Annotated in this window: 99 protein-coding genes and 1 pseudogene (1 of these 100 only partly in view); 43 read left to right on the plus strand and 57 right to left on the minus strand. The window is 70.2% G+C overall.

What is annotated here, in order from left to right; translation table 11 throughout:
• Positions 1 to 79: 79 nt before the first annotated feature.
• From ACFY5A_RS03195 to ACFY5A_RS03205, 3 genes are all read right to left on the minus strand, one after another.
• Positions 80 to 2,281 carry an ABC transporter ATP-binding protein gene (locus ACFY5A_RS03195; protein WP_387235877.1) on the minus strand — a complete coding sequence of 734 codons (2,202 nt, stop codon included), beginning with the start codon at positions 2,279 to 2,281 and terminating at the stop codon, positions 80 to 82.
• A gap of 50 nt (positions 2,282 to 2,331) precedes the next feature.
• A complete protein-coding gene (locus tag ACFY5A_RS03200) occupies positions 2,332 to 4,059 on the minus strand; it encodes an ABC transporter ATP-binding protein (protein WP_105674243.1) in 1,728 nt (575 codons plus the stop codon).
• Between the two features lie 190 nt (positions 4,060 to 4,249).
• Positions 4,250 to 5,311, minus strand: coding sequence for an enoyl-CoA hydratase/isomerase family protein (locus ACFY5A_RS03205; RefSeq protein ID WP_387231746.1), 1,062 nt, complete (start codon positions 5,309 to 5,311; stop codon positions 4,250 to 4,252).
• Between the two features lie 110 nt (positions 5,312 to 5,421).
• Between ACFY5A_RS03205 and ACFY5A_RS03210 the strand changes: the two are divergent.
• Positions 5,422 to 5,979 (plus strand): annotated as a pseudogene (locus ACFY5A_RS03210) (ATP-binding cassette domain-containing protein); the annotation flags it as partial.
• A 1,366-nt stretch (positions 5,980 to 7,345) separates the two neighbouring features.
• On the opposite strand, the gene ACFY5A_RS03215 reads toward ACFY5A_RS03210, so the two are convergent.
• The 11 genes from ACFY5A_RS03215 to ACFY5A_RS03265 form a co-directional block, all read right to left on the minus strand.
• Positions 7,346 to 7,582, minus strand: a complete 237-nt coding sequence (locus ACFY5A_RS03215; RefSeq protein WP_387235880.1) for a pentapeptide repeat-containing protein — start codon at positions 7,580 to 7,582, stop codon at positions 7,346 to 7,348.
• A 64-nt stretch (positions 7,583 to 7,646) separates the two neighbouring features.
• Positions 7,647 to 8,096 (minus strand): hypothetical protein, encoded by a 450-nt coding sequence (locus ACFY5A_RS03220; RefSeq protein WP_105674248.1) that lies wholly within the window; start codon positions 8,094 to 8,096, stop codon positions 7,647 to 7,649.
• Between the two features lie 177 nt (positions 8,097 to 8,273).
• Positions 8,274 to 9,599, minus strand: a complete 1,326-nt coding sequence (locus tag ACFY5A_RS03225; protein ID WP_341941128.1) for a glutamate-1-semialdehyde 2,1-aminomutase — start codon at positions 9,597 to 9,599, stop codon at positions 8,274 to 8,276.
• A 29-nt stretch (positions 9,600 to 9,628) separates the two neighbouring features.
• Entirely contained in the window at positions 9,629 to 10,606 is a 978-nt protein-coding gene (gene hemB / locus ACFY5A_RS03230) for a porphobilinogen synthase (protein ID WP_387231748.1), read from the minus strand.
• Positions 10,603 to 11,394 carry a uroporphyrinogen-III synthase gene (locus ACFY5A_RS03235; RefSeq protein ID WP_341941126.1) on the minus strand — a complete coding sequence of 264 codons (792 nt, stop codon included), beginning with the start codon at positions 11,392 to 11,394 and terminating at the stop codon, positions 10,603 to 10,605. Before ACFY5A_RS03235 ends, hemB begins: the two co-directional genes overlap by 4 nt.
• The gene (hemC, locus tag ACFY5A_RS03240) at positions 11,391 to 12,386 is read right to left on the minus strand and encodes a hydroxymethylbilane synthase (protein WP_387231750.1); all 996 of its coding nucleotides are present in this window, start codon (positions 12,384 to 12,386) and stop codon (positions 11,391 to 11,393) included. Before hemC ends, ACFY5A_RS03235 begins: the two co-directional genes overlap by 4 nt.
• Before the next feature lie 8 nt (positions 12,387 to 12,394).
• Positions 12,395 to 13,072 carry a hydrogen peroxide-dependent heme synthase gene (hemQ, locus tag ACFY5A_RS03245; RefSeq protein WP_105674258.1) on the minus strand — a complete coding sequence of 226 codons (678 nt, stop codon included), beginning with the start codon at positions 13,070 to 13,072 and terminating at the stop codon, positions 12,395 to 12,397.
• Between the two features lie 78 nt (positions 13,073 to 13,150).
• Positions 13,151 to 13,432: a hypothetical protein gene (locus tag ACFY5A_RS03250; RefSeq protein WP_341941124.1), complete on the minus strand. Its 282-nt coding sequence runs from the start codon at positions 13,430 to 13,432 to the stop codon at positions 13,151 to 13,153.
• Positions 13,419 to 13,826 carry a phage holin family protein gene (locus ACFY5A_RS03255; RefSeq protein ID WP_105674262.1) on the minus strand — a complete coding sequence of 136 codons (408 nt, stop codon included), beginning with the start codon at positions 13,824 to 13,826 and terminating at the stop codon, positions 13,419 to 13,421. The genes ACFY5A_RS03250 and ACFY5A_RS03255 overlap by 14 nt, the downstream gene beginning before the upstream one ends.
• Before the next feature lies 1 nt (position 13,827).
• Positions 13,828 to 14,250, minus strand: a complete 423-nt coding sequence (locus tag ACFY5A_RS03260) for a hypothetical protein (RefSeq protein ID WP_387231752.1) — start codon at positions 14,248 to 14,250, stop codon at positions 13,828 to 13,830.
• Positions 14,251 to 14,409: 159 nt separating this feature from the next.
• The gene (locus ACFY5A_RS03265; protein ID WP_387231754.1) at positions 14,410 to 15,924 is read right to left on the minus strand and encodes a protoporphyrinogen/coproporphyrinogen oxidase; all 1,515 of its coding nucleotides are present in this window, start codon (positions 15,922 to 15,924) and stop codon (positions 14,410 to 14,412) included.
• Positions 15,925 to 16,051: 127 nt separating this feature from the next.
• On the opposite strand from ACFY5A_RS03265, the gene ACFY5A_RS03270 reads away from it, so the two are divergent.
• Positions 16,052 to 16,942, plus strand: coding sequence for an NAD(P)H-binding protein (locus tag ACFY5A_RS03270; RefSeq protein ID WP_387231756.1), 891 nt, complete (start codon positions 16,052 to 16,054; stop codon positions 16,940 to 16,942).
• 355 nt (positions 16,943 to 17,297) lie between these two features.
• On the opposite strand, the gene hemE is transcribed toward ACFY5A_RS03270, so the two are convergent.
• On the minus strand, positions 17,298 to 18,320 hold the full coding sequence (gene hemE / locus ACFY5A_RS03275) for a uroporphyrinogen decarboxylase (RefSeq protein ID WP_387231758.1): 1,023 nt from the start codon (positions 18,318 to 18,320) through the stop codon (positions 17,298 to 17,300).
• Positions 18,321 to 18,535: 215 nt separating this feature from the next.
• Here hemE and ACFY5A_RS03280 point away from each other — a divergent pair, with 215 nt between their 5' ends.
• The 4 genes from ACFY5A_RS03280 to ACFY5A_RS03295 all read left to right on the plus strand — a co-directional run bounded on the left by ACFY5A_RS03280 (position 18,536) and on the right by ACFY5A_RS03295 (position 21,367).
• The gene (locus ACFY5A_RS03280) at positions 18,536 to 19,831 is read left to right on the plus strand and encodes a glutamyl-tRNA reductase (protein ID WP_341941120.1); all 1,296 of its coding nucleotides are present in this window, start codon (positions 18,536 to 18,538) and stop codon (positions 19,829 to 19,831) included.
• Positions 19,832 to 19,975: 144 nt separating this feature from the next.
• Entirely contained in the window at positions 19,976 to 20,263 is a 288-nt protein-coding gene (locus ACFY5A_RS03285) for a response regulator (RefSeq protein WP_387231761.1), read from the plus strand.
• Between the two features lie 32 nt (positions 20,264 to 20,295).
• A complete protein-coding gene (locus tag ACFY5A_RS03290; protein ID WP_387231763.1) occupies positions 20,296 to 20,883 on the plus strand; it encodes an HhH-GPD-type base excision DNA repair protein in 588 nt (195 codons plus the stop codon).
• Positions 20,884 to 20,941: 58 nt separating this feature from the next.
• Positions 20,942 to 21,367, plus strand: a complete 426-nt coding sequence (locus ACFY5A_RS03295; protein WP_341941117.1) for a DUF1801 domain-containing protein — start codon at positions 20,942 to 20,944, stop codon at positions 21,365 to 21,367.
• Between the two features lie 71 nt (positions 21,368 to 21,438).
• Here the strand turns inward: ACFY5A_RS03295 and ACFY5A_RS03300 are convergent, their stop codons facing one another.
• Positions 21,439 to 22,572 carry an epoxide hydrolase family protein gene (locus ACFY5A_RS03300; RefSeq protein ID WP_341941116.1) on the minus strand — a complete coding sequence of 378 codons (1,134 nt, stop codon included), beginning with the start codon at positions 22,570 to 22,572 and terminating at the stop codon, positions 21,439 to 21,441.
• A gap of 69 nt (positions 22,573 to 22,641) precedes the next feature.
• Between ACFY5A_RS03300 and ACFY5A_RS03305 the strand changes: the two genes are divergently transcribed.
• Positions 22,642 to 23,628: a WYL domain-containing protein gene (locus tag ACFY5A_RS03305; protein ID WP_341941115.1), complete on the plus strand. Its 987-nt coding sequence runs from the start codon at positions 22,642 to 22,644 to the stop codon at positions 23,626 to 23,628.
• Between the two features lie 79 nt (positions 23,629 to 23,707).
• Here ACFY5A_RS03305 and ACFY5A_RS03310 read toward each other — a convergent pair whose 3' ends face one another.
• On the minus strand, positions 23,708 to 25,093 hold the full coding sequence (locus ACFY5A_RS03310) for a glycine--tRNA ligase (protein WP_387231765.1): 1,386 nt from the start codon (positions 25,091 to 25,093) through the stop codon (positions 23,708 to 23,710).
• Positions 25,094 to 25,233: 140 nt separating this feature from the next.
• On the opposite strand from ACFY5A_RS03310, the gene ACFY5A_RS03315 reads away from it, so the two are divergent.
• Positions 25,234 to 26,703 (plus strand): peptide MFS transporter, encoded by a 1,470-nt coding sequence (locus tag ACFY5A_RS03315; protein ID WP_387231767.1) that lies wholly within the window; start codon positions 25,234 to 25,236, stop codon positions 26,701 to 26,703.
• Positions 26,704 to 26,706: 3 nt separating this feature from the next.
• Here ACFY5A_RS03315 and ACFY5A_RS03320 read toward each other — a convergent pair whose 3' ends face one another.
• Entirely contained in the window at positions 26,707 to 27,396 is a 690-nt protein-coding gene (locus tag ACFY5A_RS03320; RefSeq protein ID WP_387231769.1) for a GNAT family N-acetyltransferase, read from the minus strand.
• A 19-nt stretch (positions 27,397 to 27,415) separates the two neighbouring features.
• Positions 27,416 to 28,048 (minus strand): hypothetical protein, encoded by a 633-nt coding sequence (locus ACFY5A_RS03325; protein WP_387231771.1) that lies wholly within the window; start codon positions 28,046 to 28,048, stop codon positions 27,416 to 27,418.
• A gap of 77 nt (positions 28,049 to 28,125) precedes the next feature.
• Here ACFY5A_RS03325 and ACFY5A_RS03330 point away from each other — a divergent pair, with 77 nt between their 5' ends.
• Together ACFY5A_RS03330 and ACFY5A_RS03335 are read left to right on the plus strand one after the other, a co-directional pair.
• Positions 28,126 to 28,536, plus strand: a complete 411-nt coding sequence (locus ACFY5A_RS03330; RefSeq protein WP_387231773.1) for a VOC family protein — start codon at positions 28,126 to 28,128, stop codon at positions 28,534 to 28,536.
• 59 nt (positions 28,537 to 28,595) lie between these two features.
• On the plus strand, positions 28,596 to 30,038 hold the full coding sequence (locus tag ACFY5A_RS03335) for an MFS transporter (RefSeq protein ID WP_341941111.1): 1,443 nt from the start codon (positions 28,596 to 28,598) through the stop codon (positions 30,036 to 30,038).
• Positions 30,039 to 30,062: 24 nt separating this feature from the next.
• Here ACFY5A_RS03335 and ACFY5A_RS03340 read toward each other — a convergent pair whose 3' ends face one another.
• From ACFY5A_RS03340 to ACFY5A_RS03360, 5 genes are all read right to left on the minus strand, one after another.
• Positions 30,063 to 30,461 carry a hypothetical protein gene (locus ACFY5A_RS03340; RefSeq protein ID WP_341941110.1) on the minus strand — a complete coding sequence of 133 codons (399 nt, stop codon included), beginning with the start codon at positions 30,459 to 30,461 and terminating at the stop codon, positions 30,063 to 30,065.
• Positions 30,462 to 30,500: 39 nt separating this feature from the next.
• The gene (locus tag ACFY5A_RS03345; RefSeq protein WP_105674378.1) at positions 30,501 to 31,385 is read right to left on the minus strand and encodes a serine hydrolase; all 885 of its coding nucleotides are present in this window, start codon (positions 31,383 to 31,385) and stop codon (positions 30,501 to 30,503) included.
• A gap of 216 nt (positions 31,386 to 31,601) precedes the next feature.
• Positions 31,602 to 33,566 (minus strand): M13 family metallopeptidase, encoded by a 1,965-nt coding sequence (locus tag ACFY5A_RS03350; RefSeq protein WP_387231776.1) that lies wholly within the window; start codon positions 33,564 to 33,566, stop codon positions 31,602 to 31,604.
• A gap of 39 nt (positions 33,567 to 33,605) precedes the next feature.
• A complete protein-coding gene (locus ACFY5A_RS03355; RefSeq protein ID WP_387231778.1) occupies positions 33,606 to 34,763 on the minus strand; it encodes a sensor histidine kinase in 1,158 nt (385 codons plus the stop codon).
• Positions 34,760 to 35,455 carry a response regulator transcription factor gene (locus ACFY5A_RS03360; RefSeq protein WP_387231780.1) on the minus strand — a complete coding sequence of 232 codons (696 nt, stop codon included), beginning with the start codon at positions 35,453 to 35,455 and terminating at the stop codon, positions 34,760 to 34,762. The genes ACFY5A_RS03355 and ACFY5A_RS03360 overlap by 4 nt, the downstream gene beginning before the upstream one ends.
• Before the next feature lie 146 nt (positions 35,456 to 35,601).
• On the opposite strand from ACFY5A_RS03360, the gene ACFY5A_RS03365 reads away from it, so the two are divergent.
• Positions 35,602 to 36,033, plus strand: a complete 432-nt coding sequence (locus tag ACFY5A_RS03365; RefSeq protein WP_387231782.1) for a DM13 domain-containing protein — start codon at positions 35,602 to 35,604, stop codon at positions 36,031 to 36,033.
• Positions 36,030 to 36,503: a hypothetical protein gene (locus ACFY5A_RS03370; protein ID WP_387231784.1), complete on the plus strand. Its 474-nt coding sequence runs from the start codon at positions 36,030 to 36,032 to the stop codon at positions 36,501 to 36,503. The genes ACFY5A_RS03365 and ACFY5A_RS03370 overlap by 4 nt, the downstream gene beginning before the upstream one ends.
• Positions 36,504 to 36,507: 4 nt before the next feature.
• On the opposite strand, the gene ACFY5A_RS03375 is transcribed toward ACFY5A_RS03370, so the two are convergent.
• Positions 36,508 to 37,062, minus strand: coding sequence for a DUF1992 domain-containing protein (locus ACFY5A_RS03375; RefSeq protein ID WP_387231786.1), 555 nt, complete (start codon positions 37,060 to 37,062; stop codon positions 36,508 to 36,510).
• An 88-nt stretch (positions 37,063 to 37,150) separates the two neighbouring features.
• Here ACFY5A_RS03375 and ACFY5A_RS03380 point away from each other — a divergent pair, with 88 nt between their 5' ends.
• Entirely contained in the window at positions 37,151 to 38,473 is a 1,323-nt protein-coding gene (locus ACFY5A_RS03380; RefSeq protein ID WP_387231788.1) for an MATE family efflux transporter, read from the plus strand.
• 140 nt (positions 38,474 to 38,613) lie between these two features.
• Positions 38,614 to 38,904 (plus strand): DUF2730 domain-containing protein, encoded by a 291-nt coding sequence (locus ACFY5A_RS03385; RefSeq protein WP_223585726.1) that lies wholly within the window; start codon positions 38,614 to 38,616, stop codon positions 38,902 to 38,904.
• 15 nt (positions 38,905 to 38,919) lie between these two features.
• Here ACFY5A_RS03385 and ACFY5A_RS03390 read toward each other — a convergent pair whose 3' ends face one another.
• Positions 38,920 to 39,570 carry a TrmH family RNA methyltransferase gene (locus ACFY5A_RS03390; protein WP_387231790.1) on the minus strand — a complete coding sequence of 217 codons (651 nt, stop codon included), beginning with the start codon at positions 39,568 to 39,570 and terminating at the stop codon, positions 38,920 to 38,922.
• An 87-nt stretch (positions 39,571 to 39,657) separates the two neighbouring features.
• Between ACFY5A_RS03390 and ACFY5A_RS03395 the strand changes: the two genes are divergently transcribed.
• The 7 genes from ACFY5A_RS03395 (at position 39,658) to ACFY5A_RS03425 (ending at position 45,808) form a co-directional block, all read left to right on the plus strand.
• Positions 39,658 to 40,944 (plus strand): Nramp family divalent metal transporter, encoded by a 1,287-nt coding sequence (locus ACFY5A_RS03395; protein WP_387231792.1) that lies wholly within the window; start codon positions 39,658 to 39,660, stop codon positions 40,942 to 40,944.
• 34 nt (positions 40,945 to 40,978) lie between these two features.
• Positions 40,979 to 41,269: a hypothetical protein gene (locus tag ACFY5A_RS03400; protein ID WP_387231794.1), complete on the plus strand. Its 291-nt coding sequence runs from the start codon at positions 40,979 to 40,981 to the stop codon at positions 41,267 to 41,269.
• A 23-nt stretch (positions 41,270 to 41,292) separates the two neighbouring features.
• A complete protein-coding gene (locus tag ACFY5A_RS03405) occupies positions 41,293 to 41,922 on the plus strand; it encodes a metal-dependent transcriptional regulator (protein ID WP_105674322.1) in 630 nt (209 codons plus the stop codon).
• 107 nt (positions 41,923 to 42,029) lie between these two features.
• Complete coding sequence (locus ACFY5A_RS03410; protein WP_387231796.1) at positions 42,030 to 44,096, plus strand: glycoside hydrolase family 10 protein; 2,067 nt, start codon at positions 42,030 to 42,032, stop codon at positions 44,094 to 44,096.
• A 165-nt stretch (positions 44,097 to 44,261) separates the two neighbouring features.
• Complete coding sequence (locus ACFY5A_RS03415) at positions 44,262 to 45,074, plus strand: HAD-IIA family hydrolase (RefSeq protein ID WP_105674326.1); 813 nt, start codon at positions 44,262 to 44,264, stop codon at positions 45,072 to 45,074.
• 3 nt (positions 45,075 to 45,077) lie between these two features.
• Complete coding sequence (locus tag ACFY5A_RS03420) at positions 45,078 to 45,647, plus strand: YdeI family protein (protein WP_387231798.1); 570 nt, start codon at positions 45,078 to 45,080, stop codon at positions 45,645 to 45,647.
• Positions 45,644 to 45,808, plus strand: a complete 165-nt coding sequence (locus ACFY5A_RS03425; protein ID WP_181155886.1) for a hypothetical protein — start codon at positions 45,644 to 45,646, stop codon at positions 45,806 to 45,808. Before ACFY5A_RS03420 ends, ACFY5A_RS03425 begins: the two co-directional genes overlap by 4 nt.
• A 15-nt stretch (positions 45,809 to 45,823) precedes the next feature.
• On the opposite strand, the gene ACFY5A_RS03430 is transcribed toward ACFY5A_RS03425, so the two are convergent.
• A complete protein-coding gene (locus tag ACFY5A_RS03430; protein ID WP_387231800.1) occupies positions 45,824 to 46,975 on the minus strand; it encodes an anhydro-N-acetylmuramic acid kinase in 1,152 nt (383 codons plus the stop codon).
• A 258-nt stretch (positions 46,976 to 47,233) separates the two neighbouring features.
• On the opposite strand from ACFY5A_RS03430, the gene ACFY5A_RS03435 reads away from it, so the two are divergent.
• Positions 47,234 to 47,578 carry a hypothetical protein gene (locus ACFY5A_RS03435; protein ID WP_387231802.1) on the plus strand — a complete coding sequence of 115 codons (345 nt, stop codon included), beginning with the start codon at positions 47,234 to 47,236 and terminating at the stop codon, positions 47,576 to 47,578.
• Between the two features lie 28 nt (positions 47,579 to 47,606).
• Here ACFY5A_RS03435 and ACFY5A_RS03440 read toward each other — a convergent pair whose 3' ends face one another.
• Both ACFY5A_RS03440 and pyrE read right to left on the minus strand, forming a co-directional pair.
• Positions 47,607 to 48,509: an ROK family protein gene (locus ACFY5A_RS03440; RefSeq protein ID WP_387231804.1), complete on the minus strand. Its 903-nt coding sequence runs from the start codon at positions 48,507 to 48,509 to the stop codon at positions 47,607 to 47,609.
• Positions 48,506 to 49,066, minus strand: a complete 561-nt coding sequence (gene pyrE / locus ACFY5A_RS03445; protein WP_341941095.1) for an orotate phosphoribosyltransferase — start codon at positions 49,064 to 49,066, stop codon at positions 48,506 to 48,508. The genes ACFY5A_RS03440 and pyrE overlap by 4 nt, the downstream gene beginning before the upstream one ends.
• 104 nt (positions 49,067 to 49,170) lie before the next feature.
• On the opposite strand from pyrE, the gene ACFY5A_RS03450 reads away from it, so the two are divergent.
• The 5 genes from ACFY5A_RS03450 to ACFY5A_RS03470 all read left to right on the plus strand — a co-directional run bounded on the left by ACFY5A_RS03450 (position 49,171) and on the right by ACFY5A_RS03470 (position 54,317).
• A complete protein-coding gene (locus tag ACFY5A_RS03450; RefSeq protein WP_387231806.1) occupies positions 49,171 to 49,707 on the plus strand; it encodes a YbhB/YbcL family Raf kinase inhibitor-like protein in 537 nt (178 codons plus the stop codon).
• A gap of 156 nt (positions 49,708 to 49,863) precedes the next feature.
• Positions 49,864 to 50,295, plus strand: coding sequence for a heme-binding protein (locus ACFY5A_RS03455; protein ID WP_341941093.1), 432 nt, complete (start codon positions 49,864 to 49,866; stop codon positions 50,293 to 50,295).
• On the plus strand, positions 50,292 to 52,463 hold the full coding sequence (locus ACFY5A_RS03460) for a malate synthase G (RefSeq protein WP_387231808.1): 2,172 nt from the start codon (positions 50,292 to 50,294) through the stop codon (positions 52,461 to 52,463). The genes ACFY5A_RS03455 and ACFY5A_RS03460 overlap by 4 nt, the downstream gene beginning before the upstream one ends.
• 48 nt (positions 52,464 to 52,511) lie before the next feature.
• On the plus strand, positions 52,512 to 53,357 hold the full coding sequence (locus tag ACFY5A_RS03465) for an exodeoxyribonuclease III (RefSeq protein WP_341941090.1): 846 nt from the start codon (positions 52,512 to 52,514) through the stop codon (positions 53,355 to 53,357).
• 150 nt (positions 53,358 to 53,507) lie between these two features.
• A complete protein-coding gene (locus tag ACFY5A_RS03470; RefSeq protein WP_387231811.1) occupies positions 53,508 to 54,317 on the plus strand; it encodes an HAD family hydrolase in 810 nt (269 codons plus the stop codon).
• A 59-nt stretch (positions 54,318 to 54,376) separates the two neighbouring features.
• Here ACFY5A_RS03470 and ACFY5A_RS03475 read toward each other — a convergent pair whose 3' ends face one another.
• From ACFY5A_RS03475 to ACFY5A_RS03485, 3 genes are all read right to left on the minus strand, one after another.
• A complete protein-coding gene (locus ACFY5A_RS03475) occupies positions 54,377 to 56,428 on the minus strand; it encodes a carboxypeptidase regulatory-like domain-containing protein (protein WP_387231813.1) in 2,052 nt (683 codons plus the stop codon).
• A 199-nt stretch (positions 56,429 to 56,627) separates the two neighbouring features.
• On the minus strand, positions 56,628 to 57,329 hold the full coding sequence (locus tag ACFY5A_RS03480) for a winged helix-turn-helix transcriptional regulator (RefSeq protein ID WP_387231815.1): 702 nt from the start codon (positions 57,327 to 57,329) through the stop codon (positions 56,628 to 56,630).
• A gap of 1 nt (position 57,330) precedes the next feature.
• Positions 57,331 to 57,759, minus strand: a complete 429-nt coding sequence (locus ACFY5A_RS03485; RefSeq protein WP_181155997.1) for a VOC family protein — start codon at positions 57,757 to 57,759, stop codon at positions 57,331 to 57,333.
• A gap of 170 nt (positions 57,760 to 57,929) precedes the next feature.
• Here ACFY5A_RS03485 and ACFY5A_RS03490 point away from each other — a divergent pair, with 170 nt between their 5' ends.
• The 5 genes from ACFY5A_RS03490 (at position 57,930) to ACFY5A_RS03510 (ending at position 63,355) form a co-directional block, all read left to right on the plus strand.
• Positions 57,930 to 59,180: a sensor histidine kinase gene (locus tag ACFY5A_RS03490; RefSeq protein WP_387231817.1), complete on the plus strand. Its 1,251-nt coding sequence runs from the start codon at positions 57,930 to 57,932 to the stop codon at positions 59,178 to 59,180.
• Positions 59,177 to 59,857, plus strand: a complete 681-nt coding sequence (locus tag ACFY5A_RS03495) for a response regulator (protein WP_387231819.1) — start codon at positions 59,177 to 59,179, stop codon at positions 59,855 to 59,857. The genes ACFY5A_RS03490 and ACFY5A_RS03495 overlap by 4 nt, the downstream gene beginning before the upstream one ends.
• 39 nt (positions 59,858 to 59,896) lie before the next feature.
• Positions 59,897 to 61,066, plus strand: coding sequence for a benzoate/H(+) symporter BenE family transporter (locus tag ACFY5A_RS03500; protein WP_387231821.1), 1,170 nt, complete (start codon positions 59,897 to 59,899; stop codon positions 61,064 to 61,066).
• 307 nt (positions 61,067 to 61,373) lie between these two features.
• On the plus strand, positions 61,374 to 62,270 hold the full coding sequence (locus ACFY5A_RS03505) for an ABC transporter ATP-binding protein (protein WP_387231823.1): 897 nt from the start codon (positions 61,374 to 61,376) through the stop codon (positions 62,268 to 62,270).
• Positions 62,267 to 63,355, plus strand: coding sequence for an ABC transporter permease (locus tag ACFY5A_RS03510; protein WP_223585704.1), 1,089 nt, complete (start codon positions 62,267 to 62,269; stop codon positions 63,353 to 63,355). The genes ACFY5A_RS03505 and ACFY5A_RS03510 overlap by 4 nt, the downstream gene beginning before the upstream one ends.
• Before the next feature lie 302 nt (positions 63,356 to 63,657).
• On the opposite strand, the gene ACFY5A_RS03515 is transcribed toward ACFY5A_RS03510, so the two are convergent.
• Positions 63,658 to 67,113 carry a bifunctional proline dehydrogenase/L-glutamate gamma-semialdehyde dehydrogenase gene (locus ACFY5A_RS03515; RefSeq protein ID WP_387231826.1) on the minus strand — a complete coding sequence of 1,152 codons (3,456 nt, stop codon included), beginning with the start codon at positions 67,111 to 67,113 and terminating at the stop codon, positions 63,658 to 63,660.
• Between the two features lie 139 nt (positions 67,114 to 67,252).
• Between ACFY5A_RS03515 and ACFY5A_RS03520 the strand changes: the two genes are divergently transcribed.
• On the plus strand, positions 67,253 to 68,179 hold the full coding sequence (locus tag ACFY5A_RS03520; RefSeq protein WP_387231828.1) for a LysR family transcriptional regulator: 927 nt from the start codon (positions 67,253 to 67,255) through the stop codon (positions 68,177 to 68,179).
• Positions 68,180 to 68,317: 138 nt separating this feature from the next.
• Here ACFY5A_RS03520 and ACFY5A_RS03525 read toward each other — a convergent pair whose 3' ends face one another.
• A complete protein-coding gene (locus ACFY5A_RS03525) occupies positions 68,318 to 69,031 on the minus strand; it encodes a DUF998 domain-containing protein (RefSeq protein WP_341941079.1) in 714 nt (237 codons plus the stop codon).
• Between the two features lie 201 nt (positions 69,032 to 69,232).
• On the opposite strand from ACFY5A_RS03525, the gene ACFY5A_RS03530 reads away from it, so the two are divergent.
• A complete protein-coding gene (locus ACFY5A_RS03530; RefSeq protein ID WP_105677248.1) occupies positions 69,233 to 69,820 on the plus strand; it encodes a nitroreductase family protein in 588 nt (195 codons plus the stop codon).
• Positions 69,821 to 70,033: 213 nt separating this feature from the next.
• Here ACFY5A_RS03530 and ACFY5A_RS03535 read toward each other — a convergent pair whose 3' ends face one another.
• The 3 genes from ACFY5A_RS03535 to ACFY5A_RS03545 all read right to left on the minus strand — a co-directional run bounded on the left by ACFY5A_RS03535 (position 70,034) and on the right by ACFY5A_RS03545 (position 74,795).
• Positions 70,034 to 71,830 carry a glycoside hydrolase family 15 protein gene (locus tag ACFY5A_RS03535; RefSeq protein WP_387231830.1) on the minus strand — a complete coding sequence of 599 codons (1,797 nt, stop codon included), beginning with the start codon at positions 71,828 to 71,830 and terminating at the stop codon, positions 70,034 to 70,036.
• Between the two features lie 80 nt (positions 71,831 to 71,910).
• The gene (locus ACFY5A_RS03540; RefSeq protein ID WP_341941077.1) at positions 71,911 to 73,374 is read right to left on the minus strand and encodes a nucleobase:cation symporter-2 family protein; all 1,464 of its coding nucleotides are present in this window, start codon (positions 73,372 to 73,374) and stop codon (positions 71,911 to 71,913) included.
• A 53-nt stretch (positions 73,375 to 73,427) separates the two neighbouring features.
• Positions 73,428 to 74,795 carry an 8-oxoguanine deaminase gene (locus ACFY5A_RS03545; RefSeq protein WP_387231832.1) on the minus strand — a complete coding sequence of 456 codons (1,368 nt, stop codon included), beginning with the start codon at positions 74,793 to 74,795 and terminating at the stop codon, positions 73,428 to 73,430.
• Between the two features lie 226 nt (positions 74,796 to 75,021).
• Between ACFY5A_RS03545 and ACFY5A_RS03550 the strand changes: the two genes are divergently transcribed.
• Complete coding sequence (locus ACFY5A_RS03550; protein ID WP_387231834.1) at positions 75,022 to 76,383, plus strand: glucose-6-phosphate dehydrogenase; 1,362 nt, start codon at positions 75,022 to 75,024, stop codon at positions 76,381 to 76,383.
• 280 nt (positions 76,384 to 76,663) lie between these two features.
• Entirely contained in the window at positions 76,664 to 77,989 is a 1,326-nt protein-coding gene (locus ACFY5A_RS03555; RefSeq protein WP_387231836.1) for an MFS transporter, read from the plus strand.
• A gap of 531 nt (positions 77,990 to 78,520) precedes the next feature.
• Here the strand turns inward: ACFY5A_RS03555 and ACFY5A_RS03560 are convergent.
• Complete coding sequence (locus ACFY5A_RS03560; protein ID WP_181155947.1) at positions 78,521 to 79,498, minus strand: AsnC family transcriptional regulator; 978 nt, start codon at positions 79,496 to 79,498, stop codon at positions 78,521 to 78,523.
• Between the two features lie 87 nt (positions 79,499 to 79,585).
• Here ACFY5A_RS03560 and ACFY5A_RS03565 point away from each other — a divergent pair, with 87 nt between their 5' ends.
• Both ACFY5A_RS03565 and ACFY5A_RS03570 read left to right on the plus strand, forming a co-directional pair.
• A complete protein-coding gene (locus tag ACFY5A_RS03565; RefSeq protein WP_387231839.1) occupies positions 79,586 to 81,007 on the plus strand; it encodes a M28 family peptidase in 1,422 nt (473 codons plus the stop codon).
• Positions 81,004 to 82,029, plus strand: a complete 1,026-nt coding sequence (locus tag ACFY5A_RS03570; RefSeq protein WP_387231841.1) for an alpha/beta hydrolase family protein — start codon at positions 81,004 to 81,006, stop codon at positions 82,027 to 82,029. Before ACFY5A_RS03565 ends, ACFY5A_RS03570 begins: the two co-directional genes overlap by 4 nt.
• A gap of 121 nt (positions 82,030 to 82,150) precedes the next feature.
• Here the strand turns inward: ACFY5A_RS03570 and ACFY5A_RS03575 are convergent, their stop codons facing one another.
• The 11 genes from ACFY5A_RS03575 to ACFY5A_RS03625 all read right to left on the minus strand — a co-directional run bounded on the left by ACFY5A_RS03575 (position 82,151) and on the right by ACFY5A_RS03625 (position 97,327).
• Positions 82,151 to 84,364, minus strand: a complete 2,214-nt coding sequence (locus ACFY5A_RS03575) for an AAA family ATPase (RefSeq protein WP_341941070.1) — start codon at positions 84,362 to 84,364, stop codon at positions 82,151 to 82,153.
• A 438-nt stretch (positions 84,365 to 84,802) separates the two neighbouring features.
• Entirely contained in the window at positions 84,803 to 86,197 is a 1,395-nt protein-coding gene (allB, locus tag ACFY5A_RS03580) for an allantoinase AllB (RefSeq protein WP_223585693.1), read from the minus strand.
• 60 nt (positions 86,198 to 86,257) lie between these two features.
• Positions 86,258 to 86,983, minus strand: coding sequence for an aspartate/glutamate racemase family protein (locus tag ACFY5A_RS03585; RefSeq protein ID WP_341941069.1), 726 nt, complete (start codon positions 86,981 to 86,983; stop codon positions 86,258 to 86,260).
• A 16-nt stretch (positions 86,984 to 86,999) separates the two neighbouring features.
• Positions 87,000 to 88,532 (minus strand): NCS1 family nucleobase:cation symporter-1, encoded by a 1,533-nt coding sequence (locus tag ACFY5A_RS03590; protein WP_387231843.1) that lies wholly within the window; start codon positions 88,530 to 88,532, stop codon positions 87,000 to 87,002.
• A gap of 129 nt (positions 88,533 to 88,661) precedes the next feature.
• Positions 88,662 to 89,777 (minus strand): glycerate kinase, encoded by a 1,116-nt coding sequence (locus ACFY5A_RS03595; RefSeq protein WP_387231845.1) that lies wholly within the window; start codon positions 89,775 to 89,777, stop codon positions 88,662 to 88,664.
• A 9-nt stretch (positions 89,778 to 89,786) separates the two neighbouring features.
• Entirely contained in the window at positions 89,787 to 91,574 is a 1,788-nt protein-coding gene (gcl, locus tag ACFY5A_RS03600) for a glyoxylate carboligase (RefSeq protein ID WP_387231847.1), read from the minus strand.
• 213 nt (positions 91,575 to 91,787) lie between these two features.
• Complete coding sequence (locus ACFY5A_RS03605) at positions 91,788 to 92,666, minus strand: 2-hydroxy-3-oxopropionate reductase (RefSeq protein WP_387231849.1); 879 nt, start codon at positions 92,664 to 92,666, stop codon at positions 91,788 to 91,790.
• A 25-nt stretch (positions 92,667 to 92,691) separates the two neighbouring features.
• A complete protein-coding gene (locus ACFY5A_RS03610; RefSeq protein WP_387231851.1) occupies positions 92,692 to 93,477 on the minus strand; it encodes a hydroxypyruvate isomerase family protein in 786 nt (261 codons plus the stop codon).
• 348 nt (positions 93,478 to 93,825) lie between these two features.
• A complete protein-coding gene (locus tag ACFY5A_RS03615) occupies positions 93,826 to 94,653 on the minus strand; it encodes a bifunctional allantoicase/(S)-ureidoglycine aminohydrolase (protein WP_105676252.1) in 828 nt (275 codons plus the stop codon).
• Positions 94,650 to 95,921: a DUF6986 family protein gene (locus ACFY5A_RS03620; protein ID WP_387231853.1), complete on the minus strand. Its 1,272-nt coding sequence runs from the start codon at positions 95,919 to 95,921 to the stop codon at positions 94,650 to 94,652. Before ACFY5A_RS03620 ends, ACFY5A_RS03615 begins: the two co-directional genes overlap by 4 nt.
• A 5-nt stretch (positions 95,922 to 95,926) precedes the next feature.
• Positions 95,927 to 97,327, minus strand: coding sequence for an NAD-dependent malic enzyme (locus ACFY5A_RS03625; protein WP_387231855.1), 1,401 nt, complete (start codon positions 97,325 to 97,327; stop codon positions 95,927 to 95,929).
• Positions 97,328 to 97,528: 201 nt separating this feature from the next.
• Here ACFY5A_RS03625 and ACFY5A_RS03630 point away from each other — a divergent pair, with 201 nt between their 5' ends.
• Positions 97,529 to 98,296 (plus strand): IclR family transcriptional regulator, encoded by a 768-nt coding sequence (locus ACFY5A_RS03630; RefSeq protein WP_387231857.1) that lies wholly within the window; start codon positions 97,529 to 97,531, stop codon positions 98,294 to 98,296.
• A 350-nt stretch (positions 98,297 to 98,646) separates the two neighbouring features.
• Here ACFY5A_RS03630 and aceE read toward each other — a convergent pair whose 3' ends face one another.
• Positions 98,647 to 101,343: a pyruvate dehydrogenase (acetyl-transferring), homodimeric type gene (gene aceE / locus ACFY5A_RS03635; RefSeq protein ID WP_387231859.1), complete on the minus strand. Its 2,697-nt coding sequence runs from the start codon at positions 101,341 to 101,343 to the stop codon at positions 98,647 to 98,649.
• A gap of 56 nt (positions 101,344 to 101,399) precedes the next feature.
• Between aceE and ACFY5A_RS03640 the strand changes: the two genes are divergently transcribed.
• Entirely contained in the window at positions 101,400 to 102,149 is a 750-nt protein-coding gene (locus ACFY5A_RS03640; protein ID WP_387231861.1) for an SDR family oxidoreductase, read from the plus strand.
• A gap of 280 nt (positions 102,150 to 102,429) precedes the next feature.
• Here ACFY5A_RS03640 and ACFY5A_RS03645 read toward each other — a convergent pair whose 3' ends face one another.
• From ACFY5A_RS03645 to coaBC, 7 genes are all read right to left on the minus strand, one after another.
• Positions 102,430 to 103,932 carry a nucleobase:cation symporter-2 family protein gene (locus tag ACFY5A_RS03645; protein WP_387231863.1) on the minus strand — a complete coding sequence of 501 codons (1,503 nt, stop codon included), beginning with the start codon at positions 103,930 to 103,932 and terminating at the stop codon, positions 102,430 to 102,432.
• 208 nt (positions 103,933 to 104,140) lie between these two features.
• Positions 104,141 to 105,034: a factor-independent urate hydroxylase gene (gene pucL, locus ACFY5A_RS03650; RefSeq protein WP_387231865.1), complete on the minus strand. Its 894-nt coding sequence runs from the start codon at positions 105,032 to 105,034 to the stop codon at positions 104,141 to 104,143.
• A 7-nt stretch (positions 105,035 to 105,041) separates the two neighbouring features.
• Complete coding sequence (uraH, locus tag ACFY5A_RS03655; protein WP_105676242.1) at positions 105,042 to 105,383, minus strand: hydroxyisourate hydrolase; 342 nt, start codon at positions 105,381 to 105,383, stop codon at positions 105,042 to 105,044.
• On the minus strand, positions 105,380 to 105,883 hold the full coding sequence (gene uraD / locus ACFY5A_RS03660; RefSeq protein WP_344010787.1) for a 2-oxo-4-hydroxy-4-carboxy-5-ureidoimidazoline decarboxylase: 504 nt from the start codon (positions 105,881 to 105,883) through the stop codon (positions 105,380 to 105,382). Before uraD ends, uraH begins: the two co-directional genes overlap by 4 nt.
• 231 nt (positions 105,884 to 106,114) lie before the next feature.
• On the minus strand, positions 106,115 to 106,582 hold the full coding sequence (gene bcp / locus ACFY5A_RS03665) for a thioredoxin-dependent thiol peroxidase (RefSeq protein ID WP_387231868.1): 468 nt from the start codon (positions 106,580 to 106,582) through the stop codon (positions 106,115 to 106,117).
• Between the two features lie 89 nt (positions 106,583 to 106,671).
• Complete coding sequence (locus tag ACFY5A_RS03670) at positions 106,672 to 107,538, minus strand: CoA ester lyase (protein WP_105676237.1); 867 nt, start codon at positions 107,536 to 107,538, stop codon at positions 106,672 to 106,674.
• A gap of 45 nt (positions 107,539 to 107,583) precedes the next feature.
• Positions 107,584 to 108,813 carry a bifunctional phosphopantothenoylcysteine decarboxylase/phosphopantothenate--cysteine ligase CoaBC gene (gene coaBC / locus ACFY5A_RS03675; protein ID WP_387231870.1) on the minus strand — a complete coding sequence of 410 codons (1,230 nt, stop codon included), beginning with the start codon at positions 108,811 to 108,813 and terminating at the stop codon, positions 107,584 to 107,586.
• 158 nt (positions 108,814 to 108,971) lie between these two features.
• Between coaBC and ACFY5A_RS03680 the strand changes: the two genes are divergently transcribed.
• The 3 genes in view from ACFY5A_RS03680 to xdhC are tightly spaced (at most 8 nt apart) and all read left to right on the plus strand, a layout consistent with a single transcriptional unit that may run on beyond the window.
• Positions 108,972 to 110,441 (plus strand): xanthine dehydrogenase small subunit, encoded by a 1,470-nt coding sequence (locus tag ACFY5A_RS03680; RefSeq protein ID WP_387231872.1) that lies wholly within the window; start codon positions 108,972 to 108,974, stop codon positions 110,439 to 110,441.
• Positions 110,438 to 112,789, plus strand: coding sequence for a xanthine dehydrogenase molybdopterin binding subunit (xdhB, locus tag ACFY5A_RS03685; RefSeq protein WP_387231874.1), 2,352 nt, complete (start codon positions 110,438 to 110,440; stop codon positions 112,787 to 112,789). The genes ACFY5A_RS03680 and xdhB overlap by 4 nt, the downstream gene beginning before the upstream one ends.
• Positions 112,790 to 112,797: 8 nt before the next feature.
• On the plus strand, positions 112,798 to 113,433 hold the 5' portion of the coding sequence (gene xdhC, locus ACFY5A_RS03690; RefSeq protein WP_105676230.1) for a xanthine dehydrogenase accessory protein XdhC. Its footprint extends 195 nt past the window's final position; 636 of the gene's 831 nt are visible here — the first part of the coding sequence; its start codon is at positions 112,798 to 112,800; its stop codon lies beyond the right edge, outside the window.

Genomic DNA, 113,433 nt, shown 5'->3' on the forward strand with positions numbered 1-113,433 from the left:
ACAGGCCCAGGGCGCACGGCCCCAGGTCGCACGCGAAAGCCCCGCCCCGAGTGACCGGGGCGGGGCTTTCGCGGTGAACTCAGGCCCTGTTGTCGCCGGAGTCCGATCGCTCGATGAGCGACTCCGCCGAGGCGACCTCCGCTGCCGGACTCTGCGCGCCGACCGAGGCGCCGACGCGCGCGGCATCCGCCTCGGCCTCGGCGTCGCCGGTGACGACCACGGGGGTCGTTCCGGTGAGCGCCGCCTCGGCGTCGATGTCGGCCGCGGCCTGCTCGAACTGCGACTGGTACAGACGCCAGTAGGCGCCCTGCGCGGCAATGAGCTCGTCGTGCGTGCCCTTCTCCACGATGTCGCCGTGCTCCATCACGAGGATGAGGTCGGCGTCACGGATGGTCGACAGGCGGTGCGCGATGACGAAGGACGTGCGTCCTTCTCGGAGCGCCGCCATCGCGTGCTGCAGCAGCAGCTCGGTGCGGGTGTCGACCGCCGACGTCGCCTCATCGAGGATGAGGATCGACGGCTGCGCGACGAACGCCCTGGCGATGGTGATGAGCTGGCGCTCGCCGGCCGAGACGTTCGACGCGTCCTCATCGAGGACCGTGTCGTAGCCCTCGGGGAGAGCGTGCACGAACCGGTCGACGTATGTCGCCTTCGCGGCGGCGAGCACCTCGTCGTCGGTCGCCGTGGAGCGGCCGTAGCGGATGTTCTCGCGGATGCTCCCGGCGAACAGCCACGGATCCTGCAGCACCATTCCGGTGCGCGAGCGCAGGTCGTCGCGGGTCATGTCCGCGATGTCCTGCCCGTCGAGCAGGATGCGTCCGCCGCTGAGCTCGTAGAACCGCATGATCAGGTTGACCAGCGTGGTCTTTCCCGCGCCGGTCGGGCCGACGATCGCGACGGTCTGCCCTGGCTCGACCTGGAACGACAGGTCGGTAATGAGCGGACGGTCCTCCGAGTAGGAGAACGCGACGTTCTCGAACTCGATGACGCCCTTGCCGTCGACGACCGTGGGGGCGTCGGCGGCATCCGGCTCCTGCTCGTCTTCGTCGAGCAGCTGGAAGACGCGCTCCGCGGATGCGGTTCCCGACTGCACGACCGCCGCCATGCCGCCGAGCTCTGCCAGCGGCTGGGAGAACTGCTGCGAGTACTGGATGAACGCCTGCACGTCGCCGAGGCGCAGCTGGCCGTTGGCGACCATGAGGCCACCCAGCACCGCGAGGGCGGCGTAGCTGAGGCTGCCGACGAAGGTCATCGCGGGCATGATGATGCCCGAGAGGAACTGCGCCTTGAACGCCGACTGGAACAGCTCCTCGTTCTCGACCTGGAACTTGTCGAGAGCATCCTGCTCGCGTCCGAAGACCTTGACCAGCGCGTGGCCGGAGAAGGCCTCCTCGACGCGGGCGTTCAGGCGTCCGACCTTGCGCCACTGCTGGCCGAAGGCCTTCTGCGAACGCGGGCCGATGACGCCGAAGATGACGCCCATCAGCGGGAGCGCGATCAGGGCGACGAGCGCGAGCTGCCACGAGATCGAGAACATCATGATCAGCACGCCGACCACCGTGAGCACCGAGGTGAGGGCGCCGGACAGCGACTGCTGCATGGTCTGCGTGATGTTGTCGATGTCGTTGGTGACCCGCGAGATCAGCTCACCGCGCTGCACCTTGTCGAAGTACGACAGGGGCAGACGGTTGATCTTCGCCTCGACGTCTTCGCGCAGGCGCCACATGGTGCGCACCATGATGACGTTGATGACGTAACCCTGGATCCAGCTGAGGAGCGCGGCGAGCACGTAGATCGCCAGCACCGCGAGGATGATCCAGCGCATGGCCTCGAAGTCGATGCCGTCGCCGACCTTGAAGTCGCGCATCGCGGCGACCTGGTTGGCGAAGTCGTCCTGGCCGAACTGGCGCAGCTGCTCCACGACCTCGCTCTTCGGTGTCCCGACGGGGAACCCGGGGAACGTGTCGGTCTTGCGTCCCAGTTCGTTGGAGAAGAAGCCCGCGTAGACGAGGTTGGTCGCCTCGGCGAGGACCTTCGGGGCCGCCACGGAGAGGAAGACGCCGATGGCGCCGAGAACCGACACGAACACGAACCAGACGGCGGAGGGCTTGAGGAGCCCGATCATCCGCTTGAAGCTCGGTCCGAAGTTGTCGGCCTTGCCGGGCGCGACGCTGTCCCAGTCCCCCGAGTTCTGACGGGCCTGCTCGGCGAGCTCGGCCTCGTACTTCTCCTCCTCGGTGAGCTCGGGCTCGACGGTCGCGGCGGCCTTGGCCGCCGCCATGCGCTCCCGACGGCTCTGCGGCTTCTCGGGAGTCGACGGGTTCTGCGCGCTCATGCGTCCACCCCCAGCTGCGACTCGACGATCTCGCGGTACGTGTCGTTGGTCTCGAGCAGCTCCTCGTGGGTGCCCACGCCGACCATGGTTCCTCCTTCAAGGACGACGATGCGATCGGCATCCGTGATCGTCGAGACGCGCTGCGCGACGACGATCTTCGTGACGTGCGGGAGCTCCCGCCACAGCGCCTGTCTCAGGCGGGCGTCTGTGGTGAGATCGAGCGCCGAGAACGAGTCGTCGAAGACGAGGATCTGCGGCTGGTGCACGATCGCACGTGCGATGGCGAGACGCTGGCGCTGACCGCCCGAGACGTTCGTGCCGCCCTGGGCGATGCGCGAGTTCAGCCCATCGGGCATCTCCTCCACGAAGTCGCGCCCCTGTGCGATCTCCAGCGCATGCCAGAGTTCTTCATCGGTCGCGTCCTCACGACCGTAGCGAAGGTTCGACGCCACGGTGCCCGTGAAGAGGAACGGGCGCTGGGGCACCAGGCCGATGCTCTGCCACAGCGCGTCGACGTCGGCTTCACGCACGTCGGTCCCGCCCACGAAGGCGGCGCCTCCGGTGACGTCGAAGAGCCGAGGGATCAGGGAGACGAGCGTCGTCTTGCCCGCACCGGTGGATCCGACGATCGCGACGGTCTCCCCCGGTTCCGCGGCGAAGCTGATGCCGTGCAGGACAGGCGACTCCGCACCGGGGTAGGTGAACTCGACGGCGTCGAAGGCCACGGCTCCGGGGACGGGGAAGTCGCTGACGCCGTGCTCGGGGCGCGTCATGCTCGACGTCGAGTCGAGGACCTCGCCGACGCGCTCGGCCGAGACGGCGGCGCGCGGGATCATCATCGCCATGAAGCTCGACATGATGACGCCCATCATGATCTGGCCGATGTACTGCATGAACGCGAAGAGCGTGCCGATCTCGACGGTGCCCGAGTTGACCTCGATGCCGCCGAACCAGATCACCGCGACGACCGTGACGTTGAGCACGAGCATGAACAGCGGGAACAGGAGCACGAAGAGCGAGCCGATCTTGCGGCCGACCACCATGATGTCGGTGTTCGCGCCGCGGAAGCGCTCTTCTTCGATCTCCTCGCGCACGAAGGCGCGCACGACGCGGACGCCGGTGAGCTGCTCGCGCATGATGCGGTTGACGTTGTCGATCTTCTTCTGCATGCTCCGGAACAGCGGCACCATGCGGCTGATGATCAGGAGGGCGATGATCAGCATGACCGGGACGGAGACGGCGATCAGCCAGCTCAGGCTGGCGTTCGTCACGACGGCCATGATGATGCCGCCGATGGCGAGCAGAGGCGCGGTGACGAACATCGTCGCGCCCATCATGGCGAGCATCTGGACCTGCTGCACGTCGTTCGTGTTGCGGGTGATCAGTGAGCCGGCGCCGAACTGCGAGACCTCGCGCTCGGAGAATCCGCTCACCTTGGCGAAGACGTCGGCGCGGATGTCACGGCCGGCCCCCATGGCGGCCCTGGCGGCGAAGTAGGTCGCGATGACGGACGCGACGATCTGGCCGAGCGAGACGACGAGCATGAACAGGCCGGTGCGCCAGATGTACGCGGTGTCACCCTGGGCGACGCCCTGGTCGATGAGGTCCTTGTTCAGGTTCGGCAGGTACAGCGACGCGAGGGCGCTGGCGAACTGGAACACCAGGACGCCGACGAGCAACCATCGATATCGGGAGAGATAGCGGACGAGGATTTTTCCCAGCACAGGCGGACTTCCTTGAGGGGTTGGAACAGCGGATTTCTCGGCTGGCGGATGCCGACCGACAATCAGCCGCATCACAGATTGTCACGTGCCACGGACATTCGCATCCCCCTGAGGGGGGACCTTCGCTCACAGCGAACCTTATTTCGCTGCGGTCTGCGGTTTGTGCACTCGGGAGAACAACAGGACCGATTCAGAACAGGGGGTGCTCCGGCACGTACGCCCGCGCGTCGGCTCCGGCATCCGGTGCCAGTTCGGCGATGGTCGGCGGGTTCCACTTCGGGTTGCGGTCCTTGTCGACCAGCTGCGCGCGGATGCCCTCCACGAGGTCGGGGTGCTCGTTCACGAACCACAGCACCCTGCGGTACTCGCCCTCCAGCGCCGCGCGCAGACCAGGAAGGTCCCTGGCCTCGCGGACCGCATCGAGCGTGACGGCGAGACCGGTCGGGGCGAGGCCCTCCAGCAGGTCGGCGATCGCTGCGGCATCCGCAGTGCCCTGCGCCTTCAGACGCTCGACGATCTCGGCGACCGTCGGTGCGGAGAACGCCTCGTCGATCCACTCGCGCGATGCAGGCAGGACGGACGGCTCTGGCGTCTCGTCGAAGAGCAGCACGATCTCCGCCGGCCCGGTCGGATCGGCACGGTAGGCCAGGGCCTCGCGCAGCGCCTCCAGCCGGTCGGAGGGCACGAAGTGGTCGGCGAAGCCGAGGTAGACGGCATCCGCGGCGTTCATGGTGCCGCCGGTGAGGCCGAAGTACTCCCCGAAGCGGCCGGGGGCGCGCCCGAGCAGCCAGGTGCCGCCGACATCGGGAGTGAATCCGATGCGAGTCTCTGGCATCGCCAGAGTCGAGCGCTCGGTGACGATGCGGATCGCCGCGTGACCGGCGAGGCCGATGCCGCCGCCCATCGTGATGCCGTCGGCGATCGCCACGACCGGCTTGGGGTACTCGGCGATCATCGCGTTCAGGGCGTACTCGGCCCGGAAGAACTGCGCGGTCTCCTCCGCCCTCCCCGCGACGATCTGCGCGTGCAGCGCACGGACGTCCCCGCCGGCGCACAGGCCCCGCTCGCCTTCGCCGTCCAGGACGACGATCTGCACATCGGTGTCGTCGCGCCAGGCGTCGAGGGCCGCTGTCAGCTGCACGATCATGTCGTGGTCGAGGGCGTTGATCGCCTCAGGGCGGTTGAGTGTGAGCCGCCCGAGGGCTCCTTCGGTGCGGACGAGAACGCGCGGAGCAACGGTGGGATCGGTCACGAGAGCCAGGCTACTCCCGTTTCCGAGGCGGCCTTTTCACCGGGAAATGCGCGATCCTGCGGCTTTTCCGGCAGGATAGACAGAACTGCCCATGCAAGGAGAGGTCGCGGATGCCCGACGGACAGGTGCTCGAGTTCACGCGCGTCACGAAGCGTTTCAACGATGTGACGGCGGTGTCCGACTTCTCCGCTCGGGTCGAGCCCGGTGTCGTGACCGCTTTCCTCGGCCCGAACGGAGCCGGCAAGACGACCTCGCTGCGCATCCTGCTCGGCCAGGTGCGCCCGACCAGCGGTACGGCCACGATCGGCGGCGTGCCCTATGCAGACCTGCGCACCCCGTTGCGCACGATCGGCTCGGTGCTCGAGGAGACGGTCTACCGCCCTCGGCGCACGGCGGCCAGGCAGCTGACCATCGCCGCGAAGGCCAACGGCATCCCCCTCTCCCGTGTCGACGAGGTGCTCGCGCTCGTGGGCCTCGACGGTGAGGGCGAGGGCCGCATCGGCAGCTTCTCCCTTGGGATGCGGCAGCGCCTCAGCGTCGCGCACGCCCTGCTCGGCGACGCCGGAACCCTCGTCTTCGACGAGCCGGCCAACGGCCTCGACCCCGAGGGCATCCGCTGGATGCGCCTGCTAATGCGCCGTCTGGCCGATGAGGGGCGCACCGTCCTCGTCTCCTCGCACGTGCTGAGCGAGGTCGAGCAGGTCGCCGATCACGTGCTCGTGCTGTCGAAGGGCCGGCTGGTCCTGTCCAGCGGCATCGAGAGCCTCGCCGACCCCGCAGCCGGTTCGGTGGTGGTGGATGCCGCGGATCGCGCCGCGCTCACCTCCGCCCTCGCCGCCGCAGGGTTCGAGGTCGAGGTGCTGCGCTCGGGTCTCACCGTGCGCGGCGGAGACGCCAAGACCGTCGGATCGGTCGCAGCGGCCGCCGGCGTCGCGCTGAGCACCCTCGTGCAGCGAGGACCGACGCTGGAGGACGTGTTCATCGAGCTCGTGCGCGGAGGCAAGCTCGCGCCGCACGCCGAGGCCGTCGCCTCGCAGCTCGTGCTCCCCGAGGCGCCCGCGTCGGCCGCGGACGACGCCGCCGAGGAAGCCCCGGTCGAGGAAGCCTCCGTCGAGGAGACCCCCGTCGAGGAGGAGTCCACCGACGAAGCCCCCCTCGATGACGCGCCCGCCGCCGTGGACGTGCTGCCGCTGGAAGCCGAGTCCGTTCCCGGAGACCCGCTGGCCGCCGCCGTGCTGACCGCCGGCGCGGGAGCGGCGATCGCCGAGGCCCCCTCTGCGGAGGATGCGGCCGATGCCGCCTCCGACGCGGTAGACGCCGCAGCGGACGCCGAGGATGCCGCGGCAGATGTCGATCACGCGGCCGCTGAGCTCGGGTACGCCGCAGACGCAGCGGATGCCGAGGACACGGCCGATGCGGCCGACGACGCGACAGACGACGACGCTGACACCGGCTCCGCAGAGGCGGAGGGCGAGGTCGCCGAGTCGACCGAGACCGAAGAGGCACCCGCTGCAGACGTCGCCGGAGGACCCTCGTTCGACGAGATCCTGTTCGGCACCGCGTCGGCCGACACCGGCGAGACGGCCACCGAGCCGCACGATGCCGGTGAGGACGCCGAGCACTCCGGCCTCGAGGTCTTCGAGGGCCTCGACTCCTCGGAGGACACGACCGCAGCATCCGAATCCGAGTCGTCCGAGTCCGAGTCCGAGTCCGAGTCCGAGTCCGAGTCATCCGACACCGAAGCAACGGAGTCCGAAGCGTCGGAGACGACGGGCGACGAAGCGTCGGAGACTGTGGGCGACACGGAATCCGAGGCGTCGGAAACCGCGAGCGAAGAGGATGCCGACCCTCGGGCGGCAGCCGTCTCGTCGATGCTCGCCGCCGCGGCTCGCGCCTACTACGAGGATGAGCCGAAGGACTACCCCTTCGCCGAGGCGCCCACGGGCGATGAGCACGCGCCGACCAGCGATGAGCAGGGCCAGGACGAGGGCGCGCACTGGGCGGTCGCCACGACCGGAGTGATCGACACCGTTCCTACCGCTGACGGCGGAGGCTCCGCCGAAGAGGCTGCGGATGACGCGGGCGACCCCGCCGAGGGCGACCAGGCCTCCGACCACCACGAGCACGAGGGTCACGAGCACGAAGGCGAGCACCACGAAGGCGAGCACCCCGAGGGCGAGCACCACGAAGGCGAGCACCACGAAGGCGAGCACCCCGAGCACCACGAGGGCGAGCACCACGACCATCATCACGGCTGAACGCCGCTGACACGACGAACCCCTCCTGCCTGCGGGCACGGAGGGGTTCGTCGTGTGAAGCGGAGTCTCTGACGAGGTCAGGCGGGCCGCGGACGGATCACGGGACGGCGGCTCCCCTTGGACACCGGGACCGGAGCTGTGGCGACGATCTCCTCGACGTCGGCGGGCTCGTCGGACACGTCCAGACGGAGCGCCTGGGTCAGCGCGAGGCCGTGGCTCGTCGTCAGGATGAGTCGGCGGTACTCGTGGTCTCCGTCGAGATCGATGACGACGCTCGGACGTCGTCTGCGGATCAGGACGAAGTCGAGGCTGCCCGCGGTCTTCCACGTTCCCGCGGCGAGCACTCCCGGGATGTGCGTGCCAGGGTTCGGCACTCCACGGAGCCACGTCCATGCGTCATCGGTGAGCTGCACCTTGGCGATGGTCTCGCGCTCGATGCGGATGTTGTCGCGGTGGAAGCTCGCGGCACGCTCGATCGGCGAGAGCACGATCTCGAGTTGCGTCTGGTCCAGCAGCAACGTCACCATGCCACCAGTCTGCCAGCGGCATCCCCCCAGTTGTCTGGGTCTTGCTCACAGGAACGCAACGATCCCTTGTCGTGTTGATCCACTTCTCCCCTTCCCGCACGCCGAGATTCGAATATATGTACCATACTCGAGTCTCGGTGGGTCCGGGGACCGCCGAGGCGCGCGGAGGGGCAGTCGTCAGGAGCGAGTCGCGCGAGCCGCCGCCGCAGCCGCGGCCGGGAGCGCCTGCTCGATGAGATCGAGCTCTTCGTCGCCGTGCGCGGCGGTGAGGAACCAGGCCTCGAACACGCTCGGCGGGAGCGCCACTCCCTGCTCGCGCATGGAATGGAAGAACGGCGCGTACCGGAACGACTCCTGCGCCTGGGCCTCCGCGTAGTCGCGCGGCGCCGAGGCTCGGAACGAGGCGTTGAACAGGTTCCCCGCCTTCGCCACGGAGTGGGTGACCCCGACCTCCGTCAGCGCGCCCTCGAGGGCCGCGACCAGGCGAGCGGATGCCGCGTCCACCGTCTCGTACACCTCCGGCGTCGCGAGGCGCAGCGTCGCGAGCCCCGCGGCGACCGAGAGCGGGTTCCCCGACAGGGTTCCCGCCTGGTACACCGGGCCGAGGGGCGCGAGAAGGTCCATGATCTCGGCGCGGCCGCCGAGGGCCGCCAGCGGCATCCCCCCGCCGACGACCTTGCCGAAGGTGATGATGTCGGGGAGGTAGTCCTCGCCCGCCGCGGCCTGCAGGCCCCAGAAACCCGCGGGGTGCACGCGGAATCCGGTGAGCACCTCGTCGAGGATCATCAGGGCGCCGTGCTCGTGCGCGGTGTCGGCGATCAGGCGGTTGAAACCGGGAACCGGCGCCACCACGCCCATGTTGGCGGCCGACGCCTCGACGATCACGGCCGCGATGCGGTCGCCGTGCTCGGCGAACACCGCTGCCAACGCATCGGGATCGTTGTAGCCGATGACGAGCGTCTGCGCGGCGATCGGGGCGGGGACGCCCGCGGATCCGGGGAGCGCGAGCGTCGCGATCCCCGATCCGGCCTCCGCCAGCAGGCCGTCGGAGTGGCCGTGGTAGTGGCCGGCGAACTTCACGAGCAGGTCGCGACCGGTCGCCCCGCGCGCCAGTCGGATCGCGGTCATCGTCGCCTCGGTGCCCGTCGACACGAGACGGACGCGCTCGACCGGGCGCGCCTCGGCGAACCGCACACGGTCGGCGATCAGCGTCGCGAGCTCCACCTCGCCCTCCGTCGGGGCGCCGAACGACAGACCGCGCGTCGCAGCCTCCTGCACCGCCGCGACGACCTCCGGGTGCGCGTGACCGAGCAGAGCGGGCCCCCACGAGGCGACGAGGTCGACGTACTCGATGCCGGCGGCATCCGTCACCCTCGCCCCCTTGGCCGAGGCCAGGAAGCGCGGAGTGCCCCCCACCGAGCCATAGGCCCGCACGGGAGAGTTCACTCCGCCGGGGGTCACCGCGCGGGCGGCGGCGAACAGATCGTCATTGCGGTCGGTCATGAGAACTCCTCCGGATGGCGAAGGGGCGATCAGCCGCGCAGCCAGCGCGCGGCCTCGGTCGCCCAGTAGGTCAGCACGGCGTCGGCTCCGGCGCGGCGGATGGACAGCAGCGACTCCAGCACGGCGGCCCGACGATCGATCCAGCCGTTCGCGGCGGCGGCCTCGATCATCGCGTACTCGCCGGACACCTGATATGCCCAGACCGGAATATGCACGGTGTCGCGCACCTCCCTGAGCACGTCGAGGAAGGACATGGCGGGCTTCACCATCACGATGTCGGCGCCCTCGGCCTCGTCGACGACCGCCTCGCGCACGCCCTCCCGGCGGTTGCCGGGGTCGAGCTGGTAGGTGCGGCGATCGCCGGTGAGCTGGGAGTCCACCGCCTCACGGAACGGCCCGTAGAACGCGCTCGCGTACTTCGCGGCGTAGGCGAGCAGCAGCGTCGAGTGGAAGCCCTCGGCGTCGAGCGCCGCGCGGATGACGGCGACCTGGCCGTCCATCATCCCCGACAGCCCGAGCAGCTGAGAGCCGGCTCGCGCCTGCGCGAGCGCCATCGTGGTGTACCGCTCCAGGGTCGCGTCGTTGTCCACGGAGCCGTCAGCCGCGAGCACGCCGCAGTGGCCGTGGTCGGTGAACTCGTCGAGACACAGATCGGTCTGCACCACGAGGGCGTCGCCCACCTCGGCGGCCAGCGCCTCGGTCGCGACGTTCAGGATGCCGGCGGGATCGTCGGCCCCGGAGCCGCGCGCATCGCGCACCGCGGGCACGCCGAACAGCATCACTCCGCCGACGCCGGCTTCGGCCGCGTCCACGGCGGCCGCCCGCAGGGAGTCGAGGGAGTGCTGCAGGACGCCGGGCATGGAGCCGATCGGCGAGGCCTCGGAGATGCCCTCCCTGACGAACAGCGGCAGCACGAGCTGACGGGGTTCGAGGGACGTCTCGCGCACGAGGTCGCGCACGGCGGGCGACTGCCTCAGCCGACGGAGGCGGGTCTCGGGGAAGCTCACGGCGCGAACTCGTCGGCCGCGTGCGGAAGCGTGAAATGCGACACCGCGTCGATGAGGGCATCCACCGTCTGCCGGTCGGCGACCACCGTGATCGGCAGCCCCGCCTTGCGGGCGTCGCGGGCGGTGCGGGGCCCGATCGCGGCCAGCAGCGTCTCGTCGGGGATGTCAGGGAACTGCTCGCGCACCTGCTGAGCGACGGAGCCGCTGGTGATCAGGATCGCGTTGATGCGGCCGTTCTGCACGTCGCGCATGATGCGATCGGTCACCGGGACTCCGACGGTGCGATAGGCCACCACGCTGTCGACGTCGTGCCCGGCCTTCTCCAGCAGCTTGCTCAGCACCGGCTTCGCGATCTCGCTGCGCAGCGCCAGGATGCGACGGGGCTCCGTCTCCAGCCCGATCAGCTGCTCGGCCATTCCCTCGGCGGAGTTGTCCTCGTCGGGCACCAGCGCGACCTCGTAGCCCACGGCCTGCAGAGCCGCGGCGGTCGTCTCGCCGACCGCGGCGATCCTCGTCGTGCGGGGGACGACGGCGCGATGCGCGAACATCACGTCGACGGTCGTCGCACTCGTGATCGTCAGCCAGTCGTACACACCCGCTGCCAGCTGCTCCAGCGCCACGTCGAGCGCGGCCTGGTCGGTCGTGGGGGCGAAGTTGATGAGCGGCGCGACGACGGGCACCGCGCCCTGGGAACGCAGACTCGCGGCGACGCCGTCGCCCCACGGTCCGCCGCGGGGTACGAGGATGCGCCAGCCGTCCAGCGGTCGGTCCTGCTTTGAATCAGTCATGAGGAATGCTCTCGGGAGACGAGGTCAGCCGCCCCTTGATCGAGCAGCCGACGGGCAACAGTCAACCCGAGCTCGCGCGCTGCGTGCATCGGGTCTGCACCATCGGCAGCATCCGCTCCATTGCCACTGCCGTTCCGATGAATATACTCCCCGTTCAGGTCTTCCGTGACGTCGAGGCCGATTCTACTGCCCCCGTCGGCCGCGTAGACGACCGTTCTGACGCGCACCGAGGCGCCGGAGACGACCGCGTGGGCGGCCATCGGCGCCTGGCATCCGGCGTCCAGCCCTTCGAGGATCGCGCGTTCGACGGTGACCGCCACACGGGTCGCCTCGTCGTCCAGCTCCGCGAGCGCCGCGAGCAGCGCGGGAGCGGCATCCGTACGCGTCTCGACGGCGAGCGCCCCCTGCCCGGGGGCGGTCGGCCACTCGGCGAGACCGAGCTCCTCGCGCCGCAGGGGCGAATCCGCTCCGAGGCGCGACAGCCCGGCGGCGGCGAGGATGACGGCATCCAGCTCCTCCGTCGCCACACGCTGCAGACGCGAGTCGACGTTGCCGCGGATGTCGACCACCCTGGCGTGCGGAGCCCGCCGTCGCACCTGCGCGATGCGACGCGGGGACCCCGTGCCGATGAGGCTTCCCGGCGGCAGCTCGTGCAGGGGGATGCCGTCGCGCGTGATCGCGACGTCGCGGGCGTCTTCGCGCACCGGCGTGGCGGCGATGACGAGGCCCTCGGGGATCGCCGTCGGCAGGTCCTTCAGCGAGTGCACGAGGAGATCGCACTCCCCGGCGAGGAGAGCCTCACGAAGACGGGTGGCGAAGATGCCCTGTCCGCCGATCTCCGACAGGGACGCACGGTTGGTGTCGCCCTCGCTGGTGATCGGAACGAGCTCGACAGGACGGCCGGCGACCTTCTCGAGGGCGGCGGCGACATGACCGGACTGCGCCTGCGCGAGCGCGCTGCGGCGGGTGCCCAACCTGATCGGGGTGCTCATGGCGGGGCCTACTGCAGCACGTCCGCGATCTCGTCGAACCGCAGTCGGCGCCCCGTGTAGAAGGGCACCTCCTCCTTCACGTACAGACGCGCGTCGGTGTAGCGCAGGTCGCGCATCAGGTCGACGAGCTCGGTGACGTCGTCGGCCTCGAGGGGCAGGAGCCACTCGTAGTCGCCGAGGGCGAACGCGGCGACCGTGTTCGCGATGACCCCGGTGAACGCGGCGCCCTTGCGGCCGTGATCGGCGAGCATCTTCCGACGCTCCTCCTCGGGGGCGAGGTACCACTCCGGGGTGCGCACGAACGGGTAGAGGCAGAGCCAGTCCTTGGGCTCGATGCCGCGGAGGAACCCGGGCACGTGCTGACGGTTGAACTCGGCGTCGCGGTGCACGCCCATGACGTTCCACACGGGCAGGAGGGTGCGCAGCAGTTCGGTGCGACGAAGACGACGCAGCGCCTTCTGCAGGTCTTCGGCGGTGTCGCCGTGGAGCCACACCATCAGGTCGGCGTCGGCCTTGAGGCCGGAGACGTCGTAGAAGCCCCGCACGGTCACGCCGGAGTCTTCGATGTACGAGACGATCGTCTCGAGCTCAGTGGAGTCGGATTCGGTCACCGGGACGTCGGGATTGCGTCGCCAGACCGCCCAGAGGGTGAAGCCGGACGGGTTCTCTTCGCGCTCTTCGGACATGCACCCAGTCTGCCCCCTTTGCGGGACGGGTGCGAACCCGCGGAGGAACCCGACCCCCGTCGGCGCGGGGAAGGATGCTCAGCGCGAGGCTGCGCGCGCGATGACCCACACGAGACTGCCCGCGACGGCGGCGAGGGCGACGGCGCCCGCGATCGCCCCGACCGGGTTGCGGTCGGCGAATCGCCGCGCCTTCGCCGCTGCGCGCACCGAGGCCTTCTCGATGCGCCGGGGGAAGTTGCCCTTGACCTCGATCGCGGCGAGCGCCGCCTTGAGCTCGGCCCTCGCCGAGGCCACGGGATCGACGATGCCGGCCGGGACCGCCGTCTTCGGCAGCGAGCCGGTGCTGTCAGAGTTCGTCATCGCCTGAGCCCTTCGCGATCTTGATGTCGGCGGCCACCGCCTGAGCAGGGTTCTCCCGCGCCAGCACCTTGCGGAACTTCAGGATGCCGAGCAGTGCGAAGAACAGCACCGCCAGGATCAGGATGCCGAACACGGCGATGGCCGAGAGCCAGACCGGCCACCAGGACGAGAGCCCGGCGATGGCGAAAACCAGGACCACGGGCACGGCCCAGAATAGGAAGAACAGGGCGACCAGGAACCACACGGAGCCGATGCCGGCATCCTTCGAGGTCTTCGCGACCCACGCCTTGGCCGCGTCGATCTCGGCCTTGACGAGGTTCGTGACCAGGTCGGGGAGGTCGCCGATGAGAGTCAGCAGACTGTCGTCCGCACGATCCCGATATCCGCGGGGCATGTCAGTCGTCGGCCTTCTTCGGAGCCGCGGGCTTCTTCGCCGCGGCAGGCTTCTTCGCTGTCGTGCTCTTCGCGTCGTGCTCCGCTCGGCGCTTGGCCTCGGCCACCGCATCCTCCGTCGCCTTGGCGAGGTCGTCTGCCGCGTCCTTGCCGGTGGCGATCGCCGAGTCGAGCCGCTGGCCGGGGGTGCCGTTGCCGCTGGCGGACTTCGCGATCTTGACGACGCCGGTCCAGATCGCGCCGGCAACGGCCGCTGCCTTGTCGCCCACGTAGGACTTGACCTTGGTGACCTGCTCCTGGACGGGGTCGAGGTGCCAGACCTTGAGCCACTGCGTCTTGATCTGCTCGTAGCGCTCGCGCCCGGCTCGCGTGCCGAGGACGTATCCGACGCCGAGTCCGACGACGAGTCCGATCTTCCCCTTCATGGGGTCTCCTCTACGTAGTTCCGGTGTGGACGCCTGGGGCGAACCGGCGATTCGGAACCGCCGACCAGATACCCAGCGTAACCCCATATGCCGATTTCGGCATCTACACGTGAGGGGGTTGACAAGCAGATGACGAAAGACGTCCTCATCGGAGGGCGATCAGCCCCACAGCAGCGCGCGGCGGAGGCGGTCGGCCTCCTCCTTCGCATCGGGGATCACCTGGGCGAGGCCGGTCCCCGCGAGCCACGCGCCGACGGCGGCGAGGCCGGGCACCGCCTGCACCGCCGCACGGGCGGCAGCACGGCGATCGCCCGATCCGATGATCGACGCCGGCTGCGACTGCACGAACCGGGCGCGATGCGAGGCCACGAGGGCGCTCTCGTCCAGGGGGACTCCGAGAAGGGCGGATGCCTCACGCAGCGCGAGCCTCGCCGCATCCGCGTCGTCCGGCGCCGACGTCGCCGCGGGCTCGCCCTGGGCGCCGAACGACACCCGGACGACCTGCCGCTCGCCGGCCGCCTCACGCACCCACCGCCACTTCGCACTCGAGTGGGTGAGCGCCTTCGCGGTGTGCGAGCCTGGCACCGTCAGCACCCCGGTGCCCCGCGGCGCGGAGGCGAGCTCTGCGGCATCGAGCAGCAGGGTCACGATCTCGATCTCGGGGGCGACAGCCGCGTCGGTGCGCGAGAGCGCGGGGGCCGAGGACGCGAGGAGCTCGCGGGCCGTCGCCTCCGGAGTCGCGACGATCACGGCATCCGCGGTGAGGACGAGCTCCTCGGAGGTCGGCTCCTCGTTCGTGCCGTCGGCGGGTGCGGCGAGCGCGTCCGTGTCAGCCGCGGGGATCCCGGCCGTCACCGTCCACGTCGCGCCCGACCGGGAGACGCCGGAGACCTCCGCGCCGGTGCGGACCACCCCACCGAGGCTCTCGATGTCGGCGACGAGCGCATCGACCAGCCCTGACATGCCGCCGTCGAGACCCTCGACCGCGGACCCCGGCGCTTTCGCCGAACGGGCGGCGCCCTCGTCGCGCAGCGCCTGCACGGCGCCCGAGAGCGAGCCGACGCTGGTGAGCGCGGCGTTGAGACCGGGGGCGGCGATGTCGACGTCGACGTCTTCGGGGAGCGCCGAGTACACCCCTGTGGTCACCGGGGCGACCAGGCGGTCGCGCACCTTCGCGCCCATGCGCGAGGAGACCAGCTTGCCGAGGCTGTGGTTGTGGCCGATCGTCAGCGGCGGGCGCACGCGGTCGAGGTAGGCGCGCCAGACGCCGGACCAGCCGATGATGCGGCGCACGTCGTCCTGGAACGGGTTGGCGGGGATGCCGAGGATGCCGCCGACCGGCAGCGGCGCCGCTCCCACACCGGGGATGCCGGCCAGCCAGGCCCCGCCCGCTGCGGGGGCGACGATGCGGTCGGCGAGGCCGAGGTCGTCGAGCAGCGCCCTGACGTGCCCGCCCCTCGTCGCGAAGCTCTCCGCGCCGGCGTCGACCGTGATGCCTCCGAGGTCAGCCCGACGGATCGCGCCGCCGACGGCATCCGCCGCCTCCAGCACCGTCACGCGCATGCCGACCTTCACGCACTCGCGCGCCGCGATCAGCCCGCCGATGCCGCCGCCGATCACGATGACGTGCTTCTCTGCGGCGAGGGCGGCGAGGTCTTCAGGGCGTGCGGTCATGCCTTCCATCCTCGTTCATCGCGAGCGCGTCACGAGAGCTGCCGCCCGTCGGAAACCGTTCCCTCTTGCCGTCCGGACGCGTGATGACTACTGTTTAGCCAGATAGCTAACAAGCGAAGGAGTGAAGATGCGCGTCGCCATCACCGGAGGCACCGGCTTCGTCGGGAGGAACCTCGCGGCACGCCTCGAGGATGCGGTCGTCGTCTCCCGTCGCAACGGCGTCGACGTCACCGACGTCGACGCGCTCACCGAGGCGTTCCGCGGGTGCGACGCCGTCGCGCACTGCGCGGGCATCAATCGCGAGATCGGCGACCAGACCTTCCGCCGCGTGCACGTCGAGGGTACCCGCGCGGTCGTCGAGGCCGCGCGGCGAGCAGGGGTCGGCCGCATCGTGATGGTCAGCTTCCTGCGGGCGCGCCCCGACTGCAGCTCCGGCTATCACGAGTCGAAGTGGGAGGCGGAGGAGATCGTCCGCGGCTCCGGCATCCCGCACACGATCCTCAAGTCCGGCATGATCTACGGATCCGGCGACCACATGGTCGACCACGTCACGAAAGCCGTGCGGACGCTGCCGTTCTTCTGGACCGTGGGCTTCCGCGAGCGCACCGCACGCCCCGTCCCCGTGGACGACGCGGTCGACGTGCTCCTCGCGGCCCTCGAAGGCCGCATCCCCGACCCCACGGTCGCCGTGATGGGAGTCGACGAGGTGACTCTGGGCGAGGCGATCCGCCGCATCGCCCGCGTCGCAGGTCGCAGACCCGCCTACCTCCCCGTGCCGGTGTGGACCATCCGCCTCCTCGCGCGGATCACGGAGCGGCTCATGGTCGTGCCGCTCGTGGCGAGAGCGCAGGCCCGGATGCTCGCGGAGGGCGTGAGCGAGGCCGCCCCGCCGGCACCGGAGCCACCCGTGGGCATCCGTCCGTCGCGCGGGTTCACCGACGAGCGGATCCGCGCCGCGCTCCCGGAGGGCCGGTTCGGGCTGAGCGACCTGAGGATCGCACTCCCCCGTCGCCGCTGATCCCCGTCGCGCCGCCGCGCCGATCCCCCGTCGCGTGGCCGTGCTGAACCTCTGTCGCGCCGCCGTGCCGACCCCCCGCCGCGCCGCCGTTCCGGCCCCCCCGCCGCGCCGATCCCCCGCCGCGCCGCCGTTCGGGAGGAGAAAGCGCGTTCGGGCTGAGGAATCACGCGCAGGGCTCCTCCCGAACGTGCGAACTCCTCCCGAACACGCGAGGTGCTCCCGAACGCGCGAGGTGTTCCCGAACGCGCGAACTCCTCCGCACCTGCGCGCACCGGGAGACGCGCGGGCAGGCGGAGCGGAGCCCTCAGACCGCGTGCACCAGTTCGACGATGCGGGAAAACCGGGGCAGAGCCCCTCAGACCGCGTGCACCAGTTCGACGATGCGGGTGAGCTGGTCGGGATCCGTCTCCGGAGGCACGCCGTGACCGAGGTTGAGGATGTGCGCGCGGGCCGCGCGGCCCCGCTCGAGGACCTCCCGCACGTGCGCCTCCAGCACCGGCCACGGGGCGCCCAGCAGCGCGGGGTCGATGTTGCCCTGCACGGTGACGCCGTCGCCGAGGATCGCCGCGGCCTCGTCGAGCGGCTGGCGCCAGTCGACTCCCACGCCGTCGGCGATACCACCCAGGCGCATGTCGGCGAGGAACGGACCGGTGCCGACGCCGAAGTGGATGGTCGGGATGCCGATGCCGGCCAGCGCCGCGTGCGAGTGCGGAGCGACGAAGGCACGGTAGTCCGCCGGGCTGAGGGACCCCGCCCACGAGTCGAACAGCTGGACGACGGAGGCTCCGGCATCCCTCTGGATCTCCAGGAAGCGGCGCGAGACCCGGGCGAGCCAGCCGGCGAGGCGGTTCCAGGACTCGGGGTCGGCGTGCATCATCGCCCTGGCGCGCAGGTGCTCCTTCGACGGCCCTCCCTCCACGAGGTAGGCGGCGAGGGTGAACGGGGCCCCCGCGAACCCGATCAAGGGGGTGTCGCCGAGCTCGTCCGTGACGATCTCCACGGCGGCGGCGATGGCGGATCCGTCGAGGTCGGCGGGGTCGATCGCGGTGATCCGCTCGACGTCGGCCGCGGTCCGCACGGGGTTTGCGAACACCGGGCCGCGCCCAGGCTCGATCTCCACCTCGACGCCGGCGAGGCGCAGCGGGATGACGATGTCGCTGAAGAAGACCGCCGCGTCGACGCCGTGCCTGCGCACCGGCTGCAACGTGATCTCCGCCGCGAGCTCCGGTGTGAGGCAGGCGTCGAGCATCCTCGTGCCGACGCGGAGATCGCGGTACTCGGGCAGGGACCGACCCGCCTGTCGCATGAACCAGACCGGGGTCTGCTCGGGTCGGTGTCCGGCGAGGGCGCGCAGCAGCGGAGCGTCAGAGAGGGCCATGCGTCCATCCTCCCATCCGGGGTCTATGGGCCGGCTGCGCTCCGGAACTCCGGAGATCCGAGGCCGTGCCGGCCCGGGTGGGCGCATGATCCCGCGCCCACCCGGAGCTGTCCGGCGTACGGGCGGACGGTTCTCCGGAGTTCTGGCGCGACCCGGCCGAGAGCCGCGAAAGGACCGCCGAACCCGGCCCACCGCGGCTCGGGTAGAATCGTCGTGTGCTGCTGTGTGTGACGGCGAGTCACAAGACCGCCTCCTTCGACCTGCTCGAACGCCTGAGCCGCACCCCCGACGACGTCGCACCCACCCTCGTGGGGCTGACGCCGTGCGTGCAGGGTGCGGTCGTTCTCGCGACGTGCAACCGGTTCGAGGCGTACGTCGAGATCGACGAGCCGGTCACCGCGGCCGGAGCCGTCGGCGTCGAAGCCGTGCTGGAAGCGGTCGAGTCCGCGACCGGTGTTCCCGCCTCCGAGCTCGACGGCGCCTACGCCGTGCACTCGGGCCGACGCGTCGCCGAGCACCTCTTCTCCGTGGCTTCCGGACTCGAATCCGTCGTGTCTGGCGAGGGCGAGATCGCCGGCCAGGTGCGCCGCGCGCTGAAGTCCGCCCGCAAGGACGGCACGACCTCTCCCGAGCTCGAGCGCCTGTTCCAGCGCGCCAGCCAGGCTCAGCGCAAGGTCAAGAACGTCACCGCCCTGGGCCGTGCAGGGCGTTCGCTCGTCCGCCTCGCTCTGGAGCTCGCCGACAGCCGCATCGCCGACTGGTCGGCCGAGCGGGTGCTGCTCGTCGGCACCGGCGCCTACGCCGCCGTCACCCTGGCCACGCTCCGCGAGCGCGGCGCCGAGAACATCTCCGTCTACTCGCCGTCGGGGCGCGCCGAGATCTTCGCCGCGAAGCACGGCATCCGCGCCGTGTCGGCCGACGACTACGCGCGCACGGCCGCACGCTCCAGCCTCCTCATCACCTGCACGACCGCGACGGAGCCCGTCCTCGGCCCCGAGCACCTGCAGCTGCCGGTCGGCGCCGCAGCGGTCGGATGCCCTGTCGGCTCGCACAGCCGGCTCGTGGTCGACCTCGGCATGCCGCGCAACGTCGACCCCGCCGTCGCGACGCTCGAGGGCGTCGCCCTGCTCGACCTCGAGACCATCCGCCTGCACGCCCCTCTCGAGGAGCTGCAGGCGACGGATGCCGCGCGCAGCGTCGTCCGCGAGGCGGCGGACACCTTCCACGTCGTGGGCTCCCGTCAGAGCGTGACTCCGGCGGTCGTCGCCCTCCGCTCGCACATCTTCTCCCTGCTCGACACCGAGATCGACCGAGCTCGCGCCCGCGGCGACGAGGACGGCAGGGTCGAGCAGGCGCTGCGCCATCTCGCCGGGGTGCTGCTGCACACGCCGACCGTGCGCGCCCACGAGCTCGCCGCATCGGGCAAGGCCGACGAGTTCACATCGGCTCTCGCCTCCCTGTACGGCATCGAGCCGGCGCAGGACGACATCGCCGACGCGGCGAGCGCCTGAGCTCCACCCGCTCTCCACAGGAACCGGGAGAGCACCGGTTCTCCACAGAGTCGCTGCCCCCGGCGCCCGCCGCGACTCCCCCACCCCTGCCGGTCCTACGGTCGGATGCGTGACAGCGCCGCGTCATCGGCGCAGGATGGGAGGATGCTCGTGTCCCCGGACGTGATCGGAATGATCATCGCTCTCTTCGCCTTCACCCTGACGGTGCTCGGCGGAGTGGCCGGACTGCTCGCGCGGCAGTCGCGAGAGTTGGACGCGCGGTTCGAGAAGATCGACCTGCGGTTCGACAAGATCGATGAACGGTTCGAGAAGGTCGACGAACGCTTCGAGAGGATCGATGTGCGGTTCCAGGAGCTGGAGAATGAGCTCACCGAGGTGAAGGTGTCGATCGCGCGACTCGAGGGCCCGCTGCCCCGACTGCAGCGGCTCTGACCACGACGGCCGCCGTGAGGGATGATGGGTTCATGGCCCTTCACATCACCGGAGACACCGCCGCCGACACTCTGCTCACCGAGAACCCCCTGGCCCTGCTGGTCGGGATGCTGCTGGACCAGCAGGTTCCGATGGAGACCGCGTTCGCAGGCCCCCTCAAGATCGAGCAGCGCACCGGGGCGACGGATGCCGCCGCCATCGCGCACCTGAACCCCGACGAGTTCCTCGAAGCGTTCAAGCAGACACCCGCCGTGCACCGGTTCCCCGGTTCGATGGCCGCACGCGTGCAGACCCTGTGCCAGGAGCTCGTGGACCACTGGGGCGGCGACGCCGCCGCGCTGTGGACCGAGGGAGACCCTTCGGGCGCCGAGGTGCTGAAGCGCCTGAAGACCCTGCCGGGCTTCGGCGAGCAGAAGGCGAAGATCTTCCTCGCCCTGCTCGGCAAGCAGTACGGCTTCACCGGCGACGGCTGGCGCGAGGCGTCGGCTCCGTACGGCGAGGGGGGCTCATACCGCAGCGTCGCCGACATCGTCTCGCCCGAGTCGCTGACGAAGGTCCGCGAGCACAAGAAGGCGATGAAGGTTGCCGCGGCACGGAGCAATGCGACGGAGGAGCGTTGATGCCTGCCGAGGCAAGGCTGAGCAAGCGAAGCGCGTCGAAACCCATTGAGGCGGAGAAGTGAAGCCGACAGGCGACGACGTCGCCGGGCTCATCGCACGGTCCAGTCCGGCGATCCGCCGGAGGGATGCCGAGACCCTCACCGCGCTGATGCAGGAGATCACCGGGCGGGAACCCGCGACCTGGGGCACGATCATCGGCTTCGGCTCCTGTCACTACCGCTACCCGACCGGCACGGAGGGCGACAGCGGACTGCTCGGCTTCGCCCCGCGCAAGGCCGCGACGACGATCTACCTGTTCGACGGCGTCGCCGCGCACACCGAGGCCCTCGCTGAGCTCGGACCGCACACGACCGGCGCCGGCTGCCTCTACATCAAGGACCTCGAGCAGATCGACCTCGACGTGCTCCGCGGCATCCTGGAGCGCTCGCTCGCCTGGGTCGAGGCGGGCGGCACCCCAGAGGTGCAGCTCACCGTCACCGGCTGAGCCACAGCATCCGACGCCGAGACCCCCGCGTACCGAACGGCTACGCGGGGGTCTCGGCGTCAGGTCGATGATCAGCGCAGTCCTGCGAAGAAGGCGCGGATGTCTCCGGCCAGCACGTCCGGACGCTCCAGGGCTGCGAAGTGCCCGCCCTCGTCGAAGCGGCTCCAGTGCACGATGTTCGAGTTGTCGCGCTCGGCGAACACCCGGATCGTCTGGAAGTCGTCGGCGAACACCGCGACTCCGGTCGGCGCCGCGTTGACGGCATCCGATGCCTCGGCGCGTGCGTTCTCCAGGTAGCTGCGGGACATGCCGGATGCCGCGTTCGCGAACCAGTTCACGCTGACTTCGAGCAGGATCTTCTCCAGCGGCACGAGGGAGGTGCCGTTGCCGAAGGAGTTGAACAGCTCGCTGTAGGCGAGCAGACCGACGGGAGAGTCGCTGATGCCGACCGACACCGTCTGCGGCCGGGACGCGTTCATGGTGTTGTAGCCGCCGACCGACTGGAACCACTGCATGTGCTCGAGCCCCGCGTAGTCCTGCGGCTCCAGACGCTCGAACTCGCTCGGGTCACCGGAGGGGAACGAGAACAGCTGCAGCACGTGGAGTCCGAGGAAGCCCTCGGGGTTCAGCAGGCCGAGCTCTCGGGCGACCATCGCCCCGTTGTCCGAGCCGTGGATGCCGTAGCTGTCGTAGCCGAGGCCGCGCATGAGCGTGTCGTAGGCCGCGGCGACCCGCGCCGTCGTCCATCCTGCGGCGGACAGCGGCTGGGAGAACCCGTATCCGGGGGCGTCCGGGATGACGACGTCGAACGCGTCCTCGGCGCGTCCGCCGTGAGCGACCGGGTCGACGAGCAGGTCGATCAGCTCGAGGTAGTCGACGGCGGAGCCGGGGTAGGTGTGCGCGAGGAGGAGCGGGGTCGCGCCCTCGTGAGCGGAGCGGACGTGGATGAAGTGGATGCGCTGTCCGTCGATCTCGGTCGTGAAGTGCGGGAAGGAGTTGATCCGCTCCTGCGCGGCCTCCCAGTCGAACGCCCGCCAGGCGGCGACGGCGTCGCGGAGGTAGGAGTTGGGCGTTCCTGCGTCCCAGTCGTCCGTGGGCGACGGCTGGGGAAGGCGCGTGCGGGAGAGCCGGTCGTGGAGATCGGCCACCTCGGCGGCGGAGACGGTGACGGTGAAGGGGCTGAGGGAGAGGGTGTTGTTTTCCATATCTCGACTGTAAGAACGCATTAGGCTGGATTCGTTCCTAATGGAAGAACTTCTTTTCGGAGGATCTCTGTGGCCGATCCGACCGCCCGTCTGCTCGCACTCCTGGCTCTGCTGCAGGCCGAGCCGGAGCGCTCCGGACGCACGCTCGCCTCCCGACTCGGCGTCTCGACGCGCACCATCCGTCACGATATCGATCGTCTGCGCGAGCTCGGGTACCCCGTCGATGCGACGCGCGGCTCCCTGGGCGGATACCGGCTCGGCGCCGGCGGCAAGCTCCCCCCGCTGCTGCTCGACGACGAGGAGGCCGTCGCGGTGACCGTGGGGCTGCGCGCGGCAGCCGGGATCGCCGGGGTCGCGGAGTCCGGCGCCCGCGCGCTGGCCAAGCTCGAGCAGGTGCTGCCCTCGCACCTGCGCCCGACCGTCGATGCACTGCGGTCGAGCGTCGACAGGGCGCCGGAGAACAACGACACGGATGCTCCCGACCCCGAGATCGACGCCGCGGCGCTGCAGGCCATCGCCCGCGCGATCCGCGACGAGGAGTGGCTGCGCTTCGACCTCGACGACACGCCGGTCCTGGTCGAGCCTTACCGCCTGCTCACCTGGCACCGACGCTGGTACCTCGTGGCGCGCGATCCACAGTCGGGCGAGTGGAGCACGTACCGCGTCGACCGGATGCGCCTGCGGATGGCGACGCACCGCCGCTTCTCCCCGCAGCCGCTGCCGGGCGGCGACTACACCGCGTTCGCGATGCGCACCATCGCGGTGAGCGGCTGGATCGTGCACGCCCGACTCCGCATCGACGCGCCGGCCGAGGCGGTGCTCGACCGCATCCACGCCGCGGTCGGCGTCGTGGAGCCGGTCGACGACAGCCACTGCATCCTCGTCACCGGCGCCGACAGCCTCGACACGGTCGCGACCTACATCGGGATGCTGATGATGGACTTCACGGTCGAGAGTCCGCCGGAGCTGATCCCGCGCCTCCAGTTGCTCTCGGAGCGCTACGCCCGTGCGGTCGCGGGTTCTCCGAAGCCGCCTGCCGTCGACGCCCCGGCGTGACGACGAGACCCCCGCCTGCGGTGAACGCAGGTGGGGGTCTCGGGACGGGCGGGGGTCGCGGCGACCCCGACGAGGATGCTCAGGCGCCCTTGAGGCGCTCCGCGAGGTACTGGTGCAGCTCGTCGATCGAGATGCGCTCCTGTGCCATGGTGTCGCGGTCGCGCACCGTGACGGCGCGGTCGTCGAGGGAGTCGAAGTCGATCGTGACGCAGAACGGCGTGCCGATCTCGTCCTGTCGACGGTAGCGGCGGCCGATGGCGCCGGCGTCGTCGAAGTCGACCGACCAGGAGCTGCGCAGCGTCGCGGCGACCTCGCGGGCCAACGGCGACAGGTTCTCGTTGCGGCTCAGCGGCAGCACGGCGACCTTGACCGGAGCCAGGCGAGGGTCGAGGCGCAGCACGGTGCGCACATCGGTGCCGCCCTTGGCGTTCGGCACCTCCTCCTCGACGTAGGCGTCGACGAGGAAGGCCATCATCGCGCGGGTGAGGCCGAACGACGGCTCGATGACGTACGGGGTGTACCGCTCGCCGGACGCCTGGTCGAAGTACGACAGCGACGAGCCCGAGGCCTCGCTGTGGCTCGACAGGTCGTAGTCGGTGCGGTTGGCGACGCCCATGAGCTCGCCCCACTCCTTGCCCTGGAAGCCGAAGCGGTACTCGACGTCGATGGTGCCGGCGGAGTAGTGCGCGCGGTCCTCCTCGGGCACGTCGAAACGGCGCATGTTGTCGGCGTCGATGCCCAGATCGATGAACCAGTCCCAGCAGGCCTCGACCCAGTGCTCGAACCACTCCTGCGCCTCGGCGGGCGGCGTGAAGTACTCGATCTCCATCTGCTCGAACTCCCGCGTGCGGAAGATGAAGTTGCCGGGCGTGATCTCGTTGCGGAACGCCTTGCCGACCTGGCCGATGCCGAACGGCGGCTTCTTGCGCGAGGCGGTGAGCACGTTGGAGAAGTTCACGAAGATGCCCTGGGCCGTCTCGGGGCGCAGGAAGTACAGCCCCGTCTCGTCGTCGACGACGCCGAGGTACGTCTTCACGAGGCCGGAGAACGCCTTCGGCTCGGTGTACTGGCCCTTGGTGCCGCAGTTGGGGCAGGGCACGTCGGCGAGGCCGTTCTCGGCCTTGCGGCCCTTGCGCGCCTCGAAGTCCTCGATGAGGTTGTCGGCACGGAAGCGCTTGTGGCAGCTGAGGCACTCGACCAACGGGTCGGTGAAGGTCGCGACGTGGCCGGAGGCCTCCCACACGCGCTTGGGCAGGATGATGCTGGAGTCGAGACCGACCATGTCGCCGCGGCCGCGCACGAAGGTCTGCCACCACTGCCGGCGGATGTTCTCCTTGAGCTCCGTGCCGAGGGGTCCGTAGTCCCACGCGGAACGCGAACCGCCGTAGATCTCACCCGCCTGGAAGACGAACCCGCGGTGGCGGGCGAGGGCGATGACCTTGTCAAGACGGGACTGTTCGGCCACGGTGGCTCCAATGGTCGGATGCGGGAGGACGCCCGTGAACACGGGCACTCCATTCTATCCGTGCGTGTTCGCCGCTCCATCCTTACGTGTTCGCCACCACCGGCGTGCACTCGCTTCTGAGCTCGGAGTACCGTCGAGGGATGAGCGCCGCAGAGCAGACCGACGAGAACAGCCGTGAGGACACCCGCTTCTTCGGCCAGCCCTGGGCGCTGGTGCACATCTTCGGCGTGGAGATGTGGGAGCGGTTCAGCTTCTACGGCATGCAGGGCATCCTGCTCATCTACCTGTACTACTCGGCGACGCAGGGCGGTCTCGGCATCCCCGAGGCGGTCGCCGGCGGCATCGTCGGCGCCTACGGAGGATCGGTCTACCTGTCGACGATCCTCGGCGCCTGGGTCGCCGACCGCCTGCTCGGCTCCGAGCGCGTGCTGTTCCTCAGCGCGATCGTCATCGTCGCGGGACACATCGCGCTCGCCGCGCTCCCCGGCGTGCTCGGCGTGGGGGTCGGCCTCGTCCTCGTCGCGCTCGGCTCCGGCGGGCTCAAGGCGAACGCCACGTCCGTCGTCGGCAGCCTGTACAGCGCGGAGGATCCCCGACGGGATGCCGGGTTCTCCCTCTTCTACCTGGGCATCAACCTGGGCGCCTTCATGGGCCCGATCCTCACCGGCATCCTGCAGTCGTCGCTCGGCTTCCACTTCGGCTTCGGCCTCGCGGCCATCGGCATGACCCTCGGTCTCGTGCAGTACTCCTTCGGACGCCGGAAGCTCCCCGACGCGGCCAGGCACGTGCCGAATCCGCTCCCCGCCTCGCGCTACCCGCTGATGTGGATCATCGGCGGCGCCGGCATCCTGCTCGTCGTCGTGCTGGTGCTGGTGGGCGCGATCCGGCCGGACAACCTCGCGACGATCGTGATCTTCGGCACGATCATCGCCGCGGTCGCGTACTTCGCCGTGATCCTCGGCAGCCGCCGCATCGACGGGACGGAGCGGTCGCGCGTCTGGGCGTTCCTCCCCCTCTTCGTCACGAGCGTCGCCTTCTGGTCGCTGTACCAGCAGCAGTTCACGGTGCTCACGGTGTACTCCGACAAGAGGCTCGACCGCTCGCTCTTCGGCTGGGAGATGCCGGTGTCGTGGGTGCAGTCGATCAACCCGGTGTTCATCATCATCCTGTCCGGCGTCTTCGCCGTGATCTGGACGCGCCTCGGCAGCCGCCAGCCCTCCACGCCCGTGAAGTTCGCGCTCGGGGCGATCGTGATGGGCGCCGCGTTCCTGCTGTTCCTCCCGTTCGCCGGGGGCGGCGAGAACTCCACGCCGCTGCTCGCGATCGTCGGCATCCTGTTCGTGTTCACCGTCGCGGAACTGCTGATCTCTCCCGTCGGGCTCTCGGTGGCCACCAAGCTCGCCCCCGCGGCGTTCCACACGCAGATGGTCGCGCTGTTCTTCCTGTCGATCGCGCTGGGCACGGCGATCTCGGGATGGCTCGTCCAGTTCTACGACCCGAGCGACGAGGTGCCCTACTTCTCGATCCTCGGCGGCATCGCGATCGTCGTCGGACTCGGACTGCTGCTCGCGGTGAAGCCCGTGCTGCGGCTCATGAAGGGCGGCAGCTGAGCCCTACGCGGTGAAGAGGTAGCCGCGCTCGACGTCGAAGCCCGCAAGGCGCAGACCGCGGCCGAGCAGGGCCTCCATCTCGGTGCGCAGACGCAGACGCCACTCGTGCGCCGCGGCGGGGTCGGACTCGCGCAGCCCCTCGATGTCGGCGGGGATCGCCAGCGTCTCGACGACGGTCTCGGCGGCCGGCGGCCGGGCGATGTCGGCGAGCGCCCACTCGACGTCGAGGCGGTCGCTCTCGTCGCCCGCGTCTCCTCCGCCGAAGATGCCGTACACGTTGACCGAGTACCCGGTCGCACGGGCGCCGAGGACGGTCAGGAAGAAGTGCGCGTTGCGCGCGACCAGCGGATCGAACGTCCAGGTGATGCGGCCCACATCGCGCGAGAAGGCCCACTGGCGCTGATGCTCCTTGAGCTCGCGCCCCCACCCACGACCGCGGTACTCCGGAACGAGCGCTGTGATGTGGGAGTGCATCGCGCGCCGACCGGGCTCGCCGAAGAAGGCGATGGATGCTCCGATCATGCGCTCCTCGTCGCCGTCGCCGTCGAAGAGGCCGACGACGTAGTTGCCGGACTGCTGCAGGGCACGCAGAGTGCCCGCGTCGACGACGCGTTCGGGGCCCCTGATGGAGTCCAGCAGGCCCTGGGCGTCGATGATGAGTTCAACGGTGTCGAGATCACGGATGCTGCGCACGGGTCCAGTCTGCCCCCTCTCACGCGGTTCGCGGAACCGCGCCCCGCGGGAAGGCTGTGCCGCCACCCGCCGCGAGCGCCTCCGAGACGATGTCGAGGAACTCCTCCATCATCTCGACGCTCATCTCCGGGAGCATGCCGTCCCAGTACGAGAGCACGGCGCCGCGCCCCTGCATCATGCCCTCCGGTCGGGCGAACGCCCACAGGTGGAGATGCGCCGAGCCGTCGTTGAAGCGGCTGAAGTGGCACCGCGCGACACCGGGGATGCTCTTGACGGCCTCTGAGATGCGCTGCAGGAGAGGCCCGAGCGCGGCGAGCACCTCGACGGGGGCGTCCTCCAGCAGCCAGTGATCGCGCGGAGAGATGGCGCCGATGAACGGCAGACCACCCGGCTCCCAGCCCGCGCGCACCTGCCACAGGTCGTCGTGCCAGATCGTGTGCTCGTCTGCCTTGCAGCTCCCGCAGTTCTCCGGATCGAGTTCGCCGCTGCGCGGCTTCTCGGGAACGAGCATCGGCTCGAGCGGGCGCATGACGACGGACTCGTACGCACCGGCCGGGCCCTGCGTCATCCACGATCCGTCGGGCCGCTCGCCGTAGACGAGGCGCCGGTGGAAGGGGGTGTCCGCGGGATGCTGCTCGATGTCTGCGCTCATCCCCACATGCAAGCACGCGTCGAGCGTCGGACCACACACGACAGGCGGATGTCGGATGCCGGTGCGACACTCGTGTCATGCAACAGCGCGTCAGCTTCATCACCCTCGCCGTCGCCGATCTCGCCCGCAGCAGGGCGTTCTACGTCGACGGGCTCGGCTGGAAGCCGATCTTCGCCGGAGACGACGTCCTCATGTTCCCGGTCGCGGAGAAGGTGATCCTCTCGCTGTGGTCGGTCGAGGGCTTCACCGCCGAGATCGGCGAGGCCCCGGCCGCGGGGGTCGCCCCGATCACCCTCGCGCACAACCTCGCCACGCCCGCCGAGGTCGACGATGTGCTCGCCGAGGCCGCGCTTCTCGGCGCCCCGGTGAGCCGCGGGCAGCAGCGGGTGTGGGGCGGCTACTCCGGCTACTTCACCGACCCCGACGGCTTCCGCTGGGAGATCGCGGTCAACCCCGGCGAGACGGGGGCGTTCGTGCTTCCGGAATGACCGCGACGGATTCGCTCACGACGCGCCTCGCCCCCGCCGAACGCCGATAGCCTGAGCCGATGGGAGAGAACGACGACCGCGCGCGAAAACGTCTCTCCCGCACACCGCCCAAGTGGGCGATCGTCGCGGTGCTGGCTTTCGCCGGACTCTGCTCGTCCTTCATGTTCACGCTCGTCGTCCCGCTGCAGGCCGAGCTTCCGCACCTGCTGAACTCCTCTCGCGAGGACACGACGTGGGTCGTCACGATCACGCTGCTGGTCGCCGCCGTCGCCACGCCGATCTCCGGCCGCCTGGGCGACATGTACGGCAAGCGTCGGGTCATCATCGTGCTGCTCGCCCTCCTCATCATCGGCTCCACGATCGCCGCCCTGTCCGGGTCGATCGTCGGAGTCATCATCGGCCGCGCCCTGCAGGGCGCCGTGACGGGGGTCGTCCCGCTCGGCATCGCCGTCATGCGCGATGCGCTGCCACCCGAGCGACTCGGCACCGCCGTGGCTCTGATGAGCGCGACGATGGGAGTGGGCGGCGCGATCGGGATGCCCGTCGCCGCGGTCCTCGCCGAGAACGCCGACTGGCACTGGCTGTTCTGGCTCGCCGCCGCGCTCGGCGCCATCGGCCTCGTGCTCGTCCTCGTCACGGTCCCCCAGGACGTGCTCCGCTTCCCCGGTCGACTCGACGTCCTCGGCGCCGTCGGGCTCGCGATCGGGTTGACCGGCATCCTCCTCTTCGTCTCCCGCGGCGCGCAGTGGGGATGGACGGCGCCGCTCACCCTCACCTGCATCATCGGGGGCGTCCTGGTACTGCTCCTCTGGGGCTGGTACCAGCTGCGCACGAAGGATCCGCTGCTCGACCTCCGCGTCGCCGCCCGCCCGGCGGTGCTGTTCACGAACATCGCCGCGATCGGCATGGGCTTCGCGCTGTTCGCCTCGAACGTGACGTTCCCCCAGCTTCTCGAGATGCCGGTCGGCTCCGGCTCGGGGTTCGGGCTCGACATGGTGGCGGCGTCTCTCGTGATCATGCCGGCCGGTCTCGTGATGATGGTCATCTCCCCGCTGTCCGGCTGGCTCGAACGCACCGTCGGACCTCGCCCGCTCTTCACCGTCGGCGCCGTCGCGATCGTGCTCGCCTACGTCTTCGTGCTGCTGTGGTCGAGCGAGGTCTGGCACATCTTCGTCGCGAACATCCTCATCGGCGTGGGCATCGGCTTCACGTTCGCGGCCATGCCGATGATCATCATGCGCTCCGTGCCCGCCAACGAGACCGGCGCCTCGAACGGACTGAACGCGCTGTTCCGCTCGGTCGGCACGTCCAGCGCCTCGGCGGTGATGGGCGGAGTGCTCGCCGCGATGAGCGTGCAGGTCGACGGCGTCGCGGTGCCGACCCGCGCGGCCTTCGACGTCTGCTTCTGGCTCGCGATCGCCGCCGGAGCCGTGGCCGTCGTGCTCTCCCTGTTCATCCCGCGACAGCGCGCGGCAGAGCGGCATCCGTCACTTCCCGGCTGAACGGATCCTGCCGTGCGTCGGTGATCAGCCGATCGTGCGCGGGTCGGGGTCGCCGTCGCGCGGTGGACGCAGCCGATCGGGGATCGGCCACGCCAGCGTGAACTGCGCCGTCGCCGGACGGGTCATGTCGCCGAAGTCGTCGATCTTCACGACGATCCGCCCCGGAGCGCCCTCCTCGTCGGGTGTCACCTCGAGGATCCGCACCCGCAGCGGGCGGTCGGCTTCGCCCTCCAGCATCCACGGGTCCGCGAGCCAGGCGATCCCCCGGTCCTCCAGCGCGACTTCGGCGTCCAGCCAGTCGACGGGATCGGATGCCGTGCGCCCCAGCACGTCGACGGCGACCCAGTCGTCTCCCTCGGGGTGGATCCATCCGAGGAGCTCGCCGTCGTCGCGGCGGTGCGGGGTCCAGTCTGCGTAGGGCATCTCCCGATGCTATCCGCGGATGCCGTGGCCGGCCGAACGTCAGTGCGTGTACTCCATGAGCTCGACGCCGAGCACGCGGAAGGCGTCGTGCGCCCTCAGCCGGTGCGCGATCGAGAGATCGTCGAAGCAGACGATGAGCGAATAGGCGACGCCGGCGCGGGGCCCCGCGAGGACTCCGGCCTCGGCGCGGACGCCGCGATCGCGCCCGGTCTTGTTGATGAAGAGCAGGCCGTGCGCGTCGTGGTCATGGGCGAACGGGTCGAGGCCCGTCGACGCAGCGACGAGGCTGAGGTCCTGGTTGAGGCTGAGCCACTCCGACACCTGAGCGCTGACGGCCGCATCGACCACCTGGGAGTTCACGAGAGCCGAGAAGAGCCCGGCGAGCTCGCGCGCCGAGCCGACGGACACATGCGGGGCGTCATCGGGGCCCCGCTCATCACGGAACCGGTCGAGCAGCGCCGTGCGACGCAGCCCCAGCGATTCGATGCGCTCGCGCACCCGATCGTGTCCGACCTTCTGCAGGAGCGCGTTCACGGCGATCGGGTCACCGGCTGTGGCGGCGAGCACGGCGAGGTCTTCCAGCGGCAGGGCGGGGGCGTGCAGATGACGCCACAGCCCCGAGGTCGACACCTGATCCACCGCGGTGCGATCGACGATCTCGAGCGGGTCGAGCGTTCCGGCCTCGAACCCCGCGGCGACCTCGATCAGCAGGGGCACCACGCCCAGCCCGGCCACGGGCATCGTCACATGGTCGTCTCCGGAGAGGACGTGCACGTGGCTGTCGAGGTCGACGACGTGCACCGACACCTGCGCCCCGGCATCCGCCAGCGCCTCCAGCGCGCGCAGCGTCGAGGTGAACGACCGCCGACCGGCGGCGGCACGACGCGGCAGGCGCCGACTGGTGCGCTGAGAGCGGCGCAGCATCGCCTGCGACGGCCCTTCGACAGGCTCGGGAGCGCCCACGCGTGATCCTTACGGGGGGTGGATTGGCGGGAAGCCGCGGGATGCACTCCCCCGCAGCACGGATATCGTAACCCCCGCGAGTGAGGAACCCTCACAAACTCCGGAGATTGGTCATCAGATCGTCACATGCGCGGCGCGCGCAGCGTCAGAAGTCTGTGACGCTGCGCACGCGGGCGTTCACCAGATGGTGACGCGGTCGCCCTCGGGCAGCCACAGGGCGTCGTCGGAGGTGACCCCGAACGCCTCGTAGAACGCGTCGATGTTGCGCACGATCTGATTGCAGCGGAACTCGTTCGGCGAGTGCGGGTCGATCGTGAGCAGGCGCAGCGTCTCCGCCTCGCGGCTCTTCTGCTGCCACACCTGGCCCCACGACAGCAGCAGTCGCTGCACGCCGGTGTACCCGTCGATGACGGGCGCCTCGGCACCCCCGAGCGAGAGCTCGTACGCCTTCAGCGCGATGCCGAGTCCGCCCAGGTCGCCGATGTTCTCGCCGATCGTGAGCGCCCCGTTGACGTGGTGCTCGGCGTCGAGTCCCTCGGGGACGAGCGTGTCGTACTGCGCGATGAGGGCCTTGGTGCGCTCCTCGAACGCCGAGCGGTCGGCATCCGTCCACCAGTCCTCGAGCTTGCCGTCGCCGTCGTAGCGGCTGCCCTGGTCGTCGAACCCGTGGCCGATCTCGTGGCCGATGACCGCGCCGATGCCGCCGTAGTTCGCCGCCGCGTCGCGCGAGGCGTCGAAGAAGGGGTACTGCAGGATCGCCGCGGGGAACACGATCTCGTTCATCGACGGGTTGTAGTACGCGTTCACCATCTGCGGAGGCATGTGCCACTCGGTGCGGTCGATCGGCGTACCGACCTTGTCGATGTGGCGGTCGTGCTCGAAGATCGCGGCGCGGCGGACGTTGCCGAACAGGTCGGCGCGGTCGATCGCGAGGGAGGAGTAGTCGCGCCACACCTCGGGGTGTCCGATCTTCGGGGTGAAGGCGTCGAGCTTGGCGAGGGCGCGCTCACGGGTCTCGGCGGTCATCCACTCGAGCTCGGCGATGCTCTGCCGGTACGCCTCGATCAGGTTGTCGACCAGCTCGTCCATCGCGGCCTTGGCCGTCGGCGGGTAGTGCCGCTCGACGTAGACCTTGCCGATGGCCTCGCCCAGCGCGCCTTCGGTGACGGACACTCCGCGCTTCCAGCGCTCGCGGATCGTCGGGACGCCGGACAGCTCGGTGCCGTAGAAGGAGAAGTTCTCCTGCACGAGGTCGTCGGTCAGGTACGGGGCGGCCGCGTGCACGACCTGCGCACGCAGCCACGCCTTCCAGTCGTCGAGGCGCTCGTCGGTCAGCAGCGTGCCGAGTCCCTCGAAGAAGCTGGGCTGCGAGACGACCGCCTCCGCGAGCGCGACCGGGTTGGACGGGCTGACCGCGTCTCGCCACGCGCCGAGATCGACGCCCACGAGCTCCTGCAGCTCGGCCCAGGTCTTGAGGTTGTAGGTCTCCACGGCATCGCGGCTGCGCACGTTGTCCCAGTGGTGCCCCGCGAGCTCGGTCTCGAGGGCGATGGAGCGCTCCGCCTCGGACGCTGCGTCGGAGACGCCGGCGAGAGCGAGCAGGCGCTCGAGGTGCTCGCGGTACTTCGCCCGCGTGTCTTCGAAGGTGTCGAGGCGGTAGTAGCTCTCGTCGGGCAGCGACAGACCCCCCTGCAGCAGCACGGGGACGTAGCGCTCGGGGTCGCCGGGGTCGCCGTCGACGTACAGTCCGATCAGGTGGGCGCGACCGTCGCGGTCGTACGCGCCCGCGACGCGCAGGAACGCGGGGATGCCGTCGATCGCGTCGATCTCGGCGAGGGTGTCGGCCAGCGGGGTCACGTCCGCCGCGGCGATGCGGTCGGTGTCCATGAAGCTCGCGAACAGGTCGCCGATCTTGCGTGCGAGGGTGCCGTCGGCGGCATCCTGCGACTCTTCGATGATGGCCCTGACGTCTTTCTCGGCCTGCTCGGCGAGGAGGTGGAAGGACCCCCACCGCGCCTTGTCGCCAGGGATCTCGGTGCGGGACAGCCACGCGCCGTTGACGTGGCGGTACAGGTCATCCTGCGGACGGATGTCGGAGCTGAACTCTTCGGTGGCCAGGCCAGAGGGGAGGACGTCTGTCATGCGAACAGCCTATGCGGCGACGCCGACATCGGGCGCGGTTCAGTCCCGCTCCTGCGCCGCCCCGTACGGCAGCAGCACGTTCATGCGGAACCCGTCCGCGGTCAGCTCGGCGACGACGTCCCCGCCGTGGGCGCGGGCGAGACCGCGGGCGATCGAGAGCCCGATCCCCGACCCGGACGACACGAGACCGTCGCCGGACGTCGTGCGCGCGGCATCCGCACGCCAGCCGATGTCGAACATCCGGTCCAGATCCTCGACGGCCACCCCCGCCCCGTGGTCGAGGATCCCGAGCACCAGGCCGCGGCCGGCTCCCTCCGACGCCGTGATGACGATGTCGGTCCCTGCGGGGGCGTGGGCGACGGCGTTCGTGAGCAGATTGCCGATGATCCGCCCCAGCTGGTGCGGATCCGCCCACAGCACCTGACCGGCGATCCCCCGCTCGACGATGCGCAGCCCTCGACGCTCGGCGGCCGCGCGGACATCGGCGACGGCATCCGACACGATGTCCAGGAGTCCCACCTGCTCGGTGCGCAATTGCACCGCGCCCGCCGTCAGCTTCGACAGCTCGAAGAGATCGTCGACCATGCGGCTCATCGTCTCCACCTGCGCCCTCACCTCTCCGGCGAAGCGCTCCGGCGCATCGGCGGCCCCCGTCTCGACCGACTCCGCGAGCGCGCGGACGGCCGTCAGCGGCGTGCGCAGATCGTGCGAGATCCATGCGAAGAACCGTCGCCGCGCCGAGTCCAGCTGCTCCAGCTCCGCCCTCGCCGCCTCCACCTTCGCGGACACGGCCGCGAGCTGGGCGGAGAGATCGTCGATCTCGATCCACCCCGACGGCTCCGCCTCCACCACGTCGCCGCCGCCCACGCGATCGAGCGACGCGGCGAACCTGCCGAGCGACGACCGCGCCGCGCGGGCGACGATCCATCCCACGGCGAGCGCGAGCGCGAGGGAGACGCCGAGGACGACGACGAGCACCGTCAGGTCGTGCACGGAGATGTACATCTCGATCGAGATCGCGAGGACGGATGCCGTCATCGCCGCCGTGCCCGCGCACGCCACCACGAGGAACTGGGCGGTCGTGGTGCGGCGACGCAGCAGTCGGAGCGCCAGGAGCGCGACGGCGGCCACGACGGCCGCGCACAGGATGCCGGTCATCACGATGAGGGCGACGTCTCCCGCCGCGAGCGCCATCATCCCGCCCTCCCCTGCGGCGAGAAGAAGTAGCCGACGCCCCACTCGGTGTGCAGGTGCTGCGGACTCTGCGGATCGGGCTCGATCTTCTCCCTGAGGCGCCGCACGTGCACGGTGACGGTGGCGCCGTCGCCGACGGTCCACCCCCACACCTCGCGCAGGATCTCGTCGCGACCGATCACGCGGTCCGGGTTGCGGACGAGGAACACGAGGAGGTCGTGCTCGCGCGCCGTGAGGACGACCTCGACCCCGCGCACCCACACGCGACGGCGCACGGGGTCGACCCGGAAATCCCCGGCGACGATCTCCGCCGCCGATCCCGCGACGCGAGCGCGACGCACGAGCGCGCCCACGCGCAGCAGCAGCTCGCGCAGGGAGAACGGCTTCGCGAGGTAGTCGTCGGCGCCGGCCTCGAGCCCGTCGATGCGGTCCTCCACCTGCCCCAGCGCGGTCAGCATCATGATCGGGACGTCGGAGATCGAGCGGATCTCACGGCAGAGCTCGTCGCCGCTGATGCCCGGCAGCATCCGATCGACGATCACGAGGTCAGGAGGGCCGGCCGAGATGGCCCTCCTCGCGGCGATCCCGTCGCCGTAGGCGGCGACGGCGTACCCGTTGGCGCGCAGGTACGCGTCGACAGCTCCTCTGACGGTCGGGTCGTCCTCCACGACGACGACGCGGGCGGCCTCATCCATGCGGTCGACACTAGTCGCGGGGCGAGCACGGCCAGCCCGTTCCTTACGATCCTGAAAGGACTCCCCTTTCGCGCGGCCCCGCTCCGTAGCGTGCTCGGCAGTGCAATCAGCCGCGGCACCCGCCGCACAGCGAACAGGAGAATCCCATGCGCACGACCGCTCTCGCCGCCACAGCGGCACTCGCCCTCGCCCTCTCGCTCAGCGCCTGCAGCTCGCCAGGCGCCGGCAGCGGAACGAAGCCGGAGCCCTCGATGTCGCAGAGCGCCTCCATGGGGATGGAGCGGACCGGAGACTTCGCCGGCCTCAACGACAAGACCGTGAAGGGCTCGGTGTCGGTGTCAGACGGGATGCTCGTCCTGTCGGACTTCTCCTCCGACGAGGGACCCGACCTGCACGTCTACCTGACGAAGGGGACCGACGAGGCCGCCGTCTCGGCAGGGGTGATGGTCGATGCGGTGTCCTTCGACACCGCATCGCAGACCTTCACGCTGAAGGACGCCGACGTCGCCGACTACACCTACGTCGTGATCCACTGCGACAAGGCCAAGGCGGTGTTCGGCGCCGCGAAGCTGTCATGAGTGGCGCCGAACGTACCCTCGCCCTCGCCTCGTCGCTGCTCGGCGGCGCGGCGAGGGTCGCCGTCGGGGTCCTCTGGCTCCTGGAGGGAATCCTGAAGTACCGCGCGGGGTTCGGCGCGGCCGATATCGAGCTCGTCGCCAGGAGCACCGCAGGCAACAGCAGGACGCCCTGGTGGTTCGCGCCCCTCGGCGGCGCGATGGACAGCGCGGCGGGCCTCTTCGGGGTGGTGATACCGGCGCTCGAGACGCTGCTCGGCGCGCTTCTCCTCGTCGGCCTGATGACGAGACCCGTCGCGCTGGCGTCGATCGGGACGCTGATGCTCTACTGGGCGTCGGACCAGCTGATCGCCCAGTATCCCGTGATGGTGCTGCTGTCGGCGCTCGTGCTCGTGCTGCCGTCGGCGGGACGGTTCGGGGTCGACGGCTGGTCGCGGAGACGTCGGAACGCCTCTCGACGGGACCCGGACTGAGCGCTCAGCCCCCGCGTCGGATGCCGAAGCGGCGGCGCTTCGGCATCGCGGGAGCCTGGGGGATCGGGCGCGCCGCCCTGCGCTCCGCCCACGCGACGACCTCCGCATCGATGTCCCGCGGCTGCGTGACCACGGGCGGGCCGCCCTGCAGCTGCCGTCTCGCCTCCCGCACACGGCGGTTGAAGTCCGCGAGCACGTCGCGCACATCGGCCTCGCGGCCGAGGAGGTCGAGCTGATCGTCCAGCTCGCGGTCCTCGGCGCGGAGGAGGATGGCGGGAGGGCCGAGCCCCGTGAGGTTCTCGGTCTCGATCTTCCGGCGGATCCACCAATCGGGATCGTGGTGGTCGCCGAGGCCCTCGATCGGCTTCCCCGCGCCCGGGAGATCGTCGAAGTCGCCCCGGCGGATCGCGACCTGGATCGCGCTCTCGATGTAGGCGGCCCGGTCGACCGCCGCGGCGGCTCCGGGTGGCGTACCGGTGTCAGCCTCGGCATCCGCGTCCGCCTCGCCGCTCTGCTGACGCGCTCGATATCTCGCTGCCGCTTCTCGTGGATCGCTCATGTGCACCTCCGGCTGCTCTCCAGCGTACGACGGCCGCGCAGTCAGGGCGCGGAGATACGGTGTCCCCGCCAGCGCCTAGGCTCTGAGGGTGACCAGGCCCGCCTCTCTGAACCGCGACATCCTGCGGCTCGCGGTGCCCGCGCTGGGCGCGCTGATCGCCGAGCCGGCCTTCCTCATCGTCGACGCCGCCCTCGTCGGCCACCTCGGCACCACGCCGCTCGCCGGGCTCGGCATCGCGGGAGCCGTCCTGCAGACGATCGTCGGGCTCATGGTCTTCCTCGCCTACTCGACCACCCCCGCCGTCGCCCGGAGGTTCGGCGCTGGTGCGCCGGGAGACGCCGTCTCGGTGGGCGTGAACGGCATGTGGCTGGCCCTCGGACTCGGAGCCGTGCTCGCCGTGATCGGCGCCGTGTCGTCCCCCTGGCTGGTGTCCCTGTTCGGGGCGAGCGACGCCGTCGCGGCTCAGGCCGACGACTACCTCCGCATCTCGATGTGGGGTCTGCCGGCGATGCTGATCGTGTTCGCCGCGACCGGGCTGCTGCGCGGCATGCAGGACACGGTGACGCCGCTGTGGATCGCGGGGCTCGGGTTCGGCGCCAACGCCCTGCTGAACGTCCTCTTCATCTACGGCTTCAACTGGGGCATCGCAGGATCGGCCGTCGGCACGGTGACCGCGCAGTGGGGGATGGTCGCCGCCTACGTGCTGGTCGTGCGCCGCCTCGCGACGAGGCACAGCGCCTCCCTGCGGGCGCAGCGCGACGGCATCCGCGGCACGGCCAGGTCGGGCGGTTGGCTGTTCCTGCGCACGGTGAGCCTGCGGGTGGCCCTGCTCGCCACCGTGGGCATCGCGACGGGCATCGGCACCACGGAGCTCGCCGGCTGGCAGATCGTCTTCACGATCTTCTCGGCCGCGGCCTTCGCTCTCGATGCGCTCGCGATCGCCGCTCAGGCACTGATCGGCAAGGAGCTCGGCGCCGGAGACGAGCGCAGGGTGCATCGCGTGCTCGCGCGCACCGTCGCGTGGGGCGCCTGGTTCGGTGTGATCGTCGGCGCCGCGATCGGCGTGCTGTCCGGTGTGCTCGGGATCCTGTTCACCGGCGACCCGGAGGTCGCATCCCTGGTCCAGCCCGCCCTCATCGTGCTCGCCGTCGCACAGCCGATCGCCGGGGTGGTCTTCGTCCTCGACGGCGTGCTGATGGGCGCCGGCGACGCCAGGTATCTGGCGGTCGCGGGCGGCCTCAACCTCGTGCCCTTCCTCCCCGCGCTGTGGATCATCTCGGCGAGCGGTGTCGCCGGCAGCGCCGGGCTCGTCTGGCTCTCAGTCGCGTTCTTCGGCGTCTACCTCCTCGCCCGCCTCGGCACGCTGGGCTGGCGGGTGCGGTCGGGGCGCTGGGTCGCGGTGGACGCCTGAGGCCCCGACTCCTCGCCCACAGCCGGGGCCGACGCACGACTTCTCCACACGCTCGAGGATGTCCGGAATCCGTCACATCTGTGTACCGCGCATCCCTGGCACGCTCGTCGTGAGCGCAACAGAATGGGAGGGTGCTCGCGATGAACGAACCTCAGGTCTGGACGCTGATCGGCGTCTTCGCCGCCGGACTGTTCGGGATGCTGACGATCATGTCCACGATGTTCGTCCGCATCATCCGCACCGAGATCGGCGGACTCCGCAGCGAGATCCGCGGTGACATGAACGAACTCCGCGCCGAGATCCGCGGTGACATGAACGAGCTCCGCGCCGAGGTGAAGGGCGACATCGCCTCCCTGCGCGGCGACATCCGCACCCTCGACCGTGATGTCAACTCGCTCATGAAGAACACCTTCGGCATAGACCGCGACTGATTCCGGTGAGGCGACTCAGCCCGCGTACCTCCGGCACCACTCGTACATGATCACGGCGGCCGCGGCGCTCGCGTTGATCGATCTCGTCGAGCCGTACTGGGTGATCTCGATGTGCGCGGATGCCGCGGCGAGCGCCTCGGCGGAGAGCCCCGGCCCCTCCTGCCCGAAGAGCAGCACGCACCGCTCGGGAAGCTCGGCGTGGTCGACGGGCACGGCGCCGTCGACGTTGTCGACGGCGATGATCGGGAGGCCCTCGGCCTCGGTCCAGGCGGTGAAGGCCTGCACATCCTCGTGATGCACCACGTGCTGGTAACGGTCGGTGACCATGGCTCCGCGCCGGTTCCAGCGGCGGCGTCCGATGATGTGCACGGTGTCTGCGAGGAAGGCGTTGGCGCTGCGCACGATCGAGCCGATGTTCATGTCGTGCTGCCAGTTCTCGATCGCGACGTGGAACGGATGCCGGTGCGTGTCGAGGTCGGCGACGATCGCCTCCATACGCCAGTAGCGGTAGCGGTCGACGACGTTGCGGGTGTCGCCGACGGCCAGCAGCTCGGGGTCGTACTGCTCCCCCGCCGGCCACGCCGACTCGCCACCCGGCCACGGTCCGACGCCGTATCCCGGCTGCGTCGCCGATCCTGTCAGCGTCTCGGCGCTCTGCTCGTCCATCCCGCCAGGCTATCCGGCACTGAGCCCGTCGACGTCCCGCGACGACCGACTATTTAGGTGGACCGAAAAATCCGCTACGATTTCGGCATGCCTAAAAATTCCGCGATCGACGACGCCCCCGCCGTACGGACCACCGCTCCGCGCAGCCTCTGGCTCCTCGGGCCCGCCCTCGTCGCCGGAGTCGCGTACCTCGACCCCGGCAACGTCGCGAGCAACATGACCGCGGGCGCCCAGTACGGGTACCTGCTGGTCTGGGTCGTGATCGCAGGCAACGTGATGGCGTGGCTCATCCAGTACCTGTCCGCCAAGCTCGGCGTCGTCACGGGGCAGAGCCTCCCCGAGATGCTGGGGGCCCGCCTGCGTCGACCGTGGGCGCGGCGCGCGTACTGGCTGCAGGCCGAGCTCGTGGCGATGGCGACCGATCTCGCCGAGGTCATCGGCGGAGCGGTGGCGCTGAACCTCCTGTTCAACGTGCCGCTGCTGCTCGGCGGTCTCATCACCGGCGCGGTCTCGATGGTCCTGCTCGCGGTGCAGAGCCGTCGAGGGCCCCGCCACTTCGAGTTCGTGATCATCGGCCTCATGGCGATCATCACCATCGGCTTCGTCGCCGGCGTGTTCGTCGCACCCCCGGACCCGGCGGGGTTCGTGGGCGGACTGGTCCCCCGGTTCGAGGGCACGGGCTCGGTGCTCCTCGCCGCATCCATCCTCGGCGCGACGATCATGCCGCACGCGATCTACGCGCACTCCTCCCTCGCCCGCGACCGGTTCGGCTCCGCGGCGTCGCACGCCGAGACCGAGGCGGTCCGGACCGAGACCTCGCGCATCCGCCGGCTGCTCACCGCCACCCGCTGGGACGTGTCGATCGCGATGGTGATCGCCGGTTCGGTGAACCTCGGCATCCTCCTCCTCGCCGCGGCCAATCTCGCGGGCGTCGCAGGAACCGACTCCCTCGAGGGAGCGCACGCCGCCCTCGCCGCGAGCCTCGGCCCCGTCGTCGCGACGTTCTTCGCGGTCGGGCTCCTCGCCTCCGGTCTCGCCTCCACCTCGGTCGGCGCCTATGCGGGCGCGGAGATCATGCACGGTCTGCTGCACGTGCGCGTGCCGCTGCTCGCCCGACGGCTCGTCACGCTCATCCCCGCGCTCGCCATCCTGTGGGCGGGGGTCGACCCGACGCTCGCGCTGGTGCTGAGCCAGGTGGTGCTGTCGTTCGGCATCCCGTTCGCGCTCATCCCCCTGGTGGCGCTCACCGCGCAGCGGCGCACCCTCGGACCGTGGGCCAACCGCGTATGGACGACGGCCGCGGGGGCCACGGCATCCGTGCTCCTGATCGCGCTGAACGGCGCACTGCTCTGGCTGGTGCTCACGGGGGCGTGAGTCCGGCTCGCGCACGGCGGTTAGGCTCGAAGCCATGACTGCCGAAGCCAAGGTCCGCCTGCTCACCTGGATCGGCATCGCGACCGGCCTGACCGGAGGACTCCTCATCGCCTTCCCGAAGACGCTCCCGGTCGGCGGCCCGTGGGTGCAGCTCGGACTCGGCATCGCGACGCTCGTGCTGGCGTTCCGCGCGCGCAAGATCGGCATCGCCGACATCGAGGGCTTCGACGGACGCCTGTCGCTCGCGGCCGCACTGCTCGGATTCCTCGTGGTGTTCTTCGCCGGACAGGTCGCGTTCGGCATCCTCGTCGACGTCGCGAACTGACCGCCGACGCGTAGGCTGAGACCGTGGCATCCCCGGCAGCTGACGACTATCTGAAGACCGTCTACGCGCACACCGAGTGGCAGGATGCTCCCATCACGCCGTCGGTGCTGGCCGCGAAGCTCGGGATCGCCCCCTCGTCCGTCACCGAGATGGTCAAGAAGCTCGCGGCGGCGGGCCTCGTCTCGCACGTGCCCTACGGAGCGGTGCGGCTGACCGATGCCGGCACCGCACGCGCCCTGTCGATCATCCGCAGGCACCGACTGATCGAGACCTGGCTGGTGCGGGAGTTCGGCTACGGCTGGGACGAGGTCCACGACGAGGCCGAGGTGCTCGAGCACACGATCAGCGACCGGCTGCTCGAGGGCATCGATGCGCGGCTCGGACGCCCGCGGTTCGATCCGCACGGCGACGCGATCCCGGATGCCGACGGCGCGGTCATCCGCGAACCGTTCGTCCTGCTCGCGGATGCCGTCGAGGGCCACGTCGGTCGCGTCCTCCGGGTGAGCGACCAGGACCCGGAGATCCTGCGCGCGGTCGAGGCCGCGGGCGTCGCGGTGGGGGTCGAGGTGTCGGTGACCGCCGGCGGCTTCTCCGTCGACGGCACGGAGGCCGAGATCGCGCACGCGGCCGATGTGATCTGGCTCACGTCCTGAGACCGCGCCCGAGAACCCCGAGCACCGTCAGGTCAGGGGGTGTCAATTGTTTCCACTTTTGTGCAAGACTCTGAAAACAATTATCACCCCGCTCGAAAGAGGACTCGATGAAGAGACGCCCCCTCGTCGCCGCGACAGCTGCGCTGCTGATGGTCGGAGCGCCCGCTGCCATGGCGGCGGCAGCCCCCGACACGGAACTCCTTTACTCCTACGTCAAGAACGCCGACGGCACGTACGGCTACGGCGACAAGCCGGTGTACACGTATCCGGGCTCCGGCACCCAGGTCGCGGTCCCCACCGCCCTCACCCCGGAGAACCGTCGCTTCTCCAGCGCGTGGGTCGCGACGATCGGCAACCTGAACTTCGGCAAGCCGACGAGCGCGGCCGACTTCGACGCGAAGTACGACGCGGTGCTCGACGACTTCGAGGCGTGGAACATGAACGCCGTGATCTTCCAGGTGCGCCCGCTCCTCGATGCGTACTACCCCTCGGAGATCAACCCCTGGTCCGAGTTCGTCTCGGGCGCCCAGGGCACGGACCCCGGCTACGACCCGCTGGCCCGGATGGTCGAGGCGACACACGCCCGCGGCATGGAGTACCACGCCTGGCTCAACCCCTACCGCGTGACGAACACCAAGATGACGGCGGCGAGCATCCTGTCGGCGCTGAAGCTGACGGCGGATCAGGTCAAGGCGCTCACGACGACCGAGTACATCGCCGCGCTCAACGCGGCCGGAGTCCTGGCCGATGACAACTTCGCCGTGCAGCACCCCGACCTCGTGCTGTCGTTCGACGAGAAGCTCTTCCTGAATCCGGGGCGACCGGAGGTCCGGGACTACGTCGCGGCATCCGTGGCGGAGATCGTCGCGAACTACGACGTCGACGCGATCCACTTCGACGACTACTTCTATCCGTATCGGATCAGCGTCAACGGAGCGAACGTGTTCTTCGGCGACGCCGGGGAGGACAGGGCGACGTTCGAGCAGTACGGCCTGGCCGCCGGCTACGCGGACACCGTCGCCGGCGTCGAGCAGTGGCGACGCGACAACGTCACGGCGCTGATCACCGAGGTCGGGGATGCGATCGACGACCACAACGACCAGGACGGCACCGCCGTGCAGTTCGGTGTCAGCCCGTTCGGGATCTGGGAGCACAGCGCTCTCGACCCCGCGGGGTCGCACACCCCGACCGGCTCGTCCCAGAGCTACAGCAAGTCGATCTTCGCGGACACCCGCGGCTGGGTGCAGAACGAGCTCGTCGACTACCTCACCCCGCAGATCTACTGGAGCTTCGACCAGGCAGCCGCCCCCTACGGAGAGCTCGCGCAGTGGTGGAGCAACACCACCGCCGACAGCCGCACGCAGATCTACACCGGCCACGCCCTGTACAAGCACGTGAGCAACGGGGGCTTCGACCCCGCATGGATGAACCCCGAAGAGGTCCCCAACCAGATCCGGTTCAACCAGACCCTCGACGGGATCGACGGCAGCGTGCTCTTCAGCTACAACGACATGAAGCCGAGCGCCGTCGCCGCGCTCCCAGCCGATCAGCAGCCGCGCAACCAGGCGAAGAACGATGCGATCGCCCTGCTGAAGTCCGAGGCCTTCGCGCGGCCGACGATCGTCCCCGCCAAGCCCTGGCTGTCGGACGGCGTCGTCGCCGCCCCGACCGACGTGACGCTGAAGGACGGTCGGATCACCTGGAAGGCCGGGGATGCCGCGGAGGCGCGCCAGTACGCGATCTACCGCGGCACCGGGACTCCCGCGCAGGTCGTCGCGACCGGCGGCACGCTCGTGGACACGTTCTGGGCCGGAGGGTCCGCCGAGCTGGGCTACGATCTTCCGCCGACCGTCGCGGCCGCCGCCGGGGAGACCTGGGTCGTCACCGCGCTGGACGCCGCCGCGGTGGAGAGCCTTCCCGTCGCCGCCGCCCCGGTGGATCCGATCGACCCCGTCGACCCCGTCGACCCGGTCGACCCGGTCAATCCCGCGGGTCCCGCAGGCCCGGCGACGGGCGCCGGCGGTTCGTCGCCCTCCCGTGACGGCGCTCTGGCGACGACGGGTGGGACCGCGCCCACCGCTGCCCTGCTGATCGGCGGAGGACTCCTCGCCGCCGGCGCCGCCGCCGCAGCGGTCGCCGCCACTGCCCGCCACCGCCGCAACAGGGCCGACTGAGCCGGTGCGACGGCCGACCCCGGCCCGCCGTCGCACCTCCCCGACGAAGGCCGTCCTCCGCTCCCCCGGAGGGCGGCCTTCGACCATCGGGCGCCGCGCACTCCCCCGACCCGATGCGGCAGACCTCGTCACCTGCGCGACACACGCGCCCAATAGGCTGTGCACATGGCCCAACGCGACGACATCGAATGCTGGCTCACCGACATGGACGGCGTGCTCGTCCATGAGAACGACGCCATCCCGGGCGCGTCAGAACTGCTCGCCGGATGGGAGAGCTCCGGCATCCCCTACCTCGTGCTGACCAACAACTCGATCTTCACGGCCCGCGACCTCTCCGCGCGGCTGCGCACCAGCGGCCTGAACGTGCCGGAGGACCGCATCTGGACGTCCGCCCTCGCGACCGCCGACTTCCTGAAGCAGCAGCTGCCCGGCGGGTCCGCCTTCGTGATCGGCGAGGCCGGCATCCTCACCGCCCTGCACGACGCGGGGTTCATCATGACCGAGACCAACCCCGACTTCGTCGTCGTCGGCGAGACGCGCAACTACTCCTTCGAGGCGATCACCAAGGCGATCCGACTCATCAACGACGGTGCGCGCTTCATCGTCACGAACCCCGATGCCACGGGCCCCAGCGCCGACGGACCGCTCCCGGCGACCGGCGCGATCGCCGCGCTCATCACCAAGGCGACGGGCAAGGAGCCCTACGTCGTCGGCAAGCCGAACCCCATGATGTTCCGCTCGGCGCTGAACAAGATCGGGGCGCACTCCAAGCGCACCGGCATGATCGGCGACCGCATGGACACCGATGTCGTCGCCGGCATCGAGGCGGGGCTGCACACGGTGCTGGTGCTCACGGGCATCAGCGACCAGGTCGAGATCGAGAAGTACCCGTTCCGTCCGGATGAGATCGTGCAGTCGGTGGCCGACCTGCTCCCGCGCATCACCGAGACGATCACGACGGTCAAGACGAAGAAGTGAGCGATGGGCGTCCTCGACGAAGGTGAGCGCGTCACCGCAGCCGATGCCGTCGTCTGGCGCGCGTGGCTCCAGGAGAACCACGAGCGCGCGGCGGGCGTCTGGCTGCTGAGCGTGCGGGGCAACAACGACGTCGGCGTCGGCTATGAGGACGCGGTGCGCCAGGCGCTCTGCTTCGGCTGGATCGACGGGCCCGTGCGGACCTTCGACGATCGGACCGTCGGCCAGTGGTTCTCTCCGCGGCGGCCGTCGAGCGGCTGGGCGGCGACGAACAAGGCGCGCATCGCAGAGCTCGAGGCCGATGGACTCCTCGCCCCGGCCGGCATCCGCGTGCTGGAGGCGGCGAAGGCGAACGGCTCGTGGAGCGTGCTCGACGGCCCGGAGGCCGGGATCGAGCCGCCCGAGCTCACCCAGGCGCTGGACGCCGTGCCCGCCGCCAGGGAGAACTGGGACGCGTTCCCGAAGTCGGTGAAGAAGCTCGGGCTCACGAACATCGCGATGGCCAAGCGGGACGAGACCCGTCGCGCCCGGATCGCGAAGATCGTGGCCGATGCCGCAGAAGGGAGGCGACCGTGAATCAGAGCGATCTGCTGTTCCTCGTGGTCACACTGATCCTCGTGACCTCGCTCGTGGTGATCATCGTGCAGTTCGCGCGGTCACGACGACGCGGAGGGTCGGACGACGGCCGCGCCGGCTGGTGGGAAGGCCCCTGGGACGACGACGACCGACGACGCTGACCCGGAGCGAGCCGATCAGCTCAGGGTCAGACTCTCCACGCGGGCGACCGGCTCCGGCATCCGCAGCGGGCCCGCACCCGGCGTGATCGTTCCGAGGATGCGCGGCTCCCGCGCTCCCGTGCCGCCGGGGATCACCGCGGCGACCCCGTGCATGGTGCACCAGCCGATCAGTGCGAAGAGGATCGCCTCCTTGCTGTCAGCCGATGCCCCGAGCTCGTCCGCGAGGACCACCTCCACTCCGGGCAGCGCGTCGCGCAGGCCTCTCATGATCAGCGGGTTGTGGCACCCGCCGCCCGACACCGCGAGGTAGCCGATGCCCGCGGCACTGACATCGTGCGCCACGGTGCGGACGGTCAGCTCCGTGAGGGTGCGCACGAGATCGGCGTCCGCGATGTCTCTGTCGCCGACGTGCGCACGCACGTAGTCGAGATGGAAGTGCTCCTTGCCGGTGCTCTTCGGGGTGGGCAGCGCGTAGTACGGATCATCGAGGAGTGCCGACAGGAGGGCCTCGTCGACCGTGCCGGCGAGGGCGATCTCGGCATCCGCATCGTAGCCGCGCTCGTTCAAGCTCTCGGCGACGACGACCGCATCGACCAGAGCATTCGCGGGGCCGATGTCGTAGGCGACGAGACCCGAGGGCCCCGTGATGGTGATGTTCGCGATGCCGCCGAGGTTGACGGCGGCCGAGACGCCGGGGCGGCCGCGCAGGAGCAGCTCGTCGAGGAACGACACGAGGGGCGCGCCGTGCCCGCCAGCGGTGATGTCGCGGATCCGCACGTCGGAGACGACCGGCGCCCCGACGCGCTCTGCGATCCAGGCGGGCTGACCGATCTGCAGGGTGCCGAGGGCGTGGCCGGCATCCACCCAGTGGAAGACCGTCTGGCCGTGCGTGCACACGGCGTCGACTCCGCCGACGGATGCCGCAGCGGATGCCGCGACCTCTGCGAACTCCTGCCCGATCAGGGTGTCGAGCTCGCACACCTCCGCCAGCGTGGTGGGCGCCGGCGGGAGCGCGGCGACGAGTCGCGCACGGAGGTCGGGGCTGTACGGGACGCTGTCCTCGTGCAGCACGGTGCCGTGCAGCGCGCCGTCTGCGTCGGCGAAGTCGACGACGGCGACGTCGATGCCGTCATGAGAGGTGCCAGAGAGCAGGCCGAGTACGCGCATGCGCTTCCTTCCGGGGTCTTCTACGAGGGTACGACGAATTTGTAAGGAGAGCGTACGGAATCGTCCGCCGCCGGCCGAGGAGACCTGTCGTCCTCAACGATCGATCTGACGGATCTCTCCCCAGATCGTGGACGACGGCGCGAGACGGAGGGATGCTGGAGTCGCGGATCCGTAGATTCGTCCTCGTCCACCCATCTCGAAACGGAGGCGAAGATGTCCCTCGACACCCTGACTGTCCTCATCGGCGCCGTAGGTGCGGTGGCGAGCATCGGCGCCAGCATGTTCGCCGGCGCGGGATGGATCGTCCGCCGCATCGACGGGGTCGAGAGCAAACTCACCGACCGCATCGACGGGGTCGAGAGCAAACTCACCGCACGCATCGACGACGTCGAGAGTAAGCTCACCGCACGCATCGACGACGTCGAAACCAAACTCACCGACCGCATCGACGACGTCGAAACCAAACTCACCGCGCGCATCGACGACGTCGAGACCACACTCACCGCACGCATCGATGCGCTCGCGAGCGATGTCGTCGAGGTGAAGATCGCCGTCGCGCGCCTCGAAGGCCCGCCACGGCACCTCGTCGTCGCAGGCCGCTGAGCCGGAACCGTCGGCGGCGAGCGAGCCGCTAGCGCAGAACGAGAGCCGCGGCGCCGATAAGCGGACCCTCGTCGCCGAGACCCGAGCGCACGACCCGCGCGCGACGTGAGTACTCGTGTGCCGCGCTCGCGGTGAGGGCCTGCTGTACGAGGTCGATGTAGTCCGCGGAGACGCGGGAGAAGCCTCCGCCGATCGCGATCGTGTCGAGGTCGACGAGGGTCGCGGCATCCGCCAGCGCCTCGCCCACGGCGCGCGCCGAGCGCTCGATCGCCGCGCGCGCGATGGCGTCACCGGCCGCGGCGTCCCTGGCGAGGTCTTCGCCGGTCGCTCCGGTCCAGCCCTGCTGCTGCGCCCACGCGGCGCTCGCCGGCCCGGAGGCGATCTCCTCGAGCGTGAGCCCGCCCTCGCGGCGCACCTGACCGAGGTGGCCGGCGTTGCCGGTGGCCCCGGGGATGTACGCGCCGTTCGCGACGAACCCTCCGCCCACCCCGGTCGACACCACGATCGACAGAGACGCACCAGCGTCCTGGGTCGCTCCCAGCCACGACTCGGCGAGCGCGAGCGCTCCTCCGTCGTGCCCGAGCACGGTCGGAACCTCACGTCCGAGCACTCGGGATGCCGCGACGTGCACGGCCTCCGCGAGTCCGAAGCCTCGGGCGAGCGGCATGTTCACCGGCATGATCGCCCCCGCTGCGCGGTCGATGGGGCCGGCGCTGCCGACGCCCGCGCCCACGAGCTCGGCGCCTGCGGGGAGTACGGCGAGCGCATGCGAGACGATCGCGGAGACGGCATCCGTGAGCGAGGCGAACGTGGCCTCTCGCCCCGTCGCCTGACGGCTGCGGCTGCCGTCGACCAGAGTGCCGTCCTCGCCGACGAGGGCGGCCTCCATCTTCGTGCCGCCGACATCGACGGCCAGCGCGTAGCGAGTCACTGGGGGTCGAGTCCGAGGTCGTCGAGATCGAACGCCGCGCGCCACTCCAGGCCCTCGGCCTCGATCGCGGCCTGCGCACCGGTCTTGCGGTCGACGATGACGGCGACGGCCACGATCTCGGCGCCCTCCTTGCGCAGCGCCTCGACCGCCTTGAGCGCGGACTGCCCGGTGGTCGACGTGTCTTCCAGCACGACCACGCGCTTGCCCTTGACATCGGCGCCCTCGATCTGCCGGCCGCGGCCGTGGTCCTTGGGCTCCTTGCGCACGACGAAGGCGTCGAGCGGCGTTCCGGCGGCGACCGACGCGTGCAGCACCGAATTCGCGATCGGGTCGGCGCCGAGGGTCAGGCCGCCGACCGCCACGACGTCGAGGTCGCCGATCAGATCGAGCATGATGCGGCCGATCGCGGGCGCGGCCCTGTGATCGAGGGTGAGCTTGCGCATGTCGACGTAGTACGTCGCCTTCTTGCCGCTGGAGAGGGTGAAGTCGCCGTGGAACACCGCCTCGTCCGTGATCAGGTCGAGAAGTGTCTGGCGGTCTGCGTCGAGTGCGGTCACGGCATCCAGTGTAGAAGGAGCGGAGCCGAGAACCGCATGCGGCGGGTATGGATTCGCCGGCGGCATCCGCCTATCGTGGCCGTGACCGACTCGAAGGAGACCCCGTGTTCGCATACGACCCCTATGCCGCCCTCGCCGAGCTGCGTCCGACCGCCGCCCTGGAACTGTCCAGCCCCGACTTCGTAGGCGGAGGCGCACTGCCCGTCTTCGCCTGGTCGTCGGAGCGCGGCGGCGCGGATCTCACGCCGCGGCTGCAGTGGTCGACTCCCCCTGCGGGGACGAAGAGCCTCGCGATCTCCTGCTTCGACCCCGATGCGCCGACGGGCTCGGGGTTCTGGCACTGGGCGGCCTTCGACCTCCCCGCCGATCTGACCGAGCTCGACTCGATCGACGGGACGGCGGCGAGCCTTCCGACCCGCGCCAAGGTCATGCCGAACGAGGCCCGGCTGCAGCGCTTCATCGGCGCCGCTCCCCCTGCGGGCACCGGAGTGCACCGCTACTTCTTCGTGGTGGACGCGCTCGATGTCGATCACCTCGACCTCACCGGCGACGAGACCCCGGGGACCCTCGGCTTCCACCGCCACTTCCACACGCTGGCCCGGGGCGTCCTCGTGGGGACGGCCGACCCGTCGGAGCGCTGAACGACCGGCATCCGCCCCCGACGCGATGCTGCAGGGCGGCGCGCGTCTGGACAGGACTCGGTGTCATGTCATATGATTCCATCATGCGAAATCAAATATTCGCTATGTGAAGAATCAGAACGCACGCCCCGACCTGCCCGACACGAGGAGACGCCGATGTCTACCCACCGCCAGATCGTCGCCATCACCTACGAGACGGCCGTGCGCGCCGTGTCCATCGCGATGGAGGTCGGTGAGCGGCACGGAGTGAAGACCGTGGTCTCGGTCGCCGACCCATCGATGACCCTGATCGCGTACGGCATGGCCGACGGGGCGACACCGCACAGCTCGGAGACCAGCCGCCGCAAGGCCGCGACCTCGGCGTCCACGCGCCGTCGGACCGGGCGGATCCCCGACGCGCTCACGACGACCCTGCCGCTGGGCACGGGCGGAGCGCTGACCACGATCGACGGAGGCGTGCCGATCTTCTTCGGCGACGACCTCGTCGGCGGGCTCGGCGTCGCCGGCGGCAGCCCCGCCCAGGATGCGGACATCGCACTCGAGACTCTGAGGCGCCTCGGCGCACGAGTAGAAGGAATGGAATCATGACCGAGTACCTCACCCGCGCCGACCTCTCGGTGGCCGCCCCGATCGTGGAGTTCGCCGAGGCGTCGCTCTCCGATGCCGGACGCGACGTCGATGCGTTCTGGTCCGGGGCGAGTGCGATCGTGCACGACCTCGTCCCCCGCAACGCCGCGCTCCTGCGCACGCGCGACGAACTGCAGCAGCGCATCGACGAGTTCCACCGCTCGAATCCCGGCGTGCCCGACCGCGATGCGTACCGCGCGCTCCTCACGGAGATCGGCTACCTGGTTCCTGTGCCGTCCGAGGTCGCGGTCACCACGGTGGACGTGGATCCCGAGATCGCGACCATCGCCGGCCCTCAGCTGGTCGTCCCTCTCCTGAACGCGCGCTTCGCGATCAACGCCGCCAACGCCCGCTGGGGCTCCCTCTACGACGCGCTGTACGGCACCGACGCGATCGATCAGACCGGAGACCTCGCGCCCGGTGCGGAGTTCAACGTCACCCGCGCCGCCGCCGTCGTCTCGTTCGGCCGCGAGCTCCTCGACGAGATCGCCCCGCTGGAGACCGGCTCGCACCGCGATGCGACCGGCTATCGCGTCGACGCCGACGGACTGATCGTGCAGACGGCATCCGGTGATCGTCGCCTGGCGTCGCCTGCGGCCTTCGTCGGGCACACCGGCGACGCGGATGCGCCCTCCGCCGTGCTGCTGGTGCACAACGGCCTGCACGCCGAGATCGTGATCGACCACGACGGACGCATCGGCCGCACCGACGGCGCCGGTGTGCAGGACATCATCCTGGAGTCCGCTCTGACCGCGATCCTCGACCTGGAGGACTCGGTCGCCGCTGTGGACGCCGACGACAAGGCGCTCGGCTACCGCAACTGGCGCGGCTTCATGGACGGCACGCTGTCCGAGACCGTCACCAAGGGCGGACGCACGTTCACCAGGACGCTCGCCGCCGACCGCACGTATCGCACCGCCGACGGCGGCGAGGTCACGCTTCCCGGCCGCTCGGTGCTGTTCGTCCGCAACGTCGGTCACCTCATGCGCACGGATGCCGTGCTGGACCGCGACGGAGGCCCCATCTTCGAGGGCATCCTCGACGCGATCATGACCGCGCTCGGCTCCCTCCCCGAGCTCGAGGGAGCGGATGCCGGACGCAACTCCCGCACCGGGTCGATGTACATCGTGAAGCCCAAGATGCACGGGCCGGAGGAGGTCGCCTTCGCCGCCGAGCTCTTCGGCCGGGTGGAGGAGCTGCTCGGGCTGCCCGCCCTCACGATGAAGGTCGGGATCATGGACGAGGAGCGTCGCACCTCGGCGAACCTCGCGGCCTCGATCGCCGCGGCATCCGATCGCGTGGTGTTCATCAACACCGGATTCCTCGACCGCACCGGCGACGAGATCCACACCTCGCTGCATGCCGGGCCGTTCCTGCCGAAGGCAGCGATCAAGGCGCAGCCGTTCATGAAGGCCTACGAAGACCGCAACGTGGCGATCGGCCTGGCCTCCGGTCTCGACGGGCGCGCGCAGATCGGCAAGGGCATGTGGGCGGAGCCCGACCTCATGCACGACATGCTCGTGAAGAAGATCGCGCACCCGCAGTCCGGAGCATCCACCGCCTGGGTGCCGTCTCCGACCGCCGCGACCCTGCACGCCCTGCACTACCACCGGGTCGATGCGTTCGCGGTGCGCGCGACGCTGCCCGCCGTGGGCGAGAGCGCGCTGGACGCCCTGCTGGTCCCGCCGCTGGCGGGCGATGGCGACCTCACCCCGGAGATCGTCGCGAACGAGATCGACAACAACGTGCAGTCGATCCTCGGCTACGTGGTGCGGTGGATCGATCAGGGCATCGGCGTCTCGAAGGTTCCGGACATCAACGGCGTCGGCCTCATGGAGGACCGCGCGACGCTGAGGATCTCCAGCCAGCTGCTCGCCAACTGGCTCACCCACGGCGTGATCACCGAGGAGCAGATCGACGACAGCCTGCGCCGACTGGCGCCCGTCGTCGACGCGCAGAACGCCGGAGACCCGAACTACGAGCCGCTGGCGTTCGCCGAGGGCGCGGAGCCCGGCATCGCGTTCACGGCGGCCCGCCGCCTGATCGTCGAGGGGGCCGCCCAGCCGAGCGGCTACACCGAGCCACTGCTGCACGGCCTGCGTCGCGAGAAGAAGGCCGAGCAGGCCTGAGCCGCGGGGAGTGCCGTCATTGTCGGCGCTCCCCCATAGGCTGTTCTCATGCGCTTGGCCACCTGGAACGTCAACTCCATCCGCACCCGCGTCACCCGCACCGTCGAATTCGCCGTCCGCGAAGACATCGACGTGCTGGCGATGCAGGAGATCAAGTGCAAGCCCGAGCAGTTCCCGTACGGGCCGTTCGAAGAGGCCGGGTACCACGTCGAGGTCCACGGCCTGAACCAGTGGAACGGCGTCGCCATCGCGAGCCGCCTGCCCGTCACCGACGTCCGCACGGCGTTCGACGGGATGCCCGGTTTCGCGAAGGGGCACGAGGGCCCGGATGCTCCGCTCGAAGCCCGCGCGCTCGGCGTGATGGTCGACGGGGTGCGCGTGTGGAGCCTCTACGTGCCCAACGGACGCGCGCTCGACGACCCGCACTACGCCTACAAGCTGCACTGGCTGGAGGAGCTGAAGAAGTCCACCGCCGCCGAGCTGCAGGCGAATCCGGCGCTGCCGCTGGCGCTCGTGGGCGACTTCAACATCATCCCCTTCGACGCCGACAACGGAGACCCCGACATCGTCGTGGGCCGCTCGACGCACGTCTCCCCTCAGGAGCGCGACGCGTTCTTCGCGATGACGGATGCCGGCGTCTCCGACGTCGTGCGGCCGCTGCTGCCTGAGGGGTACACGTACTGGGACTACCAGCGCCTCAAGTTCCCCCGCAACGAGGGCATCCGCATCGACTTCATCCTCGGATCGAAGACCCTGGCGGATGCCGTCACCGGGGCCTCCATCCACCGCGACGAGCGCAAGGGCGAGCAGCCCAGCGACCACGTCCCGGTGGTCGTCGACCTCGACTTCGGCTCGGCCGATGAAGACGGCGACCTGCCGATGATCTTCTCCTGACCCGCCCGGTCGTCGCTCACACCGGTCGTTGAGCGAGACTCGCAACCCGGTCGATGAGCGAGACTCGCAACCCGGTCGTTGAGCGAGCGAAGCGAGACGAAACGCAGAGACGAAACGCAGAGACGACGCACGCTGACAGGAAGGACGTCCATGACCATCCGACTGATCGCGACCGATCTCGACGGCACGCTGCTCGACTCCTCGCCCGCGGTCACTCCGCGCACGCGCGCGGCTCTCGATGCGGCCCGAGCCCGCGGCATCCACGTCGTGCCCGTGACCGCCCGGCAGCCGATCGGTCTGCGGGCCATCGCGTCCGACGCCGGCTTCGACGGCTGGGCGCTGTGCGGCAACGGGGCCTACGCGATCCATCTCGCCGACGGACGGATGCTGTTCGCCGAGGAGCTGCCGCCCGACACGATCCGCACGCTCGCGGAGGCTCTTCGGTCCAGCATCCCCGGGCTGCTGTTCGCCAGCGTGCGCGAGGGCGGCGAGACCTTCGTCGCTCAGCACGGCTACGCGGAGGTCGCCGACTACTCCGACCACAAGCGTGACCCTCTCACGATGGGCGGGGTGCCGCTCGACCATGTCCTGGCTGCGCCGACGCTCAAGCTCGTGATCCGGCATCCCGAACTCACGCCGACCGTGCTGTACGACACCCTCCGCGACCTCGGGCTGAGCGGCTTCGAGGCCACACTGTCGGGTGCCCCTTTCGTCGAGGTCATGGCCGAGGGCGTGACCAAGGCCACGGGGCTCGCGCGCCTGTGCTCACATCTCGGCGTCGCACGGTCCGACGTCATCGCCTTCGGCGACGCGCTCAACGACGTCGAGATGCTCCGCTGGGCCGGCCACGGGGTCGCGATGGCCGGGGCTGACGATGTCGTGCGAGACGCAGCAGACGAGGTCGCACGATCCAACGACGACGACGGGGTGGCGCGGGTGATCGAGCGGATGCTCGGCTGAGGGCAGCCGAGCATCCGCACGCGTCATCGAGAAGGCACGTCCCCGCAGGGCACTCCCGCTCAGCTCATCGAGCGCCGACGCCGTGCCAGCAGGAGCAGTCCCGCACCTGCCAGGAACGCACCCGTCACACCTGCCGCGATCGGAAGATCGGCACCGGTGCTCGCGAGCTTTCCACCTGCCCGGTCCCCTCCCGTGCCGGAAGCGCCCGTCCCTCCGGGCGTCTGCCCGTCGGAGGCAGCAGTGACCTCGAGCGGAACCGTCGCCTGGAGCGAGCCCGCGACAAGAGCGCCCAACGTGTGGGATCCCACCGGCATGGTCGCGGGGATCTTCACCGTCCCCGTCACACGCCCGTTCTGATCGGCCTTCAGGGTGCCGAGGTACACCGGGTGGGAGTAGAGCTCGAACACGACATCCGCGCCGGGAGCGAAATCGACTCCGGTGACGGAGATCTCTGCACCCGCACGAACGGTACGCGTGGCCACCGTCAGCGTCGGCTTGGGCCCAGGGCATTCAGAGGTGAAGGTCATTCTCATCGCGGAGAAGGTCTCGCCCGAAGCGAGCGGGAACCGGGTGGCGTCGTCGAGCGAGGTGACCCCACCGTAGTACTGAGTGCAGAATCCGTCGGCCTCCACACCGAAGGTGTAGGTGCCTGCGGGGAGCGGACCACCCTCGATGGGGAAGGCCGGGTCGACACCGCCGAAGATGAAGTCGCCGGTGGTGACCACCGAAGCGATCGCCTTCCACCCGTCGTCCGCCAGCCGGTACGCGGTGACGATGGCTCCGCCTTCGGGAAGCCCCTCCTCGCCTGCTGCGATCGTTCCGCGGATGTTCCCACCCCGCGACAGGTCGAAGTCGACTCCGGGACGGTCCGTGTCGGCGCCGAGCGTCACGGGCGTCGAGTCCGCCGGGTTGTCTGCGTCGGAGTAGTACTCGCGAGCGTAGACCGGGTCGTACGCGAGACCCCACGCGCTGACGACGTACTCACCCGCGGGAACGATGAGTCGGTACTCCCCGTTCGCGTTCGTGTAGGCCATCCCTGCGGATTCGCCGTCGGCGTACGCTTCCACCACCGCATCCGCGAGCGGTTGTCCGTCGGCGGTCACCACGCCGGTGATCGCCACCTCCTGATCGATCTGCGGATCGATCCCGGTCAGGTTCTGTCCTGGTGCGACCGTGAGGACGGTCGCGTCGGACTCCGCGACCGCGTCGTTCCAGTACTCGGGCCTCAGACCCGATCCGAACGGCGTGAACTTCATGGTGACGTCTCCGGGGACGATCACCGCTTTGTAGTCCCCGGCGGGAGAGATCGCCACGTTCCAGTGGCCCTCCGTCGAAGAGATGTCGACGGAGCCGGCGACCGGCGTGCCATCGGAGGCCCGCGTCACGTGGCCGGAGATCGTCGCCGCTCCACGCAGCGACGCATCGATATCGGCACGGCTCTCGCCGACGCCGACACTCACCTTCGCCGCGGAGGCCTGATCGAACGCCCCGTCCCAGTACTCGTCGACGAGGTCGTCGCCGAACGCATCGAACTGCACCGTGTAGTCGCCCGCCACGAGGTTGGCGATGCGGTACTCGCCGTTCGCGTCGGTCGTCGTCTGCCCAGGCATCCCGCCGTCGCTCCACGCCGCGACGACCACGCCGGCGACCGGTGAGTCATCGCTCTCGTGCGTGACGCGGCCGGCGATCACGCCGCCCTCCCGGAGGGTCGCGTCGATGTCGGTGATCGACTCCCCTCCCGCGATCGCGATGCGCTCCGCCGTCGCCGAGGTCGTCGCCCCGTCCCAGAACTCGGAGGCGAGTCCGGTGCCTGTCGGCTCCGTGGAGAATCGGACGGTGTACTGGCCCGGAGCGAGCCCGGTCACGGTGTAGTCGCCGTTCGCATCCGTGACGTCCGACCCGTTGTGGAGGCCGTCCGTGCTGTTGACGAACACCGTCACGAGTCCGACCGGCGCGCCGCCGTCCTCGCGAGTGACGTGGCCGGAGACCGTGGCTTCGGGTGCATCCTCCGCGACGGCAGACACCGCGCCGCTGAACACGAGCGCCGCTGCCGCGGCCCCGGAGAGCAGCATCCGCGCCGCTGCGCCTCTGTTCGATCGTCGTGACAGCATCGTCGGGTCCTCCTCAGGACTCAAGGCGCCGGGGCGCAGGACAGCAGGCCATCCGCCGACGATGCGACGGGGTGCTGTCCGAATCTATTGGGAATCGCACAGGAAGTGAATAGTCGATCCTCCGGAGATACTCCGAGGATCGACGGCCATCATGCTCCCGCGGCGCCGTCGATCGTGGCGAACGGGTCGGTGCGTCCGGTCACGCGGCGTCCTCCTTCTCGAGCGCGTCGAGAGGGGAGATGTGGAACGTGCGGGCGAAAGGTTCGAGCACGCCCGCGTCGCCGCGCACCACGGCGAGCACGTCCTGCGCGATCGCCTCATCGGGGGTGATCTCCCCCGCGATCAGACGGCGGATGCCGGGACCCGCGACGATGACGGCATCCGGTTCGCCCTCCGGAGGGCGGCCGCCCACGGGGGGCGCGGGCGGAGCGAGCTGGGTGACGGCCAGCACCCCCGAGCGCACCGAGGCTCGCAGCGCGACATCTCCCACGTGGAGCTCGTACTCGGCATCGGAGGCGGCATCCGGTCGGAACGCAGTCCGCAGGGCCATCGTCAGCGAATCGGCCGTCACCACGTCGCCCTCCTGCGGGTCACCCATGGTCTGGAAGCCCCAGCGGCCGAGCGCGAGCACGATCGGCTCGAGCGCCCTGCCGTACGGGGTCAGCTCGTACACGAGTCCGCAGTTGTGCAGGGGCACTCGGCGCACCACCCCGCCCTCCTGCAGCTCCTTCAGACGCGTCGAGAGGATGTTGGTGGGGATGCGCGGCAGACCCAGCTTGAGGTCGGTGTACCGACGAGGGCCGACGAGCAGATCGCGGACGATGAGCAGCGCCCACCGCTCCCCGATCAGCTCGACGGCCGTCGTCACACCGCAGTACTGGCCGTAACTGCGCGCGGCCATGTCAGCCCTGTTCGGCGACGTGCTCCGGGCCGTTCTCGACGGCCTCAGGCGTCATGTACAGGAAGCCGAGCGAGTTGCCGTCGGGGTCGTCGAGGTCGCGTGAGTACATGAAACCGTAGTCCTGCGCGGGCTTGGGCTCGGCGCCACCGGCGGCGAGGCCCTTCTCGAGCAGCGCGTCGACCTCCTCGCGGGAGTCCTTCGAGAACGACACCGAGACCTGGACGACCTCGTTGGGGTCGGCGATCGGCTTGTCGGTGAAGGTGGAGAAGAACTCGCGCTTGAGGACCATGAAGAACACATCGTCGCTCCAGACGATGCACGCCGCGTTCTCGTCGGTGAACAGCGGGTTGATCTCGCAGCCGAGGGCCGTGTAGAAGGCCTTCGAGCGCTCGAGGTCGGTGGTGGGAAGGTTGACGAACACCTTGGTCATGATGACTCCCTTGTCGGTCTTTCTGTCGGATGCCGGCCGGCGGCGCCGACCTCACGCAGATAGCTTGTTAAAAACAAGCACGCTTGTCAATAGCAAGTTGCCCCGACGTCAGGACCCCATCCGCCGTACGGGGGATGCCGCGGCATCCCCCTGCCCGTACCGTGGGGAGCATGCCCTTCATCCGCACGCCCACCGAGCGCGAATACCGCGGCGATCTGGTGCTCGCCGTCGTCATGTTCGTCGGCGCCGTGCTCAGCGCTGCGCTGTCGTCGATCGCGCAGGTCTACGGCGGCGACGCGCAGGACCTGTGGACCGCGCTCGTCTACGCCGTCGTGATCTCGGTTCCCCTCGCCGTGCGCCGACGCTGGCCCGCCACCGTCGCCGTCCTCGTCGCCCTGGCCTACTTCACTGCGGTCACGCTGAAGATCCCCGAGATCTACGTCGGCAACATCGCCATGTTCGTCGGGCTCTACACGGTCGGCGCCTGGATGAACGACCGCCGCCGCGCGCTGATCGTGCGGATCGGCATCATCGTCGGCATGTTCGTGTGGCTGCTCATCACGATGTACCGCGACGCGATCAGCGAGGCCGACAAGGCCGACGTCGCCGCGGGCGCGTTCTCGCCCTACGTCGCCTACATGATGATCCAGCTGCTGCTGAACATCCTCTACTTCGGCGGCGCGTACTACTTCGGCGAGCGCTCCTGGCTCGCCGCGGCGCAGAGGTCGGTCCTCGAGGAGCGCACGGTCGAGCTCGAGCGCGAGCGCGAGGTCACCGCGGCGCAGGCCGTGGCGCTCGACCGCGTGCGCATCGCCCGAGAGCTGCACGACGTCGTCGCGCACCACGTGTCGGTGATGGGCGTGCAGGCCGGCGCCGCCCGGCTCATGATCGAGCAGGACCCGGACGCCTCGAAGAACCTCCTCACTGGCATCGAGACCTCGGCGCGCGACGCGATCCGCGAACTGCACCAGCTCCTCGAGACGCTGCGCACGCCGGGAGGGGAGACGACGGATGCCGCCTCCACCCTCGGACTCGCCGACATCGAGTCGCTCGTGGCCGCCTCGACCGAGGCCGGCCTGCCGTCCGACTACTCCGTGATCGGCGACCCGGTGCCCGTGCCCCCGATGGTCGCCGTCAACCTCTACCGGATCGCCCAGGAGTCGCTCACGAACGCGCGCCGCCACGCGGGAGTCGGCGCCACCGCCGACGTGCGGGTCCGCTACGACGACGAGGGTGTGGAGCTGGAGATCGTGAACACCGGCCGCAACGTCGCCCAGCTGCGCCCCGGGCTCGGTCAGCTCGGCATGCGCGAGCGCGCAGCCGCATCCGGAGGCACCCTCGAGGTGACGCCGCGCACGCTCGGCGGACTGCGCGTGCGCGCCCGCGTGCCGCTCACCCCCGCGACGGCGGAGGTCTCATGATCCGGGTGCTGCTGGTCGACGACCACGCCATGCTGCGGGCCGGGTTCCGCACGATCCTGGAGAGCCAGCCCGACATCGCGGTGGTCGGCGAGGCCGGCACCGGCGCCGAGGCTGTGGCCGCGGCATCCGCTCTGCTCCCCGACGTCATCACGATGGACGTGCAGATGCCCGATATGGACGGCATCGAAGCGACCAGGCGGATCGTCGCCGACCCCGCGGTGGCCGCGGCGATCGCGATCGTGACGACCTTCGACCGCGACGACTACCTGCACCAGGCGCTGGATGCCGGAGCCGCCGGCTTCCTGCTGAAGAACGCGGGCCCCGAAGACCTCATCACCGCGGTGCGCGCGTTGGCCGCCGGAGACGGGATGCTGTCGCCCGAGGTCACGCGGAGGGTGCTCGCGCGCTTCTCGTCCGCGGCATCCGCCCCGAGCGCGAACACCGTCGCCCGAGGGCGGGAGGCAACGGCGCCCGCTCCGCTGGCCGAGCCGTTGACCGAGCGCGAGGCGGAGGTCCTGGTGCTGCTCGCCGACGCGCGCAGCAACGCCGAGATCGCGACGGCGCTCTTCATCGGCGAGGCCACCGTGAAGACCCACGTCTCGCGGATCCTGCAGAAGCTGGGCGCCCGCGACCGCGTGCAGGCCGTCGTGATCGCCCACCGGAGAGGCCTCGCCTGACACCGGGGCACGCGCCGCCTGCACGATAGCCTCTGAGTCATGCCTGAGGCCGCACCGCTCTCCCGACCGATCCTCGCGGGCGTCGTCACGGCCCTCGTCGGCTTCACGAGCTCGTTCGCGGTCGTGCTGACCGGACTCGCCGCGGTCGGCGCGAACCCCGCCCAGGCGGCGAGCGGCCTGCTCGCGGTGAGCCTGACGATGGGGCTCGCGTGCATCGTCCTCGCGTGGCGGTATCGGATGCCGATCACCGCAGCCTGGTCCACCCCGGGGGCGGCGCTGCTCGCCGCGACCGGAGCCGTCGACGGCGGCTGGTCCGGCGCGGTGGGCGCGTTCCTCCTGGCATCCGCGCTGATCCTGCTGACCGCGCTGTGGCCGGCGCTCGGCGCGCTGATCGCCCGCATCCCTCCGTCGATCGCCCAGGCGATGCTCGCCGGCGTCCTGCTGCCGCTGTGTCTCGCGCCGATCACCGGGCTCGTCGCGAACCCGTGGGGCGTCGTCCCCGTCGTCCTCACGTGGCTGGTGTGCGCGCGGTTCGCGCCGCGGTGGGCCGTGCCGCTGGCCTTCGTCACGGCATCGATCGTCGTCGCCGTCTCGCTCGTGCAGGACGGGGCGCCGGTGGATCCTGCCCTGCTGCTGCCGCGGATCGAGCTCACCGCCCCGACCTTCACCCTCGGCGCGGCGGTCGGCATCGCCCTGCCGCTGTTCATCGTGACGATGGCCTCGCAGAACGTGCCGGGCATCGCGATCATGCGCAGCTTCGGCTACGAGGTGCCCTGGCGTCCGGCGATGCTGGTGACGGGCATCGGCACCGCGCTCGGCGCTCCGGCCGGAGGGCATGCGATCAATCTCGCCGCGATCAGCGCGGCGCTGGCGGCCTCTCCCGACGCCGACCCGAACCCGACACGACGGTGGGTCGCCGGGGTCTCGACGGGCGCGTCGTACCTCGTGCTCGGCGGCGCCTCGGCCGCTTTCGCGACGCTCGTCCTCCTCGCGCCGGATGCCGTCATCCCCGCGGTCGCCGGCCTCGCCCTGTTCGCGGCGTTCGGGTCGGCCGTGCAGCAGGCGATCGACGACCCGGGCGAGCGCCTCCCCGCGGTGGTGACGTTCCTGGTCGCCGCATCCGGGATCTCCGTGCTCGGCGTGAGCGCCGCGTTCTGGGCGCTCGTCGCCGGCCTCCTGATGCGGACGGTGCTGCACGCCCGACGCTGACCCGTCTCCCGCGCTCGCCGGGCGCGGTTCACAACTCCTCAAGAATCGGCCCCTGAGCGCCGAAAAGCGGCCGCAGCCCCCAGAACTCCGGAGTTCTTGAGGAGTTGTGCACGGGGATCCCTCGGTCCCGGGACTCTCGGCGACGGACCAGCCCGGATTCCCGGAGTTCTGGAGCAGCGACGGCGCGCACTCCCCGGTCCTCCCCGCGGCGGACCCGGCCGAGTCCGCCGCGCGGGGGATGCCCCGGGCCGCCGCCGTCCGTAGCGTGAGAGGCATGCGATGTGCTGAGCGAACGGAGTAAGGCGAAGTGACGACAGGAAAGCTCGAACTGAGCGGCATCACCAAGAGCTACGGCTCGCGGCGTGTGCTCGACGACGTGTCCTTCGAGGTCGCCCCCGGGCGCCTCACGGGCTTCGTCGGCGGCAACGGCGCGGGGAAGACCACGACCATGCGGATCGTGCTGGGGCTGCTCTCGGCCGATGGAGGTCGCGTGGAGCTCAACGGCTCCCTCCTCACCGCCGACGACCGCCGTCACTTCGGCTACATGCCGGAGGAGCGCGGACTGTACCCGAAGATGAAGGTGCTCGAGCAGATCGTCTACCTCGCCCGGCTGCACGGCTTCAGCAAGGCGGATGCCACGGCCCGTGCCACCGCGCTCCTCACCGAGCTCGGGCTCGAGGCCCGCCTCGGCGACACGATCGAGTCGCTGTCGCTCGGCAACCAGCAGCGCGCGCAGATCGCCGCGTCGCTCGTGCACGACCCCGAGGTGCTGATCCTCGACGAGCCGTTCTCCGGACTCGACCCGCTCGCGGTCGATGTGGTCGCGGGGGTGCTGCAGTCGAGCGCCGCGAAGGGCGCATCGATCCTGTTCTCCTCGCACCAGCTCGACGTGGTCGAGCGTCTCTGCGACGACCTCGTCATCCTCGCCGGGGGCACCATCCGCGCCTCCGGGTCCCGCGACGCGCTGCGCGCCGAGCACGCGAGCGATCGCTACGAGCTCGTCTCCGCCGGCGACGCCGGCTGGCTGCGCACCGAGCCCGGCGTCACGGTGCTCGACTTCGAGGGCGGCTACGCCCTGTTCGACGCCGACGGTCCCGAGACCGCGCAGCGTGTGCTGCGCACCGCCGTGGAGCGCGGCGATGTCGCGAGCTTCGCCCCGAAGCATCCGTCCCTCGCACAGATCTTCAAGGAGGTCATCCAGTGAGCACGTCAGCCACCGCCCGCGCGACCAACGGCATCTGGCTCGTCGCCGAACGCGAGATCTCCTCGAAGCTGCGCAGCAAGGCCTTCATGATCTCGACGGGCATCCTGCTGCTGCTCGCGCTCGTCGGCATCCTCATCGGCGGCTTCACCAGCAAGAACCCCGAGGCCACGACCGTCGCGGTGACCAGCGAGACGGCATCCGTCGTCGAGGCCCTGCCGAACGTCAAGGTCACCGAGGTGACCGGCCGTGACGAGGCCGAGGAGCTGCTGCGCTCCGAGAAGGTCGAGGCGGCGGTGCTGCCCGGCGACGGCCCCACCGGGTACACGGTCGTCGCTCTCAAGGACGCGCCGGGCTCGATCGTGAGCGGCCTGTCGGTGTCGCCGTCCGTCGAGATCCTGGACCCGGCGACGACGAACCCGCTGCTGCGGTACTTCATCGCGATCGGCTTCGGACTGGTGTTCTTCATGGCCGCGTCGACGTTCGGCGCCACCATCGCGCAGAGCGTCGTCGAAGAGAAGCAGACGCGTGTGGTCGAGGTGCTGCTGTCGTCGATCTCGCCCCGCACCCTCCTCGCCGGCAAGGTGATCGGCAACACGGTCCTCGCGATGGCGCAGATCATCGCCCTCGCCGCGATAGCCACGGTCGGACTCATCGTGACGGGTCAGAAGGAGGTGCTGTCGAGCCTCGGCGCCCCGATCATCTGGTTCGCGGTGTTCTTCCTGTTCGGGTTCGTGCTGCTGGCGGCGCTGTACGCCGCGGCCGCGTCGATGGTCTCGCGCATGGAGGACATCGGCTCGACCACCACGCCGATCATGCTGCTCGTGATGGCGCCGTACTTCCTGGTCATCTTCTTCAACGACAACCCGCTGGTGCTGACGATCATGTCGTACGTGCCGTTCTCGGCTCCGGTCGGAATGCCGATGCGCCTGTTCGTCGGAGAGGCCCAGTGGTGGGAGCCGCTGGTGAGCCTGGTGATCCTGCTCGCCTCGTGCGTCGCGGCGATCCTGATCGGCGCGAAGATCTACGAGAACTCGCTGCTGCGCATGGGCACGCGCGTCAAGCTCGCGGAGGCGCTGCGCGGCTGACCCCGCCTCCCGACTCCTCGAATCGGATTCCTGCCCTTCGATCGGGCACAGCTTCGGATGCCGCGGCCGACAGGCCGCGGCATCCGTCGTTCCTGCGGCGTGTCATCCTCGCCGCTCCGAACCTGTGCCCGCGACTCCGCTCCGAACCTGTGCCCGCGACTCCGCTCCGAACCTGTGTCCGTGCTCCCGAAGGGGCGAAGAACAAGACCCCGCCTGCGGAAACCAGCAGGCGGGGTCTTCTGCGCCGAGCGGGGAGACTCGGCGCTATCCGGGGAACCCGTGGGGACCGGGCGTCGTGGGGGTCAGATCACACCCTCGGAGAGGGTGGTGGGGTTGCCGAAGCGGTGGTTCGTGATCGACACGGCCTGCTCGTGCAGGAACGGCAGGATCTCGACGCGGCCGGCGCCGGTCACCGCGTGCGACCAGACCGCGACGTCGGGGGTGCCGCCGAGAGCCTCGAACAGCGCCGAGGCGTCTCCGCCGACGAGACGGACGCGGTTCCAGCTGTGCTCGGCCTTGGCCTGCGCCTTCGCGTAGCCCTTGACCCAGGCGGCGTCCTTCTCGTGCTTCACCGTCACGCCGTGGGCGCGCAGCGCCTTCTCGACCGAGGACGGGAGCGCGGGGGCGGACACCGTGAACGGGCTGCCGCTGCGCAGCGCGGCCGCGAGCACGCGGATGCCGTCGACCAGAGGAGCCTGCTCGGCGATGCGCACGTCGACCGAGACCGGGCGGTAGCGGAAGACGTTGCGCTCGACGCCGAGGCCGGACTTGTCGGTCACGATGCCGAACTCGCCGGTCCACGCCTGCTCATCGGATGCGGCCGCACGGTGCAGCCACTCGATCTCGACGGCGTCGAGGTCGGCGGATGCCGCCTTCAGCAGCGCCTCGACGGCCGGGGTCACCGCGGCGCCCGCGGCGGCGGCCGGGAGCTCGGCCGAGACCCACTCGCCCAGACCGAACAGGTAGTTCGGCCCGCCGGCCTTGGCGCCGGCACCCACCGCGGAGCGCTTCCAGCCGCCGAACGGCTGACGCTGCACGATCGCGCCGGTGATGCCGCGGTTCACGTAGAGGTTGCCCGCCTCGACCCGGTCGAGCCAGGTGGCGACCTCGTCGGAGTCGAGCGAGTGAAGGCCGGCGGTGAGGCCGTAGTCGACGGCGTTCTGCAGGCGGATGGCCTCGTCGAGGTCCTTCGCGCGCATGATGCCGAGCACGGGGCCGAAGAACTCCGTCAGGTGGGTCGTCGAGCCGGCGGCGACACCGGTCTTCACACCGGGCGTCCACTGCTTCCCGTCGGCGTCCAGCTTCTTCGGCTCGACGAGCCAGCGCTCGCCCTTGTCGAGCGTGGTGAGCGCCTTCAGCAGCTTGCCGGATGCGGGCTCGATGATCGGCCCCATCTGCGTGGCGGGGTCGTCGGGAAGGCCCACGCGCATGGAGCGCACGGCATCCACGAGCTGACGCTCGAACCGCTTCGACTCGGCGACCGATCCGACGAGGATCACGAGGGATGCCGCGGAGCACTTCTGCCCCGCGTGGCCGAAGGCGCTGCGGGCGACGTCGGCGGCCGCGAGGTCGAGGTCGGCCGACGGCGTCACGATGATCGCGTTCTTGCCGCTGGTCTCGGCGAGCAGCGGCAGGTCGGAGCGGAAGGAGCGGAACAGCTGGGCCGTCTCGTAGGCACCGGTGAGGATGACCCGGTCGACCGACGGGCTGGAGACGAGCTGCGTGCCGAGGTCGCGGGAGGCGAGGTCGACGAGGGCGAGCAGGTCGCGCGGCACGCCGGCGGCCCACAGCGCCTCGACCATCACCGCGCCGCAGCGCTGCGTGAGCTTGGCCGGCTTGATGATGACGCCGGAACCGGAGGCGAGGCCCGCGAGCACGCCACCGGCGGGGATCGCGACCGGGAAGTTCCACGGCGGGGTGACGACGGTGACCTTCGACGGCACGAACTCGGCGCCCGCGACGGCCTCGAGGTCGAGGGCGCGCTCGGCGTAGTAGTGCGCGAAGTCGATGGCCTCGGAGACCTCGGGGTCGGCCTCGGCGATCGTCTTGCCGGCCTCGTGAGCCATGATCTCCAGCAGCTGGCCGCGGCGGGCCGCGAGCTCGTCACCGGCGCGGTGCAGCACGGCTGCCCGGTCGGCTGCGGGGAGAGCGGCCCACTTCGCGGCGGCGGCGGTCGCGGCGGCGAACACGTCGTCGAGCTGTTCGGCCGTGTCGATGCGGGCGGCGGAGATGGCCCCCTCGCCCAGCGTGGTCGACACGGAGCGCTGCAGGATGTCGCGGCCCCAGGCGCGGTTGGCGGCGAGCGCGGGGTCGGTGTCGGGCTGGTTATGGAAGCCGGTGGTGACGGCATCCGCCTGCTCCCGCGTGCGGTCCTGGACGCGGTGGGGTGCCGGCACGCTGCGGTCGGCTTCGAGGGCGGCGAGCGAGCGCTCGAAGCGCTCCCGCTCGCGCGTCAGCAGCTTCGGGTTGGAGGCGAGCTCGAACACGGCCGACATGAAGTTCTCGGGGCTCGCGTTCTCTTCGAGGCGACGCACGAGGTAGGCGATCGCGACGTCGAACTCGGCCGGGTTCACGACCGGCGTGTAGAGGAGCAGGCGGCCGACGTCCTTGCGGACGGCCTCTGCCTGGCCGGTGGCCATGCCCAGGAGCATCTCGTACTCGACGGCATCCGTCACTCCGCGGGCGGTGGCGAGCAGCCAGGTGTAGGCGATGTCGAACAGGTTGTGGCCGGCGACGCCGATGCGCACGGCGTCGAGGCGCTCGGGGGTCATGGCCCAGTCGAGCACGCGCTTGTAGTTGGTGTCGGAGTCCTGCTTGGTGCCGTAGGTCGCGAGGGGCCAGTCGTGGATCTTCGAGTCGACCTCCTCCATCGCGAGGTTCGCGCCCTTCACGACGCGCACCTTGATGGGGGCGCCGCCCTTCGCGCGGCGGGCGGATGCCCACTCCTGCAGGTGCTGCATGGCACCGAGCGCGTCGGGCAGGTAGGCCTGCAGCACGATGCCGGCCTCGAGGCTCTCCAGCCCCGGCTGGTCGAGGATGCTCGTGAAGGCCGCGATCGTGAGGTCGAGGTCGCGGTACTCCTCCATGTCGAGGTTGATGAACTTCGCCGTGTCCTTGGCCTCGGCGTCGGCCGCGAGCCGGTACAGCGGGGTGAGCTTCTCGACCACGTCGGCGACGGCCTCGTCGAACGACCACATCGAGAGCTGGCTGACGACGCTCGACACCTTGATCGACACGTAGTCGACGTCGTCGCGGGCCAGGAAGTCGTAGGTGCCCTTCAGGCGGCGACCCGCCTCGCGGTCGCCCAGCACGGCCTCGCCGAGCAGGTTGAGGTTCAGTCGGTTGCCGCTCTTGCGCAGCTTCGCGATCGCGGGGCCGAGCTTCGACGGCGTCGCGTCGAGCACGAGGTGGCCGACCATGGCGCGCAGCACGCGGCGGGAGATCGGCACGACGACGCCGGGCAGCTTGGGCGCCCAGAAGCCGCCGGTCTTGATCGCCGCGCGCAGGTAGCCGGGCAGGAGGGTCGGGGTGATGTCGGCCAGGTCGGCGAGCTTGCGGCCGGCGACGCTGAGGTCTTCCGGACGCATCACGCCGTCGACGAAGCCGACGGTGAAGGCGAGGCCGTTGGGGTCCTTGAGCACCTCGGAGAGGCGCTGGGCGGCGGGCTCGACGGGGTGGGTCTCGCTCTCGGCGAGCCAGCGCTGCACGAGGGCGGCGACCTCTTCGGTGCGCGGGGTGGTGGTGTCGACGACAGACATTGGCGGGGAACCTTCCAGGGGGAGCGCACACCCGGGATCATGTGCGGCTCGGAACATTCTCGGGCTCGCGGGTAGGCTACGTCTATCAACCGATTTGCGTGATTTCCGTTCAGCCAGAGTGAACAATAGGGAGGGCCGGATGCTCGACGTCCATCGACTGCGGATGCTGGTCGAGTTCAGCCGCCGCGGCACGCTCTCCGCGGTCGCCGATGCCCTCTCGTACAGCAAGGCGTCGGTGTCGCAGCAGCTCGCGGCGCTGGAGCGCGACGTCGGCGTGCCGCTCCTCCGCCGGGTCGGCCGCGGCGTGCAGCTGACACCACAGGGCGACGTGCTCGTGGCCGAGGCGATCGGCATCCTCGACCAGCTGGAGCACGCCCAGGTCGCCGTGGCCGAATCCCTCGCCGAGGTCACCGGGACCGTGCGGATCGCGGTGTTCCAGACCGCGGCCCACGCGCTGCTGCCTCCGGCTCTGCTCGCGCTGCAGGCGCAGCATCCGTCGCTCCGCGTCGACGTCACCGAGTGCGACCCCGAGACCGGACTCGTGGGCGTCGCGGGACGCGACTTCGACCTCATGCTCGCCGAGCAGTATCCGGGGCGCACGCGGCCGATCGTCGCCGAGCTCGACCGCGTCGTCCTCGCCCACGACACGATCGCCCTGGCCGGTCGGGCAGGAGGCGCGGACGCGACCTCCGAGCCGTCAAGAGCGGATGCCGCGGCATCTCTGTGGGCGATGCGGGACGACCCCTGGGTGCTGGAGCCGGCGGGCACGGCGTCTCGCGCATGGGCGGAGCAGCTCTGCCGCACCGCCGGATTCGAACCCGACGTGCACTTCGAGGTCGCCGACCTCACGACGCACATCCGGCTGATCAGGGCCGGGCTCGCCGTCGGCCTCCTTCCGGAGCTCGTCTGGGCGGGCGACGCCCCGACCGTGGCGCTCAGCGCGCTCCCCGGCTCGCCGCGGCGCGAGATCTTCTCGTCCGCACGGCGCGTATCGGCCGACGCGCCGTCGATCAGGGCCGTGCGTCGCGCGCTCGCGGATGCGGCATCCGTGATCCTCCCCGGCTGACGCCTCACGCCAGGGACCCCGTTTCGTCTCGTCGCTGCGCTCCTCGCTCAACGACCGAGGACGCGCGCCCGGTCGTTGAGCGAGCGCAGCGAGACGAAACGCCCCTCCGCGCCCCGCGCTCTCTGACCCCTCACACGCTCAGGGGCGCGCGAGCGGGCGAGTACGAGTGCGGGCGAGCAGGGCGATGCCGAGCGCCAGGTGCCACAGCATCACGGTGTACACGGCCACCCGCTCGGTCACGCCGTCGGGGAAGAAGAGGTGCGCCGTCAGGAGGAAGGCGCTGAGGAACCCCAGCCCGCCCAGCACGATGCCCGCGATGCGCAGGCGCAGCGGGAGCACATCTCGCAGCGCGAAGGCCCCGGCGACGATGGCCCCGAGATTGCCCGCGCCGATCGCGAGAACGGCCCCGAGGCCGTGCACGGCCATGAGGCCGTTCTCGAGATTGGCGGGAGACCCGTGCACGAGTCCGACGATGCTGATGCCGACCGCATGCACGAGCACCAGCACGAGGAGCACGGAGCGCCCGCGCAGCGGCGGGAGCGCCGCGTAGAGCAGCACCGCGGCGAGCACCACGAGGAGCCCCTCGCCGATGAACCCCGCGTTCATGACCGCGGACATCGTCGAGTCGAGGTCGCGACCGTCGAGCTGACCAGTGCCGGGGACCCCGAGGTCGCTGATGTAGTTCTGGGCGTAGCTGTACCCGCGGAATCCCGCCGCGGCGATCGCCTCGCTCAGCACGTACCAGAGAGGGGCGAGCATCCACAGCAGTCCGGATGCTCGAAGGAGCGCTCCCCCGACGGCCGCACCCTCTGCATTGCGGTGCTCGACAGCCATCCGCTCTCGTGTCTCCATGTTCGACCTCTTCCTCTCCCTCGGGGCAACGGACAGGACGACGCGGATGTTCCGTCGGAGGCGCCCGTGGAGATGAACAGAGGACGAACGGACACGGAACGACTTCTCGATCTCGGCCGGGAATATGCATGCACATACATGTGTTCACCCCCGTGTACCCGGACGAAGGAGTCCGATCCGCTCCTTCTGAAAGGCACTTCCATGAGCACTCCCGTGATCGACCGCACCGCCCCCACCGAGCACCCCGTCCTCGACGTGCTCGCCGGCCGCTGGAGCCCGCGCGCCTTCGACGCCGAGACCGCGATCGACGAGTCCAAGCTGTCCGCCGCCCTCGAGGCTGCCCGCTGGACCCCCTCCGCCAACAACACGCAGCCGTGGCGCTTCATCGTCGCCCGCCGCGGCACCGCCCTGCACGCGCAGATCGTCGACGCGCTCATGGGCTTCAACCAGGCCTGGGCCGGCAACGCCGCGGTGCTGATCATCGCCGTCGCCGAGACCGCCACCGAAGACGGCACCCCGATCACCCACGCCGTGTACGACCTCGGCCAGGCCGTGGCGCACTTCTCCGTGCAGGCGCACAACGACGGCCTCTACGTGCACCAGATGAGCGGCTTCGACCCCGAGGTCGTCCGCGAGGTCGCCGACCTGGCGCCGCGCTTCTCGGCCATCACCGCCATCGCCGTCGGCGAGTTCGGCGATGTCGAGGCCCTTCCCGAGGTCCTGCAGGAGCGCGAGGTCGCTCCGCGCGTGCGCCGCCCGATCGCCGAGACGGTCATCCTCAGCGCCTGAGCATCCGCTCACCCCATCCGACGCCCCATCTGCGCGTCGACGCCCCACCTCGCAGCCGCCTGCGAAGGGGGCGTCGGCAGCCAGGTGGGGCGTCGGCGTTGCACGGGATGCCGGGGCGTCAGGGGCGCCAGGGGCGCCAGGGGCGTCAGGGGCGCCAGGGCACAGGATGCCGCAGCCGGGGATGCCGATGCACGGGATGCCGCGGTCCAGCAGTCAGCGGGGGCGGTGCTCCGCACGGGCCAGCGCGTCGGCGGCGCGCACGAGCGCGAGATGAGAGAAGGCCTGCGGTGTGTTGCCGAGCTGTCGACCCGACACCGGGTCGTACTCCTCCGACAGCATCCCCACGTCGTTCGCGATCCCGCACAGCCGGTCCATGAGGTCGTGGGCCTCCTCGTGCCGGCCGGTGACGGCGTACTGCTCCACCAGCCAGAACGAGCACGCGAGGAACGCGCCCTCCGAGCCCGTCAGCCCGTCGACCCCGGTGCCCGTGCGGTAGCGGCGGACCAGGCCGTCGGGCATCAGCGTCTGCTCGATGCGCGCGACCGTGGCCAGCATCCGCGGGTCGTCCGGACGGCAGTAGCCGACCTGGGGCAGGAGCAGCAACGACGCGTCGACCTCGGTCGTGCCGTAGTACTGCACGAAGCACCCGTCGACGACGCCGTCACGGTCGATCTCCTCCCTCATGCGGTCGCGCAGCCCGCGCCAGCGCTCCACGGGTCCGTCGAGGCCGAACTCCTCCACGGCGCGCACCGCCCGGTCGAACGCCGCCCAGATCATCACGCGCGAGTGGGTGAAGCGGTGCGGCTCGCCCCTGATCTCCCAGAGGCCCTGGTCCGGCCGCTCGATCTGCTCCGAGGCGAAGCGCACGAGCTGACGCTCCAGCGGCCACGAGAACTCCGACTCGCCGAGGCCCGCGGCGCGGGCGGCCGACAGCGTCACCAGCACCTCGCCGACGACGTCCGCCTGGTACTGGGCAGAGGCGCCGTTGCCGATGCGCACGGGCGCCGACCCCTCGTATCCGGGGAACTCGGGCAGCACCCGCTCGGGGAGGTCGCGCTCGCCGGCGAGCCCGTACATGATCTGCAGATCTCCGGGGTCTCCGGCCACGGCGCGCAGCAGCCACTCCCGCCAGCGCCCGGCGACCGCGACGAAGCCGTGATCCAACAGGGCCTCGAGGGTGAGGGCCGCGTCGCGCAGCCACACGTACCGGTAGTCCCAGTTGCGCACGCCGCCGATCTCCTCCGGGAGCGACATGGTCGCCGCGGCGGCGATGCCCCCGGTCTCGTGGTTCGTGAGCGCGCGCAGGATCAGCAGCGACCGCACGACGTCGCCGCGGCGGGCGCCGTCGTGCGAGATCCGGTCGGCCCACTCCTGCCACCAGCTCTTCGTGCGCTCGACCTCCTCGTCGGCGTCGAGCGCGGGCGGGAGATCGCGGTGCGAGGGGAACCACGTCAGCTGCAGGTCGCGCACCTCCCCCGCCGTCACGGTCACCTCACCCTCGTGCCGGTGATCGGATGCCGTCAGCTGCGCGCCGCGGAGGGCGACGGCATCCGGTCCCCCGATGGCCACCAGGCACGGCTCCTCCTCGGTGCCGGTCTGACGCACCCACGGTATGACACGCGCGTAGTCGAGGCGGATGCTCAGCCGCTGCGCGAACGTCATCTCGCCGCGCACCCCGACGATGCGACGCACGAGATCGGTGCGGCCGACGGTCACGTCGGGATCGAGGCCGATCGGCATGAAGTCGTGCACCTCGGCCACGGCATCCGCGGTCTCCCAGCGGGTGATGAGCACGAACGTGTCGCCGTCGTATCGGCGGGAGCTCACGGCATCCGGGTCGGCGGGGCGCAGCCGCCACCTGCCCTGGGCATCGTCGCCGAGGATCGCGCCGAACGCCGACGCCGAGTCGAGGCGCGGCAGGCACAGCCAGTCGATGCTCCCCTGATCCGACACCAGCGCCGCGGTCCGGCAGTTGCTCAGAAGGGCGTAGTCCTCGATGCGCGCAGCCACGTCCCGAGCCTGTCACGACGCGCCCGCGAACGCCACTGCGCCCGCCCCGCGCGAACGGGACGGGCGCGGAGGCTCGCGGGTCAGTGGTCGGTGCGATCCACCTCGACCTCTTTGCCCTCGCGATCCACGATCCTGCCGTCGACGACGGAGTCGCCGTCTTCGAGCGCGTCGAGGTACGCGACGGGGATGCTGCGCGTCGGCGCCGCCGCGAGCACGGACGCATCCTTGTTCGGACGCGCGCCGAGGTGGTTGAACACGAGGTTCAGCAGGATCGCCGCGACCGCGGCCGAGCTGATCCCGGAGTGGAAGATCGTGACGAACCACGCCGGCATCTGGTCGTAGATCGTCGGCGCGGCGATGGGCAGCATGCCGATGCCGATCGCGGTGGCGACGATGACGAGGTTCATGTTGCCGCGGTAGTCGACCTTCGCGAGCGTGCGGATGCCGCTGGCGGCGACGGACCCGAAGAGCACGATGCCCGCGCCGCCGAGCACCGGGCTCGGCACGGCGGCCACGACCCTGCCGAGCACGGGGAGGAGGCCGAGCACGACCAGCACGACGCCGCCCGCGGTGACGACGAAGCGGCTCTTGACTCCCGTGATCGCGACGAGACCGACGTTCTGCGCGAAGGCCGACTGCGTGAACGAGCCGAACACGGGCGACACGGCACTGGAGAGCATGTCGGCGCGGAGTCCCGCGGCGATGCGCTTCGAGTCGACCTTCGTGCCCACGATCTCGCCGACGGCGAGGATGTCGGCGGTCGTCTCGGTGAGCGTCACGAGGATCACGATGAACATCGAGATGATGCCGGCGATCTCGAACGTCGGCATCCCGAATCCGAACACGCTCGGCAGGGCGAAGATGGGACCGTCGCCGACCGCGCCGAAGTCGACCCGGCCGAGGAGGGCCGCGACGATCGTGCCGATCACGATCGCGAGCAGGATCGCCAGCCGTGAGATCGCCCCCACCGGCACCTTGCTCAGCACCAGCACGATGACCAGGGTGATCGCCGCGAGGAGCAGGTTCTGCGGCGAGCCGAAGTCCGCCGCTTCCCTGTTGCCGCCCATCGCCCACCCCGCCGCGACCGGCAGCAGCGTGAGGCCGATGGTCGTGATGACGACGCCGGTCACCACGGGCGGGAAGAACCGGATGATCGTCGCGAACACCGGCGCGATGAGGAGGCCGATGATCGACGCCACGATCACCGCCCCGAACACGGCGGGGAGCCCGCCGCCACTCGTCACGATCGCGCCCATCGTCGCCACACCAGCGAACGAGACGCCCTGCACGAGCGGCAGCTGCGAGCCGAAGAACGGGATGCCGACGGTCTGCAGCACCGTCGCGAGCCCGCCCATGAAGAGGCAGGCCGTGATCAGCACGCCGATCTCGGCCCCGTCGAGACCCGCCATCGAGCCGATGATGAGCGGAGGGGCGATGATGCCGCCGTACATCGTGAGCACGTGCTGGATGCCGTAGGCGATGGTGGAGCCGAGCGGCAGGCGCTCGTCCTCCGGGCGGAGGGATGCCGTCTTCGTGGTGTTCATGTCGACCTCTTCGTCGTCTGTTGCCGGTTGTCTGTCGTCGTGCGGATGGTGGGTCAGGAGTGCCGTGCGAGGAGACCCCGCGCCGCCTCGCTGTGCTGCGCGATGAGCCGGGGGATGTCGAGGCCGTCGATGAGGCCGTCGATCACCCGCCAGCGCCCGCCGACCATGACCCGGTCGGCGCGCTCGGCTCCGCACAGGAGCAGGGCGGCGACGGGGTCGTGGCTGCCGGAGAAGCGCAGCTCGTCGAGCGTGAACATGGCGAGGTCGGCCTGCATCCCGGGGGCGAGGGCTCCGATGTCGCTGCGTCCGAGCGCACGGGCGGATCCTGCGGTCGCCCAGCCGAGCGCGCGCTCCGGGGTGACGGCGGCCGCGCCGTAGCGGAGGCGCTGCAGGTACAGCGCCTGACGCACCTCCTGGATCATGTTCGAGCCGTCGTTCGAGGCGGAGCCGTCGACGCCGAGTCCGACGGGAGCGCCGGCCTCCTCGAGCTCGAGGGTGCGGGCGATGCCGGAGGCGAGGCGCATGTTCGAGGTCGCGCAGTGCGACACGGCGGTCCCCGCTGCGCCGAGACGCGCGATCTCGGCGTCGTCGAAGTGGATGCCGTGCGCCAGCCAGGTGCGGTCAGACAGCCAGCCGACGCTCTCCAGGTAGTCGACGGTGCGCAGGCCGAACGTCTCGCGGCAGAAGTCCTCCTCGTCGAGGGTCTCGGCGAGGTGCGTGTGCAGGCGCACGTCGATGCGTTCGGCGAGGGCGGCGGTGTCGCGCATCACGCCCGTGGTCACCGAGAACGGCGAGCACGGGGCGAGTCCGATCTGCACGAAGGCCCCGTCGCCGCGCTCGTGGTAGGCGCCGACGAGCCGCTCGCTGTCGGCGAGGATGGTCTCGGCATCCTGCACCGTGCGCTGCGGCGGGAGTCCGCCGTCGTCCTCGCCGAGCGACATCGAGCCGCGGGTGAGCGTGGCACGCATGCCGAGCCTCTTGACGACGTCGACCTGCACGTCGATGCCGTCCTCCAGGCCGTTCGGGAACAGGTAGTGGTGGTCGGCCGCTGTGGTGCACCCCGACAGCAGCAGCTCGGCGAGCGCCACGGTGGTCGCGAGCTCCAGGTCGCGCGGCGTGAGCCCGGCCCACACCCCGTACAGCCCCTTCAGCCAGGGGAAGAGCTCGGCGCTCACGACGGGCGTCCAGGCGCGGGTGAGGGTCTGGTAGAAGTGGTGGTGCGTGTTGATGAGGCCGGGGATCACGACGTGCCGCGACGCGTCGAGCACCTCGTCGACGGGGGCGCTCGGCGCTCCCCCCGCAGGTACGAGCTCGCGGATGCGCGAGCCCTCGATGACGATTCCGCCCGAGGCGTCGGCATCCGTGCCCGTGTAGACGCCGAGCGGGTTCTTGAGCCAGGTGCTGGCCGGATGCTGCGACATGGTGGACTCCTTCCGTACGGTGGAGCCGCAGGCCGGCCCCACAGGGGCCAGCTCAGTTGTGTCCTGTCTGCTGATCCAGGAGCCCCCTCATCGGGACTCTTCAGGTCTATCAGCCGCGCCGCACGCCCGTCAAGAACTAATCTCACATCTCGGACGCTTAATTCCAAGATGCGAAAGTCAAGCCGCAGGCTGGGAATCCCCGGCAATGCCCGGTAGCCTCGCGCCCATGGCCAGCACTCCCACGACCCTGTTCATCCTCGGCGCATCCGGCGACCTGACCTCCCGGCTGCTGCTGCCGTCGCTGGCCGCCCTGCTGGCCCGCCAGCCGCAGCGGAAGATCACCCTGCGCGGCGCCGGCACGGAGGACTGGGATGCCGCGAAGTGGCAGCAGGTCGTCGCGACCGCGTTCGCCGACTCCCCCGGTGCGCTCGATCGCGTCACGGTCGGCGACTACGCCGCCGCCGACGTGACCGATCGCGACGCCGTCGGCCGGATCGTCGGGTCGCTGCAGCCGGGGACCGTCCTCTACTTCGCCCTGCCGCCCGCCGTCACCCGCAGGGCGATCGACGCGATGCAGGGCATGTCGCTGCCGGAGGGCACGCTCCTCGCGATGGAGAAGCCCTTCGGCGACGACGAGGCCAGTGCCAGAGAGCTCAACGAGCAGCTGGCCACGCTCGTCCCCGAGCAGCAGGTGTTCCGGGTCGACCACTTCCTCGGCCGGTCGACGCTGCTCAATCTGCTCGGCGTGCGGCTCGCGAACCGCATGTGGGAGCCGGTGTGGTCGGCCGAGCACATCGAGTCCGTGCACATCCGCTTCGACGAGTCGCTCGCGCTCGAGGGCCGCGCCCGGTACTACGACAGCGCCGGGGCGATGGTCGACATGATCCAGAGCCACCTGCTCCAGGTGCTGGCGCTGCTCGCGATGGACCCTCCTGCGACCCTCGGCGAGCGCGACCTGCGCGACGCCAAGGCCGCGGTGCTGCGCGCCACTCGCGTGCGCGGGGACATCGCCGACGCCGCCCGCCGCGCCAGGTACACCGCGGGGCGGGTCGGCGACCGCGACCTGCCGGCGTACGCGGATGAGGAGGGCGTGGATGCCGCGCGCGGCACCGAGACCCTGGCAGAGGTGACCTTCGAGGTCGCGAACGACCGCTGGGAGGGCGTCCCGTTCGTGCTGCGCTCCGGCAAGGCGCTGGAGGCCAAGAAGTCGGAGGTCGTCATCACCTTCAAGCGCGTGCGGCACATCCCGGCCGGACTCCACGGCACACCGGAGGACGGCGGCCGCCTCACGTTCTCGCTCGGCCCAGACACCCTGGCGCTACGACTGCACATGACCGGGGGCGACGACCCGTTCGCCCTCCGCGACGAAGACCTCACGGCCGACCTCGGCGAGGGCCAGCGACGCTCCTACGAGGAGGTCCTCGACGAGCTGCTCGACGGCGAGGTCGCCCTGTCGGTGCGAGCCGACGAGGCCGAGGAGTGCTGGCGCATCATCCAGCCGGTGCGCGACGCGTGGGCCCGGGGCGAGACCCCGCTGGAGGAGTACCCCGCCGGCTCGTCCGGCCCTGCCGCGTGGCCGCACCTCTGACCCTCCCCTGGCCTCGGCTCGCGCGCATCGGTTCGCGTGCATCGCGATCGCCGTTCCCCGGTGCCGGCTCCCGGCTCTCCGCGCTCCGTTGCCCGCTCTCCGCTGCCGGGGCACGCTGTCCGCTGCCTGCTCTCCGCTGACCGCGCGGATCCGACCGGACGCGTCCGCCGACGGCATCCGGGATGCGCTTCTGACCGATCCCGGGCACAGGATCGGATCAGATGACGGAACGAGGGCAGAACACGGACCGGAATGAGCGACCGGTCCTACGATCGGCTGCATGACAGCCCTCTCGCGGCGGACCAGAGCCGGTTACGCCCTCGGCGGGATCGCCTCCGGCACCTACGGCACGGTGCCGGGGCTCATCCTGATGCCCTTCCTCACGGACCTGCTCGGCGTGGAGGCGGCGATCGCCGGGATGATCGTGTTCGCCCCGAAGGCGTGGGACTTCTTCCTCAACCCGATCGCGGGGCGCATCAGCGACCGCTCGCGGCATCCGCACGACCGACGTCGGCCGTTCATCCTCCGCGCCGGCATCCTCCTCGCGCTCGCGTTCCTCGCCATGTTCTTCGGACCGACCGCACCGCCGGTCGCGGCCGCGCTCTGGGTGCTCGTGCTGTTCCTCGCCACGGCCACCGTGTACGCGTTCTTCCAGGTGCCGTACCTCGCGATGTCGGCCGAGATCACCGACGACTACTCCGAGCGGACGCGGCTCATCACGTGGCGGGTGATCGTGTTCACCCTCGCGATCCTCGTCTCCGGCGCGACGGCGCCCCTGCTCGTCGAGGCAGTCGGGGGCGTCGCCGGGTACCGGATCATGGCCGGCGCGATGGCCGTGCTGATCCTCGTCGGCACGATCGGGGTGTGGTGGGGCACGAGACGCGTCGCCCTGACGCGCGATGAGGTCGCCGGCGGGCGGCTGCTCGAACAGCTCGCGATCGTGCTGCGCGAGAAGGACTCGCGCACGCTGATCGTCTCGTACGTGCTGCAGGCGGTCGCCATCGGCATGGTGCTCGGCGGCGTCGTCTACGTCGCGCGGCATGTCGTGCACGATCCGGGCGTCGCCACGATCGCGTTCGTGTGCTTCGTGGGCCCCGCCGTCGTACTGACCCCCGTCTGGTCGCTGCTCGGGCGGAGGATCGGCAAGAAGGGCGGGTTCGCCGTCGCCACGGTCGTGATGACCGTCGGGCTCCTCGCCCTGCTCACGGCGCGATCAGGTGAGCCGCTGCCGCTGTTGATCGCCTCGGGCATCGTCGGCGTCGGCTACGCCGGGGCGCAACTCTTCCCGCTCGCGATGCTCCCCGACGTCGCGGCGGAAGACGCCAGACGTAGCGGAACCAACCGCATCGGCATGATCTCGGGCGTCTGGTCGGGGTTCGAGCTGCTCGGCTACGCCCTCGGACCCGCGCTGCTCGGGCTCGTCCTGAGCGTCGGCGGCTACGTCGCCACGACCGGCGACGAGATCGTCCAGTCGGATGCCGCGCAGTGGGCGATCGTGCTGGGAGTGTCGGTGATCCCCGCGGCCCTGTGCGCCGCGAGCCTGGTGCCGCTCTCGCGCTATCGCCTCGACGCCCGCCTGCGCGCCGAGGCCCGCGCCGACGCCTGACCGCGCCGGGGTTGCCCACGCCGGGGGTTGCCTGCGCCGCAGGCCGACCGCGCCGCACGCTGACCGACACGGCCTGCCCGCGCCGCGGCATCCCTCCGTGCCACCAGCGCTGTGGTCTGATCGACACGGCCTGCCCGCGCCGCGGCATCCGCTCATCCCGCGCCGCGGCATCCGCTCATCCCGCGCCGGAAGCCGCCACCCGCTCGGGAGGAGTTCTCACGCTCGGGAGGAGCAATCCGGCTGAACTCTCCTCCCGAGCCTGCTTTCTCCTCCCGAACGCACGCACCCCCGCGCGGCAACTGCGGCTCCTGAGGCTCCCGCCGCTCCGGGGAGCCACCCGCACGCTCACCCGCTCGGGAGGAGAACTCACGCTCGGGAGGAGCAATCCGGCTGAACTCTCCTCCCGAGCCTGCTTTCTCCTCCCGAACGCACGCACCCCCGCGCGGCACCCGCTGCACCCGCACCCCACGCGGCACCCCGTGCCGCACCCGCAGCACCCAGCACCCCAGGCACCCCCACAGCCCCTCCGCGTCACCAGCGCAGCGGCACGCGCTCACGCGATCGGCCGGAGGCGTCGAGCAGATGGCCGTTGCGCTTGATGCCGCGCAACACGGTCCAGCGGTCGACGACGTCGATGTCGTCTCCCCAGGCCTGTTCGATCTGCTGCAGGCTCGTCAGCGATCGCGCGCGCACCCCCACGAACAGCGGAGCGCGCCCGACGAGGATGCCGACGCGGTGCGCCTCCGGCAGGCGCGCGGCTCGTGCGGCGGCCCCCTCGGCGTCGGCGGAACGCGCCCAGAGGATCGCACCCCGACGGTACCCGGCGGCCGGCATCGCGAGGTCGCAGCCGAGTCGCAGCAGCCCGGCGGCGACGGCCCTGTCGACCGTGCGGCGGGCGGTGGCCTCGGAGACCCCGAGGATCTTCGCGACGGATGCCGCCGGCATCCGCGGATCCTCGTCGAGGGCCTCGGCGACCTCCGCGACGATCTCCGCCCTCGGCGGGCGGGCCTCGTCGGGCCGCGACGGATCCCGCAGCGCCCGCTGCTGCTGTCGCGAGAGCACGCGCAGCCGCCACGTCGAGTCCTCGGCCACGATCGCCGCGGCCACGTCCATCCGTCGCACGCGCGCCCCCCGCTCCGCGACGGCGCGCACACGGTCGCCGAGCACGGCGAGGCCTCCTGCTCCCGCGACCAGCACGAGCACGCCGGCCGAGGTGTCGTCGGCGCTCAGCACCCACGGGAGCCGCGCGATGCCGTCGACCGCGTCGGCGCTCGTGCGGGGGTCGAGCAGCACCATCGCGACATCGGTGGTCGACGAGAAGCGCTCCGGCGTCGGCCAGGCCGTGAGCCACGCGAGCGACTCCTCGCGCAGGGCCTGCCAGTGCCGGGCGACGGTCGCGGCATCCGCTCCCACCGCCGCCGCGACGCGCGTCCAGGGCGCTCTGGCGTCGATCTGCAGGGCATGCACGATGGCGAGGTCGAGCTCGCCGAGGTCGCGGAGACTGTCCATATGACGAATCGTAAGCATCTCCCCATGAGAAGTGAAGGATTCAGCATGACTGTTCCCGTATCGCGTCGTTCTCCCTAGCCTCACCTCATGGGTATGAGCGAAGAGTCGATCATGGCGAGCATCGAGGATCTCGTCGCGATGGCACCGCGCGCCACCGGGACCTCGGGCGGCGAGTCCGCTGCCGCGTACGTCTCGGAGCGCTTCGCGGGGGCGGGTCTCGAGACGCAGGTGATGGAGGTGCCCTCGTTCTCGTGGAGGGCCGACGCCTGCAGCATCCGCGTGGGCGACGAGGATCTGGCCTGCTCGCCGATCCTGCACTCCGGACTCGCCGCGCACGACTGGACCGGTACGGCCGAGCACCGCATCGACGCGCGCGTGGTCGACATCGGCGCCGACCGGGTGCGGCGCCACGACGTGCGCGGGGCGATCGTGCTGTTCGACCTCACGTTCGACATGACGGTGGCGCACTCGCTGCCATTGACCATGTACCTTCACGACCCCGGCCGTCGGGTGATGCGCCGCGAGGTGCTCGGCAGCCGCAATCCCTACGTCACGTCCCTCGCCCGCACGATCACCGACGCGGCCACGGCGGGCGCCGTGGGCGTGATCGGGGTGCTGCGCGACTACCCCGACTCCCGCAATTACCACAACGAGTACTACCGGCGGACGCTGTTCACGCTCCCCGGCGCCTGGGTCACACGCGCCGAGGGGGCGCGGCTGCGGCGGCTCCTCGCCGCGCACCCCGCGGCACGGCTCACCCTCGACATCACGCGCGAGGAGGTCGTGTCGCGCACCGTGATCGGCGTCCTCCCCGGACGCACGTCGGATGCCGTGATGATCCAGTCGCACCACGACTCGATCGGCCCCGGTGCGGTCGAAGACGCCTCGGGCACCGCCGAGGTCATCGCGCTCGCCGAGCACTACGGCGCCGCCGCGGCATCCGGGGTCGTGCGCGAGAAGACGCTGCTGTTCGTCACGTTCGACACACACTTCACCGGGTATCAGGCGCACCGCGAGTTCGCCCGACGCTACGTCCTGTCGCCGGACTCCCCGTGGAACATCGTGCTCAACGCCACGATCGAGCACATCGGGCTGCGGGCCGTCGAAGGCCGCGACGGCGGCTTCGAGAGCACGGGCGAGACCGAGCCGCGCGGTATCTTCGTGAACGTGAACCCGGCCTTCACGTGGCGGATCGCCCGCAGCATCCGACGCCATCGCCTGCACGGCACGAGCCTCATGGGCGCGGGGATGCTGGAGTTCTTCGCCGGCGGAATCCCCACCGACGCCTCGTTCACGTTCGTCTCGGGGGTGCCGACTATCAGCCTCATCTCCGGCCCCCTCTACCTCTATGACGACGCCGACACGATCGAGCGCATCGATCGCGCGCAGCTGGTGCCGGTCGCCCGCTTCTTCGCCGACCTCGTCGACGACGCCGACAGGCGGAACGGACGGATGCTGGGCACCATGCCCGCGGCGCTGCGGCGGAGGCTGCCGCGGGGGCGCTGGTGAACCCTGGTCGCGTCGTCACCTTCCCCGCTGCGGGGATCGACGGCTCGGTGCAGGAGCAGACCGGGCTGCTGCACGTTCCGGACGGGCCTGCGCCCGCCGGGGGCCGACCCGTCGTCGCCTACGGGCACATGACGACGGGCGGCTCGCCGCGGTCGGCGCCGAGCATCGGAAGCCCCGAGCATCCGGAGTGGCGGCGGATGTCGCAGGGAGACGCCCTGTGCCGGATGCTCGTCGCGCGGGGCATCGCCGTGCTGCGCCCCGACTACGAGGGCATCGGCGGCCCCGGCATCCACCCGTACCTGATCGGCGCGTCCCTGGCGGAGTCGATGCACGCGATGGTGCGGGCGCGCGCGTCGTTCGACGCCGACCTCGGCGACGCGTGGGTGGCGGCGGGGCATTCCGAGGGCGCCGTGGCCGCGCTGCACGCCTCGGTCGCGCCCGTCGCGGGCGCGCGGCTGGTCGGCACGGCGGCGTTCGCCCCCGTCACCCGGATGGACCTCAGCATCGGCCTGTCCCGCAGGATCGGCGCGCGCTTCGCGGGCTCGGGCGTGGTGTCGGCGCTGATCGCCCTGATGCTCCGCGGCGCCGCGACGACGGACGAGCGGATGCAGGAGCTGATCGCCTCCGACGGCCTCAGCCCTCGCGCCGCGGAGCTCTGGCCCGACCTCGACGAGCTGTGCCTGACGGAGCTCGCGGTTCAGACCTCCTGGGGAGGCATCGCCCCCGGCCGCATCGGAGGACGCGCGGGCGACGAGCTGTTCGCACGTCTCGCCGCGAGCTTCCGTGCGAACGAGGTCGCGTCGCTCACGGGGCTGCGCGCGCCGGTGCGGATCGACGCCGCGCGATTCGACGAGGTCGCCCCCGCGCCCCTGACCGCGCGCCTGCTGCGCCGGTACCGCGCGACGGGCGTGGCGCTGACCTCCGCGTGGTGGCCGACCCACCACTCCGGAACGATGCATCCGCAGCACGCCCCCTCGCAGGCCGCCGCCTGGATCGCCGACCGCTTCGCCCCCGGTCGTTGAGCGAGCGCAGCGAGACGAAACGCCCCCGCCGCACAAAGGTGAGGGGCCAGAGAGTGCCGCCACGGGCATCCCCGCAGCGGCATTCTCTGACCCCTCACCCGCGTCAAACCGCGGGCGGCACTCAGTCGTCGAGGAGCTCGGCCTCGATCACGTCGTCGTCGGATGCCGGGGCGCCAGGGGCCGGCGGCTCCGGGGTCTCGGCGGTGAGCACGAGGCCCGACCCGTCGGCGGCGATGTCGACGCGCACCGTGTCGCCGTCGTGCACATTGCCCGACAGCAGCGCGGTCGCCAGCCTGTTCTGCACCTCGCTCTGGATGAGGCGGCGAAGAGGACGTGCACCGAACACCGGGTCGTAGCCCCGCTCGGCGAGCCAGGTCCGCGCATCCGGGGTGACCGCGAGCGTGAGACGGCGATCGTGCAGCCGCTTCTGCAGCGCGTCGACCGTGAGCTCGACGATCTGGGCGAGGTCGTCTTCGCTCAGCGCCGAGAACATCACGATGTCGTCGAGGCGGTTCAGGAACTCGGGCCGGAACGCCTGACGCACCAGCGCCATGACCTGCTCGCGCTTGTCGTCGGGCGACAGCGTCGGATCGATGAGGATCGGCGAGCCGAGGTTCGAGGTCAGGATCAGGATGACGTTGGAGAAGTCGACCGTGCGACCCTGGCCGTCGGTGAGACGCCCGTCGTCGAGCACCTGCAGCAGCACGTCGAACACCTCGGGGTGCGCCTTCTCGACCTCGTCGAGCAGGATCACACTGTACGGGCGACGCCGCACGGCCTCGGTGAGCTGACCGCCCTGCTCGTAGCCGACGTATCCGGGAGGTGCGCCGACGAGCCGCGACACGGAGTGCTTCTCGCCGTACTCCGACATGTCGATGCGCACCATGGCGTGCTCGTCGTCGAACAGGAAGTCCGCGAGGGCCTTCGCCAGCTCGGTCTTGCCGACACCGGTCGGTCCGAGGAACAGGAACGAGCCGGTCGGGCGACCGGGGTCGCTGATACCCGCGCGGGAGCGGCGCACGGCATCCGACACGGCCTTCACGGCATCCTTCTGCCCGATCAGGCGCTTGCCCAGCTCGGACTCCAGGTGCAGGAGACGCTCGCTCTCGCCCTGCATGAGGCGGCCGACGGGGATGCCGGTCCACGCGGCGATCACGGCGGCAATGTCTTCGTCGGTGACCTGCTCGTTGACCATGCGGGGCTCGGTCGAGGTCGTGGCCTCGGCCTGCTCGGCCTCCGCGATGTCGCGTTCGAGGCGCTTGATCGTCTCGTACTCGAGCTTCGACGCCTTCGTGTAGTCGGCGTTGCGCATCGCGAGGTCGCGCTGCGTGATCGCGTCGTCGAGCTGCTTCTTCAGCTCGCCCACGCGGTTGAGCCCCTGCCGCTCGCGCGCCCACCGCTCCTCGAGTCCTGCGAGCTGCTTCTCCATGCCGACGAGCTGCTCGCGCAGGGCGCTCAGGCGCTCCTTCGATGCGGCGTCCTTCTCGCGCTTGAGGGCGAGCTCTTCGAGCTTCATGCGGTCGACCTGGCGCTTGAGCTGGTCGATCTCGACCGGCGAGGAGTCGATCTCCATCTTGAGGCGAGACATCGACTCGTCGATCAGGTCGATCGCCTTGTCCGGCAGCTGCCGCGCGGGCAGATAGCGGTTCGACAGGGCGGCGGCGGCGACCAGGGCGCTGTCGGAGATCGTGACGCCGTGGTGCGCCTCGTAGCGGCCCTTGAGTCCGCGGAGGATCGCGATCGTGTCCTCGACGGTCGGCTCGCCCACGTACACCTGCTGGAAGCGGCGTTCGAGCGCGGCATCCTTCTCGATGAACTCGCGGTACTCGTTGAGCGTGGTCGCGCCGATGAGACGCAGCTCGCCGCGGGCGAGCATCGGCTTGAGCATGTTGGATGCCGCGACCGATCCCTCGCCGCCGCCGGCGCCCATGAGCACGTGCAGCTCGTCGATGAAGGTGATGACGCGCCCGTCGGACTCGGTGATCTCCTTGAGGACGCTCTTCAGACGCTCTTCGAACTGGCCGCGGTACATGGCTCCGGCCACGAGGGCGGAGATGTCGAGCGAGACCAGCTCCTTGTCCTTGAGCGACTCGGCGACGTCGCCCGCGACGATGCGCTGGGCGAGCCCCTCGACCACGGCGGTCTTGCCGACGCCGGGCTCGCCGATCAGCACCGGGTTGTTCTTGGTGCGGCGGGTGAGCACCTGGCTGACACGGCGGATCTCGTTGTCACGGCCGATCACGGGGTCGAGCTTGCCCTGGCGGGCACGGTCGGTGAGGTTGATCCCGAACTGCTCGAGTGCGGACTGCTGGTCTTCGGTCTGAGGGGTGGTCATTCGTCCTCCTCGGGAGTCTCCTTCTGGCGGATCCGTCATGGATCAAAGTTGAGTGGTGTTGGCTCAACTTTACTCCTCTCCCCTCCCTCCCGTCAATGCCCACGGCATCCCTCCGACGGGCCGCCCACACTCTCCCCGGTTCCCCATCCCCCCCTTCCTTTCGGACGATCGCAGGATTTTCGGACGAGCTCGTCTCAATCGTCCGAATTCTGCGCATCCGTCCGAATTTCGGATGCCGGCACCTTCCTCGGACGCACGCGTCGGAATCATCCGAATTCCCTGCAACCTTCCGAATCTCGGATGCCGTCACGCAACTCCAGACGCCGATACGCAGAGCAGGGGCGCCGTCCCACGAGATACCCGCACACAGAGCAGCCGCACACGAAAAGGGGCGGGCCCGAGCGCAGCGCCCGGACCCGCCCCGAAAAGCGGATGCCGCTACTCGGTCATCCCGCGACGAAGCAGACGACCGCGCGGGGTCTCGAAGTCGATGACCTCGCCGTGCAGCCAGGTCTTGCGCACGACGCCCGCGAGGGCCTTGCCGTGGTACGGGGTGAGCGGGTTCTTGTGGTGCAGCTTCTTCACGTCGACGACGTACGCGTCATCCGCCGCGAAGATCGAGAAGTCGGCGTCGTAGCCGGGGGCGATGCGCCCCTTGCCCGTGAGCCCGGCGAACTGCGCAGGGCGCTCGCTCATCCACGCGACGACCGTCTCGAGCGAGAGGCCGCGCTGACGGGCCTCGGTCCAGATCAGCGAGAGGCCGAGCTGCAGCGACGCGACGCCGCCCCACGCCACGGCGAAGTCGCCGTTCTCGAGGTCCTTGAGGTCGAGGGTCGACGGCGAGTGGTCCGACACGATGAAGTCGATCGTGCCGTCCTCCAGGCCCTGCCACAGCTGCTCGCGGTTGCCCGCCTCGCGGATCGGCGGGCAGCACTTGAACTGCGTGGCGCCGTGCGGGATCTCCTCGGCCGTGAGCGTGAGGTAGTGCGGGCAGGTCTCGACCGTGAGTTTGAGTCCGTCGTTCTTGGCGGAGCGCAGCATGGGCAGCGCATCCGACGACGACAGGTGCAGGATGTGCGCGCGTCCACCCGTCCAGCGCGCACGCTCGATGACCTCGGCGATCGCGAGGTTCTCGGCGCCGCGGGGGCGCGACGCGAGGAACTTCGCGTAGTCGTCGCCCTCGGGCTGCGGCGCGCGGTCGATCGCGCGGGAGTCCTCGGCGTGCACGATCATGACCGAGTCGAACGTCGCGAGTTCCCGCATATCCTTCTCGAGCTCGTCGGCGTCCAGCGGCGGGAACTCGTCCACACCGGAGTGCAGCAGGAAGCTCTTGAATCCGAAGACCCCGGCGTCGTGCAGCGGGCGGAGGTCGGCGGTGTTGCCGGGCACGGCGCCGCCCCAGAAGCCCACGTCGACGTGGGTCTGCCCCTTCGCGGCCTCGCGCTTGATGTTCAGCGCCTCGACGCTGATGGTCGGCGGGATGCTGTTCAGCGGCATGTCGACGATGGTCGTGACCCCGCCGGCGGCGGCGGCGCGCGTGGCGGAGGCGAAGCCCTCCCACTCGGTCCTGCCGGGCTCGTTCACGTGCACGTGGGTGTCGACGAGGCCAGGGATGAGGGTCTCATCGTCGGCGAGCTCGATGATCTCGGCGCCGTCGAGGTTGTTGCCCAGGGGCTGCATCGCGACGATCACGCCGTGGCGGATGCCGACCTCACGGGGACGGACACCCGCCGAGGTGAGCACCCGCTGCCCGCGGATCACCAGGTCGTAGTGCTCCCCCGTCGGGTCGAGCGACACCGCTCCGGCATCCTGGTGCTCGTTCTCCTGCGACATGTCGCTTCCCTTCTGCCGGCTGCGGTGCCGACGATGTCCGTTGTATCGATTGTGCGCGCTTCAGCGCGCGGCGGGTCCGAAGCCGGTGATGCGCTTGGGGCGCGGCGGGGCGTACGTGCGCACCTTCGAGGTCGTGAGACCGAGACGCACGAGCCCCTCGGCCACGGCCACCGCGGCCTGCACGCCGTCGACGACGGGCACGCCGCACAGCTCGACGACGCGGTCCTTGAGCTCGGCCATGCCGCCGCAGCCGAGCACGATCACCTCGGCACGGTCGATCTCGACCGCTTTCTGCGCCTCGGCGGCGATGGCCTCGATCGCGCGCTCGGGGTCGGACTCGAGCTCGAGCACGCCGAGGCCGGAGGACCGGACGGAGGCGCAGCGGTCATGGAGCCCCGCGAGGATCAGACGGTCCTCGATGAGCGGCACCGCACGGTCGAGCGTCGTGACGACGGAGTACGAGCGCCCCAGGTACATGGCGGTGGATGCCGCGGCCTCGGTGATGTCGACGACCGGGACCGTGAGCAGCTCCTGGAGCCCCTCGCGCCCGTGCTCGCCGTAGCCCGCCTGGATGACCGCGTCGTACTCGCCGTCGTACCGGACGATCTTGTCCATCACGGCGATCGCGGCGAGGTAGCTCTCGAAGTTGCCCTCGCACGATTCGGCGCCGAAGTCGGGGGTGAGCCCGATGATCTCGGTGCCGGGGGATGCGACCGCTCTCGCGGCCTCGGCGATGCCGTCGGTCATCGTCTGGGTGGTGTTCACGTTCGCGACGAGGATGCGCATGATCGTTCTCCCTGGGTCAGTGGGTCGGGGTGACGGCGATGTCGCCCGCGTCGACGTCGTGGAACGGGCCGCGACGGTCGGCGATCACACCGTAGACGATGGCCGCGAGCCCCGCGGCGAAGAACCAGGAGAACTCGCGCACCGACTCGAAGACCGGGAGGAAGGTGAGCAGCAGCGAGATGCCACCGGCCACCACGAGGGCGATGATCGCGCGGGGGTTGAATCCGCGGGAGTACGCGTACTCCGACACCGGCGACGTCGAGTACAGCGCCGGCACGTTGATCTGCTGCTTCTTGATCAGCCAGTAGTCGACCATGATGATGCCGAACAGCGGGCCGAGCAGGGCGCCGAGGCCGCCGAGGAACACGTTGATGACGATCGGCGAGTTGTACAGGTTCCAGGGCGTGATGACGAGCCCGATCACCGCGGAGAGGATCGCCGCCTTGCGGAAGTTCAGGTGCTTGGGCAGCAGGTTCGTGAAGGCGTAGGTCGGGGCGACGAAGTTGGCCATGAGGTTCACGGCGACCGTCAGTGCGATCAGTGCGAGCGAGGCGAGCACGAGGAGGAACGTGTTCGGGATCGCGGCGACGACGTCGGCCGGGGAGGTGATGACGGTGCCGTCGATCTGGAAGGTGCCGCCGGCGAGGACGACGACGATCACGCCGAAGAACAGCATGTTGATCGGGATGCCCCAGAAGTTGCCCTTGATGATCGCCTTGCGTGACTTCGCGCCGCGGGTGAAGTCGCAGAAGTTCAGCACGAAGGTGCCGTAGATCGAGACCCAGAGGGAGGCGGCGCCGAGCATCTTGAGCCACAGCTCCCCGCCCTCTGCGGTGCCGTGCGGGGCCCAGTTGATCTGGAAGCCGCTCTGCACGAGCACCCATACGGCGAGGGCGACGAAGGTGGCGAGGATGATGGGGCCGGCCCAGGCCTCGTACTTGCGGATCATCTCCATGCCGTAGCTGACGATGATGACCTGCACGATCCACAGCACGACGAAGGTGATCCAGCCGAGGGCGGAGAGCCCGAGGAAGGACCCCTCCTGGAGGGATGCCGCGCCGGGGGCGATCGCGAGGATGACGACCTGGAGCACCTGCGAGGCGAGGAAGGTCTGGATGCCGAACCACGCGATCGCGACGACGCCGCGGAGCAGGCCGGGGATCTGCGCACCGTGGACGCCGAAGGCGATGCGGCTCATGACGGGGAACGGGACGCCCGTCTTCTCCCCCATGAACCCGGAGAGGGTGAGCAGCAGGAACAGGAACAGCGCTCCGAAGGCGAGTGCGCCGAGGATCGCGCCGCCGCTGAGGCCGAGGGCGAACAGGCCGATCGCGAACGCGTAGTTGCCGAGGCTGTGGACGTCATTGGCCCACAGGGTGAAGATGCTGTAGGCGCTCCAGTGGCGACCTTCGCGGGTCGTGGGCGCGAGGTCGGTGTTGTACAGGCGGGGGCTGATGCCGGCCTGCACGGCGATGGTGATGGAGGGCGCCTCGTCGAGGCCCTCTGACGCTCTGCTCGGGATGTGGACGAACTCTTCGGTGGACATCATTGCCTTTCCTTGACCGCTCCGTCAGGTAAGAGATGTTGCAGGGTAATTCCGTAATATGGAATCTAGTTTTCAACTAAAGAAATTTCACCACACGCGGTGATGTCGTGTCAATGCTTTGGCATACCAGAATCAGAGGAGATCGCGAGCGATGAGGGCGCCGACCTCGACAAGCAGCGTCTTCGCGTTCGCGATGCTCGTGGCAGGGTCCGGTTCGAGCGCGCTCAGCGCGTGCACACGGTGGAATCCGGCATCCGTCGCCTCCTGCGCCGACAGCGTCGACCGCCCGCACACGGCCACGACGGGCACCCCCGCCGCACGCGCGGCGGCGGCCACCCCGAGGGGCGTCTTGCCGCCGAGGCTCTGATCATCGAGACTGCCCTCGCCCGTGATGACGAGGTCGGCGCCGACGATGCGATCGGCGAGTCCGGTGAGCCGCTGCACGACGTCGATGCCGGGTTCGCGGCGTGCGCCGAGCACCGCCAGAGCCGCATACCCGACGCCCCCAGCGGCGCCGGCGCCGGGGTCGGATGCCGAGGGCCGCACCCCCGGCTGCTGCTCGAGGAGGGCGGCGAATCGTGCGAGGCCCGCCTCGAGGGCGGCGACGTCGTCGGCGCTCGCCCCCTTCTGCGGCGCGAACACGGCGGCCGCCCCCCGGTCCCCGAGGAGCGGATTGTCGACGTCGCTCGCCAGCACGATCTCCGCCTCGGCGAGCCGCGGATCGAGCCCCGACACATCAGCAGAGACGAGTTCGACGAGCGCGGCGCCGCCGGCCCGCACCGGACGATCCTCCGTCCGGAGGGAGACGCCCAGCGCCTGCAGCATCCCGGCGCCGCCGTCGGTGTTCGCACTTCCGCCGACGCCGAGCACGATCGTCGTGCACCCGTGGTCGAGTGCCGCGGCGATCAGCTCGCCCGTGCCGCGGCTGGTCGCCGTCAGCGGGGCCTTCTCGCCGTTCGGCAGCAGGTCGAGCCCGCTCGCGGCCGCCATCTCGATGATCGCCTCGGAGCCCCGCACCGCGAACCGCGCGGTGACGGACTGCCCGACGGGGCCCGTCACCGTCGCGGTCACGGGGTCGAACCCGCTCGCGATCGCCGCATCGACCGTGCCCTCGCCGCCGTCGGCGACGGGAACCGCCTCGACGACGGCATCCGGGATCAGCGTCCGGATGCCGTCGGCGAGCGACGCCGCGACCTCGGCCCCGGTGGCGGAGCCCTTGAACTTGTCGGAGGCGATCAGGATGCGCATGGACCGCTCTCAGTCCAGCAGGGCGTAGACGGCCTCGGGGGCGTCGGCGGGCGACGTCGCGAGGTCCTCGAACTCGTTCATGGTGTCGAGGTCGGCGCCCATCGCGATGTTGGTGACGCGCTCGAGGATGACCTCGACGACCACCGGCACCTGGAACTCGTCCCGCAGGCGCTCGGCCTCGGCGAAGCCCGCGGCGAGGTCCTCAGGGCGCTCGACGCGGAGCGCCTTGCAGCCCAGTCCCTCGGCGACCTTGACGTGGTCGACGCCGTAGCCCGTGGCGATGCTGGAGGAGTCCTGCGGCGTGTTGATGTTGTCGAAGGCCAGCGAGACCTCGTAGTCCATCTCGAACGGACGCTGCGACTGGCGGATCAGACCGAGGTAGCTGTTGTTCACCACGACGTGGATGTAGGGCAGCTTGTGCTGCGCGCCCACGGCGAGCTCCTCGATCATGAATTGGAAGTCGTAGTCGCCGCTCAGCGCGACGACGGGCTGCTCCGGCTTGCCGCGGACGACGCCCAGCGCTGCGGGCAGGGTCCAGCCGAGGGGTCCGGCCTGGCCGGCGTTGATCCACTGGCGGGGGCCGTAGACGTGCAGCAGCTGCGCGCCCGCGATCTGCGACAGGCCGATCGTGGTGACGTAGGTGGTGTCGTGGCCGAAGGCCGAGAGCATCTCCTGGTACACGCGGTGCGGCTTCATGGGCACGTCGTCGAAGTTCGTCTTGCGCTGCAGACGCGCCTTGCGGTCGCGGCACTCCTGAGCCCAGCCGTTGTAGTCGGGCAGCTCGGCGACGCGGTCGCGCGCGGCCTCGAGCAGCGCGTCGATGAACGCGCCGGCGTCGGACACCACCCCGTAGTCGGGCGCGAACACGCGGCCGATCTGGGTGGGCTCGATGTCGACGTGCACGAACGTGCGGCCCGTGCGGTACGTGTCGAGGCCGCCGGTGTGGCGGTTGGCCCAGCGGTTGCCGATGCCGAGCACGAAGTCGCTCTCGAGGAAGCTCGCGTTGCCGTAGCGCTGCGAGGTCTGAATGCCGACGAGGCCCCCGGCGAGCGGGTGGTCGTCGCCGATCGCACCCCAGCCCATCAGGGTCGGGAACACGGGCACGCCCAGGGTCTCGGCCAGCTCGACGAGCTTCGCGGAGGCCCCGGAGTTCACGATGCCGCCGCCCGCGATGATCGCGGGGTGCGTCGCCGCGATGAGCATGTCGAGCACCTTCTCGGCCTGCGCGCGGGTCGCGACGGGCTTCGCCACGGGCAGCGGCTCGTAGGTGTCGATGTCGAACTCGATCTCGGTCATCTGCACGTCGAACGGCAGATCGAGCAGCGCAGGACCGGGGCGACCGGAGCGCATGACCTGGAACGCGGTCTGGAAGGCACCGGGGATCTGCCCCGCCTCGAGCACGGTCTTGGCGAACTTCGTCACCGGCTTCGCGATCGACGCGATGTCGACGGCCTGGAAGTCCTCCTTGTCGAGCTTCGCGACCGGAGCCTGTCCGGTGATGCAGAGCATCGGGATGCTGTCGGCGATCGCGGCGTACAGGCCGGTGATCATGTCGGTGCCCGCGGGGCCCGACGTGCCGATGCAGATGCCGATGCGGCCGTCGCCGGTGCGGCTGTAGCCGTCGGCCATGTGCGAGGCGCCTTCGACGTGGCGGGCGAGGGTGTGACGGATGCCGCCGTTCTGGCGCATCGCCGAGTAGAGGGGGTTGATGGCGGCGCCTGGCAGGCCGAACGCCTCGGTGGCGCCCTCCTTCACGAGGATCTGGACGATGGCGTCCACTGCGCGCATGCGGGTCATGAGAGTGTCCTTTTCATTTCGGTCGTCGAGCGTCCGCCACCGGTCGTTGAGCGAGGAGCGAAGCGACGAGACGAAACGCCTTGTTCTGACGTCGAACGCCGGATGAGGCGTTTCGTCTCGCTCCGCTCGCTCAACGACCGGGTAGAAGGTCCCGCTCGACGAGCGGGGAGGGGTTCCGCTCAACGAACGGGAGATTGCGTGGTGTGGGGTCGCTCAGTCGCGACCGGAGAGCTCTGCGGTGAGCTTGAAGAGGCCCGAGTGGTCGAGGCCGCCGTCGCCGCGGGCGACGAGGGCGTTCACGAGCTGTGCGACGGCGGCGCCGAGCGGGACGGTGACCCCGACGGAGCGCGCGGCTGCGGTGACGATGCCCAGGTCCTTGTTGTGGAGGGCGAGGCGGAATCCGGGGGCGAAGTCGCGGTTCAGCATCTTCTGCCCCTTCTGGTCGAGGACCTTGGAGCCGGCGAGGCCGCCGCCGAGGACCGTGAGGGCGGCATCCGTGTCGACGCCGAACGCCTCGAGGAACGTGACCGCCTCGGCGAGCGCCTGGATGTTGACGGCGACGATGAGCTGGTTGGCTGCCTTGACGGTCTGACCGGCGCCGGCGGGGCCGACGTGCACGATGGTCTTGCCGATCGCGTTCAGCACGGGCTCGGCCTTCGCGAAGTCCTCAGGGGATCCGCCGACCATGATCGACAGCACGCCGTCGATCGCGCCCTGCTCGCCGCCGGAGACCGGGGCGTCGACGGCGCCGAAGCCGGCCGCGACGGCCTCCTCCGCCAGCGTCTTGGCGACATCGGGGCGGATGGAGGAGTTGTCGATCCACAGGGCGCCCGCCTTCGCGTTCGCGAAGACGCCGTCCTCGCCGCGCACGATGCCCTCGACGTCCGGGGAGTCGGGGACCATCGTGATGACGACGTCGGCGTCCTTCACGGCATCCGCGATGCTGGTCGCGCCCGTGCCTCCGGCCTCGACGAGCGTGTCGATGGCCTGCTGGCTGCGGTTGAATCCGGTCACGTCGTAGCCGGCCGAGACGAGGTTCTTGGCCATGGGGAGGCCCATGATGCCGAGGCCGATGATGGCGATGCTGGTCATGTCGTCGCTCCTTCGCGAGGGGGTGTCAGTTCTGGATCCAGGCGAAGGGGTCCGCCTGGGTGGCCTTGTACTCGAGTCCGATGGGTCCGGCATAGCCGCCCGCCTGGGCGTCGGCGATCCACTGCGCGAGCGGCAGGTCTCCGGTGCCGGGCTCGCCGCGGCCGGGGGCATCGGCGATCTGGATGTGACCGAACTCGGCGGCGTGGTCGGCGACGACCGCCGCGACGTCGTCTCCGTTGACGGCCAGGTGGTAGAAGTCGGCGAGCAGCTTCACGTTGTCGACGCCGTGCTCGTCCGCGACCCTGGCGATGATCGCGAGCGCGTCAGCCGCGGTCTTCAGCGGGTAGGCGTCCATGCCCGAGACCGGCTCCAGCAGCACGATGCCGCCGATCTTCGCGACGGCGGCACCCGCGATCGCGAGGTTCTGCACGGCGAGGTCGTCCTGCGCCTGAGCGTCGGCGCCCTCGATGCGGTTGCCGTAGAGGGCGTTGAAGGCCTTCGTGCCGAGCCGCTCGCCGATGGCGACGACCACCTCGACGTTGGCACGGAACTCGTCCTCGCGGCCGATCCAGGAGACGAGGCCGCGATCGCCTGCCGGCATGTCGCCCGCGAAGAAGTTGAGGCCGGTGAGTTGCACGCCGGCATCCTGGATCGCCGCGACGAAGGCATCGATTTCTTCCTGCGCGGGAACCGCGGAGGAGAACGGCCACCAGAACTCGACGGCGTCGAAACCGGCCGCCCTGACCGCAGCGGGGCGCTCGGTGATCGGCAACTCGGTCAGCAGGATCGAGGCGTTGACGGTGTAGCTCATGAGATCATCCTTGATTTCGAATCGTGGAAGAAAAGTTCCTAGTAATGAAAACTCTACGCGGGTGGATGGATGCTGTCAACGATCACCAGGTGCCGTCCTCCGCGTTTCGTCTCGCTCCGCTCGCTCTACGACCCGCGTGGGCGGAGGCACCCACACACGGCGAACCGCCCGAGATCCGGACATCCCCTCTCGAAACGTCCGGTTCTCGGGCGGTTGTGCGGATCTCGGTCGTCCGGATCCGGGCCAGAGCCGGGCACGGGACCGATCGGATCGGCCGGAGCCGGGCCCGGCGACGACGAAGGCGCCGTCCCGCAGCAGCGGGGCGGCGCCTTCAGGCTGACGGACGACTCAGGTCAGGGTGATCTGGCGGTTCATGTCCTTGTAGAGCAGGTACCGGAAGTCCTCGGGACCTCCGGCGTAGCACGCCTGCGGGCAGAAGGCGCGCAGCAGCATGTAGTCCCCCGCCTCGCACTCGACCCAGTCGTCGTTCAGGCGGTAGACGGCCTTGCCCTGCAGCACGAACAGCCCGTGCTCCATCACGTGCGTCTCCGCGAACGGGATCGACCCGCCCGGCTTGAAGGTGACGATGTTCACCTGCATGTCGTGCGCCATGTCGCTGGCGTCGGAGAAGCGCGTGGTGGCCCAGACGTCGTCGGTGTCGGGCATCGAGACCGGCGCGATGTCCTTGTCGCTGGTGATGAAGGATGCCGGGGCGTCGACGCCGTCGAGCCACTCGTAGGCCTTGCGGATCCAGTGGAAGCTGGTGATCTCGTCGCCCTCGTTCGCGAGCGACCACTTCGCCCCCGGTGCGAGGAACGCGTAACCGCCCTCCTCCAGCACGTGGCGCTCCCCGTCGAGCGTGAGCGTGAGCCGTCCCGTGGTGACGAAGACGACGCCCTCGACACCGGCCTCCGGTTCGGGCTTCGCCGCTCCCCCGCCCGGAGCGATCTCGACGATCAGCTGCGAGAACGTGGTCGCCGAGCTCGGGGTCGGGCGGGCGATGATCCATGCGCGCGTGTTCGTGAAGCCGGGGAGGCTGCTGGTGACGATGTCGCGCAGCACGCCCTTCGGGATGAAGGTGTACGCGAGCTTCACGACCGCGCGGTCGGTGAGCAGATCGCTCTGCGGCGGGAGTCCGCCGGCGGGCGTGTAGTACGTGCGGGTGTCGGTGCTCATGAGTTGTCCTCCTCGGAGACGGCGAGCTTCGGGTGGGCGAGCCTGATCAGCTCGGAGGGCGTGGCGGCCGCGGCATCCCGCACCTCCGCCTCGATGACGGCGCCGCACTCCAGCCCGCGCACGACGAAGCGCGCGAGGGCCCGAGCCGTCGCCGGCTCGTCCATGATGGCGGCGTCGCCGCCGTGCAGGTAGTTGTCGAGGCGCTTCGCCGCGGCGGGGAAGCCCTCGCGGTAGAACGCGTAGGTCGCGAGGTACCGGGTGGGCAGCTGCTCGGCGGCGAGATCCCAGCCCTGGTAATAGCCGCGCTCCAACGAACGCCGCACGAGGCGCGCATGCAGCCTCCAGGCGTCGAGGGCGTTCTCGCCGATCGGGATCACGTTCGTCGATCCGTCGGAGAGCCGCACCCCCGTCTCGGCGACGGCGACCTGCATGACCTGTTTCGCATAGTCGGCGGCCGGATGCTCCATCGACTGGTACGCCGCGGCGATCTGCAGCGAGGCGCTGTAGTCGTAGGTGCCGTAGTGCAGGGCCGACACGCGTCCGTTCGCACGGTGCAGCAGCGTGGCGACCGGCACGGACCCGTCGGCCGCGACGATCAGCTGCGGCGTCTCCATCTGCACCTCGAAGCGGAGGCGCCCTGCGGGCAGGCCGAGGCGCTCCTCGAACCTCTCGCACAGCGAGACCATGGCCTCGACCTGCGCGACCGTCGTCACCTTGGGCAGCGTGAGCACGAGCCCCGCGGGCAGCGGACCGAGACCGGCGAGGGTCGTCAGGAACAGATCGAGGGTGCGGATGCCGCGGCGCCGGGTCGGCGCCTCGAAGCACTTGAAGCGGATGCCGATGAACGGCGGAGCGACGCCGGCGGCCACGGCTGCCGCCACGCGCTCGGCGGCGAGCACGGCATCCGCGTCCTCCTCGGCATCCGGTCGGGCGCCGTAGCCGTCTTCGAAGTCGAGGCGGAGGTCTTCGATCGGCTCGGCGACGAGCTTCGCGTCGACCAGGGGTGCGAGCTCGGAGGCGAGGCGCCCGAGGCCGACCGTTTCGGCGAGAGCGACCGTCCCGCCGACCGCGGCGACGGCCGCAGCCGCCTTCGCCCCGTACGCCGCGGGGAGCTCCGGGGTGAACCGGTCCGCCGGCACGTACAGGGTGTGCACGGGCTGGCGGGTGCCGTCGTCTCCCGGGTACTCGGTCCTCAGCAGCGCGTCGGTGCCTGCGAGCTGCGCGTCGATGTCGACGAGGTCGGCGTCACCCAGGGTTCCTGCTGCCACGGTGCTCACTCCTCGTTCGAGGCGGAGGACTCGACGACGCGGACGATCGCCTCGGCGACCGCGCCGGCCACCAGCGGATCGAACACGCTCGGGATGATGAAGCTCGCGTTGAGCTCGTCCTCGCCGACGCGGGAGGCGATGGCCTCGGCGGCTGCGACCAGCATAGGCGGCGTGATGTCGGACACGCCCGCGTCGAGCAGACCGCGGAAGAAGCCGGGGAAGGCGAGCACGTTGTTGATCTGGTTCGGGAAGTCGCTGCGTCCGGTCGCGACCACGGCGGCGTGCTTGGACGCGACGATCGGGTCGACCTCGGGGGTCGGGTTGGCCATGGCGAACACGATCGCGTCGTCGGCCATCGCGGCGATGTCGTTCTCGTCGAGGACGTTCGGTGCGCTCACGCCGATGAAGACGTCGGCGCCGACCACGGCCTCCTTGAGCGTGCCCTGGAACCCGCGCGGGTTGGTCGTCGCGGCGATCTCGGTGCGGTGCGCGTCGGTGTACTCGCCGCCGGCGTGGATCGCTCCGTCGCGGCCGGCGGCGACGATGTCGTGCGCGCCCTCGGCGAGGAGCAGCTGGATGATCGCGTTGCCGGCGGCGCCGACGCCGGAGACGACGATGCGGACCTCGCCGATCGTCTTGCCGACGACCTTGAGCGCGTTGCGCAGGGCGGCGAGAGTGACGATCGCAGTGCCGTGCTGGTCGTCGTGGAAGACCGGGATGTCGAGCTCTTCACGCAGACGGGCCTCGATCTCGAAGCAGCGGGGAGCCGCGATGTCCTCGAGGTTCACGCCGCCGTAGACGGGGGCGATGGCCTTGACGATCCGGATGATCTCCTCGGTGTCCTTGGTGTCGAGGCAGACGGGCCACGCGTCGACGTTCGCGAACTGCTTGAAGAGGGCGGCCTTGCCCTCCATGACCGGGAGCGCGGCCTCGGGGCCGATGTCGCCGAGGCCGAGGACGGCGGTGCCGTCGGTCACGACGGCGATCGTGTTGCGCTTGACCGTGAGCTTGCGGGCCAGGTTCTTGTCCTCGGCGATGGCAAGGCAGACACGGGCGACGCCCGGCGTGTAGGCGCGGGAGAGGTCGTCGCGGTTGCGCAGCGGAACCCGCGGGTTGACCTCGAGCTTGCCGCCGAGGTGCATGAGGAACGTGCGGTCGCTGACGAGGCGCACGGTGACGCCCTCGAGGGCGTCGACGGCTGCGCGCACGCGGTCGGCGTGCTCCTCGCCCGTGGTGTTGCAGGTGAGGTCGACGACGATCGTGGTCGGGTGCGACTCCACGACGTCGAGGGCGGTGACGGCTGCGCCGGCCTCCGCGGCCGCCGCAGCGAGCTCGCTGGTGACGCTGAACTTGGACGGCGCGTCGATCCGCAGGGTGATCGAGTTTCCTGGTCCGGGATTCGCCATGTTTCCTCCTCGTCGAGGTGAGCCCGGCCGAGTCGCCGTGGCACACGAGATGCTTTCCTTCAGAAATCTTCAACGATTTTCGTATCGTGGAGTCTATTGTCTACTTTATGGAAGTTCGACGCAAGAGTCGAGGTATTCGAGACGAGATTTTCGACACGGGGCTCTCGCATGATGGAATGATCGCGACACTGGGAGGTTTCAATGGCTGAGAGCAAGACCCCGAAGAGCGCCGGATCCGGAGTGCAGTCGGTCGAGCGCGTCTTCGAGCTCCTGGAACTGGTGACGGATGCCGGTGGCGATGTCACGCTGAGCGAGCTCGCGGCATCCACCGATCTCCCCCTGCCGACGATCCACCGCCTGCTGCGCACGCTCGTGTCGCTGGGCTACGCGCGGCAGCTGCCGAACCGGCGCTATGCGCTCGGCCCGAGGCTGATCCGCATCGGCGAGGGAGCGCAGCGTCAGTTCGGCGCCCTCGCCCGCCCCCAGCTCAAGGGCCTCGTCGACGCGCTCGGCGAGAGCGCGAACATGGCGGTGCTCGACGGCGACATGGTCGTCTACGTGGCGCAGGTGCCGTCGCTGCACTCCATGCGCATGTTCACCGAGGTCGGCCGCCGCGCGCACCTGCACGACACCGGCGTGGGCAAGGCGATCCTCGCGCAGCTCCCGAACGACACCGTGCGCGGCATCGTCAGCAGGGCCGGGATGCCGACCCCCACGGAGCACAGCATCGGCACGGTCGAGGATCTGCTGGCCGAGCTCGACGTGATCCGCGAGCGCGGCTACGCGATCGACGACCAGGAGCAGGAGATCGGCGTGCGCTGCTTCTCGATGGCGGTGCCGGATGCTCCGACCCCGACCGCCGTGTCGGTCTCGGGCCCGATCTCGCGCGTCGACGAGGCCTTCGGCAGCCGCGCCGTGCCGCTGCTGCGTCGCGCGGCCGAGGCGATCGTCGCCGAGCTCAACGACTGAGCCCCGGCCGACACTCGCGGCTTCGCGCTGCACTCCCCTGCGCGCCACCGCACCGGCATCCACCAGCTCCGATGCCTTCGCACGCCCGGGCTGAGAACGCACACCCGGCTAACCCCGCACGCTCGGGCTGAGAACGCACGCTCGGGCTGACGAATCCACGAAGATCCTCAGCCCGAACGTGCTTTCTCCTCCCGAGGCGGCGACGACCACTCCGCACCCGGGGACACTCGCACCCCCGCACACCCCGGGGCTAACCCCGCACGCTCGGGCTGAGAACGCACGCTCGGGCTGACGAATCCGCGAAGATCCTCAGCCCGAACGTGCTTTCTCCTCCCGAACGCGCGCGCCGGCTACTCCGCGTCGGAGCCGCTCGTGCCGGCGTTCACGTCGAGGAGGCGGTACTTCTCCGCCGCCTGGGCCGGGGCCGCGGCATCCACTTCTCCGCGCTTCGCGAGCAGCTGCAGGGTCCGCACGACGATCGACGGACCGTCGATCTTGAAGAAGCGCCGCGCGGCGGCCCTGGTGTCGGAGAAGCCGAAGCCGTCGGCGCCGAGCGTCGCCCAGTCGTTCTTCACGAACTGGCGCACCTGGTCTGGCAGGTCCTTGGCGTAGTCGCTCACGGCGACGATCGGCCCCTCCGCCCCCGCCAGCTGCGAGACGAGGAACGGCGTGCGCGCGCCACGTCCGAGGAACTCGTCCTCCTCGGCGGCGACCGCGTCACGGCGCAGCTCTGTCCACGAGGTGACCGACCAGACGTCGGCCCGCACGCCCCAGTCGTCGCGCAGCAACTGCTGCGCCTCGAGCGCCCAGGTCGCGCCGATGCCGGAGGCGAGCAGGTGCGTCTGCGGGTTCTCGACGGCAGAGATGCGGTGGATGCCGCCGAGGATGCCGTCCACATCGACGCCGTCGGGCTCCGCCGGCTGCACGATCGGCTCGTTGTAGACCATGAGGTTGTAGATGCGGTTGCGGTCGGTCGAGTCCGGTCCGTACATCCGCTCGATGCCGGCGCGCATGATGTGCCCGATCTCATAGCCGAACGCAGGGTCGTAGGTGACGACGGCCGGGTTCGTCGCCGCGAGCAGCGGGGAGTGCCCGTCGGCGTGCTGCAGGCCCTCGCCCGTCAGGGTCGTGCGCCCCGCCGTGGCCGATATGAGGAAGCCGCGGGCCATCTGGTCGGCCGCCGCCCACAGCGAGTCGCCGGTGCGCTGGAAGCCGAACATCGAGTAGAAGACGTACACGGGGATCAGCGGCACACCGTGCGTGGCGTACGAGGTTCCCGCTGCCGTGAACGCGGCGATGGACCCGGCCTCGTTGATGCCGACGTGCACGATCTGCCCGCTCGTCGACTCCTTGTACGACAGCACGATGTCACGGTCGACGGCGAGGTAGTTCTGACCGTTCGGGTTGTAGATCTTCGCGGTGGGGAAGAACGCGTCCATGCCGAAGGTGCGGGCCTCGTCGGGGATGATCGGGACGATCCTCTTGCCGAACTCCGGGTCGCGCATGAGGTCCTTCAGCACGCGGACGAACGCCATGGTCGTCGCCGCCTGCTGCTTGCCGGAGCCGCGCGCGGCGACCTCGTACGCCTTGGCATCGGGCAGGGCGATCTCGCCGGATGCGTGCGGTCGCCGCTCCGGCACGAAGCCGCCGAGCGCCCGCCGCCGCGAGTGCAGGTACTGGATCTCCGGAGCATCCGCACCAGGGTGGTAGTACGGCGGCTGGTACGGGTCGGCCTCGAGCTGAGCATCCGTGATCGGCACCCGCAGGTGGTCGCGGAAGTCCTTGAGGTCCTGCAGCGTGAGCTTCTTCATCTGGTGCGTCGCGTTGCGCGCCTCGAAGCGCTGCCCGAGGCCGTAGCCCTTGACGGTCTTCACGAGGATGACGGTGGGCTTGCCGTTGCGCTGCATCGACTGCTCGTAGGCCGCGTAGACCTTGCGGTAGTCGTGGCCGCCGCGCTTGAGGCCCCAGATCTGGTCGTCGGTCAGCCCGTCGACGAGGGCGCGGGTGCGCTCGTCGCGGCCGAAGAAGTTCTCGCGGATGAACCCGCCCGACTCGGCCTTGTAGGTCTGGTAGTCGCCGTCGACCGTGGTGTTCATGATGTCGACCAGGGCTCCGTCGACATCCGCCTCGAGCAGGCCGTCCCACTCGCGCCCCCAGATGACCTTGATGACGTTCCATCCGGCGCCGCGGAAGAAGCCTTCGAGCTCCTGGATGATCTTGCCGTTGCCGCGCACGGGGCCGTCGAGCCGCTGCAGGTTGCAGTTGACGACGAAGGTGAGGTTGTCGAGGCCGTCGTTCGCCGCGAGCTGCAGCAGCCCTCGCGACTCGGGCTCGTCCATCTCGCCGTCGCCGAGGAAGGCCCACACGTGCTGGTCGCTCGTGTCCTTGAGGCCGCGCCCGTGCAGGTAGCGGTTCGACTGCGCCTGGTAGATCGCGTTCATCGGGCCGATGCCCATCGACACCGTCGGGAACTCCCAGAACTCCGGCATGAGCCGGGGGTGCGGGTACGACGAGAGCGCGTGGCCCTCGCGCGACTTCTCCTGGCGGAATCCGTCGAGGTCCTCCTCGCTGAGGCGGCCCTCCATGAAGGCGCGGGCGTACATGCCGGGAGAGGCGTGGCCCTGGAAGTAGATCTGGTCGCCGCCGCCGGGGTGGTCCTTGCCGCGGAAGAAGTGGTTGAAGCCGACCTCGTACAGGGTGGCGGCGCCCGCGTAGGTGGAGATGTGCCCGCCGACGCCGATGCCAGGGCGCTGCGCGCGGTGCACCATGACGGCGGCGTTCCAGCGCATCCAGGCACGGTAGCGGCGCTCGAGCTCCTCGTCGCCGGGGTACTCGGGTTCATCGGCGACGGAGATCGTGTTGATGTAGTCGGTGGTCGCGATCGGCTCGGAGCGGATGCCGGCGCGATCGACCAGCGTGCGGACGATCTGCTCGCCGCGGTCGGTGCCGCGCTCTGCGATCAGGGCGTCCAGGGATTCGAGCCACTCCGCGGTCTCCTCGGGGTCGAGGTCGGCGGGGAGGGCGGCGGAGGCGCGATTGTCGGTCACGATTCGGCCTTTCTTGTTAGATGGGTCATGCGTCGAGTTCAGGAGAGGAGTCAGCGATGAGCAAGGGACGGATCGCCGTGGTCACAGGCGCGGGGTCGGGGATCGGACGGGCGGTCGCACGCGCGATGCTCGAGGACGGCTTCCGCGTGGCGCTGGCCGGGAGACGGGAGGAGGCGCTGCGGGAGACCGCGGACGGGCACGCGGATGCTCTCGTCGTGCCGACGGACGTCACCGTGGAGTCCGAGGTCGAGGCCCTCTTCGACCGTGTGGTCGCGGAGTGGGGACGCGTCGACGTGCTGTTCAACAACGCCGGGGCGTTCGGGCCGACGGCATCCGCGGCGGAGATCTCCCCGGCCGACTGGCGGCGCACCCTCGACGTGAACCTGACGGGCTCGCTGCTGTGCGCCGGTGCGGCCATGCGGGCGATGATCGCGCAGCGGCCGTCGGGCGGCCGCATCATCAACAACGGCTCGATCTCCGCTCAGGTGCCGCGGCCGCTGTCGGTCGCGTACACGGTGAGCAAGCACGCGATCACGGGGCTCACCCGGTCGATCGACCTGGACGGGCGGCGGCACGGGATCTCGGCGGGGCAGATCGACATCGGCAACGCCCGGACGTCGATCATGTCGGAGATCGGCGTGGGCGACGGCGCCCTGCAGGCCGACGGCTCGCGTCGGGTGGAGCCGACCTTCGACGTCGCGGATGCCGCGCGGGCCGTGCTCTTCATGGCGCAGCTGCCGGCGGAGGCGAACGTCGCGAGCCTCACGGTCGCAGCATCCGGCATGCCCTACGGGGGCCGCGGCTGAGAGGAGCGCGGGGGTCCTGTTCATCTCGGGACCTCCTCGTCCTCTCGCCGGTGTCGGCATCGGGTGGCTGCGGGGTTCGGGGTGAGCCCGGTGCGTCATCGAACGAGCTCACCCCCGATGCGCCGGCATCGGATCCGGTGCACCCCCGAGTACATACATTCCGTATTGTGAAAGAATACTTTCAGTATGTGTAACTAGTGTGTCGATCAGCGGAGCTCTTGTCAAGGTTCCGCGGGGTCCGTGCGCCCGTCGAGCCGCGCGGACCCCGCAGGGAACCGCGTCAGTGGCCGGAGCCCTCCGGCTCCTCGTCGACGACCGTGATCGGCGTGCCCTTCGCGTCGATGAGCGTGCCGCCCTCGTAGCGGTCACCCTCGCGGAGCACCCGGATGACGTCTGTCTTCACGGCCCTGACGGGGCTCGCGGCGAAGACCGACGGGTTGCCGGGAGTGCCCTTCGAGAAGTGGTTGAACACGAGGTTCAGCAGAATCGCCATGATCGCCGCCGAGCTGATGCCCGATCCGAAGATCACCTGGAACCACGTCGGGAAGTTCGAGTAGATGTCGTGGTTGACCTCGGGCAGCACGCCGAACGACAGCGACGCCGCCACGATGATGAGGTTCATGTTGCCGTCGTATTTGACCTTCGAGAGCGTCCGGATACCGGATGCCGTCACGGTGCCGAAGAGCACCAGGCCGGCGCCGCCGAGGACGGCAGTGGGCACGGCGGCCACGATGCGTCCGAGCACCGGCAGCAGGCCGAGGATGATGAGGATGACGCCGCCTGCGGCGACCGCGTAGCGGCTCTTGATCTTCGTGACCGCGACCAGGCCGACGTTCTGCGCGAAGGCGCTCTGGGTGAAGGAGTTGAAGATCGGCGAGATGGCACTGGACGCCATGTCGGCGCGGAGACCGGCGGCGATGCGCTTGCGATCGACCTTCGAGCCGGTGATCTCGGCCACGGCGATGATGTCGGCGGTGGTCTCGGTGAGGATCACCAGCACGACGATGGTCATGGAGACGATCGCGGCGAGGTCGAACGTCGGGACGCCGAATGCGAACGGGGTCGGGAAGGCGAAGATCGGCCCCTCGAACACCTTCGAGAAGTCGGCCTTGCCGATGAGGGCCGCGAACACGGTGCCGATCACCATCGCGAGGAGGATCGACAGGCGCGAGATCGTCGAGTTGCCGAGCTTGCTCAGCAGCATGATGACGAGCAGCGTGAAACCGGCGATGCCGACGAACACCGGATCGGCGTAGTTGTCGGCCTCGGGGTTGGCGCCGGTGATCCAGCGCGCCGCCACGGGGACGAGCGAGAGGCCGATCATCGTGATCACGGTTCCGGTGACGACCGGCGGGAAGAACCGCACGATCTGCGCGAAGAACGGCGCGATCACGAGGCCGATCAGCGAGGCGACGATGACGGCGCCGAACACGGCCGGCAGCCCGCCGCCCTGGTTCACGATCGCGAGCATCGTCGCGACCCCCGCGAACGAGACGCCCTGCACCAGCGGGAGCTGCGAGCCGAAGAAGGGGATGCCGAGGGTCTGCAGGAGCGTCGCGAGACCGCCCATGAAGAGGCAGGCCGCGACGAGCACACCGACCTCGGTGGGGGTCAGGCCTGCAGCCGCGCCGATGATGAGCGGCGGCGCGATGATGCCGCCGTACATGGTGAGGACGTGCTGGAGCCCGAACGTGAAGGCGGTGCCGAGACCGAGGCGCTCATCCTCCGGCCGGTCCGGCTCGGTCGTGGTCTTGGTCTTGCTGGAACTGCGTGCAGCGAACATCTGGTGGACCTCCTTGTCCGGGACCCGCTCTTCGGGGTGGGCATGATGGGCGTGATGGGCATGACGAATGACGCTCGCTCGGGGGAGCGGGCATGGCGAGGGTCGGGGGCGGGCCCGGTGCGTCGGGAAACGGACCCGCCCTCGGCGCCGGACGATCATCCGGCGCAGTGTTCAGGGCGAGGAGCGGAGCGGCTCCCCGCCCTGACGATCAGCAGAAGCCGGCGATGCCGCTCCAGGACCAGTGGTCGGTGTCCGCTCCGTCGCGCAGGAACGACGCCTCGATGAGGCCGTAGGGACGGTCGGCGGCGAAGAAGACCTCGTTGGGGTTCTCCAGGCCGAACGGCGACAGGTCGACGACGAAGTGGTGCTTGTTCGGGGTCGAGAAGCGGATCTCGTCGATCTCGGGGTGCGCCTCGAGAACGGCCCCCGCCATCTCCTTCAGCGTGTGCTGCAGCGCGTACGAGTAGTTGCGCGAGAAGCCTGCGAGGAGCAGTCGGCGGACGTCCGCGAAGGTCTCGTTGAAGTCGAGATCGTTGCGGTTGTAGCGCCACTTGGCCGTGACCGAGGTGGCGAGGATGCGGTCCTCGGTCTCGGGCAGCGTCGTGTACCTGTCGCGCGGGTAGCCGACGAAGCCGCTCTGGGTGGACTTGAGCACCGTGAGGTCCTGCAGACCGGCGATGACGACCGTGTCGTCGCCGTCGATCTGCACGACGGCGGTGCGGGTCTCGGTGCCCGCGCGCACGAAGGCGTGGTCGTGGGGACCGTCATCTCCCTCGATGCGGGCCCAGGTGTACTGCTCGGCAGCCCAGCGGCCGCCGGTGACCCAGTCGAACTCGCCCGTGAAGTGGCGACCCAGACGGAGCAGGAACTCCTCCGGGCTGCCGATGCCGTCCTTGGCGAACGCGTACACCGTGTTCTTCTGCGTGTCGGTGGCGACGCAGTGTGCGTTGTCGCCCTCGAAGTGCACCGCCTCGAAGTCGCCGCGCAGCTGCGAGGTGACGTTCAGGTCTTCGATCTCGTGGCGAGCGGTGTCGCGCGTGATGCGGACGACGCGGTTCTCGGCCTTGCCGTACTGGTTCTTGCCCAGAATGATCTCGGTCATTTTCTACTCAGCTTCCTCGGTAAGTGGAATAGGCGAACGGGCTCAGCAGAAGCGGCACGTGGTAGTGCGCCTGCTCAGAGTCGACCAGGAAGGTCAACACCACCTCCGGGAAGAAGGTGTCCGTATCGATGCCGGCGAAGTAGGCCGCGGTGTCGAACCGGAGGCGGTAGGCACCGCTCTCCAGCCGCTCCGGGCCGAGCGCTTTCACCCGCCCGTCGGCATCGGTGAGGCCCGTACCGATCCCCGACCATCCGTCGCCGACTCGGGCCTCGAGTACGACGGCGACGCCGGGCGCGGGGCGCCCGATCGATGTGTCCAGGATGTGGGTGGTCACGTGAGAGACGCTCATGCGCGCGCTCCTTCTGTCTCGATGGCGCCGGCGAGCCGGAGCGCGGCGATCTCGCGCAGCTGCTGGTCGATGACGACCAGCTCCTGCGCGGGCGTGTTGCCCAGGCGCTCCTGCAGCAGGGCGAGGATGTCGTCGGCCGTGCGACCGGCCGCGCGGACCAGGTACACCCGGTCGAACTTCGCCTCGTAGGCCCTGTTGCCTGCGGCGAGGGCGTCGGCAGCGCCGGCGTCGACACCCGCCTGCTCGCTGCGGGCGTGCGCCGCTTCGGCGCTGTCGCCCTGCGCGCGCTCCCCGATGCGGGGGTGATGCGCCAGTGCGGCGTCGAGCTCTCCCTCGGAGAGGGGCGCGGCGACCTCCATCGCGGCATCCGTGAGCGCCTCGACCGAGGCGTAGGGGCGGCCGTCGACGATCGCGTCGTACCAGCGGGGAATGTCCAGTGCAGGCTTCGCGATGCTCAGAGCGTCATCGCGGGTGCTGGAGTTGAACTCCTCGAGCAACATCTTTGATCCTCAAGCACATACTGGCATCCGGCGCGTAAGACTATACGGAATCTCCCCTGTCGAGGAGCCTTGCTCTTTCCGTATGCCGGAACTGTTATTTCAGCATGTGTAAACAGTATGAGCAGGATGGTCGACGGTGTCAACCCTCTCCGCCTACTTTCCCAGATTTCGGCGCGGTGCGACACGACGAAGCGGCGGGACGCATCGCGCCCCGCCGCTTCGATCAGACGGTCAGACCCCGAGCTCGGCGCGCAGGCGGGCGACGTGGCCGTCGGCATCCACGCCGTACTCGGCGCGCTGCACGACGCCGTCGCCGTCGAGCACGAAGGTCGAGCGGATGACGCCGTCGAACGTGCGGTCACCCACGGCCTTCTGCCCCCAGACGCCCCACGCCTTCGCCACGGAGGCGTCGGAGTCGGCCAGCAGCGGGAAGGTGAGCGCTTCGGCATCCGCGAAGGCGCGGATCTCGTCGACGCTGTCGGGCGAGACGCCGATCACGGCGTAGCCCGCGGCGTTCAGCGACGACAGACTGTCGCGGAAGTCGCACGCCTCGGTCGTGCATCCCGGCGTCGCGGCCTTCGGGTAGAAGTAGACGACGACGTTGCGGCCGGCGTAGTCGGCGAGCGACGTGTTCCTGCCATCGGCATCGGCGAGGGTGAACGCGGGGGCGGTGTCCCCCGGGGTGAGCGTGTCGGTCATGATCTCTCCTTGTGTGTCCGGTCTGGGGTGAGGATGCGGTGCACATCCGGTCGTCGAGCGAGGAGCGCCGCGATGAGAGGAGGCGCGCCTCAGCGCACCACGATGTGGACCTCGAACGCCTCGGCGAGCTGCATGATCTTGCGGGCCCTGCCCAGGCGAGGCAGATCGCTGCCGTCGCGGACGATCCGGCCCCTGGCCTCGAAGTCCTCGAGGAACTCGAACGCCCACTCGACGTCGGTGCGGGTCGGGCTGATGACCTCGTTGACGACGGGCGTCTGATCGGGCGACAGGCACAGCTTGCCCGTCATCCCCATCGAGACCGTGATCGCCGACTGCTCACGCAGGAGCGGATGACTGGAGCCGACGGTCGGGCCGTCGATCGGACCGGGGAGGCCGGCCGCGCGACTGGAGATCACGAGACGCGCGCGGGGGTACGCCATGGCCTCCCGGTCGGCGGACATCCCGGTGTCGCGGCGGAAGTCTCCGCTGCCGAAGGCGAGACGGAACGCGCCCTTGGCGCGGGCGATCTCGGTCGCGTTCTCGATGCCGATCGCGGACTCCACGAGCGCGACCACCGGCACCTTCGCGCCGAGGCGGTTATAGGTGTCCATGACCTGCCCGCCGAACTCGGTCTTGGCCAGCATCACGCCGCGCAGGCCGGGGGCTGCGCGCAGCGCCTCGATGTCGGCGGCCCAGTGCTCGCTCGTGGCGTCGTTGATACGCACCCACGCGCTGCCACCGGAGCTCAGCCAGTCCACGACATCCTGACGCGCGGAGTCCTTGTGACTGGCGTCGACGGCATCCTCGACGTCGAGCACGACGGCGTCGGCGTGCGACGCGGCGGCTTCGTCGAAGGTCTCCGGACGGGTGGCCGCGACGAGCAGCCAGGAGCGGGCGAGCTCAGGCGCGACCTCGCGCGCGGTCACCGGCGCCAGCGGAGCCAGAGGAGCGTTCATAACTATTTCCGTTCTGTGAAAATCACTTTCTACATTCCGAAAAGTCTAAACCGAGGTGCGCCCAGCCGTCCAGAGGGGTCGCAGCGCGTCGAGGACGACAGCGGCGACCGCGCGCTTGGAGCCGGATGCCGTCGCCGTCACGAGACCGTCGCGCCCGAGCACCATCACCTCGTTCTCGCCCGCCTCGAAGCCGCGCTCCCAGCCCACCTCGTTCACGACCAGCAGATCGACGCCCTTGCGCTGCCGTTTGCGCCGAGCCCGGGCGAGCAGCTCCTCCTCGTCGCCGGCGGTCTCCGGCGTCTCCGCCGCGAAGCCGACGATCACCTGCCCCTCCCGGCGCGCACGCACCAGCCCGGCCACGATGTCCTCGTTCTCCACGAGCTCGATCACCGGGATCCCGCCCGACTCCTTGGTCAGCTTGCGATGCGCCACCTCGACGGGCCGATAGTCGGCGACGGCCGCCGCCATCACCAGCGCGTCGGCGGTCTCCGCGGCATCCGCCATCGCCAGAGCCAGCTCGGATGCGGTGCCCGCCTGTCGGATGCGGATCGACGGATGCCGCGCCCCGGCCAGCACGTCACCGGCGATGTTCGCCGCGATGAGCGTCACCTCCGCGCCGCGGGCCGCGGCCTCCGCGGCGAGCGCGACGCCCTGCCGTCCGCTGGAGCGGTTGCCCAGGTAGCGCACGGGGTCGATGGGCTCCCGCGTGCCGCCGGCCGAGATCGCGATCCGCAGACCGGCGAGGTCCTTCGGGGCGAGCAGCGCGAGCGCGGCATCCGCGATGTCCTCGGGCTCGACCATCCGCCCCGGCCCGCTGTCGCCGCCGGCGAGCTCGCCCACGGCCGGGCCGAGGATGTGCACGCCCCGATGCTGCAGGGTCTCGATGTTCGCCTGGGTCGAGGGATGCCGCCACATCTCCGCGTGCATCGCGGGGGCGATGAGCACCGGCGCCTCGGTGGCGAGCAGCGTCGTGCCGAGGAGGTTGTCGGCGATGCCCGCGGTCATCTTCGCGATCGTGTTCGCGGTCGCGGGCGCCACGACGATGAGATCGGCGCCCTGGCCGAGCGCGACGTGCCGCACCCTGGCGACGTCGTCGTGCACGCTGGTGGTCACCGGGTTGCGACTGATCGCCTCCCAGGTGGGCAGTCCGACGAAGCGCAGCGCATCCTCCGTGGGGACGACCGTCACCTCGTGTCCAGCCTTGATCAGCAGCCTGACGAGCTGCACGGACTTGTACGCGGCGATTCCGCCAGTGACCCCGACGACGATGTTCACGCTCTCGATTCTGCCTCAGCAGCCGCGCGCGCGGGTCGCCTTGACCACCTCCGACCGTGGTCATAGGCTTTCAGAACCCCGAATGCTACTTTCAGAACTCAGAAACAGAGTTCCGCATCTCGGAATGTTGACCCGCCCTCGACGAAGAGGAGACGCCCATGAGCGATTCCGCCGTGACCGTGAACGGGGTGCGTCGCGCCCTCTCCGAGACCGCGACGCACACGACGGCCCTGGACTGGCTGCGCGGAGGCGGCCTCTCCGGCAGCAAGGAGGGCTGCGCCGAGGGCGAGTGCGGCGCCTGCGCCATGCTCCTCGCGACGCCAGCGCCTGACGGCGGCACCGCGTGGACGCCGGTGAACGCCTGCCTCGTCCCCGTCTACGCCCTCGACGGGCAGGAGATCGTGACGGCCGAGGGCCTCGGAGACCCCGAGCGCCTGCACCCCGTGCAGGAGAAGCTCGCCGAGGCCGGCGGCTCGCAGTGCGGCTACTGCACCCCCGGTTTCGCGTGCAGCATGGCCGGCGAGTACTACCGCGCGGATCGCGCCGCGCCGGAAGAGGAGTGCCCCGTCCACGACGCCGAGCACGGCCCCAACGGCTTCGACCTGCACGCGCTCAGCGGCAACCTGTGCCGCTGCACCGGCTACCGCCCGATCCGCGACGCCGCGTACGCCCTCGGCGCGCCCGAGAGCGACGACCCCCTCCAGCAGCGCCTCGCACAGCCCGCGCCCGCCGCCGTCGCCACCGACGTCGAGGTCGGCGGATCGCGCTTCGTGCGACCGGCGTCCCTCGGCGACACCGTGCGGATGCTGCGCGACGAGCCCGACGCCCTCCTCGTCGCCGGGTCGACCGACTGGAGCGTCGAGGTGAACATCCGCGGCCGCCGCGCCCCCTTCGTCGTCGCGATCGAGCACCTCCCCGAGCTGCGCGCCCTCACCGTGACCGAGGATCTGGTCGAGATCGGCGCCGCCCTCTCCCTCTCGGAGGTCGAGAAGGGCCTCGACGACGCCGTGCCGCTGCTCGCCGAGCTGTTCCCCCAGTTCGCCTCCCGCCTGATCCGTAACCGCGGCACCTTCGGCGGCAACCTCGGCACCGGGTCCCCCATCGGCGACACTCCCCCTGCGCTGCTCGCCCTGGGCGCGCGGCTCGTGCTCGCGAGCGCGGGGCCCGACGGAGACGTCGTGGAGCGCGAGGTCGAGCTGTCGGAGTACTTCACCGGGTACCGGCAGACCGTCCGCCAGCCGGGAGAGCTCATCAAATCCGTGCGCATCCCCCTCCCGCTGGCGGGGGTCACCGCCTTCCACAAGATCGCCAAGCGCCGCTTCGACGACATCTCCAGCGTCGCCGTCGCCTTCGCCCTCGACATCGACGCCGGTGTCGTGACCGCCGCGAGGATCGGCCTCGGCGGCGTCGCCGCGACGCCGCTGCGCGCCACCGCCACGGAGGCCGCGCTGATCGGGCGACCGTGGAACGTGGAGACCGTGCGCGCGGCCTCCGAGGTCCTGGGCGCCGAGGGCACGCCGATGTCCGACCACCGCGCCAGCTCGGAGTACCGCTCGCTGATGCTCAACACCGCGCTGCTGAAGCTGTACAGCCGAACCGTCATCGAATCGAAGGAGGTGCCGGCATGAGCACGCTCGCCGACCGCCCCGAGAACCCCGTCGTCGGCCTGCGCGCCGCCCACGAGAGCGCCGCACTGCACGTCACCGGCGCCGCCATGTACACCGACGACGTCGCCGAGCACACCGCCGGGGTGCTCACCGCGTGGCCGGTGCAGTCCACGAACGCGCACGCGAAGGTCACGATCGACGTCTCCGGCGCCTACGAGGTGCCCGGCGTCGTGCGCGTGCTCACCGCCGACGACGTGCCGGGCCTCAACGACGCCGGCATCCGCAACGACGAGCCCCTGTTCCCCAGCGAGGCCATGTTCTACGGCCACGCGCTCGTGTGGGTGCTCGGCGAGACGCAGGAGGCCGCCCGCCTCGGCGCCGAGCGGGTGACGGTCGAGTACGAGCCGCTGCCCTCCGTCATCACGGTGCAGGACGCCCTCGACGCGCAGTCGTTCCAGGGCACGCCGCGCACCGTGCAGCGCGGAGACGCCGCCGCCGGCCTCGCGACCGCCGCGCACGTGTTCGAGGGGGTCACCGAGTTCGGCGGCCAGGAGCACTTCTACCTCGAGACGCACGCCTCCTTCGCGATCCGCGACTCGGAGGGGCAGTACTTCATCCAGTGCTCCACCCAGCATCCGTCCGAGACCCAGGAGCTCGTCTCGCACGTGCTCGGCATCCACTCCAACGAGGTCACCGTGCAGTGCCTGCGCATGGGCGGCGGCTTCGGCGGCAAGGAGATGCAGCCGCACGGCTTCGCGGCCATCGCGGCCCTCGGCGCGAAGCTCACCGGACGCCCCGTCCGGCTGCGACTGAACCGCACGCAGGACATCACGATGACCGGCAAACGGCATCCGTTCCACATCGCCTGGAAGGTCGGCGTCGACGAGGAGGGGATGCTGCAGGCGCTGGACGCCGTGCTCACCTGCGACGGCGGATGGTCGATCGATCTCTCCGAACCGGTGCTCGGTCGGGCTCTGTGCCACATCGACAACGCCTACTGGATCCCTAACGTGCACGCCTACGGGCAGATCGCGAAGACCAACAAGACCTCGAACACCGCCTACCGCGGCTTCGGCGGACCTCAGGGCGTGTTCCTCATCGAGGACATCCTCGGTCGCGTCGCGCCGCAGCTCGGCATCGACCCGCTCGACCTGCGCCGGCGCAACTTCTACCGGCAGGGGCAGACCACCCCGTACGGGCAGGTCGTCAAGGACGCCGAGCGCATGTCGACGATCTGGGACCAGCTCTCCTCCGAGGCCGAGGTCGACGCGCGCCGAGCCGAGATCGCGCGGTTCAACGCGACGAGCCCGCACGCCAAGCGCGCGCTGTCGATGACGCCGATCAAGTTCGGCATCTCGTTCAACTTCGCCGCCTTCAACCAGGCGGGCGCCCTCGTGCACGTGTACAAGGACGGCTCGATCCTGATCAACCACGGCGGCACCGAGATGGGCCAGGGCCTGCACACCAAGATGCTGCAGGTCGCCGCCACCGCCCTCGGCGTCGAGCTGCACTCGGTGCGGCTCGCCCCCACGCGCACCGACAAGGTGCCGAACACCTCGGCGACGGCGGCATCCTCCGGCGCCGACCTCAACGGCGGCGCCGTGAAGAACGCGTGCGAGCAGATCCGCGACCGGATGGCGGCGGTCGCCGGACGCCTGCTCGGCGTCGACGAGCGCGACGTGCGCTTCGGCGGCGGGTACGTGACGGCGCTGGGCGCCCCGGTGAAGAAGGTGTCGTTCGCCGAGGTCGCCAAGGCCGCCTATCTGCAGCGCGTGCAGCTGTTCGCCGCCGGGTACTACCGCACCGAGGGCCTGCACTGGAATCCGGAGATCATGCAGGGCTCCCCGTTCAAGTACTTCGCCTACGGGGCGGCGGCCACAGAGGTCGAGGTCGACGCGTTCACCGGCGCGTACCGGGTGCGCCGGGTCGACATCGTGCACGACGTGGGCGACTCGCTCTCCCCCATGCTCGACATCGGGCAGATCGAGGGCGCGTACGTGCAGGGCGTCGGCTGGCTGACCCTGGAGGAGCTGCGCTGGGACACCAGCGACGGCCCGCACCGCGGACGCCTGCAGACGCAGTCGGCATCGACGTACAAGCTGCCCAGCTTCTCGGAGATGCCGGAGCGGTTCCACGTGCGCCTGTTCGAGAACGCCCGCGAGGAGGGCGCCGTGTACGGATCGAAGGCCGTGGGCGAGCCGCCGTTCATGCTCGCGTTCAGCGCCCGCGAGGCGCTCCGCGACGCCGTGGCCGCCTTCGGACCGGCAGGCCACTCGGTCGAGCTCGCGTCGCCCGCGACACCGGAAGCGGTGTTCTGGGCGGTGCGCACGGCGCAACAGGCGGCGCAGCCCGCGCTCGCGTCCGTCTGAGGATCCGGATGGACTGGCTCGACGCCCTGCAGGAGCTGCGTGCACGACGCAGCCCCGCGGTCGTCGTGACCCTGGCGGTCGTGCGAGGTCACGCCCCGCGCAACGGCGGGGCGAAGATGGTGGTCTCCCCGGATGCCGTCTTCGGCACGGTCGGCGGAGGCAACCTCGAGGAGACGGCGATCGATCGCGCCAGGGAGATGCTGGCCGCGGGCTCCGCCGAGCCCGAGCTGCTCACGCTGACCCTGAGCGACAAGGCCGTGACCGAGTACGGCGTGCAGTGCTGCGGAGGAGAGGTCACCATGATGCTGGAGCCGATCAGGGTCGTCCCGACCGTCGCCGTCTTCGGCATCGGACATGTGGGGATCGAGCTCGCCCGCATCCTCGCCAGGCACGAGCTCGACCTGCACCTGATCGACTCGCGACCGGCGATGCTCGACGTCGCACGGCTGGGCGACCCCGGCCGCAGCGGGGTGCTCGCCGATGCCGTGGCCCGGGTGCACATCACGCACGCCCCCGTGCCGGAGTCGGCGCTGGCCGCGCTGCCTGCGGGGGCTCACGTGCTCGTCATGACGCATGACCACGTCGAGGACCTGGCCGTGGTCGACATGGCGCTGCGCACCCCGGACCTCGGCTCGATCGGCCTG

Origin of the sequence: Microbacterium sp. NPDC012755 (assembly GCF_042901325.1) — a bacterium.
GTDB classification, from domain to species: Bacteria; Actinomycetota; Actinomycetes; order Actinomycetales; family Microbacteriaceae; genus Microbacterium; species Microbacterium natoriense.

Excerpts from the sequence above, each read along its gene's own strand:
- ACFY5A_RS03195 (WP_387235877.1), bottom strand. The coding sequence starts at position 2,281 with ATGGCGGCGGCCAAGGCCGCCGCGACCGTCGAGCCCGAGCTCACCGAG.
- ACFY5A_RS03220 (WP_105674248.1), bottom strand. The coding sequence starts at position 8,096 with ATGGTGACGTTGCTGCTGGACCAGACGCAACTCGAGATCGTGCTCTCG.
- ACFY5A_RS03225 (WP_341941128.1), bottom strand. The coding sequence starts at position 9,599 with ATGACCGACCGCAATGACGATCTGTTCGCCGCCGCCCGCGCGGTGACC.
- ACFY5A_RS03235 (WP_341941126.1), bottom strand. The coding sequence starts at position 11,394 with ATGACTGATTCAAAGCAGGACCGACCGCTGGACGGCTGGCGCATCCTC.
- hemC (WP_387231750.1), bottom strand. The coding sequence starts at position 12,386 with ATGAGCACCCCGATCAGGTTGGGCACCCGCCGCAGCGCGCTCGCGCAG.
- hemQ (WP_105674258.1), bottom strand. The coding sequence starts at position 13,072 with ATGTCCGAAGAGCGCGAAGAGAACCCGTCCGGCTTCACCCTCTGGGCG.
- ACFY5A_RS03250 (WP_341941124.1), bottom strand. The coding sequence starts at position 13,432 with ATGACGAACTCTGACAGCACCGGCTCGCTGCCGAAGACGGCGGTCCCG.
- ACFY5A_RS03255 (WP_105674262.1), bottom strand. The coding sequence starts at position 13,826 with ATGCCCCGCGGATATCGGGATCGTGCGGACGACAGTCTGCTGACTCTC.
- ACFY5A_RS03260 (WP_387231752.1), bottom strand. The coding sequence starts at position 14,250 with ATGAAGGGGAAGATCGGACTCGTCGTCGGACTCGGCGTCGGATACGTC.
- ACFY5A_RS03265 (WP_387231754.1), bottom strand. The coding sequence starts at position 15,924 with ATGACCGCACGCCCTGAAGACCTCGCCGCCCTCGCCGCAGAGAAGCAC.
- ACFY5A_RS03270 (WP_387231756.1), top strand. The coding sequence starts at position 16,052 with ATGCGCGTCGCCATCACCGGAGGCACCGGCTTCGTCGGGAGGAACCTC.
- hemE (WP_387231758.1), bottom strand. The coding sequence starts at position 18,320 with ATGGCCCTCTCTGACGCTCCGCTGCTGCGCGCCCTCGCCGGACACCGA.
- ACFY5A_RS03285 (WP_387231761.1), top strand. The coding sequence starts at position 19,976 with ATGCTCGTGTCCCCGGACGTGATCGGAATGATCATCGCTCTCTTCGCC.
- ACFY5A_RS03290 (WP_387231763.1), top strand. The coding sequence starts at position 20,296 with ATGGCCCTTCACATCACCGGAGACACCGCCGCCGACACTCTGCTCACC.
- ACFY5A_RS03300 (WP_341941116.1), bottom strand. The coding sequence starts at position 22,572 with ATGGAAAACAACACCCTCTCCCTCAGCCCCTTCACCGTCACCGTCTCC.
- ACFY5A_RS03315 (WP_387231767.1), top strand. The coding sequence starts at position 25,234 with ATGAGCGCCGCAGAGCAGACCGACGAGAACAGCCGTGAGGACACCCGC.
- ACFY5A_RS03325 (WP_387231771.1), bottom strand. The coding sequence starts at position 28,048 with ATGAGCGCAGACATCGAGCAGCATCCCGCGGACACCCCCTTCCACCGG.
- ACFY5A_RS03330 (WP_387231773.1), top strand. The coding sequence starts at position 28,126 with ATGCAACAGCGCGTCAGCTTCATCACCCTCGCCGTCGCCGATCTCGCC.
- ACFY5A_RS03335 (WP_341941111.1), top strand. The coding sequence starts at position 28,596 with ATGGGAGAGAACGACGACCGCGCGCGAAAACGTCTCTCCCGCACACCG.
- ACFY5A_RS03340 (WP_341941110.1), bottom strand. The coding sequence starts at position 30,461 with ATGCCCTACGCAGACTGGACCCCGCACCGCCGCGACGACGGCGAGCTC.
- ACFY5A_RS03345 (WP_105674378.1), bottom strand. The coding sequence starts at position 31,385 with ATGCTGCGCCGCTCTCAGCGCACCAGTCGGCGCCTGCCGCGTCGTGCC.
- ACFY5A_RS03350 (WP_387231776.1), bottom strand. The coding sequence starts at position 33,566 with ATGACAGACGTCCTCCCCTCTGGCCTGGCCACCGAAGAGTTCAGCTCC.
- ACFY5A_RS03355 (WP_387231778.1), bottom strand. The coding sequence starts at position 34,763 with ATGATGGCGCTCGCGGCGGGAGACGTCGCCCTCATCGTGATGACCGGC.
- ACFY5A_RS03360 (WP_387231780.1), bottom strand. The coding sequence starts at position 35,455 with ATGGATGAGGCCGCCCGCGTCGTCGTCGTGGAGGACGACCCGACCGTC.
- ACFY5A_RS03365 (WP_387231782.1), top strand. The coding sequence starts at position 35,602 with ATGCGCACGACCGCTCTCGCCGCCACAGCGGCACTCGCCCTCGCCCTC.
- ACFY5A_RS03370 (WP_387231784.1), top strand. The coding sequence starts at position 36,030 with ATGAGTGGCGCCGAACGTACCCTCGCCCTCGCCTCGTCGCTGCTCGGC.
- ACFY5A_RS03375 (WP_387231786.1), bottom strand. The coding sequence starts at position 37,062 with ATGAGCGATCCACGAGAAGCGGCAGCGAGATATCGAGCGCGTCAGCAG.
- ACFY5A_RS03385 (WP_223585726.1), top strand. The coding sequence starts at position 38,614 with ATGAACGAACCTCAGGTCTGGACGCTGATCGGCGTCTTCGCCGCCGGA.
- ACFY5A_RS03390 (WP_387231790.1), bottom strand. The coding sequence starts at position 39,570 with ATGGACGAGCAGAGCGCCGAGACGCTGACAGGATCGGCGACGCAGCCG.
- ACFY5A_RS03395 (WP_387231792.1), top strand. The coding sequence starts at position 39,658 with ATGCCTAAAAATTCCGCGATCGACGACGCCCCCGCCGTACGGACCACC.
- ACFY5A_RS03400 (WP_387231794.1), top strand. The coding sequence starts at position 40,979 with ATGACTGCCGAAGCCAAGGTCCGCCTGCTCACCTGGATCGGCATCGCG.
- ACFY5A_RS03410 (WP_387231796.1), top strand. The coding sequence starts at position 42,030 with ATGAAGAGACGCCCCCTCGTCGCCGCGACAGCTGCGCTGCTGATGGTC.
- ACFY5A_RS03415 (WP_105674326.1), top strand. The coding sequence starts at position 44,262 with ATGGCCCAACGCGACGACATCGAATGCTGGCTCACCGACATGGACGGC.
- ACFY5A_RS03420 (WP_387231798.1), top strand. The coding sequence starts at position 45,078 with ATGGGCGTCCTCGACGAAGGTGAGCGCGTCACCGCAGCCGATGCCGTC.
- ACFY5A_RS03430 (WP_387231800.1), bottom strand. The coding sequence starts at position 46,975 with ATGCGCGTACTCGGCCTGCTCTCTGGCACCTCTCATGACGGCATCGAC.
- ACFY5A_RS03455 (WP_341941093.1), top strand. The coding sequence starts at position 49,864 with ATGTCTACCCACCGCCAGATCGTCGCCATCACCTACGAGACGGCCGTG.
- ACFY5A_RS03460 (WP_387231808.1), top strand. The coding sequence starts at position 50,292 with ATGACCGAGTACCTCACCCGCGCCGACCTCTCGGTGGCCGCCCCGATC.
- ACFY5A_RS03465 (WP_341941090.1), top strand. The coding sequence starts at position 52,512 with ATGCGCTTGGCCACCTGGAACGTCAACTCCATCCGCACCCGCGTCACC.
- ACFY5A_RS03470 (WP_387231811.1), top strand. The coding sequence starts at position 53,508 with ATGACCATCCGACTGATCGCGACCGATCTCGACGGCACGCTGCTCGAC.
- ACFY5A_RS03475 (WP_387231813.1), bottom strand. The coding sequence starts at position 56,428 with ATGCTGTCACGACGATCGAACAGAGGCGCAGCGGCGCGGATGCTGCTC.
- ACFY5A_RS03480 (WP_387231815.1), bottom strand. The coding sequence starts at position 57,329 with ATGGCCGCGCGCAGTTACGGCCAGTACTGCGGTGTGACGACGGCCGTC.
- ACFY5A_RS03485 (WP_181155997.1), bottom strand. The coding sequence starts at position 57,759 with ATGACCAAGGTGTTCGTCAACCTTCCCACCACCGACCTCGAGCGCTCG.
- ACFY5A_RS03490 (WP_387231817.1), top strand. The coding sequence starts at position 57,930 with ATGCCCTTCATCCGCACGCCCACCGAGCGCGAATACCGCGGCGATCTG.
- ACFY5A_RS03495 (WP_387231819.1), top strand. The coding sequence starts at position 59,177 with ATGATCCGGGTGCTGCTGGTCGACGACCACGCCATGCTGCGGGCCGGG.
- ACFY5A_RS03500 (WP_387231821.1), top strand. The coding sequence starts at position 59,897 with ATGCCTGAGGCCGCACCGCTCTCCCGACCGATCCTCGCGGGCGTCGTC.
- ACFY5A_RS03515 (WP_387231826.1), bottom strand. The coding sequence starts at position 67,113 with ATGTCTGTCGTCGACACCACCACCCCGCGCACCGAAGAGGTCGCCGCC.
- ACFY5A_RS03520 (WP_387231828.1), top strand. The coding sequence starts at position 67,253 with ATGCTCGACGTCCATCGACTGCGGATGCTGGTCGAGTTCAGCCGCCGC.
- ACFY5A_RS03525 (WP_341941079.1), bottom strand. The coding sequence starts at position 69,031 with ATGGAGACACGAGAGCGGATGGCTGTCGAGCACCGCAATGCAGAGGGT.
- ACFY5A_RS03530 (WP_105677248.1), top strand. The coding sequence starts at position 69,233 with ATGAGCACTCCCGTGATCGACCGCACCGCCCCCACCGAGCACCCCGTC.
- ACFY5A_RS03540 (WP_341941077.1), bottom strand. The coding sequence starts at position 73,374 with ATGAACACCACGAAGACGGCATCCCTCCGCCCGGAGGACGAGCGCCTG.
- ACFY5A_RS03545 (WP_387231832.1), bottom strand. The coding sequence starts at position 74,795 with ATGTCGCAGCATCCGGCCAGCACCTGGCTCAAGAACCCGCTCGGCGTC.
- ACFY5A_RS03550 (WP_387231834.1), top strand. The coding sequence starts at position 75,022 with ATGGCCAGCACTCCCACGACCCTGTTCATCCTCGGCGCATCCGGCGAC.
- ACFY5A_RS03555 (WP_387231836.1), top strand. The coding sequence starts at position 76,664 with ATGACAGCCCTCTCGCGGCGGACCAGAGCCGGTTACGCCCTCGGCGGG.
- ACFY5A_RS03560 (WP_181155947.1), bottom strand. The coding sequence starts at position 79,498 with ATGGACAGTCTCCGCGACCTCGGCGAGCTCGACCTCGCCATCGTGCAT.
- ACFY5A_RS03565 (WP_387231839.1), top strand. The coding sequence starts at position 79,586 with ATGGGTATGAGCGAAGAGTCGATCATGGCGAGCATCGAGGATCTCGTC.
- ACFY5A_RS03575 (WP_341941070.1), bottom strand. The coding sequence starts at position 84,364 with ATGACCACCCCTCAGACCGAAGACCAGCAGTCCGCACTCGAGCAGTTC.
- allB (WP_223585693.1), bottom strand. The coding sequence starts at position 86,197 with ATGTCGCAGGAGAACGAGCACCAGGATGCCGGAGCGGTGTCGCTCGAC.
- ACFY5A_RS03585 (WP_341941069.1), bottom strand. The coding sequence starts at position 86,983 with ATGCGCATCCTCGTCGCGAACGTGAACACCACCCAGACGATGACCGAC.
- ACFY5A_RS03590 (WP_387231843.1), bottom strand. The coding sequence starts at position 88,532 with ATGATGTCCACCGAAGAGTTCGTCCACATCCCGAGCAGAGCGTCAGAG.
- ACFY5A_RS03595 (WP_387231845.1), bottom strand. The coding sequence starts at position 89,777 with ATGCGCATCCTGATCGCCTCCGACAAGTTCAAGGGCTCCGCCACCGGG.
- gcl (WP_387231847.1), bottom strand. The coding sequence starts at position 91,574 with ATGACCCGCATGCGCGCAGTGGACGCCATCGTCCAGATCCTCGTGAAG.
- ACFY5A_RS03605 (WP_387231849.1), bottom strand. The coding sequence starts at position 92,666 with ATGACCAGCATCGCCATCATCGGCCTCGGCATCATGGGCCTCCCCATG.
- ACFY5A_RS03610 (WP_387231851.1), bottom strand. The coding sequence starts at position 93,477 with ATGAGCTACACCGTCAACGCCTCGATCCTGCTGACCGAGTTGCCGATC.
- ACFY5A_RS03615 (WP_105676252.1), bottom strand. The coding sequence starts at position 94,653 with ATGAGCACCGACACCCGCACGTACTACACGCCCGCCGGCGGACTCCCG.
- ACFY5A_RS03625 (WP_387231855.1), bottom strand. The coding sequence starts at position 97,327 with ATGGCGAATCCCGGACCAGGAAACTCGATCACCCTGCGGATCGACGCG.
- ACFY5A_RS03630 (WP_387231857.1), top strand. The coding sequence starts at position 97,529 with ATGGCTGAGAGCAAGACCCCGAAGAGCGCCGGATCCGGAGTGCAGTCG.
- ACFY5A_RS03640 (WP_387231861.1), top strand. The coding sequence starts at position 101,400 with ATGAGCAAGGGACGGATCGCCGTGGTCACAGGCGCGGGGTCGGGGATC.
- ACFY5A_RS03645 (WP_387231863.1), bottom strand. The coding sequence starts at position 103,932 with ATGTTCGCTGCACGCAGTTCCAGCAAGACCAAGACCACGACCGAGCCG.
- pucL (WP_387231865.1), bottom strand. The coding sequence starts at position 105,034 with ATGACCGAGATCATTCTGGGCAAGAACCAGTACGGCAAGGCCGAGAAC.
- uraH (WP_105676242.1), bottom strand. The coding sequence starts at position 105,383 with ATGAGCGTCTCTCACGTGACCACCCACATCCTGGACACATCGATCGGG.
- uraD (WP_344010787.1), bottom strand. The coding sequence starts at position 105,883 with ATGTTGCTCGAGGAGTTCAACTCCAGCACCCGCGATGACGCTCTGAGC.
- bcp (WP_387231868.1), bottom strand. The coding sequence starts at position 106,582 with ATGACCGACACGCTCACCCCGGGGGACACCGCCCCCGCGTTCACCCTC.
- ACFY5A_RS03670 (WP_105676237.1), bottom strand. The coding sequence starts at position 107,538 with ATGAACGCTCCTCTGGCTCCGCTGGCGCCGGTGACCGCGCGCGAGGTC.
- ACFY5A_RS03680 (WP_387231872.1), top strand. The coding sequence starts at position 108,972 with ATGAGCGATTCCGCCGTGACCGTGAACGGGGTGCGTCGCGCCCTCTCC.
- xdhB (WP_387231874.1), top strand. The coding sequence starts at position 110,438 with ATGAGCACGCTCGCCGACCGCCCCGAGAACCCCGTCGTCGGCCTGCGC.